Origin of the sequence: Otoolea muris (genome assembly GCF_943193115.1) — a bacterium.
Taxonomy (GTDB): Bacteria; Bacillota; Clostridia; order Lachnospirales; family Lachnospiraceae; genus Otoolea; species Otoolea muris.
Genome location: NZ_CALPCY010000003.1, coordinates 1 through 115343, shown reverse-complemented (window position 1 = coordinate 115343; position 115343 = coordinate 1). Strand labels below are relative to the sequence as shown.

Here is a 115343-nt window from a genome sequence, read left to right as displayed (position 1 = left end):
GCTATGAGCCGGAGGAAAAGGGCGTTCTGATCGCTTACGCCTCCATGTACGGAAACACCGAGGCAGCCGCGCAGGCGCTGGCCTCCAAACTCTGCGAAAAGGGCATGACTAATGTGGCGGTGTACGACGTTTCCAACACCCACGTATCCGAGCTGATCTCCGAGTCCTTCCGCTTAAGCCATATCGTTCTGGCTTCGGTGACATATAATCTCGGAATCTATCCGGTGATGCACAACTTCCTGATGGATATGAAGGCCCTGCATCTGCAGAAACGCACCTTTGCGATCATCGAGAACGGCTCCTGGGCCTGCAAGTCCGGGGATCTGATGCAGAAATTTATCGACACGGAGTTAAAGGACATGACCGTGTTAAATGACAGGCTGTCCCTGGCGTCCGCGCTTCATGCGGATAAGGCTTCTGAGCTTAATGCGCTGGCTGACAGTATCATTGAATCCATGAAGCAGGGAGAAGCATAAGAGGCTCCGGCCGGGATTTGGCGCGGCAGGGAGGAATGCAGCATAGGAATGTTTTGACAGAGGATAGGAAAAAATCTCAGAGCATGTTTTAAACATGCTTTGGGAAAAGAGGACGCTTCCAGGTGTAAAAGTTACTATTTTCGGGGCTCATCTTCTTGTCCGGCATAGCCAGATAAGAAGATGAGCGCGTTCTTTTTTCAGGAAACTGTATTGCTTGTAACAGTTCAGACAGCCTGAACTGTTACTGTTGCTTTTCAGAGATATATTTCATATAATAAAGATGATGAGGAGGTATTTCTATGGCGACATCAAGTATTTTTACAAATATAAGAATTACAGATCCAAAAAAAGCAGAAGCTTTTGCTGAGGCATTGGATGCATCTGCCAGAGATCCAGAAAGAATGCCTGCAGCGCCTGTGATTCCGCTTGTGACGGATTTAGAAGAGATCCGAAAATTTATGACAGTGAGGACGGGGAAAAATGGATGAATGCATAGCTGTTAATATTCAGGATATGCTGAAGGCAGTCGGAGAGGAGGAACTACAGAGGCTTCTCTCCGATTTTTCATCTCCATTAAATAAAGAGGTGGAGGATTTTGTCCGAAATAAATCGGTTGATTTCGCGCAGAAGAAGTTGTCCGTTACATATCTGGTCATAAGAAAGACCAGCGACGGGAGAATTGTGCTGGCAGGAATCTTTACATTGGCACATAAGGCAGTCGAGGTGACAAATACGAATATCAGCAAAACAGCCCGCCATAAATTGTCAAGGTATGCAAAACTGGAGGAGGAAACGGACAAGTATCATGTATCGGCATTTCTGATTGCCCAATTTGGGAAAAACAGCGCAGTCTCTGATGAATGGAAGATCAGCGGGAATGAGCTGATGGATCTGACTTTTGAGATATTGAAGCATGTACAGTATTATGTCGGTGGAGGCGTTGTATATTTGGATTGTGAGGATGTGGATCAGGTGCTGGCATTTTATCAGAGCGATTATAACGGGTTTAAAAGATTTGGGGAAAGAGTGTCGCAGAGAGAGGGGAAGAGGTACCTGCAGTTGTTACGGTTCTTTTAATCAGGAAGAGGGATGTTTTGGTATAGCTTAAACGCTAAATCCAGATGACAAAAAAGGAGCTTTATCTGAGACGGAACACAGGGTTTCATCCTAAATAAAGCTCCTTTTCATTACTCAAATGGCTACCGGACAGGGAGAGGCCGGCTGCGGTCATAGATCTCCCCGACATCAAATAAGTCGCTTAAATGCCCGTTCCCCAAGCCGCTTTCCGGCAGATCGTAATACATGCGGATACCGTCGATATTGCGGCGTCCCTGCCGCATATGCTTTTCGCCAATCTGTATATAATACTGACTGGAATCCACATTGCAGAAATAGCGGAAGCCTTTGGAATAGAGATACTGGAAGCGCTCGTTTTTCGTGTCATACGGACGCCAGTCCCCGATATCGCTCCCAAAGGGAAAGGCAATGATATCGCACGGCCCGATCAGCGGCTCAACCTGTTCCTCCCATTGATCCGTATCCCTGATAAAATCCTCTAATGGCATAAGGCCCATATTGCGATGCCCCCAAGTGTGGGAGGCCAGCTCGTAGCCACAGGCTTTTAAGCACTCCGCAACCCTGGCGGCGTCCTCGCGCTCCTGCTCATAGTCAAAGCCTATATCAACATAGCCTATATCAACATAGGAAGGCGCAGTGCGGTACCCCAGTATCCCGTTATACCCGGTGAATGTGAGGACGGCGCGCGCGCCCCGATAAGAGAAATCAGGGTGTTCGTCAATGAAATCCTCGAGGATCGGGACGAGATCATAGGAACCGACCGCGATACTCCCGTCGTCAAGTCTCATCTCACAGGCCGGACGCCCGTCCTCCCCGATGACGATACGGCTGGCAAAGCCGTCGCCTTCCATATATTCATAGTAGCAGACATCATCCTGTGACATGACAAGCGCCTTCTTCCCCGGGGGAAGCATGATGTCCCCTTCCTTAAAGCAGACGCTTCCGTCCTCCGCTGTCGTCTCATATGCGATATCATGCATCTGGACAAGGACAAAGCCCCTTTCATACAGGGACTGCAGGATCTTCTGAAATTCCTCCCCGGTGACCATGACCTGCCAATATTTCTTTTCCCAGGCATCCCCGTCAAAAGCCTTCGAGGGATCCATGATCAGGGTATGGAAAAAAATATGCGTAATCGCTCCGGGATCCGCGCGGACAAGCGTGGACTTCACAGCGCGATACTCCGAAACAGCCGCCTGCGCTTTCGCGGACTCCGCATACGCAGAGTCAGAGAGAAGCGCTATCGCCGCGTCATAATCATAGCCCGCCGCAAGAGCCGCCGCGCGCGCCAGGCATTCCTCAAGCTCCTTATCACCCGCTTTTGCCTCCCTGCGCCCATCCTCAGCTCCAACCGGCCCGCTTCCATCCCCCCGCGGCCCTCCGCCGGAGTCCGCATACACGCAGGACACCCCATACACATGTCCCATGCCGCTGTGCAGATACATCGAACCAATCACAACAGGCAGCGCAGCCATGCCTCCGCCCAAAATGATATAAAGAAGGAGTTTAATGATATGCCCGGTTTGTCTTTGTCTCAGAAGATTTATCATAAGCAGGTTACCCTTTCATGAAATTTTATATCGCCATTGGATACTTATAACAGTTTTATATACAAATTCCACATCCAGACATCACCATTTTACCAGGCCCCCATTATTTTTTCAACAAATTATTCCATATTAATTTCAGAATCACTATCACCAGGCTCACGAATCATTAGCTCCCCAGTTAAACCACAGGGACTGGGACTGTCCCCATACATTTCGCCGGCCGCGGGCGTCCCCCCTCTAAAAAAAATTCACTTTTTTCCCTCCCCCCTCTTTTATTTTTCCCATTTTTGCTTTAATATAATATAAGGAAAAATGCCGCTGCTCAAAGCGGCGATTATAAGAGAAGGAGAGAGCGATATGATATCAAATCAGATACTCCAGACAAATATTGAGGGGTTAAAGGGCATTGCAAGGGTGGATCTGGCTGTCTGTGATACAGAGGGCAAGGCGCTTGCTTCAACCTTTACCGGAGCCGAAGAGTATGAAAGCGCGATCCTGGCTTTCGTGGACTCTCCTGCAGACAGCCAGGTGATTCAGGGATACCAGTTTTTCAAGGTATTTGATGAACATCAGTTAGAATATATTCTGCTGGCCAGGGGCGGCAGCGACGACGTATATATGGTAGGAAAGATGGCGGCGTTCCAGATTCAGAATCTCCTGGTCGCCTACAAGGAGCGGTTTGACAAGGACAATTTTATTAAGAATCTGCTGCTTGACAATCTTTTGCTGGTTGACATCTATAACCGGGCTAAAAAGCTGCATATTGAGACGAATGTGAAGCGGGTGGTGTTCCTGATCGAGACGGAGCAGGAGAAGGATGCGAACGCGCTGGAGACGGTGCGCAGCCTTTTTTCCACCAAGACGAGGGATTTTATCACCGCTGTGGATGAGAAAAACATTATCCTGGTAAAGGAAGTGAAGCCCGGTGAGACGTATGAGGAGCTGGAAAAGACGGCGTGCATGATCGTGGATATGCTCAACACCGAGGCGCTGGCCAGGGTCAGTGTGGCGTTCGGCACGATTGTGAATGAGATTAAGGATGTGTCCCGGTCGTACAAGGAGGCCAAGATGGCCCTTGACGTGGGCAAGATCTTTTACAGCACGAAAAATGTGGTGGCCTACAGCAAGCTTGGCATCGGCCGGCTGATTTATCAGCTTCCCCTGCCGCTCTGCCGGATGTTTATCAAGGAGATATTTGACGGCAGATCGCCGGATGAATTTGACGATGAGACGCTGACCACGATCAACAAGTTCTTTGAGAACAGCTTAAACGTGTCCGAGACATCCCGGCAGCTCTACATCCACCGGAATACGCTGGTGTACCGGCTTGACAAGCTGCAGAAGAGCACGGGCCTGGATCTGCGCATCTTTGAGGACGCCATAACCTTTAAAATTGCGCTTATGGTTGTAAAATACATGAAATACATGGAAAACATGGATTATTAATATGGTTGTAACCGTGCAGACGGCGGGGAATCTGGCGGAAATTTTGGCGTTAAGCTTGCTTAAAAGCCAAAATTTGCGCCGGATTCCACATCGGATGGACATCCGATGCTTCTTGTCCGGCGCAGACGGGCAAGAAGATGTACTGTCTGAACAGTTACATATGGTTGAGGTACAGAGGGCATGATTGAGATAACGGATCTCAATAAGACATATAAGGCGGGGAGCCGCGCGCTGAAGAATATCAACATTACCATCGGGGACGGGGAATTTGTTTTTATCATGGGGCGCAGCGGATCCGGGAAATCGACGCTGATTAAGCTGCTTTTGAAGGAGGTGGAGCCCACCTCCGGCCGTATCGTGGTGAACGATATGGATCTGGGGAAGATGCCCCGGCGCTATGTGGCCAAATACCGCCGCCGCCTGGGCGTAGTGTTTCAGGATTTCCGGCTTTTAAAGGACAAGACAGTCTATGAAAATGTGGCGTTTGCCCAGCGTGTGATCGGCGTGCCGTCCCGCGTGATCCGGGAGTCGGTTCCTAAGATGCTCCGCATGGTGGGCCTTTCCTCCAAGTATAAGGCTTTGCCAAAGGAGCTTTCGGGCGGCGAGCAGCAGAGGGTGGCAATCGCAAGGGCGCTGATCAATTCGCCGGAGATCCTTTTAGCCGACGAGCCGACCGGGAATCTCGACGCGCAGAATTCGATGGAGATCATGCATCTTCTGGAGGAGATTAACGAGCGGGGGACTATGGTGATCGTCGTCACGCACAGCGAGGAGATTGTGGAGCGCATGGGGAAACGGGTGATCACCCTGGATCGCGGAATTCTGGCGGATGATCGGGAAATGGGCGGTTGGGATTATGGGTATTAGCAGGTTTTTGTACTGCCTGAAAGAGGGCGTAAAGAATATAGGGCGCAATATCTGGTTTTCCCTGGCGTCAACGGCCATTATTTCGGCCTGTATTTTTCTGTTCTGCCTGCTGTTCGCCCTGGCGGCCAATGTGCAGTATATGGTAAAGCGGGCGCAGGCGACGGTGGGGATCACCGTATTTTTTGAGGAAGCCCTGCCGGAGGCGGAGATTCTCAAGGTAAAAGAGGCGCTGGAGGGCAGGCAGGGAATCGCGAAGGTGGAGTATGTTTCCGCCGCGAAGGCGTGGGAACAATTTCAAAAAGAATATTTTGAGGGCGTGGAGGAGCTGGCAGAGGGCTTTGCAGATGACAATCCCTTGGCCGGGTCTGCTTCCATAGAGCTCTATCTGGAGGATATCAGCCAGCAGGAGGAGGTAGTAGGGCATCTGAGGGCCGTTTCGGGCGTCCGCCAGATCAATTACTCCAACGCCGCCGCTTCGGGCTTTATGAGCTTTGGGCGCATGGTGGGCCTGATTTCCGCGGCGGTGATCGGGATCCTTCTGGCAGTAGCCGTATTTCTGATCAGCAATACGATCTCCAGGGCCGCGGCCTCCCGCCGGGAGGAGAACCGGATCATGCGCCTGATCGGCGCCACGAACTTTATGATCCGCGCGCCCTTTGTGTTTGAGGGCATGATGATCGGCTGCGTGGGAGCGGCGATTCCCCTGGCCGGGAGCTATTTCCTGTACCGGCGCATGGCGGAGTATATGACAGAGAAATTTCAGATTCTGTCGAACATATTGGCATTTATTCCGATCGAGCGCCTTTTTCCCTATATGGCGGCCGTGGCCGGAGCTCTGGGGCTGGGGATTGGCTTTGTCGGAAGCTTTTTTACAATACGCAGGCAGTTAAAGGTGTAGTGACAGTTTCAGGGGTATCTGAACGGTTACAAGGCACAGGCCGGGCCGGAGCGTGTTTAAAACGCGTTTCAGGTATATTTAAAGAATTCTTTAAGGATGAAAAATCATGATCAAACATACGGCCGGAAAACGGTTATTCTTGATAGCTCTTATCGCCTGTCTGGCCGGGCCTCCGGTATACGGGGCCACAAAGCAGGATGTGGACAATGCCAAGGGAAAGATCGATTCCCTTGAGGAGGAGAAGAAGCGGACCGAGCAGGCGATCCGGGAGCTGGAGGGCTTAAAACAGGATACGGAGAGCTATGTTCGCGAGCTGGACCGCCAGCTTGACGCGCTGCACACGGAGCTTGACCGGCTGGAGGGCGAGGTGGCGGACAAGGAGCAGACGATCGAGGCGGCTTCCGTTCAGCTTGCCGCCGCGCAGGAGACGGAGCGGGAGCAGTACGCGTCCATGAAGCTGCGGATTAAATACATGTACGAGCGGGGCGATGAGAGCTTCTGGGATCTCCTGCTTACATCAAAATCCATGTCGGAGCTTTTGAACCGGGCGGAGTACATTTCCAAGATCTCGGAGTATGACAGGAAGATGCTGGATCAGTATATTGCGGTCAAAAACGGCATTGCGGAGGATAAGGCGGCGCTTGAGCGGGAGCGGGAGGAGCTTCTGCTCCTTGAGGAGCAGACCATGGCTAAACAGGAGTCAGTGGAGACGCTGGTAGGCGAAAAGACGGCAGAGCTTCAGAAGTACGCCGCCCAGATCGGGGAGCGGACCGCGCAGCTTGAGGCGTATGAGAGGGACATCAAGGCCCAGGAGGATAAGATCGCGCAGATCGAGGCGGAGCTAAAGCGTCAGGAGGAGGAAGCCAGGAAACGGGCCGAGGCAGCGGGAAAAACGTATAATACGGTCAGTATTGGGAATATTAAGTTTATATGGCCGTGCCCTGCCAGCGGGCGCGTCACCTCCCGTTTCGGCGACCGGGAGTCTCCGACAGCGGGCGCGTCCACGAACCACAAGGGCATTGACATCGGCGCGTCCACGGGTTCCAATATCGTCGCGGCGGCGGCGGGGACGGTGACGATCGCTACATACAGCTATTCTGCTGGAAATTATATTATGGTGAATCATGGGGGCGGCGTATCCACGGTGTATATGCATTGTTCGCAGTTACTCGTTTCGGCCGGGGATACGGTCAGCCAGGGACAGGTGATCGCAAAGGTCGGTTCGACCGGCTATTCGACGGGGCCGCATCTCCATTTCGGAGTCCGTTTAAACGGAGTGTATGTGAACCCGTCGCAGTATGTGAGCCCGTAGCCGGCGCAGGGGCGCGGTGAATGGACGCAATGATGCGCCGGGGCCCGCAGAAACAGCGGTATGGAGCCGGATGACGGTAAACCGCGGCGATCCGAAGGAAGCAGGAGGCAGATAAAATGGACAATAGAAATAAATTCTGGAAGGGCGTGATGGTCGGCGTGCTGGTGACCGCGTTCACCTGTTTTGTGACAGTGGGCGCATCGACTGCTATCTATATGTTCGGGCAGGACGTCATGGGCAATCAGGCGGGTGCCGGGCCCGGGAGAGAGGAAGCCGGCAGAAATGCGTCCCCGGCGGGCGAAGGAAGCGGGGAGCTCGACTTGGAGCGCATCAGCGAGAAGCTTTCGCAGATCGAGGATCTGGTTGACGAGTTATACCTGTTTGAGGATCAGATCGAACCGGATAAGGGGGAGGCAGGGGTTTACCAGGGCTTTATCTTTGGCTTAAACGACCCCTACGCGGCATATTACACGCCGGAAGAGCTGGCGAGCTTTATGGATGAGACGAAAGGCACGTACTGCGGGATTGGGGCCATGGTTTCCCAGGATGTCCGCACGCAGATCTCCACCATTGTCCGTGTGTTCGAGGGCAGTCCTGCCGAAGAGGCGGGAATCCTGCCGGGCGATGTGATCTATAAGGTGGACGGGGAGCTGATGGCGGGCGTGGATCTGACGCTGCTCGTAAATAACTATGTAAAAGGCGAGGAGGGCAGCCAGGTCGCGATCACCGTGTACCGTGAGGATACCGGGGAATATGTGGATCTGACGGTCACAAGGCGCTTTATCGATGTCCAGACCGTGTCGGGAAAGATGCTGGAGGATGGCATCGGCTATGTATCCGTGATCGAATTTGACGAGGTGACGGCAAAGCAGTTTAAGGATAAGATCGAGGATTTACGGGGACAGGGGATGGAGCGCTTAATCATTGATCTGCGCGATAACCCGGGCGGAGAGCTCAATACCGTGGTCTCCATGGCAGACTATCTCATAGGGGACGGCGGCCGCATTCTCACCATATCGGATAAATATGGAAATGAAGAGATTTACAAGGCGGAGGACGGCCACAGCCTTGATATCCCCATGGTCGTGCTGGTCAATGAAAACTCCGCGAGCGCGTCGGAGGTATTAACCGGGGCGCTGAAGGATTACGATGCGGCGACGGTTGTGGGCACGCAGACCTTCGGAAAGGGCATTGTCCAGAGCCTGATCCCGCTTTCGGACGGAAGCGCAGTCAAGCTGACCACCAGCCACTACTATACGCCGGGCGGACTGGATATCCACGGCAAAGGCATATCGCCGGATGTGGAGGTGGAGCTCGGCGACGAGGCGAGACGGATGGCTGTGCTCCCGCAGGAGCTGGACAATCAGCTCCAGAAGGGGATAGAGGTAATTAAGGATATCCGGGAATAGCGCCGGCAAAGGCCGCCATTGGAAGCGTTTGTATCCAATGGCGGCCTTCTATTCCTTATATACCTTACTTTTAACGGCCTTACCCTGCTTATGTACTACTCGGATACGGGGGAGCTGGAGCCGCGTGTTTTATTTGGGAAAATATTGTATATTGACGGGAAATCAGCTATACTTTCAGTATAAAGATGTATCTGGAGACTCAGTTTCAGAGGGGAGGTATAGTTTGAATTACCTGAATACAAACCGTCCGCTGCTCCTGTTTCGGCAGACCCTGAATGACGAACTTTATGTAGACAAAAGTCTGATGATCGACAGCATATCAAAGTGTATAAACAATGCTGCCAGAAAATATATCTGTATCACACGGCCCCGTCGGTTCGGCAAGACGGTGAATGCCAATATGCTGGGGGCATATTATACAAAAGGATATAACAGCCATGATATATTCAAAAATTTGCAGGCTTCACAGTCAAATTTATATGAAAAACATTTAAATCAGTATAATGTAATATATATTGATTTCAGTCAGATGCCAGATGTTTGTGAATCCTATCAGGATTATATTAAAAGTATACGAAAAAAGATGTACGGGGATTTATACGCCGCCTTTCCGGAAGTGGATAAAGACGGATATGACAGTTTGAATGATCTGCTGCTGGCTACCAGTTCGTCGTTTATTTTTATTCTGGATGAATGGGATTCCATTTTTTACAGGGATTTTATGACATCTGGAGACAAAAGCGAATATCTCCGGTTTTTAAAAAACCTTCTTAAGGATCAGCCATACGTGGAACTGGCTTATATGACAGGCGTCCTGCCCATAGCCAAATATTCCAGTGGCTCGGAACTGAACATGTTCCGCGAATATAATTTTATGAACGATCATAAATTTGAACCCTTTTTCGGCCTTACCGAGGAGGAGGTAAGGAGTTTATGTGTCAGCCGCCAGGATATCAGCTATGAAGAGCTGAAATACTGGTATGACGGCTATCGGATGAGCAGCGGCCGGAGCCTGTTTAATCCCCGTTCCGTCAATTCTGCTTTAAGCGATGGGGTTTGCCTCAACTACTGGACAGAAACAGGGCCGATGAATGAAATTGCGGACTGCATCGAACATAATGTCAGTGAAGTACGGGAGGACATTGTAAAAATGGTAGCCGGAATCCCGGTGGAGACAGAACTGGAAGGCTACAGCGCTGCGGAACTCCGGCTTGATACAAGGGACGAGATCCTTTCCGCCATGGTGGTATATGGGTTCCTGTCATATTATGATGGGAAACTCACCATTCCGAATCATGAACTGATGGAAAAGTATCAGAAGGTTTTATCCCGCGACAGCATGGGAGAAGTCAAAACAATTGTCACCCGTTCAAAGGAGATGCTGGAGGCCACCCTTGAATGTAATGAATCGCGCGTCGCACAACTCCTGGAGCAGGCGCATGACATGGAAATCCCTTTTCTGATGTACAGCGATGAGAATTCCCTGTCCTGTGTGATTACATTATGCTATTTATATGCCAGACGATTCTACAGCATATTGCGCGAGGAAAAAAGCGGAAAGGGTTACTGTGATTACCTGTTTCTGCCGAAAAAACCAGGATACCCGCCCATTATACTGGAATTAAAAGCCGGAAAAACTCCGGAGGAGGCCCTGCAGCAGATAAAAGCCAAAAATTATCTGCAGCGCGCGCAGCCTTACGGGAAAGCTCTCCTTGTTGGGATAAGCTATGATAAGGAAAAGCGCCACCGGTGTAAGACAGAACGGTATTCATTTCCCAGCAGATAGAACGCCCTCAAAGAAACATCATTTCCACTCAGAAACGGCATAGAATTTCCCCCCAAAACGCTTGCCTTGAAAGCCGGAACCATGTAAAATAATGATTGTATCGTCCGAATGCCTGCAAAAGGCCATGGATTGCAATCGATAAACAATCCTCCGCGGACAGGAGCGGCGGTATTGCGGAATAAAACAGAAAAAGGAAATAAGGGGTAAAAAAGATGAAAAGGAGTTATCTCATCATGCTCCCGGCTGCGGCTGCGGCGATGCTGTCCGGCTGCGGGGCATTGAAAAAATCTCCGTATCCGGAGGTAGAGGAGTATCTGGAAAACTTGTATGAGCAGGAATTTGTGATTGAGGAGGTTTCCGAAGGGGGCGTGGTTTCCTATCAGGCATCGCCAAAGGACAGGCCGGATCTCTCGTTTAAGGTGCTTCCGGCGGGGGAGGAGTACACGAATAAAGGATTTGACGACACATATCCTGCCGCCTTTGTCCGATACGAAGGGGAAAAGCTGGGGCTTCGCCTCGAACCGGGCGAGGGGGATAAGGAGTTTGTGATATCTGTAGACAGGTATGATGAGGTGGAGGCGCTTGGCGAGTCGCTTTCAAAGATCGCCGGGGCGTATGAGGAGGCGGGGCTTCCGGCGAAGTTTACGCTCGGAACCGTTGATAACGGATGGAACTGCGCCGATATCCGCGTAGAGATCAAAGGGCCTGAGATGAAGGGATATGAGCCGGAGGTGATCCATATCCCGGACAGCCGGCAGATTGGGCATACGGACATCAATGACGCGGATCAGATAAAGGAGCGGATCGGGAGCGGCTATGTGTCCCAAATCTGCCAGTATTATCTGGGCGATCCGCTTGATTACCTGACGCCGGATGCGGTGACGGCCTTTTATGCGGACGAGGAAGGGATGACGCTGACGGCGGGGGAGGACGTAACCGAGTATCCGTATCTCTCCATGGGCAGCCTGCATTTCGGGGAGGTATACCGCCTGGCCCAGGCAGAGGGCTGGGAGCCGGCCGCGGAGCAGGACAGCTTTTCCATCACGGCAAACGGCCTGACCTCCCGGTTCTTCCTGGAGTTTGAGGACGATGCGGAAAATCCCGGCGGGGAGCAGACGGCCAGAGTCTACTGGGAAGCAGGGGAGACGGGAGAGCGCCTGCCCGCCTGGGGAGATTATTCCCATGAGCCGGGTGTGATTAACCGGGATGTGTTAGAAGAGCGGACCGGAAGCAGTATGGCGTCAGGGCTCACGCTGCAGAAAGCGGAGGAGAGGAAAGAGGAAAACAGAGAGAAATTTGAAGGCTATTTAAACAGCGGCGCGGGCCCTGTGGGGAGCGGCGTGGAGATCGGCAATTGGGCGATCACGGTAAAGACGGCGGAAACGACGGGGCGGATCACCAGCGGTTCGATGTATTTTGATGCGGATGAGGGGAAAGAGTTTGTCCGCGTCGATGTGGATGTCGCCAATCAGGGAACGGAAAAAGAGAGCTTCCTGCCAATGGTTATCATGTCCGATGAGCTGCTGGTTGAGCTTGCAACCTCCAGCGGGCATAAGTACACCCCTGTGGATCTGCTCGGCGGCGGGGATATGACAGGGGCCAGCCTGGAAGCGGGGGAGACAAAGAGCGGCTATATCGTGTTCCATGTTTCCCAGGACCTGCTGGATACAGAGGAACATGTCCTGCTGCTGCTGACGATAGGGAAAGAGACAAAGGCGGTTCAGATCAAATAAGCGGACAGCGCCAGAGGGGCAGGCTAAGGAGGCTCCCGGCCTGGCAGGATAAAAAGCGGCCCGGATACGCGTTTCCGGGCCGCTTTTTTGGCATTAATAGTTTATTAAACGGTTGTAATCGTCAATAATATTGGACAGAGTGTCAAAGAAATTTTCAATCGAGCCGTCAGCCGCAAAGGCGGAATTAAGCTCATAGCTCTCCAGTCCCTTCTGGTCGCGGACCCTCTGGAACAGATCGGTCAGCGCTGTCTTGGACTCGCGGATGTTGCGCTCAAACGAGGAGTAGTAAGCGGACATGGTGGGATAGCCCTCCTTCTCCATCGCGTCTGAATCCGCCAGATAATTTAAGCAGGTCTGAACCTCCTCCACATACTGATCATAGAGCGGCTGGAGCGCTTCGATGTCCAGGCTTGTGAGCTGGGAATCGTCGATCTCCTGTTCATAGATTGCGGTCTGGATCTCCTGGCCGGTGGTGATCAGCTTTGTGAACGCATAGGTGGCCTCATAACCCTCTGCCTTTAACTGCTCCAGGTTTTCATCGCGCTTCTGGTCTGCCACAACGGACAGCTCATTGATAAATGTGTCAGCCAGCGTCTCATAGGATGCGTAATCATTCCAGATCCTGGCGTGCAGCTCTTTGCCCTTTGCATAGTCGTCGTCTAAGTACGATTTCATATCCGTATAATCATATACCTCGTCCAGCGCCTCGGCCAGATCCCGCATGACCGGGTAGAGCTCCAGATAGGCATTGTCCAGGGACGTCTTGTCCGCCTTCTGCTGAGCCAGTTCATTGGCCTCGTCCATGTGATCGTAAAAGGTGCTGGTAATCGAGTTGCACCAGTAATCGTCCTGGAGCGGGGTAAATTCCTCCGCGAAATCGACATAACGGAAATAGCTGGCGATCACATCGCTGAAGCGGTCTACCATGACGTTATTTACATCAATATAGGCATTATACAGATCGCTCTCTGCTTCTTCCGCTTCATCCTCGCTCAGCGTCTCCTCCTCCGGCTCCGTGCTTTCGGATGTCTCAGAAACGGCTTCCGTGGACTGCATACTTTTCAGGACATCCTTCGTCCCGCAGCCGGAAACTAACGCCGCGGCAATCACGGCGGTGCAGACGGGAAAAACTAATTGCTTTTTCATCTTTGGGTTCCTCCTTTTGCTAAATCATGTGCTATACAATATATTACCTCAGAAATGAGAAAAAGGGAAGAGGCGGTTTCTTTATTTGTTCTGCGGTGGTATAATGAAGTAACAGTTCAGACAGGTCTGCGCCTGCTGTGCTGACCGTACGAAAGTGTAGCGGTTGCGGGCATACGGCCCATCGCGAAGCGATTCTAAATGGCCGTATGCCGTAACAGTTCCTTAGCCGGAGAAAAATCACATCAAACGGAGAAACGGAGGCGGATACAATTGACAGCCAGAATTTTAATTGACAACAACACCCAAAGCGCTCTTACACCCGAATGGGGGCTGTCCGTATGGATTGAGCATAACGGCCGCAAATTCCTCTTGGATACCGGGGCTTCGGCGCGGTTTGCGGAGAATGCGGCTCAGATGGGGCTTAATCTGGAGGAAGCGGAGTTTGCCGTTTTATCCCATGCCCATTATGATCATTCGGACGGGATGGAGGCATTCTTTGAGAAAAACAGGACGGCCCCCATGTATTTGAGGAAGGGCGCCGGGGAAAACTGCTTCAGCAGGCAGGAGAAGGTTTACCGCTATATCGGTATAAAAGAAGGATATCTGGAGAAATTTAAGGACAGGCTTGTCTATGTGGAGGGCGACTTTGAGGCGTGCCCGGGTGTTACGCTGGTTCCGCACAAGACGCGGGATTTGGAGACGCTTGGCAGAAAGGCCGGGATGTACATAAAAAAGGGTTCCGCATGGCTGCCGGATTCATTTTCCCATGAACAGAGCCTGGCGGTGGACACGGAGCGGGGGATGATGGTGTTTAACAGTTGTTCCCACGGCGGGGCTGACAATATTATCCGGGAGACGGCAGAAACATGGCCGGATCGGCATATATACGGGATCGTGGGCGGCCTTCACCTGTTCCGTTCATCGGACGAGGAGGTCCGCGCGCTGGCCGGGCGGATCCGGGAGACGGGAATTGAAGTTGTCTATACAGGCCATTGTACGGGAGAACATCAGTTTGAGATCTTAAAGGAGGAGCTGGGAGACGTGGTTCATCCGCTGTACACGGGGCTGGAGATCGCAGTTTGATGACAGACGGCAGGAGAAGGCGGGAAGATATGTTTTAAGCGAAACGTTTATAAAACTGTAAAAAAAATGTAAAGCAGTAAAAATGCGGATATGTTATGATGGAGCTGCTGAATTCAAAGTTTATAATGGGTAAAACACAATGACAGCGGATATTTTGTAATAATTCGGGTCATCTGGGCTGTTACGGTATTTCAGACAGCGGGCTGCACAGGGGGGAGACGGATGGGAAGAAGGCGGATGAGAAGAAACGGGATCAGACGGCCAGTGCGGATGGCTGTCGTCTGTCTGCTGGGCTTTAGCCTGGCAGGCGCGGCCGGATGCGGGCGGAAGGCGGCCCCGGCGCCGGAGAATGCGCGCGGCGCGGCTGGAGGCGGTCCGGATCTTCTGGCCATGCCGCAATACCCCTGTATGCCGGATCGGGAGACGGACTGGGAGGCGTGGCGCGCCTATATTGATGAATATGCGGTTTTGGAGGATGAATGTGCGCAGATCCGGGATTTTTCGTTTCAGACCGCGTCTGCCCTGATTCAGGACCGGGAGACGAATCTCGTGTATTCGCCTGTCAGCCTGTACTATGCCCTGTCGCTGGCGGCATCCGGCGCGGGAGGGGAGACGAGGGAGGAATTGTCGCGTTTTCTGTGCAGGAGGGATACGGCGCAGGCGGACGGGGAAGATGCGTTCGGGGATACGGCAAGGCGGCTTTACCATCTGCTCAGCCGCAAGGATTCGTTTTGCCAGCTCCATATAGCGAGCTCGCTCTGGGTTTCGCCAAAGCTTCCTTTAAAGGACGCGTTTCTGGACACAGCGGAGGAGCAGTATTTTGCGGAAGCTTACGAGGCGGATTTCGCAGATGAGAAGACGCGGGAGGCCATGGGCAGATGGGTCAGCGGGCAGACAAAGGGGCTGATCACGCCGCAGCTTGCAGTGAACAGCGACGATGTGATGCATCTTCTGAATACGGTTTACTTCTATGATGAGTGGACAGACGCGTTTTCGGAGAAACATACCAAAGAGGATCGGTTTTATCTGGAAAATGGGGAAGAGATCTCATTTCCGTTCATGAACCGGAAATTTGGCTCCCACGGTTACGCAAAGGGAGACGGTTTTATCCGCTCGTACCTGCCGTTAAAGAGCAGCGGGAGCATGGTGTTTGTCCTTCCGGATCCCGGCGTGACAGCCGGAGAGCTGGCATCATCGCCGGAGCGGCTTTACGAGGCGTTTGAGGGCGGGACGTCCCATGTGGGCGAGGTGGAATTCAAGGTTCCCCGTTTTCAGTCTGACAGCCGGTGCGATGTAAAGGAAATGATGCAGAGCATGGGATATTTAAGTCTCTTTGAAGACGGCGATTTCTCGCAGATGACGGACGCGGACGGCATCTTTGTGTCATCCATCCGGCAGGACAGCCATATTTCCGTCAATGAAAAAGGGGTCGAGGCCGCTTCGTTTACGGATCTGGCCTATGCGGGGGCCGCGCTGCCGGACGGGAAGGCGGAGATGATTTTAAACCGGCCGTTCCTGTACGGGATTCAGGATAACGGGGTATGGCTTTTTATCGGAGTGTGCGACGTTCCGGAGGAATCCGGTAAACCGTAGAATCAGGGCAGACGCACAGATGACACGAATATCAAGCGCTTTTTACTCGCGGATTAATGCGGCGTAGAGTGCAAAGAGACTCCGGGAGTACATAGGTAAGATCAGGAGGAAAAGGCAGGATGAACAGGAAAGCAGGCTACATAAGGGAAAAAGGAAGGCGCGCGGCGGCCGGGATGGGCGGCCTTTTGCTGGGGATCATGCTTCCGTTTAGCGCGCTGGCGGCGCAGACGGGCGCGGGCCCCGCGGGAGATGCGGCAAATTTCAGGGAGGAGGCGCAGGCGATGCAGCCCTATTCAGGCGATGTGAATACCTTAAAGACAGCAAAGGAAGCGTCCCAGATAATCATTGTGATCGGCAATCCGGAAGATCCGGCGAAGGGGAATCTGTCCTGGTATCAGAAGGACGCGTCCGGTGTGTTTAAGCAGGTTCTTTCCGTGGAGGCTGTCCACGGCATGAACGGAATCTCGGCAGACAAAAAGGAAGGAGATAAAAAAACGCCCTGCGGCGTGTATTCCTTCCCCATGGCGTTTGGCATGAAGGAGAATCCGGGCAGCATTCTCCCCTATCATCAGATTCAGGAGGGCGACCACTATGTGGATGACAGCGAAAGCCGCTATTACAACCGCCTGGTCAATGAGCGGGATGTGCAGCGGGACTGGAATTCTTCAGAGGTGCTGATTACCCAGGCCCCGCAGTATAATTACGGGCTTGTGCTGAATTACAATGAGGACTGCGCGCCGGGAAAGGGTTCCGCGATTTTCCTGCACTGTCCCAAGGCGAGCAATAATACGGGAACCTCGGGCTGCATCAGCGTTCCGGAGGACTATATGAAGCAGATCATCTGTTCCGTGGACGCTGACACGCGGATCATCGTCGTCCCGAGGGAGGCGGATCTGGCGGCCTATTAAGGGGGTTTAACCTATTTGTTTAAGAAAACCCTCTGTCAGGTTTCGGAAAAAGACGGCCCTGGCGGCTTGCGGGGAGAGCTGCCGCAGCGCGGCCGTCTTCACGAGAACGGCGTCCAGCGCCCCGGATACGGATCCGGGAAGCGGGCGCTTTTTCTGATCCGGCGCTTCCTTAAAGGCCCAGCTTACCGCGGCCATGCCGTCTGTTTCGATGAGAATGCGGTCAGCCGGAGCGGCTTTGGCGGCATGCTGTACGGCCGGATTCCACCACACATCCGGGCCGACGGAGATGTAGCAGCCAAGGCGGATATAGTCCTCCAGGCAGTCCTCACAGGAATACCAGTGGACGAGATAGGTGTTGGGATATTCCAGGAGAATGCGCGCGATCCGCGCCTCCTGACCCTTGGTATGGAGGATGACCGGCCTGCGAAGCGCTGCGGCGAGCGCGAGCTGCCTCCTGAATACACGCTCCTGGACGGAGAGGGGGACGCCGCACCAGACGCTGTCCATGCCGATTTCACCGATCACAGGGCAGGCGCAAAGAAAGCGTTCCATATCGGAAACAGAATACTTATCCGCGTGCCACGGGTGCAGCCCGGCTGTGGGTATAAGACAGGAGGGACGGCTGTTTCCATTTCTCTCTGAATCGGTTCCTTCGATACGCTTTAAATGTGTGAAAAGAGCCTCCGCTTCCGGCGGGGTAGAGGCGCAGATCAGGGATATAATCCCGTTCTCAAGGCGTTCCAGCCACTCTGCGGCCTCCCCGGGGTGCGTATGGGCATCACAGAGGGGAGGGAGGGCTGTCTGTCCGTCTGCCTGCGCTGGTTTTGTCATAATGGGCATGAAGCAGCCTCCTTTGATTGCATTTGTCATAATGGGCGCGGGCCTTCTCCTTTCACCGCGGCCGCCGTCTGCCTGCGCCGGATTTTGCTGTAGATTTCCGCCCGCAGGGCGCTCTGGCTGTAGAGCCATTCGCGGTTCCGGCCGGAAGCGGAGACGGAGAGAGCGGCGCTCAGCCCGTCCGGAGGGGGATTCAGGATCAGGATCCGATCCGACAGATAAATAGCCTCATCCATATCGTGCGTGACCAGAAGCACGGTCTTTTTCATCTGCTCCCGCATGAGGAGCAGCCAGTCCTGCATTTCGCCGCGCGTGATGACGTCCAGCGCTCCGAAGGGCTCGTCCAGAAGAAGGATGTCCGCGCGGCACAGGGCGGTGCGCAGGAATGCGGCCCGCTGGCGCATGCCCCCGGAGAGGGAAGCGGGGTACGCGTGTTCATAACCCTCAAGGCCGAACAGCGGGAACCAGGAAAGGGCTTTGCGCCTGGTTTCGCTGAGAGAGCCGTGGATCTGGCCGTACAGGCAGACATTGTCAAGAATCGTTTTCCAGGGAAACAAAAGATCGTCCTGCGGCATATAGGCAAAGCGCTCTGAGACCCCGTTTACGGCCTGCCCGTCCACGAGAATGCTTCCGGAGCGCGGCGTGAGAATCCCGGTTAAAAGCTTTAGAACCGTGGATTTTCCGCAGCCGGACGGGCCGAGGAGGCTGACAAATTCGCCGTCCTTTATATCCAGGGAAAGGCGGTCAACGACAGTGTTGCCCTCATAGGAAAACGTCAGATTTTCAATACGCAGTTTCACGTCATACCCCTCCTGTTCAGGGAAGAAATTCATTTGTATAGCAGTCGGCCGCCGGGATGGGCTGTCCGATGACGCCGTACTCTGCCATAAATTCCGTATAGCGGTCCCACACCTCGTCCTTCATTTCACCCCACGCAGGCGCGTCGTCAATGTATTTGTCCGCCAGATATTCCTGGGACATGATCAGCATCTCAAGCGGATAATCAGGAGCATACTCCTGAAGGATAGCCGCGCTCTCCTCCGGGTGAGAGACAGCATATTCGTAGCCTCTGGCCGTGGCGGAGAGGAATTTTTTCACCATATCCGGGCGGTTTTTCAGAACCTGATTCCCGGCGATGATCACCGGGGTATAGTAGTCAAGGCGTTCATCCAGATCGCGTACCGGCATATAGTGGATGGGGAAATCATTCAGCGTGCATTTTACATTGTCCCACGCCTCATAAAACCACATGATATCCACCTTATCCCTCAGGGCCTCAAAGCCGGAGCCGTCAGAGATTACAAGGTTCAGCCGGGAAAAATCGGCTCCGCTCTGCGCCATCACAGCCTTCAGCACCGCCTCCTCGCCCGGGCCGCCCCAGCCGGCATAGGTTCTGCCCTCAAAATCCGCGGGCGATGAGATGCCTTTATCCGCACAGGCGGCAAATCCGGAGGTATTGTGCTGGATAATGGCCGCGACTGCCTTGATGGGCAGCGGATCCTCTGATGCAAGCGCGATAGTTACATCCTCCTGATAGCTGACTCCGAAATCGCCCTTTCCGACTGCCACAAGCGTGGCGGTCGCGCCTTCCGTGGGCTCAATAATCTGTACATCCAGCCCCTGTTCGGCGTAGTAGCCGTTCTTTAAGGCAACGTACATGCCGGTGTGGTTTGTATTGGCCACATAATCTAAGATGACGGTTACCTTTTCCAGGGAATTGTCCGGCGCGTTTGAGGTTTCTGCGTTTGGGGCGTCCGCCTCTTTGGAAGCGTCCTGCGGGGCGGCGGTATTTATCTGTTCCGGCGCGCCTGACTGATCCGGATCGGATGCGCCTGAGGAACAGGCGGCCAGGCAGCAGGCGGTTAAGAGTCCTGCTGCGCAGTATGCGGTTAAAATGTGTTTTTTCATGGTGTCCTCCTTATATTATAATAATAGTTATATTTAGTGAAATATTGCGGGGCGCTGGTTATCGTGAGAAGACCGCCGGCGTCAGGTTCTAAATCCAACGGAACTGGCACTGGCGGCCCTTTCACGACGAATCACGTCCTGCAATATTTCACTTCACTTTACTTTGCCTCACAATTATCACTTGCTAAACAGAAACAGCCAGCGAAGTATATACGGGCCTATAACCCGCCGTAGCGCCTTCCGCTCACCCGGCTTTTTTCAGATACGGCATCGCGGCCCGCTGGAACAGCCGGATCAGCCCGTTCATGCACAGACTGAGAAAAATAATAACCAGCACGCAGGCAAATACCTTGTCGAGCATATAGCTGTTTTTTACCCGCAGCAGGTAATAACCTAAGCCCTCCTGTGATCCAATCCATTCGCCTACCACAGCGCCGCTGATGCTGTAGGTAGCGGCGACCTTGAGGCCGGAGAGAAGCGAAGGGAGGGCGGCTGGGATCTTGACCAGCCGGTAAGCCTGCCATTTCCCTGCTCCGTAGGAACGGGTGAGATGCACATATTCCTCATTTACCTGGGAGAGTCCGTCAGAAAAGCTGACAACCACAGGGAAAAAGCACATCAGAACCACGGTCAGGATCTTCGGCGCGGCGCCAAAGCCCATATAAATAATGAGGATGGGAGCCAGGACGATCATGGGAACTGTCTGCGTTACCACAAAAACCGGGTAGAGGCCCTGGCGGAACAGGGGGAAGCAGTCCATCGTTATCCCCAGAAGAAGCGCCAGCGCCAGGGAGATGGCAATGCCCGCGGCGGCCTCCGAAACCGTAACCTGTCCATGGGCAAAGAGGGCGGGGAGTTCCGCAATGAGCGCTTGCAGCACCTTGAGGGGTGAGGGGAGCACATAGAGCGGGATGCGAAAAAGACGCGCCGCGCCTTCCCAGAAAAGCAGCAGAAGCAGAAGAAAGGAGGCGGGGGCTAGTACACTATTGCTTAAATAACGGTGAATATCAGCGCCTGATATTTGTGTCAGGGTAAGGCGGAGGTGGGAGGCGATGCGGCGGCATCGTTGACTGACGACAACGCGGCGCTGGCGCAAAGAGCAGGCGCTGAATTCATCGTTATTTGGGCAATGCTGTACTGGTTTTCGTAACAGTTGTTTCATGTCGTTTGGGCTCCTTTCGTATTGGTATGTGTGGGCGCTGTTTGGGCGGAAAACTTCTTCATACGGGCCTGCGCATAAAAAAAGATCGCCGGATAACGGCGATCTGCAAAGATTTCATCATAAACATCCCTACGTTGGCATTATCCAAATCAGGTAAAGGGTCGAAATTGTGGAATTTCCTCTCAGCCTGCCTCACAAGCTCCCCTGGTTCTTTTTTGTTTTTGATTATAGCATAAAAAATGAAAAATGCAAGAAGAACATTTACGAACGCGTCAGACGCCTCAAATCCGCGTAAAACTCAGGATAGGAGATATCGACGCAGTCCGCGTCCCGTATAGTGGTTTCCCCGTCGGCGGCGAGGGAGGCGACGGCAAAGCTCATGGCGATGCGGTGATCGTTTCTGCTGTCAATGACAGCCCCGTGAAGCGGCTGTCCCCCGCGGATGATCATTCCGTCCTCTGTCTCCGCCGCGTCGGCGCCCATGGCGCGCAGTCCCTCTGTCATGGCGGCGATGCGGTTGGATTCCTTTACCTTTAGCTCCGCCGCGTCCCGGATAACGGTTTCGCCGTCTGCGAAGCAGGCGAGTACAGCGATGACGGGGAGCTCGTCTATGAGCGTGGGAATCAGGGCGCCTTCAATGACGCATCCTTTGAGGCTTCCGGAGCGGACGAGGAGATCCGCCGTGGGCTCGCCGGGGCCGTCGGTACGGTTTAAAAGCGTCACATCCGCGCCCATGCTGCGGCAGACGCGCAGGATGCCGTCGCGGGTCGGATTGACGCCCACGCTCTTTATGAGGATCTCAGAGCCGGGGACGATCAGCGCGGCGGCAATGAAAAAGGCGGCGGATGAGATATCGCCCGGTACGGTGACTGCCTGCGCGCGCAGGGGACGTCCGGGGTAAACGCGTGCTGTGGTTCCCTGAGTGCGGATATCCGCGCCGAAGGCGGAAAGCATGAGCTCGGTGTGGTTGCGCGACACATAGGGCTCGGTCACGGCCGTCTCCCCCTGCGCGTAAAGCCCGGCCAGAAGGATGGCGGATTTTACCTGGGCGGAGGCCACGGGGGTGTGATAGTGAATGCCGCGCAGCGCGGTCCCTGTGATATGGAGCGGGGCGCAGCCGTTTCCCGCAAGGCTTTCGATGCGGGCGCCCATCTGGGAGAGCGGTTCGATGATGCGCTTCATGGGCCGTTTCTGAATCGATGCGTCCCCGGTGAGCGTGACGTCAAATTCCTGCGCCGCCAGAATGCCGGAGATCAGGCGCGTGGTGGTGCCGCTGTTGCCGCAGTCGAGAACCTTTGCCGGTTTTTTGAGTCCGCGCAGGCCGTTCCCGTGGACGAGTACCAGATCCTCTTTTTGTTCAATGGAAATCCCCATTTCAGAAAAGCACGCGATGGTGGATAAGCAGTCCGCGCCGCTCAGAAAACCGCGAATCTGCGTTGTTCCTTCCGCCAGCGCGCCGAGCATAACGCTCCGGTGGGAAATGGATTTGTCGCCGGGAACGGCGATTTCGCCTTTAAGACAGGCGGTTCTGGAAAATTTCATAACATAACCTCGTTTTTTGTTGTATCCGTTGTTTATGCAACGCTGCGCCGGGACAGAGCGTGTTTCGCTTCGCGGCAGGCTCCTTACCCGGCAAACAGGCTGTAATTGTATTTTTTGAGCCGTTCCCAGGCGGCTTTTAAGGATTCTTCATCATAAAAGCTGATGCGCAGCGCTCCCTCGCCGCCCTCGCGGTTGTGGTTGATTCCGATATTTTTGATATTGATCCCCCGCGAGGACAGGATGGATGAGATGATGGTGATCGCGCCCGGCTCGTCCACGACGTCCACGGAAAAGGAAAAGACGGGTTCGATCGCGCCTTTTGAGCTGTCCGCAAAGGAATTCCGGTAGCTTCCGGACTCCTCGAACAGGCGGCGTATTGCGCCGGGTTCTCTGCTTTGGAGCTGCCGGTGTACAGCCTTAAGAGAGTCGATGTAGCGCTCCAGCATGAAGGAAATATTTGCCTCATTGGACAGGCAGATCTGCTCCCACATGACCGGGGAGGAGGACGCGATCCTTGTGATGTCCTTGAAGCCCCCGGCGGCCAGACGTTTCATAAGCTGATCCGGATCGTCCGAGTCGTGCACCAGGTTCACAAGGCTGGCGGCGATGAGATGGGGAAGATGGCTGATCGCAGCGACCGCCAGATCGTGTTTTCTGTAATCCAGTACCAGCGGGATCGCGCCGATGCCGCGCGCGATCCGCGTCATGGTTTCCACCGCGCCGGCAGGCGTTTTCGGGGTGGGGGTGAGAATATAGTATGCGTTTTCCAGGAGGTGATCCGTGGCATTCTCATAACCTGTCTTTTCTGAACCGGCCATGGGATGGCCGCCTATAAAGAAAGGCTCTAAGCCCAGCCGTGCGGCCGCTTCATGGATATCGGATTTGGTGCTCCCCACATCTGTCAGAATCGCGCCTTCCTTTAAAAAGGGGCGGATCTGGCTCATATAAGCCGCGTTGTATTCCACAGGCGTACACAAAAAGACGATATCGCACCCGCGAAGCGCTTCGCCCACCCCGTCCAGGATCACGTCCACAATCCCATCCTGCTTTGCTTTTTCAAGCGTCTGGCGGGTGCGCATGTAGGCCATGATACGGATAGAAGGATCCCTGCGCTTTAGGCCCTTTGCGATGGAGCCGCCGATGAGTCCAAGGCCGATAAAGGCCGCCGTTATATGTGCCATAGCTTCCTCCTGCTTAAAGTGTTCTGCCCGATAGCTGCGCATAGGGCTTCAGATCGCCCATCAGCGTTTCAAACTGGTCAAAGGTCAGGGACTGAGGCCCGTCGGAGAGCGCTTTTTCCGGACAGGGATGCGTCTCGATCATCAGGCCGTCGGCGCCCGCCGCTACGGCGGCCTTTGCGAGCGGCTCGACATAGGCCCGCACGCCGGTGGCATGGCTGGGATCCACGATAATGGGCAGATGCGTCTTTTCGCGCAGCACCGGGACAGCGCTTAAATCCAGCGTGTTCCGCGTGGAGGTTTCATAGGTGCGGATGCCCCTCTCGCAGAGCGCCACGTTTTCATTTCCCTCTGACATAATGTATTCGGCCGCGTTCAGCCACTCGTCAATGGTGGCGGACAGGCCGCGTTTTAAAAGGATCGGGAGGCGTGTTTTCCCGGCCTCCTTTAAAAGTTCAAAATTCTGCATGTTCCTGGCTCCGATCTGGAGCATATCCACATACCGGACCGCCTCCTCGATGGCGTGCGCGCTGGTCACCTCGCAGATCACGGATAGCCCGGTGGCTTCTCTGGCTTCCTTCATATATTTAAGCCCCTCCGTCTCCAGGCCCTGGAAGGAGTAGGGGGAGGTCCTGGGCTTATAAGCGCCGCCCCGGAGTACGGTTGCGCCGGCCTTTTTTACGGCAAAAGCCGTTTCCAGGAGCTGCTCCCGGCTCTCGATTGCGCAGGGGCCGGACATTACGGTAAGCGTATGCGGCCCGAGAACCGTGTTTTGGAGCGCGATCTCCGTCGGTTCCGGATGAAACTTGCGGTTAGCGACTTTATAGGACTCTGTGACGGATACCACCTTGTCCACCTCGTCGGAGATCTCGATGTTGCTGCCGGCAAGCTTTGCCTTATCGCCGACTACGCCGATGATCGTAACCTGATCGCCTTTTGAGAGATGGACGACAAGGCCCTTTGACTCGATTAAGTTTGTTACTTTCTGTACCGACGCTTCACAGGCGCGCGGTTTCATTATGATAATCATGGTTGTTCACTCGCTTTCTGTCATGTTGATGACTATTGTAGAATAGAATGCGGGAGTTGTCAATACTGCGTTGCTTTAAAGTGTAAAGGTTATACAATCCGCTTTTTGTCCCATAAAATCCCCCAAATATCCCATCATATAGAATTCATTTTTCAGAAATGATATAGTTACATAAAATATCGGATCAAACCGATATCGCCGAATGCGCATGCAGGTATGCCTGCGGGAACCAATTCCCGTTTTTATCAGCCGGCGCTTTTCAATGAACGGGAGCGCGGTTTTGCCGTGAAGAGGCCCGGCTGCGGGCGCCCTCTTCACGGCGCCCTCCCCGGCATTAAAAGACAAACCGGCATTTTCCCAACAACATGAAAAATACAGAAATAAATCCAATCATACAATCTATGACCAGCAAAGCTCTGACTGCATCGATACAAAAACCATCTACAAAAGGAGGAACCCACATGAATTTTCTACAGCAATTCCAAACCATCGTCCGCCAACACCCGGACAGGCCCGCCCTGATTGACTGCGACGGCCAGCGCTCCACTACCTACGGCCAGCTCGCGGATCTCAGCGCCCGCATTGCCTCAAAGCTTCTGCGCTCCGCCGCCCAGCCTGACGGCGGATGCCTGGACTCCCTGTCCGGCCGCGCCGTCCTGGTATGCATGGATCGCCGGATGGAGTATATCGCCGCCGAGATTGGGATCCTTATGGCCGGAGGCGCATTCGTGCCTGTGCTGCCGGAATATCCGGCAGAGCGGCTGGACTATATTGAAAAAGACTGTCAGGCCGCTGCGAGGATCGATACAGACTGGCTTTCTGACATTGAAGGCTATGAGCCGGCCGCTGCGCGGGAAATACCGGATGACGGCCGCGCCATGCTCATCTATACATCCGGCTCCACGGGCCGCCCGAAGGGGATTATCCACACCATGGCGGGCCTTTCGGAGGGGGTCCGGAGGAACCGTCTGGGATTTCATGTAGATGAAAATGATGTGATGGGGGCCATGGTATCAATGGCATTTGTGGTGCTTGTTCTGGAGTATTTCAGCGTCCTGTCATGCGGAGGGCGGGCGCATATCCTGGGCGATGAAGCAAGGAAGGACGTTCGCCGGATCGAGGATTACTTTGCCAGGGAGGGGATTACCTGCGCCTTTATCAGCCCTCAGATACTGAAGCTGTTTAAAAACCGGGGAACGGCGCTTAAGAGAGTGGCGACCGGGAGCGAGCGGGTCAGCCGGCTGTGCGGGGACGGGTATGAGCTTTATAATTTCTATGGAGCGAGCGAGACGGCGGCTATGGCAGCGTATTATCGGATTGAAGCGCCGATGGAGAATACGCCGATCGGCAAGCCTGCAGAGGGGCTTGCGTTCTTCGTCCTGGACGAGGAGGGAAAGGAGGTTCCGGACGGCGAAGAAGGGGAGCTCTGTATCAGGGGAATCCTTGCGGATTCATATTTGAACATGCCGGAACAGAGCGAACGCACGTTTATAAAACAGGAGGACGGGAGCGTTCTTTTACATACCGGAGACGTGGTAAAGCGTCTGCCGGACGGAAATTATCTGTATGTGAACCGAAGGGACTGGATGGTAAAGATCAACGGGCAGCGCGTGGAAACAGGGGAGATCGAGGTACGGATGTCCTCCGCTCCGGGCGTGGAGAATGCGGTGGTGAAGGCGTTTGAGGACGGAAACGGACAGAAGTATCTCTGTGGTTACTATGTGTCAGAGGCCCGGACGACGCCGGAGCAGATCCGCGCTTTTTTAAAGTCCTCGCTGCCGGACTACATGGTTCCCCGCTTTTTTAAACGCCTGGAGAGCCTGCCGAAGAATGCGAACGGCAAGCTGGACCGCTCGGTGCTCCTGCCGCCGGGCATTTCGGAGTATAAGGCGGCGTACCGAAAGCCTGCCGATGAGACCGAGCGCCGGATCTGCGCCGGCTTTGAGGCGGTTCTGGGCTGCGGGACCGTGGGCGCGGACGACGATTTCTTTAAGCTGGGCGGAGATTCCATCAATGTGCTGAAACTTTCGGGGCGTCTGGAGGGGCTTTCCCTTACGCCGGATATGGTCCTTCGCGGGCGCACGCCGGCCGGGATCGCGCGCCTTTTAAAGGACGCGGGGGAGAGCGGATATGGAAAGCGCGCGAAGAACCGGGAGGAATACCGCCTGACGGATTCCCAGATGGGCGTATATCTGGAGTGCGTCAATGATCCGGAGGCGACGATGTACAATATCCCCATGTGCTGCGAGCTGCCGCCAAAGCTTGACCGGGAGCGCTTCAAGGAGGCGGTTAAAAGGGCGATCGCGGGCCATCCGTCGTTCGGCGTGCGGATCGCGCTGAAGGACGGGACGCCAGTGATGCGCGTGGATCCGGGCTATACGGAGGCTTCTGTGGAGGAGAGGCAGACGCAGGACATTGAGGCAGATAAAAAGCGGTTTGTGCGGCCGTTTTCCATGGAAGGGGAACCGCTGTACCGGATGGCGGTATATGAGGGGCAGGGGAGCGCATGGTTCCTCTTTGACGTGCATCATCTGATTTTTGACGGAACCTCAGTGAAGGTATTTCTGGATGAGATCTCGCAGATCTACCGCGGGGAGGCGCCGAAGCCGGAGGAGATTTCCCTGCTTGATCAGGCGGTCTGTGAGGAGACGATTGAGGAAACGCCAAGATATCAGGCGGCGCGGGCGTATTTTCAGGGAAAGCTTGCGGGAGAGGATCCCGGCGAGGCCCTGATCCGGGATTTCAGGAAGAAAACGGTGAGCGCAAAGAGCGCCAGGCTGCACATGACGCTGGGAGAGGAGCTCTCCATAATGGCGGTAGAGCAGTTTGTGAGACAAAAGGGGATCTCGGAAAATACGCTGTTTCTCGGCGCGTTCTCCTATGCGCTCTCGAAGTTTAACGGCGGGAATAAGAGCCTGTTTTGCACTGTGAATAACGGGCGGCACGCAGCCGGGCTCCTGCAGTCCACGGGAATGTTTGTGCGCACGCTGCCAGTCTGCGCTTCCTTTGACGAGAACGCGCCGATCGCGGGCTGGCTTGCGGACTTCCAGAGCGATTTCTATGAGCTGATGGGGCATGACTGCATCTCCTTTGCGGAGCTGGCGAGGGAGTACGGGATCGCGTCGGACATCCTGTTCGTATACCAGGCGGATATGCTGAGCGGGCTTGCGCTCCACGGGGAGCAGTACCCGGCGCGGCCGATCCCGACCGGGGACGTGCAGGCCAATGTTTCCGTGATGGTGATGAAGAGCCGGGAGGGCTATGAAATTTCTCTGGAATACCGCACGGATCTGTACCGTGAGGAGACGGCCAGGGGGCTGCTTTCTATGCTGCAAAAGGCGCTTTTGGGCCTGCTTTCCTGTGAAACGCTGGGAGAGATCAGCCTTACGTCGGATCTGGACATCCAGATTCTCGAACGGTTCAATGAGACGGACGCGCCGTATGACCGGACGAAGACCGTGATCGACGCCTTCCGCGAGCAGGCGGGGCGGACGCCGGACCGCACGGCGGTTGTCTATACGGACAGACGCTATACGTATGCCCAGGCAGATGAGATAACAGACCGGCTCGCGGCCTTTATCGCCGGCCTTGGCATTGGACGGGAGCAGACGGTGTCTGTGCTGATTCCGCGCTGCGAATATATGGCCATCGCCTCGATCGGCGTGTTAAAGGCCGGCGCGGCCTATCAGCCTCTGGATCCGTCCTACCCGAAGGAGCGGCTGGCGTTTATGATGGAGGACGCGGGCGCGGCGCTGCTGATTGCGGATGAATCGCTTCTTTCGCTGGTTCCGGACTATAAGGGACGGATTCTCCTGACAAAGGACATCCCGGGCCTTCCTGAGGCGGAATGTCTGCCCGCGTCTCCGTCGCCGGAGGATCGGTTTATCCTTCTGTACACGTCCGGCTCCACGGGCACGCCCAAGGGCTGTATACTGGAGCACGGCAATATCGCGGCCTTCTGCAACTGGTACCGGAGATATTTTGGGCTGTCTGAGGAGTCCCGGATCGCGGCGTACGCCAGCTATGGCTTTGACGCCAACATGATGGATATGTATCCTGCCCTGACGCTGGGGGCGGCGGTTTACATTGTGGATGAGTCCATCCGCCTCGATTTAAACGCCCTGAATGCGTATTTTAAGGAAACGGGCATTACGCATGCGTTTATGACAACCCAGATCGGGCGGGCCTTTGCGACCAGTATGGAGAATGATACGCTGCGCTGCCTGTCCATGGGAGGGGAGGCGCTGACGCCCTTTGAGCCAAAGGGAGAAACCCGATATTTCAATGTGTACGGCCCCACGGAGTGTACGATCCTGACGACGGCCTATCCGATTACGGCGTTTGAGGAGGAACTGCCCATCGGCCGGGCGGCTGACAATATGAAGCTCTACGTGCTGGACAGCCTCGGAAGGCGCGTGCCGGCAGGCGTGCCGGGCGAGCTGTGCATCGCGGGCTATCAGGTGAGCAGGGGGTATTTAAACCGTCCGGAAAAGACGGCCGAGGTCTATACAGACAACCCGTTCTGCAGCCAGGAGGGCTATGGGCGGCTTTACCACACCGGGGATATCGCGCGCTTTCTGCCGGACGGCAATATCCAGTTTATCGGCAGGCGGGACGGGCAGGTCAAGATCCGTGGCTTCCGCATTGAGCTGACCGAGGTGGAGGAGATCATCCGCCGTTTCCCGGGCATCAGGGACGCCACGGTAGCTGCATTCGACGAGCCGTCTGGCGGGAAATATATCGCGGCCTATGTCGTGTCTGATCAGACGGTCGATGTGGAGGCGCTGAACGCGTTTATTGAGGAGAGCAAGCCGCCGTACATGGTTCCGGCTGTGACGATGCAGATCGACGCGATCCCCTTAAACCAGAACCAGAAGGTGAATAAGCGGGCGCTTCCCGTGCCGGAGCGCAGGCAGGAGGAGATCGTTCCCCCGGAGGGTGAAACGCAGAACGCGGTTTTTGACTGCGTCGCTGAGGTCATCGGACACCGGGAATTCGGCGTGACGACAGACATCTACAGGGCCGGCCTGACCTCCATCGGCGCGGTGAAGCTGAATGTGCTGCTCGCGAACGCCTTTCCGGGCGCGGTGATCCGCAATAAGGATTTAAAGGAGCACAACACCGTCGCGCGGCTTGAGCAGTTCCTTTTGTCGTCCGGGCGCGGTGAAACGTACGAGATACAGGGGGCGTATCCCCTTACCCAGACACAGAACGGCATCTTTGTGGAGTGCGCGGCCAATCCGGGCAGTACGATCTACAACATCCCGTTCCTGTTCCGCTTAGGAGAGGGCGTTAATCTGGCGCGGCTTAAGCAGGCGATCGAGGAGACGGTGGAAGCGCACCCGTATACTAAGACCACGCTGTATCTCGACGATCAGGGCGATATCTGGCAGAAGCGCAACGATGAACTGACGTTTTCGGTGGAAATACGCGATGCGCTGCGCCGCGAAGAGCTGGTGAGGCCGTATTCGCTTCTGGGAGAGCGTTTGTTCCGCGCGGAGCTCTATGATACGCCGGAGGGGAAATACCTGTTCCTGGAATTCCATCATATCATCAGCGACGGCGAATCCTGCGGCATCTTTCTGCGGGATGTGAACCGGGCCTATCAGGGCGAAGCGCCCGAAAGGGAAACGTTCAGCGGCTTTGAAGCGGCGCTGGCAGAGCAGAACGCGCTTAAGGGGCCGGAGTACGCGCTGGCAAAGAAACATTATGACGCCATCTTCACGGGCTGCGATACAGACTTCCTGCCCGCAAAGGATTTAAGGGGGGATGCGCCGGCCCGCGGCATGTACGAGAGGGCGATCCGCACGGATATAGGCGCTCTGAAAACGTTCTGCGCGGATCGGAAAGTGACGCTGAACGCCCTGTTCACAGCGGCCTTTGGCTTTGCGGCCGGGCGGTATGTCTGCAAGGACGAGGCGGTCTTCACGACGATTTACAACGGCAGGAACGATTCGAGACTGGCCCGCACGGCCGCCATGCTTGTAAAGACGCTTCCGGTTTACTGCCAGTTAGACGGGGAAAAGGAGATCGGGGCGTATATCCGGGAGACCGGGGATCAGCTCATGGACAGCATGAACGCGGATCTCTACTCCTTTGCCGAGATCAGCCGGGCGTACGGCATCAGGGCGGACATCATGTTCGCGTTCCAGGGGGACAATTTCCAGTTTGACGAGATCGCGGGGGAGAAGGCGGAGCGCGTGGATCTCGCGTTAGACACAGCCAAAGCGCCTCTCTCGATCGACGTGCTGATAAACGGGGACGCAGTCGTGTACCAGGTGGAATACCGCAGCGACTTCTACGAGGAGCGCACCGCGGCGGGGCTGGTGGACAGCCTGCACACCGTGATGGAAGAATTCCAGGTAAAAAGGCGGTTAAAGGAGGTCTGCATGGTAAGCGGCGCGGCGCGCCGCGAGCTTGATGCGTATAACGATACAGACTGCGCGATCGAGCCGGCCACGGCAAATATCCTCTTTGAGCGGCAGGCGGCCCTGCATCCGGATAAGACGGCGGTGATCGCCTGCGGCGAACGCCTGACCTTCCGGGAGCTGAACGAGCGCGCGAACGCGATCGCGAACCGCCTGCTTGATATGGGCCTTTCCATGGAGCAGATGGTGGGCGTGATGCTGCCCAGAACCGTGGATGTGTACGCCGCAAGGCAGGGGATCATGAAGGCAGGCGGCGCGTTCCTCCCCATTGACCCGGACTATCCGGACGAGCGGATCAGCTACATCCTGGAGGATTCCGGGGCGGAGTTTATCATTATGCCCCTGGAGATCCTGCGGGAGCGCGGGGAACTGGCAAAGAAGCTTTCAGCGCGCGTCCTGATCCTGGAGGAGCTTACGGCAGAGGGAGGAAACAGGGAAAATCCCGGCCTGGCTGTCCGGCCTGAACAGCTCTGCTACTGCATCTACACATCAGGCTCGACCGGAAAGCCAAAGGGCGTCATGATCGAGCACAGGAACCTTGTAAACTACGTAAACGACAACCCCCATAACGTGGAGGCGCAGACATACGTCTACAAAGCGACCGTCTCGCTGGCATTTGCGGCCATCACCTTTGACGTGTCCATTCTGGAGGAATGTATTCCGCTGTACCACGGGATCACGGTCTGCATGGCGAATGAGGAGGAGATCCACAATCCGCTGGCGCTGTCCGCTCTGATCCTCGAAAACGGGGTGGATGTGATGACGTGTACGCCCTCGTTTTTGATCAACATTATTGATATGCCGGAGATGAGGAAGGCCCTGTCGCAGATCCGGGTGTTCAATGTGGGCGCGGAGGCATTCCCGGAAGCGCTGTACGGAAAAATCATGGCGCTGGGCACAAACGCGCTGGTATTCAACGGCTACGGCCCCACGGAGACCACGATCGGCTGCGCGTTCGACCTGGTGTCAGACGAGCGGATCACCATTGGAAAGCCCATGGCAAACATCAAAATGGTCATGATTGACCGTTACAGGAATCTTCTGCCAGCCGGAGCGCCGGGCGAGCTTCTGATTATCGGAGCCGGCGTGGGCCGCGGCTATGTGGGAAAACCGGAGATGACGGCCGACAAATTTATCACATTTGAGGGAAGGAGAGCGTACCGGAGCGGCGATCTGGCGAAATGGAACCACCACGGGAAGATCGAATTCATGGGGCGCATGGATAACCAGGTCAAGCTGCGCGGCCTGCGCGTCGAGCTGGATGAGATTGAAAATGTCATCAACCAGTATCCGTCCGTGAAGTCAAGCGTCGTCCTGGTGAAGGAAAAAGACGCCAACCAGTTCCTGTGCGGCTATTTTGTGGCCGCGGACGAGGTGGACAAAGCGGCCCTGACGGCTTTTATGCAGAAATACTTAACGCCGTACATGGTCCCGAGCGTCCTGATGCAGCTTCCGGAGTTTCCGCTCACAAACAACGGCAAGGTCAACAAGCGGGCCCTTCCGGAGCCGGACTACACAAAGGAAAACAGGCGTTATGTCAAACCGGCGACAGAGCTGCAGCGCAGCCTGTGCGGGATCTTCGAGATGGCGCTGGGGACGGAGCCGATCGGCGTCGAGGACGATTTCTTTGAAAACGGAGGAACGTCCCTGTCGGCCTCCAAGGCGGCCATGAAGTGCATGAGCGCGGGGCTTCCGGTTTCGTATGCGGATCTGTTTGAATACAAGACGCCCCTGGCGCTGGAGCGCCATATCAACGAGCTGGAGGGAAAAACCGCCGGCGCGGACGAAGCGCAGGCGGAGAGCGCGGGCCAGGGGCCGCTGGATGCGGTTTTAAGCCGCAACACCCTGGAATATGTGGACGCCATCCGGCCGGCCGCTTCCGGAAACGTGCTTCTGACAGGCGCAAACGGCTTTTTGGGCGCGCATATCCTGAAAACCATGCTCGACAGCGGCGATCAGACCATTTACTGCCTGCTGCGGAGAGGAAAAGCGGCCTCCCTGGAGGCAAGGCTCAAGAGCATGCTGGTATACTATTTCAGCAACCCGTATGAGGAGCTCTTCGGAGAGCGCATCCAGCTGATCGAGGGGGATATCACGGACGCAGAAGCCATGGACGCGCTGGAGAAATACGATTTTGAGCGTGTGATCAACTGCGCGGCGTGCGTCAAGCATTTCTCCGCGGACGATACGCTGGAGAGAGTAAATTACCAGGGCGTGCTGAACCTGATCCGCCTGTGCAGACGGACCGGGCGGGAGCTCGTGCAGATCTCCACGGTCAGCGTGGCCGGAGAAAATGTGGGAGGAAAGTTCACGCCGGAGAAGAAGCTTCACGAGAATGAATTATACTTCGGGCAGAGCCTGACCAACAAATACATTGACACCAAATTCCGCGCGGAAAAAGCGGTTCTGGAAGCCGCGGCAGAGGGGATGAAGGGCCGGGTAATCCGCGTCGGCAACCTGATGAGCCGCCACAGCGACGGAGAATTCCAGATCAACTCCGTCACCAACGGATTTATGCGCACCCTGCGCGGCTACGCGGCGCTCGGGAAATTCCCGGTGTCCATGCTGGACATGTCGGCCGAATTTTCGCCCATTGACTCCACAGCAAAAGCGATTGTAAAGCTTTCCTCAGCGCAGGGCGGCTTCACCGTCTTCCACGCGTACAGCAGCTACCTGATTCAGATGGCGGACGTGATAGAGCAGATGAACGCCCTGGGGATGACGATTGAGACGGTCAGCGATGAGGAGTTCCAGGAAGCGCTCGCAAAAGCCCTGGGAGATGAGGAGAAAAACGAGCTGATCTCCGGCCTGATCGCCTATGCGTCAAGCGACAGGGAGAACCGATCGGCCTACATCGACGGGGACAACCAGTTTACCACAAAGGCGCTCTATCGTCTCGGGTTCAAATGGCCCATGCCGGACGGAACATACTTGAGGAACGCGCTGAAGGCGCTGGAGACGCTGGGCTTCTTTGACGGAAGGCTGTAGAAAGCGTGCGGATGATGCGGTGAAGGGCCGGCGGCGGCCGTTTTGGAGCATGGCATGGAACAGCGGCCATGCTCCGGGGCGCCGCGCAGAGGACGAAAACAGGATGGAGTCGATTTATGGAACGAAACGCTTTTTTAATCAACAAAAAGATTCATCAGTATATTCTTCCGGGCGTGCTGATGACGGTCGCCATGCAGCTCGGAAATGTCGTGGACGGCATGATCGTGGGAAATCTCCTCGGCCCGGAGGCCATGGCGGCCATCGAGATTTCCATGCCGGCGCTTCTGCTTTTGCAGATGCCGGCCATGATGCTGGCCATGGGGGGCTCTGCCGGGGCGGCGGTGCTTCTGGGAAAACGCAGTACAGAGGAAGCGGGCGGCGTATTCAGCGCGTCCATTTTAGCGGGCCTTTTTATCTCCCTGCTTTTTGCGCTCCTCACCCCGGTCCTTCCCGGGCTCCTGGCGGAGGCGCTTTCCGGAAATGAAGCGCTGGCGGCTCTCGCAAGGCCGTATATCGCGGTCAATTTTGCCGGTATCCCCATTTTGACTACGGCGATTATATTCTGCTATTTTATGAATGCAGACAACCATCCGCAGCTTGGGAGCGCGCTCTTTATCATTGCCAATGCGGTCAATCTGACTCTGGATGTGGTGTTTCTGCAGGTCTTTCACATGGGCATGGCGGGCAGCGCTCTTTCTACTGTTATCGGCTATCTGGCGGGTATGGCGACAGCCGTGTTCTATTTTCGTTCCAAAAACCGGATGCTGCGCCTGGCGAAGCCGGGTAAGGCGACGCTCTCCCTTGTGGGAACCGCCCTTAAGGCGGGGATTCCGAGCGCGGCTTTTACGCTGATGTCTGCCTTAAAGTCTGTGATCATCAATTCAGCGATCGTGCGGCTTCTGGGAAATGATTCCATGGCCGTGTATTCGGTCTGCGCGAACGCGGTGCTGATCGCCGAGCTGTGCGTGGGAGGCATCATCGGGCTGATTCAGAATATTGCGGGTATTCTCTACGGGGAGCGGGACTATTACGGGATCCGGACGCTGTGCCGGAGAACGCTTGCCTACAGCTATCTGGCGATCGCAGTCCTGATCGCTTTGTTCCTCGCGGCCCCGCAGGCGATCGCAGGGCTGTTCGGCATTGCGCGGGGGGAGATGCTGTCTCTCACCAGGACGGCGCTGCGCATCTTTTGCCTGGGGTTCCCGTTCTATGTGTACAATAAGTTCCTGATGGCGTATTATCAGACCATCCTGCAGCCGATGCTGTCTACGGTGGTGACGGTACTGCAGGGGTTTGCGGTGATCGTGCCGCTCAGCCTGCTCGGGATCGTTAAATGGGGCCTTCCGGGCGTCTGCGCTATGGCGGCTGTGAGCGAGGCGGTTACGATCCTGCTCGCCACGGCTTTCCGCATCGCGGGACAGAAGAGGGGCCGCTTTGAGGACGGGGATGTGTATATGCTGCCATCGATCCGGGACGAGAAGTTTTTGGATGTTTCGATCCGCAATGATATGAAGGAGGTAATCGCGTTTCGCGAGAGGCTGTTCTTGTTTTGTGAAGAGAACGGCATCGCGGAGCGGGACGCCAGGCTGCTCGGGCTGGCGACAGAGGAGATCGCCGCGAATGTCGTGCAGTATGGGTACAGGGACGGGAAAAAGAATTACATGGATATCAGCTTTACGATTCAGGATGACAAGTATATTCTGCGCATCCGGGATGACGGGGCGCCGTTTAATCCGGTGGAATATCAGACAGAAGAAGGAGAGGTGACGGTCGGGGGGATTGGAGTGATCCGGAAGATTATGTCGGATTTTCAGTATATGCGGGTGCTGAATATGAATAATACAGTGATTGAGCTGGGGATTGGGAGAAGAAAATAAATTTTATTTTCAGGGCATTCTTCAGGCGCGCTCTGGTGAAAGAGCCGTCTTCCTGACAAAATTTGTGACAAATAACGACGGACATATGGACAAACATACAAATACCTGCTATACTTTGTATGCTGGAATGTGTCAAAAACTGTTAAGGGTTGACAGGTATTCCTGAAGCGAGGTACACTATTTTGACAGACAGACAGACAGACAGACAGACAGACAGACAGACAGACAGACAGACAGAATCACCTGTCTTTATTGGGGTGCGCTTTTTTAAATAGAATACCGAACGCAGCAGTCCATTTTGCCTGAAAGGGTGGAATGGATCTGCTGCGTTTTTGTGTTAAATAAAATTATGGAGACTAAAAAACGGGGGAGGAAGGATGAACGATTTTTTATTGATTGCGAAGAAATCAGGAAAGCTGTACAGTCAGGGGAAAAGGGGAATGCAGGGAGACAGGAAAGCTCTGGCCGACGCTTCTTTGGATCCGCTGACCGGGCTCCTGAACCAGAGGGCATTTAAGGAGTGCGCAGAGAAAGATATGGAACAGAGCGGGAACCGCGCGGCAATCCTGCTTTTGGATTTCGATGATTTTCAGGAGATAAATGACAGATATGGACACTCTTTTGGGGATAGTTTTTTGGCAGAGGCAGCGCGCATTCTGAGGGCTGAGACGCGAATGAGCGACTTTGTCGGCAGAGTGGGCGGCGATGAATTTATCATCTATCTGCACGGCATACGCTACAGGGGGTATGTCAAAAAGATTGCAAAACGGCTCTGGCGCAGAATGAAGCAGATACAGAAGATAGAAGGGAATAAAATACATGTTTCCTGCAGTATCGGGATTGTGATTGCGCCGGACGACGGGATCCGGTACGAAGATCTTGCGGATGAAGCAGGCAGACGCCTGTATCGTGTAAAGGAAGAGGGAAAGGATGGATTTTACATACATGGATAGGGCGGGGCTGGCCGGACACGGGAAGGATGTCAGAATATGAAGCGTTTTTATTATTTACTTGCAGTGATCATCCTGATGTGCGGAGGCGCGCTGACAGCGTTTGCTCCGGATACGCTTTCCATGATGATCGTTGCTTTCATGTGCCTGGTGGCGGCTGGTGGGATGTGCTGGGGGATATTCCCGGTGATCCGCTTTGCCATTGGCTTGGAAAACGGTCAGAAAAGCGTCCGGCGGGCGGGGGAGGTGCAGACCGATTCCCCGTGGCTGGCGGTTTCGCAGCAGGAGAAGTTTTTCCTGCAGAAAGCGCTGGACGGGCTCTTTCTGGAATACCGGGATAAGGTTCAGAACCAGAAGGAGTCAGGGCAGATCTTAAGCGACATCGAGGAGTACATCAATGAGGACATTTTAGGGCTTATGAGCTGGCGCAGCGTGGTTATGCAGATACCGGGCATCATGACCGGCATCGGTATCCTTGGAACCTTTGTGGGCCTGATACTGGGAATCCGCGAGATCGGGTTTGGAACCGTGGAGGCGGCCCTCTCAAGCGTCCAGCAGATTCTGGCCGGGATTGATACTGCGTTCTATACGTCTATTGTCGGCGTGATTTTGTCCATCCTGTTCAATATTTTCTATAATGTTCTTTACAATGTGATGAACCGGGAGCTGGGGATATTTGTGATGGGCTTCCACAGGTATGTGATCCCAACGGTGGAGGAGCAGAAACGATACCGGGAATACAGGGAGGCGCGCCAGGTCATAGAGCTCTTGAGCCGGATTCCGAAGAATAAGGGATTTTCCCTGTCCAATACCCGGAATCAGGCTTACCCGGAAGGGGGCGGGGGAGAAAATGAACAGATCCTGATGCCCCAGATTCTGGATGGGCTAAAAAACAGCGAATTTATCTTTTATCTGCAGCCCAGATATGAGCTGAAAAGCCGGAAAATCATCGGGGCAGAGGCATTGGTGCGGTGGAAGCATAAGACGCTGGGGATTCTGTCGCCGTCGGTGTTTATCCCTGTGCTGGAAAATAACGGATACATCACAAAGCTGGATCAGTACATATGGGAAGAAGTATGCAGGATGATCCGCCAGTGGATTGACAGCGGGATCCGCCCGCTGCCTGTCTCGGTCAATGTCACGAAGACCGATATTCTGGCTATCAATGTGACTGGATTTTTTTCCGGGCTTCTGGAGAAATACCGGATTCCGCCCCGTTATCTGGAGATCGATATCGCTGAGAATGCCTATCTTCAGACGCATGGCGCGGCTTTTGAGGTGGAAAGCAGCCTGCAGCAGAAGGGCTTTCGCGTAATCGTGGATGGTTTTCGCGGCGACTATCTGTCGCTGGAGACAGTGGGGCGGATCAACGCCAGCGGGCTTAAGCTGGATCTGCGCTACTTTGATGTGAACAGCCAGACGGAAACTCTGGCCGGCGTTTTTGAACAGGCCAGAAAGCTCAATCTGACTGTGACAGCAGAGGGAATCGAGAACATGGAGCAATTGATTGCGCTCAGAAAATGCGGCTGCTCAGAGGGACAGGGATTCTATTTTTCAAAGCCTATGGAAGCAGACGAATTTGTAAACCAGATGAGCGCCAAGCCGGAACATACGGAGACACAGCGCAGCGTCCGCAGTAAAAAGCCCTTTGCAGCAGGGCGTCTGCGGGGCCGCGGGCGCGTTCAGAAGTGATGGTTATGCAGGAGACGCCTGCTTTTTTGCAGGCTGTGAACCGCGGCAGATAAGGGGGAGGACAGGGCGATGAACCGATTCAGGAAACAGGGACGTGATGGAGAATATAATTTTTGGCAGCCTGCCACTGACCTTATGACGGGCCTGGTCTTTATTCTGATGCTTCTGGTGGCTCTTTTGGGTCTGTATCTTTTATATACGCCGTCTCTGTTTGATGCAATGGAGCCATCGACAGAGGCATTGGCAGAGGAACAGGGGGATATTCCGGAGACAGGCGGCTACGGGGAATTGGAGGGCGACGGTGCGGACGAGGAAGAAGGAGACGGTTACGGGGACGGCGAAGACAACGAGGAAGGCGATGATGATGGGAATGGGGACGGGGACGGGGACGGCGATGACGACGGAGGAGACGGCTATGGCCCGGGAGACGAAGGCGTGAAATCAGCGGTTCTCGCAGAGCTGATCGATGGGGAGACAAGGCGGATCGTGAAGGCGGAGAATGTGAAATTTGAACTCCATGAGTCAAACGGCTCGCTCCAGATCCTGCATACATATTATCCGGAAAAGATCTCCTACCGCACGTTTGAAACGACAAAAGAGGGGATTTTTTACCTGCCGGAAAAGATCTGGAAGGGGACGTATTACTTCCGCGGGCTGACGGCCCCAGACGGCTACGATCCCGCGGACAACCAGTATTTCGAGATCGGGGAGCTCTATGACTGGCCCGCCCCCTTCCTGGTTCAGATCCCGGTATTTCCGTCGAAAAATGTGATCCGAATCCAGATGACGGATGCGGAGAGCGGGATGGGAATAGGGGACGGCGTGTTTGAGGTGATCGCGGCAGAGGATATCCGGACACTGGACGGAACGGTGAGGTTCGGCAGAGGCCAGACGGTTGAGAGGATTACCTGTGATTCCAGCGGCTACGGCGAGAGCGGGGAACTGTATCTGGGAAACTATATCCTGAGGCAGGATCGAATCCCGCCGTATTATGCCGGCATAGAGGAGGAAGCGCAGGCCGTTGTGGAGAGAAAGACCGACACGGAGCCCGGACTCTGTGAGATCGGGACCTTAAAGACCAGAATCCGTGTCTGCCTGTCTGACGAGCTCTTTCCGGAGCAGACGGTGGAAGGCGCCGGATTTCTGGTGACAAAAGAGGGGGATCCCACTTTTCAGGAGACGATGTACACAGACAGCCAGGGCGTTTTTGAGCTTACGGATCTGGATAAGAACGCGGTCTACCATATTGTACAGAAAACGGCGCCCGGGAATTACAGGGCTGACGAAACGGATCACAGGATAACCGTGGAGGATGACGGCCGGATCGACGGCCAGCCGCAGACGACATTGGAACTCTCCAACCGGATGCTTAGAGTGGCCATAGGAGCGGTGGACGCAGTGCTCGGAAGCGGTATTCCGGATGTGGCTCTGGATCTTTATGACAGCGGGGATCACCTGCTCTTTTCCTGGGAGACCAGTGGAAATGAGCTTCTCTTTACGGATCTCAAAGAGGGGTCCTATTATGTGGTGAAAAACAGGGATCCAGAGAAACGTTATGACCTCCAGGTGACGGACAGCAAAGAACTCCAGACCTTACATATACCTGTCATTACCTGGATGAGCGCGGCGGCAGTTGCCGGGGCGGCTGCCGGACTGGCTCTGCTGATCCTGCTGATCGTTTTCCTCGTGAAGACGGCCGCGAAATGCCGCAGGAAGGATGCCGCAGCTCTGAAGCAGTCAGAACAAGGGGACAGAGAGTAAACATATGAATGATGGAATACAGATCCGGATCGGTGATCTTCTGTACGCGGTCGCCAAGCGCTGGAAGTGGGTGCTGGCCCTGTCTTTTGTGGGGCTTGGCCTGGGGATCGCGTTAAATGGGCTCACCTATATCCGTGGAAAACATATGAATTATGAGATTACCTGCTCGGCTGCGGTCACATCCCAGTCTGCGGCAGGGACCTTTACAGGAAATTCCGAATACTTTAACCCCAATGATTTTTATCTGGCCCAGGATATGGTCGATGCAGCGGAATATGTGCTCCGAAGCGACCGCCTCCTTACGGATGCCGCCTCCCGGGCCGGTCTGTTAAACGCGGATCCGAAGACGATACGGGATCTCCTGGAGATTTCCCGCTATCACGACACACAGATTCTGGAAATGACGCTGCGCTGGAACAACGGGGATGAGGGAATCCGTCTGCTGAGCGGGATCCTGGACGCGGCGAAGGCCATCCTCCCGGAGACGCTGATGATCGGAGCGGTTTCTGTGATCGATGCGCCTTCGGCCGTGTATCTGATGAGCGGGAGCATGTACTCCAATCTGTGGGGATTTCTGATTATTGCAGGCTTTTTGATGGGAATCGGCATTGCGGTCCTGGATCTGATCATGCGGCCTACACTGCTGAATCTGAACGATGTGGAGGATATCCTGGGGCTTGAAACAATCGGAACCATCCCGAGAGACGACTGGTTTTTCCAGAAAGGGCGGGGAATTCTGGTAAAGGATGGAGCGAAGAGTTCTCCGGCAGAGCAGAATTTTGCGTCCTCGGCGTATATTCTTCAAAATCTTCTGGGGTCAAAGGAAGAAAACCATTGTCTTTACATCACCTCCTCAGCGGACGGGGAGGGGAAGACCGCTGTGTCTGCCAATCTCGCGATCCATCTTTCGGATATGGGAAAAAAGGTGCTTTTATTGGATCTGGATACGAGAAATCCAAGCCTTGGCGGGCTTTTTCTGGATGCAGTGGATTACAGCCATTCCCTGAATGCCCTGTATAAGGGGGAGGCGACGCCCCAGGAGGCTGTCATTTCCCTGACCGGCTGCCTGGATTTTCTTCCGACCGTGCTGGAACGAAGCGCAATCCCCATGGATCAGGTGCTGTTTGATTTCATCAGCAGCATTTCCGGGGACTATGAATATGTGCTCATCGACGCGCCGCCGGTCGGACGGGATTCGGATACCTTAAGCCTTAACCGGATTGCATCCGTGGTACTCTTTGTGGTGCGGTATGATATGGTGACGCTTTATGAGATCCAGAAGTCGATTGAAAAGCTGGATAAGTCCGGAACCCGGATTCTGGGCTGTATCGTCAATGGAACCCAATCCTTCTGGGACGGCGGATTTTTTGCAGAAAAGGGGACGAAGGACAAGAAACAGGACAAAAAGAAGCATAAAAAAGGCGCGCCGATGCCGATGCCTGCGGCGGCCGGCGATAAAGTAAGAGTAAAAGAAAACGATAAAGCGCGGCAAAAGCCTGCGCCGGAGGCGGCGGGAAAGAAATCCGGGAGACGTGGGAGACCGGAGGCCAAGGAGGCGGCCGGGGCAGGAAACAGGAGGCTCAGGAACCTCCTGGAGGAGCTGGACGAGACAGGCTCATCGCCGGAGTGGATGACGCAGATGAGCGATGAGGAGGCGGTGTCTGCCCTGCTGCGCATGGGGACAGACGGAAGCTGGAAGCAGGACGGGCCGGAAACGGCGGGAGCATATGAGAGAGAAGAGTCGGATCAGAGAGAATAGAAAGGAGCGGCAGGAGCGGTTTGTAAATGCCGCGATTGGATTTATCATGCTGGTCAGCCTGGGATTCCCGGGGAAATATGAGGTGATAGTGGGGGAGCAGGGCGATATGGCGTTTCAATACCTGTCCTTTGGCCTTCAGATCATGGTCATGCTGTCTGCCGGCAGAAATGTGATGGAGTGGCGTCTGGTGGACGTAAAGCTGCGGTACTGGTCCCTGTATCTGATGGCCGCCGTGTTTTTCGCCGGCTCCATGGCAGTGACCGGATATCCCAGGGAGCAGTTTGTCACCTGCGTCCGCTTTACCGTTCTTTTGCTGTTTGCCCTGTGGCTTTCAGAAAACCGGGAGCCGGAAGAAAATCTGCGGCTGTTCTGCATGGCCCAGGCGGTCTTTGCGGCGTCTGTACTGATGTTTATCGTTCTCTATCCGGACCGGGCATTCGTCCGGGAGGTGGGAGAACATGACTTTACCGGGATCCTCCGCACAAAGAACAATGCGGCCGCGGAGGTTTCCTTCGGGCTGGTCCTTCAGGCCGCCCTTTACCGGATTATAAGGGACGAAGGAAAGCAGATCCCCAGGTGGTTTGTGATCCTGTCAGGCGCACAGCTTACGCTGCTTGCGCTGTGCAGCTCCGTGGGCGCTCTGGTTTATGCGGCGGTTCCGGCCTTTTTTGTGCTGGCGCTGTCCCGCCGCTGTGTGCGCGGGCTTCCTCTGGGGATCCTCTATGTGGCCGGAAGCGTGGGCTTTCTCATCGCGGTTCAGACAGTCATGCCGATTGCAGCGCCGGTTCTGGAGGCGATCGGAAAGGATGCGACCCTGACCGGGAGGATCCCGCTCTGGAGGCAGATCATACAGGTTATGACACAGCACAGGAGCTTTATGGGATGGGGATTCTGCATGTTCTGGAGGGATCGGAGGGCGGTGGCTCTGATCCACACGGCGTTTTCACGGTATTCCTTTATGGGCTCCATGACCACCGGCGCGCACAATGTGCTGCTGGAGCTGTGGCTGGATACCGGGCTTTTTGGAGTCGCGGCCTTTTTTCTGGCCATGCTGGTGTCCACGAGCCAGATAAAGAGGCTGAAGGACGCGCAGTATGTGTTCTGTGCGGCGGTCATTCTGTGGTTTTTCCTTCACGGATTGCTGGAACGGGCCTTTTCCCCGTCCTCCTATCACACGCTTTCCCTGCTTATGGCCATGGGAACAGCCTGTAGGAAGCCGAAGCTCCGGGGAAGGAGATGGATCCGTGAGGAAGACAGGGAGCAGCCAATCGGGACAGAGGAAACGTTTTACAAAAAAGAGGAGGAGATGTGATGGCGCGGGAGGGGATGGAGGCTGTGCTGATGGCCGTCTTTCTGTTGGGCGGATATGCCGCCGCTTTGTCTGCCGTCTTTGGCAGGATGCGCGGGCAAAGAGGAAAGGGAGCGGCGGCGGCTGTTCTTTTTGCCGTGTTTTTTGTGTGCGGCATCATGTTATTTCTGGTTTCCCAGGCCATGGGGGGAATGGGGGCCGCCCTGTTTTTCCTTTTCATGGCAGTCTCTGCAGTAGCTTTTGGGGCGTTTTTCATTTTCTTAGCCAGCCATTTTCGCGAGATCAGAAAAGGAATGCTGTTCCTTTTCTTCGTGTATGTGCTTTCCGTGCTTTATATGACCGTGTTCTCCCGCCTCGGAATCCATAATGAGTCCGTGAAGCTGGAGATCTTTGGCACAGTGGCGGAGGCGATCCGGACCGGTTCCCCGGAGCCGGCGCGCCATCTGCTGCTGAACGGCGCTATGTTCGTACCGATGGGACTTCTGCTTCCCATGGCGGAGCCGAAGCGCCTGGCGGGCGCTGGCTGCGTCCTGGCTGCGGGACTCGTTCTGTCCACATCAATTGAATCGGCGCAGATGATCTGGGAGATCGGCCAGTGTGATATCGATGATATTATCAGCAATACCCTGGGGGCGCTGACGGGCTTTATCATTTACGGGCTATTCTTCAGGAGGTATTATGAAACTATTGATGACTGAACATTTTCTGCCGGAAAGCACGTATACCCTGGAGCTGGGAAAGGAGCTTAAGAATCTTTCAGAGCTCACGTGCTTTTGCAGGAAAGGGGCGGCCGTACCGATGGACGGGATCCGGTGGTTGGACGGCTTTTACGGGGGCGGGAAGAACATGTTTCACGCTGCGGCCTCATATCTGGCCGGGCTCTGTCGGCTGGCGCGGGAGATCCGGCGGGGCGGGTATGACATCGTTCATGTCCAGAGCTTTAAGAGCGCCGCATGGGAGATGCCCCTTTATCTGCGGGCGGGCAGGCATTACCGTTTTCTGGTGCATACGGTGCACAATCTTCTGCCCCATGAGGCGGTAAAGGCGGATCGAAAACGGTATCTGCGGTTTTATAAAGCCTGTGATCTGCTGATCGTCCACAATGAACACTGTAAGCGGCTTCTGGAAGAAGAATACGGGATACGGCCGGGAAAAATCTGCGTCGTCCCGCACGGCGCGTATACGCTTTCGGAAAGCGTCTGTGAAAGAACCCCAAGCGATACCGTACGTTTTCTGCAGTTTGGAATCTTCCGCCGGTATAAGGGGATCGATATTTTGTTCCGGGCGCTGTCGCTGCTTTCAGAGGAGCAGAAAAAGGGGCTGCATGTGACCGTGGCGGGCGCGTGGTTTCCCAAGCTGGATCCGGTGGATTACGAGGCGCTGGCAGAGAGCATGGGGCTGAGCGGGGTGGTTACGGTACGCCGCGGCCATATCCCTGACCAGGAGCTGGACAGCCTGTTCGCAGAGACGGATTTCTGCCTTTTTCCTTACCGGCATATCTACGGCAGCGGAGCGCTTCTCATGGCATACAGCTACCAAAAGCCGGTGATCGCCAGTGATATCCCTGTGTTTGTCGAGGAAACGCAGGGGGGAAAAACCGGGATCCTCTTTGCGGGCGGGGATCCGCAGGCTTTAAAGGATGCCATCCTTCTGGCGGCCGGCTGGACAGACGAAGCGTATGCGCTCTGTCAGAAACGGATAGAGGAACTGACGAAAGGAAAATACAGTTGGAGAAATTCGGCAAACGCGCTGGTAAACGCGTATGGGGCGTTAGGGAAGAAGCAGGTGTCAGGCAGGCGATCATAAAAAATATGGCCTGGTCCATGCTGGCGGTATTGGTCAATTCCTGTATGAAGCTGCTGCTCACTCCCTATGTGATCCGCAATATCGGAGTGGGAGCTTATGGCTATGTCTCGCTGGCAGTCACATTTACCAGCTATATTGATATTATTTCCGTGAGCCTGAATGCGTTCGCGGGGAGGTTTATATCCATGGCGTACCATGGCGGCGACCTGGAGCGGGCGAACCGATACTATTCTTCCACGATCATGGCGGATTTACTGCTGTCAGCCGCCGCCCTGATTCCCGGCGCTTTGGTGATTGCCTGTCTGGGTCCGGTTTTAAACGTCCCGGATGCGCTGACCGGTGATGTGCGGCTTTTGTTTGCGATGATGCTGCTCAAATATATGCTCACAATCATGCGGACTGCGTTTGATACAGCGGCCTTTATCGCAGACCGGCTGGATCTGGCGGAGAAAAAGCAGAGTATTTCCTGTCTGATCCAGGCAGGCGTCCTGTTTGCCGCCTGCGGGATTCTGCCTCCCCATGTGTGGTATGTGGGAGCCGCTGCGGCTGCGGCCGCGCTCTACCTTCTGGCGGCCAATTACCGTCTGTGCCGCCGTCTGACGCCAAAACTTTCCTGCACCCGCGGCGCCTGGTCTTTCGCGGCGGTGAAGGAGATAGCGGCCGCCGGGATCTGGACGTCTCTGAACAATCTGGGAAATGTGTTAAACAGCGGGCTGGATCTTCTGATCACGGATCTGATGTTAGACGCAGCCGCCCTGGGAGGGATTTCCGTGGCGAAGAACCTGGTAATGCTCTGCAGCGTCATTGTCATGAAGCTCAGCGACGCCTTCCGGCCCAGGATGCTGCAGCTCTATGCAGAGAAGCGGATGGAGACCTTTGCCGGGCTCTGTCAGACAGCCATCGGGATCGTGGGAATCATCTGCAGCTTTATCACAGGGATGTTTTATATCTGCGGCTATGACTTTCTGGCCCTGTGGCTGCCGGGGCAGGACACGGAATTTCTCTTTAAGGCTTCCATGATCGTGTTTTTGGGCGATATGGCCCCGGCGGCCGTAAAACCCCTCTATTATGTCTATACGCTGACCAAAAGGGTGAAAGCGCCGTGTATGATCACGCTTTTGATGGGCAGCGCCAATGTGATCGCCATGTATCTGCTGATCCGGTTTACGGATCTTGGCCCCTATGCGGTGATACTGACGACGCTGGCGGTTAATTTAATTCATTTCATGGATGCCCCCCTGTACTCGGCCCACTGTCTCGGCGTTCCGCTCACGAGCTTTTATCCGGCGGTTCTGCGCCATCTGCTGGGGATGGGCTGCGGGTTTCTGGCGGCCGGCGGCTTAAAACACATCATGCCAGAAGCGGGAAGCTGGGTCGGGCTGGCGGCAAAGGGCGCTGTTTCCGGCGTCCTTCTGGCCTCCCTGCTGGCAGCCGTATGGCTTTGGTCCGCGGGGATTTGGAAGGGAGGAGAGCACAGGTGAAAAAGCAGGCGTTACTCAATACATACGTCAATAATCTGACCATGCAGGAGGCGGTCCGGGAGCTGATGGACCGCCTGCGTGGGAGGAAGGTTTCCTATATAGTGCCCGTGAATGTGGACGTTCTGGTCAAGATGGAGACAGATTCTTACTTAAAGGAGATCGCCGGCCGGGCGGATTTAACACTGGTGGACGGGACACCGCTTTTGTGGATTGCAGGGCTGCTTGGCAAACCGGTAAAGCAGAAAATTTCCGGATCCGACCTGGCGCCGGCGCTTATGGAGGAGGCGGCAAAGCACGGGTATTCCGTATATATTCTGGGCGGGATGGGAGATGTGCCGGAGAAGGCGGCTGCGATGGTAAAAAAGACATGGAAGGGGATCCGGATCGCCGGGTTCTGCGCGCCGCCGTCCGGCTTTGAGAAGGATGAGGGTGAACTGGAACGGATCAATGAGCGGATCCGGGCGGCAGAACCGGATATCCTGCTGGCCTGTTTTGGCTGTCCGAAGCAGGAAAAATGGGTGTATGAAAACTACAGGAGGACATCGGCAATTGTCACTATCTGCGCGGGGGCGACAGTAGATTTTCTGGCGGGAACGGCGCGCCGCGCGCCGCGCTGGGTCAGCCGCATGGGGTTTGAGTGGTTTTACCGGTTTTTACAGGAACCGCGCCGTTTGTTCAGGCGGTATTTTGTGGACGATTTAAAGATCGTTCCCATGATCTGGAAATACGGCGCAGGGCCAGAAGCAGGAAAAAAGGGAGGAGGCGGCATATGCCGGGGAAGGTAGGGATCCTCTGCACCATGATCAATGGCTTTGGGAGGCGGGGCTATTACAACAGCCAGGAGATTGGCCTGGGGAGGGCTCTGGCCCGCATGGGCGCAGAGGTATGGATTTATAAAGGAGTGAGAAGGCATGAGCCGGCCGGCCTGGAAAGGCTTTCGGAGGGCGTTACAATTGAGTATATTCCCATGAGGGGCATGGGCGCTCACGGCTATCTGGACTGCAGCCGGCTGGATCGCGGCCTTTGCGGGCTGTTCTGTTTTGGCGATCAGCAGATCTTTCTGCCTCATGTGTACCGGTTCTGCAGGAAGAATGGGATCGTCTTTGTGCCGTATGTGGGGACTGCGCACAGCCTCCATGCCAATTTTAAGAGCCGGGTCATGAACACGCTTTTTGCGCTCGGGACGCTCCGGATCTATCAGAAGCATCCGGCGGTGGCAAAGACCGAAGCGGCAAAGAGGGAGCTTGAGGCTCTGGGGGCGGAGCGCGTGACAGTAGCGCCCGTGGGCCTGGACACGGCGGTTTTAAAGCAGGATTTCCGGGACTGCGACCGCATGGAGCTGAGAAAAAAACACGGCTTCTCCGAAACGGATGTGGTGATCTGCAATGTGTCCCGCCTCTCCCCGGAAAAACGGCCCCTGGAGCTTTTGGATCTCTTTTCCTCTGTGCGGGGAAAGAAGCCGTTTAAGCTTATCATCGTCGGAGACGGCGCGCTGCGGGACAGACTCAGGGAGACGATTGCGGAGCGCGGGCTTGAAGCGGAGATCACCGTATATCCCAGCGTACCCTATGAGGAGATGTGGGAGATCTATGTCATGTCTGATTATTACGTCAACTTAAATAAAGGCGAGATATTCGGGATGGCAGTTATGGAGGCTGTCTACTATGAGACATCCGTTGCGGCGATCGCCGCCGCCGGGCCGTCCGTCACCCTGAGGGGAATGAAGGGGCACAGGCTGTGCGAAACGGATGAGGAGGCGGCAAAATGGCTGACAGCGCCTTATCCGCCGGCAGAGGAGCTCAGGGATAGCGCGGCGGAGCTTGAGGCGGCTTTTACCTGGGAGCGCTGTGCCAGAGTCTTTTTAGGAATTGTAGGGGAACAGAAGGGGGAATTTTCAAATGAAAAAGGGATGGCTGAGACATCTTGACTTTATCGTGATCGATATCTGTGCGATGGAACTCTCTCTTATGCTTACCCAGTGCGTTTACCCGCTTTTGTTCCGGGGAGAGGACGCCGCGTTCTGGCAGCTCTATTTTTTTACTCCTCTGCTGCACCTGTCCCTGACCGTCATGTTCTGCACCTGTAACGGGATCCTGGAGAGAGGGCGTCTGAAGGAACTGGCGTCTGTCCTCCGGCTCGAATGCCTTGTCTTTTGCGTCCTCTGCTTCAGCGCCTATTTCCTGCGGTTCATGCCGAATCTGCCCTGGAGGGCGCTGGCCGTGTACTTCATGTTCTGCATCCCGGCCACCTGGGCGCTGCGCTGCCTTCAGAAGTTTTATCTGAAGCGCCGCTATAACAAAATCAAGTATTCCCGCCAGATCCTGGTGGTTGCGACAGAAGCGGCGGCCAGGGATATGATCCGGATTATTACAGCATCCGTCATCCGCAATTACCGGTTCTTTGGCCTTGCAATCATCGACCGGCCCATGGTGGGAGAGAATATACAGGGCGTGGCTGTCTGTGCGGATCAAGATTCGCTGATCCGCTGTGTGATGGATCAGGTGATCGACGAGGTGGTCATCAATATCCCGGATCAGTCCGGGGCCAACCTGAAACTGGCGCGGACATTTCTGGAGATGGGCGTCACTGTACATATCTATATGGAAGAGGTTTACCGCAGCCTGCCCAATCGCAGCGTCAGCAACGTATTTGGCTATAATGTGCTGACCACGGCCATCAGCTCCATCTCTTTCCGCCAGTCGCTCTTCAAACGCCTGATGGATATCATCGGCGGGCTGGCGGGCTGTATACTGACCGTCTTTCTGACCCTGTTCATTGGCCCGGCTGTCTTTCTCAAATCGCCCGGCCCGATCTTTTTCTCCCAGATCCGGGCAGGCAAGCGGGGCCGTCCCTTTAAGATCTATAAATTCCGCTCCATGTACATGGATGCAGAACAGCGCAAAGCAGGGTTAATGAGACAGAATAAGGTTCCCGGCGGAATGATGTTTAAGATCGATCACGATCCCCGGATTATTAAAGGTGTCGGAACGTTTATCCGGCGCGCCAGCTTAGACGAATTTCCCCAGTTCTGGAATGTGTTAAAGGGCGATATGTCCATGGTTGGCACGCGTCCGCCGACCATGGACGAATATGCCCGCTACAGCCCGCATCACAAGCGACGGCTCACCATGCAGCCCGGCATTACAGGGCTGTGGCAGGTCAGCGGGCGCAGCCGCCTCACGGATTTTGAGGAGGTTGTGCGTCTTGATACAGAATATATTGCGAACTGGAGCCTGGGGCTGGATTTGAAGATTCTGTTAAAGACGGTTCGGAATATGATAAAAAATGATGATGCCTGTTGAAGGCGGATGAGCGCATAGGGAGAGGGACAGGCCGGAGGCTGCGCAGGAAGCGCCGGCTGTCCCGCCCGCGAAAAAGGTATTTGAAGAGGCCGGATTCCTATTCAGAGGAACCGGATTTCCAATCGGCACAGAATTCAGCGTTTTTTTAATCCTTTGATGATGGCTTTAATGTTCTGAAGCTGATCGCTGTCCAAAGCATTCATATCCTCTATGATTTCCCTGTAATTGGCAGGACAGTTAATATTGTCGTCAAAGAACTCGGACGGCGTGACGCCAAGGTATTCGCAAATATAGAAAAATACCAGCATTGAGGGATAGCCATTTCTGTTTTCCAGACCATTAATATACCCGGAACTTTGCCCAATCGATAAACTCATGTCCCGCGCGGATACGCCCTTTTCAGTTCTCAGTTTTACCAGCCGCTCATAAAACAAATCTTCAAACATTTTTTCGCCACTCCTTATATAAGATTGTATCCTAGACGATATCGAATTATGTATTGTTAAACTATATATTTTGATCAGGATATCTGGTTAAATCAGATATTGCATTGATAATGACTAATTCAATAAGACGGGAGGGGGAAAGGGGTTATGTATAATAAGTAGTATAAAAGAAAACGGCAGAGGGAAGCTCTGCCGGAATAGCGGACACAGGAAAAGAAAGTTCCGGCGCAGAAAATCCTGAGGAGACAGGGCGTCCGGGATCTGCGATAGGGATCAATAAGAAAGGAACATACAGATGATGAATATTTTAAAAAAACTCATAAAGATGGTTAAGAAAATAATAGACAAGATAAAATTTCGGATAAAGCTGCAGCATATGGATAGTATGTGGTACAGTATGGGGGGTAGCTGCTGGGGGATATTTCCGCCCTCATTTTATTACACACATACTGAAGATGAGATAGAACGCATTAAAGAAGAAACGATGAGATCCTTGCAGGAGATAATAGATAAATTGAAAGAAGAGGAGACGGAAAGCGAGTGACGATGAGATAAGCTGCCTTTTTACAGTCAGGAAGATATAAGATTTTTACCTTTTACAAAACTGCCCTGTTCCGTTAGAATATAGCTTATAGAAAGAAATGAGTTTTTCGACCGTACAGCTACTGCTCAGGCGGCCTGCTCGTTTCTTTTTTTGTCCTCAAATATCATAGGGATACAGTGTCCCGTCTTTTGCGTGGCGCGCCAATATTTTTGATTTAAAGACATTGTACCGGATCCGTTCGCCCGTATCATCATAGACAGGGATTGTGATAACGCTGGAAGAATTTGCTTTTGCATACATATTTGCGCCTCTCCGTTCTTTTGAGTCTTTGATTTGACTATCAGATATTTAAATTCAAATACCACATTTTTATCTCAAATTTCAGAGTATAGTTTCTTATAATTCAGCTATACCAGATATGCAGGCAAAGCCTCATGGCCTGCCGATAACGCAGACATTGATCGTTTCTGTATTCATAAGGAACCCGTAGAAAACCGCCGGTGCTTAGCGAGGTCTTATTGAGCTTAGGAACTGTTAAGAAATAACTTTTCAATAGTGCGCAGGATTTTTCTTCGAGAGCGCCACTCAAAAATCAGGCGCATAGTGGGCTATGTAACTAATTTTTGAGTGGTACTATCGGAGAAAAAGACAAGCAATATGAAAAGTTATTTCTTGACAGTTCCTTAGCATCCGCTGCGCTTTTCTCCGAGCGGGAGCGGGGTTCCGCTGAATACAGAAACGATCAATAGCGGCCTTCTCACAATCAACCAATGCCCGCGATCCTCAAAAACATTCAAAAATCCTCCTCCAAGCGAGCTTGCATCGGATTTTAGACCGTTTGATCCTGGTATCATATAGCATTGAGCTGCTAAATAAAACATAAATGAAAATATATTTTCATAAATTATAAATATGAAAATATATTTTCAAAAATTATTGACTTTTGCCTCCAAAGCCTCTATAATAGAATTACGGAGGAACAAAAAAGTGGAACGAAATGTACTGAACGAAATTGAGGCAGGATATGCCCAGTTTACGAAGAAACAGAAGAAACTGGCTGACTTTATGAGAGAGAACATCCACTCCATCCCCTTTTTGTCCATTGTCGAACTGGGGGAAAAGACGGAGGTAAGCCCGGCGAGCATTACGCGGTTTACGAGGGAGCTGGGGTATAACGGTTATGCGGAGTTTCAGAAGAGCGTATCGGATCTGGTCCGCCGGGATGTGGTTCCCATGCGGGAGCTGAAGAGCTCGATCACGTCAGACGGGGAGGAGGACATCCTGGAGGGGATGATTGAGCGGAATGTGGATTCGCTGAGAAAGCTTTACGGCGAGGGATTAAAGGAGAGCTTATATGAGGCGTCAGAGCTTGTCGGGACGGGGCGGAGAGTCTATATCACGGCAGCGCGTTCTTCCTTCTGCGTGGCGTATTACCTGTATTTTATGCTCAAGGAATTTATGGACTGCGTGGAACTTTTGTCAGAGGGGCTGGGAGATATATCGAATAAACTTCAGTTTATCACGCCAGAGGATGTGCTGATCGCGGTCAGTTATGAGCGCTACACCCGGGCGACGTATAATATCGTTTCTTATCTAAATGAGGCGGGGAGTAAGATTATCGCGATCACGGACAGCTATTCCTCGCCCATTGCTTTAAAGGCGGACTGTGTGCTGCTGGCCAGGCAGGCGCCGGACACGTATTCGTTTGTGAATGCAATGACCGTGGCCAACGCTCTGATCGCGGCGGTGGGAAGGAGGGATCGGGAGCGCTCACTGGAGCGGATGAAGAGACAGGATGAGATAGCCATCGAATATGGATTGTATTTATAGGAAACAATTTATGATGTTTCTTAGACACAGCGGGATATAACCTTTTCCCAGAATATTCTGATTAAAAGAGGAACTAAAACATAATGCTGCATGTGGGCCATTCAGACAATTATATGATAGCTCCCTTTTCTTAGTATACGCGAAAATACGATAAAATGCAAGGATACCCGGACTAAAATTTGGAAAAATGACCGGAGTTATAATGCCGCGGGCGCTGCCATATGGCTGAAGCCGTTCGGATACAGGAGACAGATGAAGCAGTCTTTTTGTGCCGGATTTGTGGAAATGGCGGGGAAAGCGGGCGTTAAAAGCGGGATTTTGCGGGGAAAAACCGACGTGCATGTGATCGGCGATACATAATTAGAATCTTCCGGAGAAAGTTATAAATACATGTTAAAGGAGGATTACAATATGATTTTCGGACTACCTGCGCTTCTTGGTTTTTTGCCGATGGTATTGTATATCATCTTGTCCTTTAAGGGAAAGGACATGCTGACCGTGGTGCTGCTCTGCGTGCTTTTGGGGGCCGCGCTGACGGGACAGGATCTGCTGAGCGTCGGAAATGCGCTGAATGCGGCTCTGGGATCGTTTATGGGCCTCATTGGGTTTATTATCCTGATGGGCGCCGGGCTGGGGCATCTCCTGACAAAGGTGGGAGTGGCGCAGAATATTGTTCATCTGGTCGTCACGAAAACCGGGGTGAAAAATAAAACCCAGGCTATGCTTGCTACGATGTTTTCGTCGGTTCTGCTTGTTTCTATGTTAGGCTCTATGGCCGGCTCGAATGCGATTCTGGCCCCGATCATCATTCCGATTGTCGCCAGCTTTGGGATCACGCCGAATACGCTGGGCGTGCTGCTTCACGGCGCGGGGGCGACGGGGCTTCTCTTAGGGCCGTTTGTCCCCTCGGTTGTCACAACCATGAGCCTGACGGGGATTTCTTACGGCTCGTATCTTCTCCATGTGGGACTTCCGGTTTCGGCGCTCATCTGGATCAGTACGTTTATAGTGGCTCAGAAAACACAGAAAAAGTATGAGGGCGTGGAGAGCTACAGCGATAAGGACAGCGCCGGAGGGGAATTTACCCCGGACGCGGTGACGAACCGGGCGACCGCTGTATTCGGGATTGCGATGCTTCTTTTGATTATCTATGGAATCGTGATGAAGGCGGGAGCGTCCTATGCGCTGACCGTGATGTTCGCAGTCGCATTCGTCACCGGCCTGTCCGCGGGAGTGAGCGTCACGGATATCTTAAAGCTTCTGGTAGAAGGCGCTTCCAAGATGTTCTGGCTGTTCATTCTGTTTGTCCTCTATGATCCGTTCCTGAATTTTGTGACGGAATCCGGGGCGTTTGATGCGATTGCCGGCCTTCTCAATCCCCTGATTGACATGGGCGGGGCCCCGGTTTTTATGGTGGCTGCGACGCTGGTGGGGATTTTCGGTGTGTCCGGCGCGGCTGTGGCGCAGGAGAAGGTGCTTTACGATCTGTTTCTCCCCATGTCAGAGGCGCTGGGACTCCCGGCCCATCTGTGGTCCCTGGTGCTTTTGGTGGGCTCCCAGATTACCTTTTTTGCCTATCCGACCGGCGATATGGTGGGGCAGATGGGCCTGGCGCGCTCAAAGGACTTAAAGAGTATGATTAAAAACGGCCTGATTATCACAGCGCTCTCGATTGCGTATGTAATTATCCGCGCGGTGCTGTATCAGTTTTTGTGAGAAAGGGGGAGCGTGATGTTTGGAATCCGTCTGGTACAAATGGATACCATTTACAGGGATCCGGCCGGGAACCGGCAGAGGATTAGAGAGCTTGTGGACGAGGCGTGCGCTACGGCAAACGGCCGGGAACCGGCGGACCTGATTGTCTTTCCGGAAACGTGCACGGCCGGCTATTCGGAGGAGGTATTTAAAGAGATCGAACGGTTTGCAGAGGAGAATGGAGGCGGGACGCTGCGCCTGTTTAAGGAGCTGGCCGCTTCCAGAAAGGTCTGCATCTGCACCGGCTCGTTTCCGGAAAAGGAGGGGGAAAACATCTACAATACAGTCTGGTTTGTGGATCGCACGGGCCGGGTCGTGTCCAAATACCGGAAGATGCATCTGTACAGCGCCATGGATGAGGATCAGGCGTTCACACACGGAACGCAGATGCCGGTGTTTGAAACGGAATTCGGGCCCATGGCTATGATGACCTGCTATGATATCCGTTTCCCGGAGCTGTCGAGGACGTATGCGGTGCGCGGGGCAGAGGCGATTCTCGTCGTGTCCAATTTCCCCAATCCCAAGGTGAAGCACTGGCGGACGCTTCTGACAGCCAGGGCGATTGAAAACCAGCTCTATGTGATTGCCTGTAACCGCGTGGGGGCGGCGGGAGGCTCGACGTATTTCGGCCATTCCCTGATCATCGATCCGTGGGGAGAGATTGTGGCAGAGGGAGACGAAGCGGAAGGCATTGTGAGCGGGTGCGCGGACTTTGAGAAGGTGCGCCAGGTGAGGGAGACGATTCCCATGTATGCCGATCGCCGGCCGGCAAGCTATCCGGGCTGGAGCGTATAGGAGGGACAGCATTTGGAAGAGTTAAAAAACGCCATTCAGAGGCAGAGAGAGATTTGTTCCGGGACAAGCGCCGTTATTGTGAAGAATTTAACGACAGGAGAGAGGATCGCATTTCGCGAGAGGGAGGTATTTCCGGCGGCCAGCCTGATTAAGCTCCCGATCCTGTTTACCCTTTATAAGAGAAAAAAAGAGGGCTTTTTTCTGGGAGAGCGCGTCCGCATGGAGGAGAGGCATAAGGTTAGCGGCTTTGGGATTTTAAAGGATCTGGAGCCGGGCCTTGCGCTCACATGGAAGGATCTGGCAGTGCTGATGATCACTGTGAGTGATAATACGGCGGCGAACTGGCTGATCGATTTCCTGGGGATGGACGCGGTAAACAGGGAGATCAGGGCCCTGGGGCTTTCGGAAACGGAGCTGAACCGGAAGATGATGGACGCCGCGGCAAAGGAGCGGGGACTGGAAAACAAAACCAGCGCGGCCGATATGGAGCGGATGTATGAGGCGATACGAAACGATGCGGATTCGGAGGAGATGACCGACATCCTGAGGAGACAGCAGTGCAACAATAAGCTGCCGGTTTTCTTTGGGGAACACAGCGGATTTGCTCACAAAACCGGGGATCTGCCGGGCACGGAGCATGACGCGGGGATTCTATATGTGAAGGGACAGGCATGTTTCATTGCAGTCCTGACAAAAGATTTGGAGGACAATATGCACGGGATCCGGCTGAACCAGGAGGCCGGCCGCCTCGTATATGAGTATGCCGGACAGGAGAGAAAAGTATGAAAACAGGAATCATAAAAAACGTGGAAGTGAAGGTGCTGGAGCTCCCGCTGAAAAAACAGTGGAAGATATCGCTCTATGAGCAGACGACAAGGGCCCATGCGGTGGTGCGGATTCAAACAGACGAGGGTGTCACGGGATACGGGGAGGCGGCCCCGTCCCCGGCCTTTATGGGCGAGACAGGGTATACGATGGAGACGGTGATCAAACGCTACCTGGCCGATGCCGTTGCAGGTGAGAGCGTATTTCACACGGATCGCCTCCACGAAAAGATGAATGCGGCGATCTACGGGAATTACGCGGCCAAGGCGGCGCTTGACATGGCCTTTTACGACGCCATGGGAAAGCTGACGGGGGTTCCGGCCTGCCGCCTTATGGGAGGAAAATACCGCGACAGGGTGGCTTTAAGCTGGGTTGTAGGAATGCAGGATCTGGACGCGTCCATTGAGGAGGCGAAGGAAAAGCTGAAGCTTGGCTACCGCGTCCTCAAAATCAAGGTGGGGAGAACGCCGGAGACGGATACAGCCCTGGTAAAACGGATCCGCGCCGAGGTGGGGGACGATGTTCCGCTGCGCCTGGACGCCAACCAGGGGTATGACGCTGTGACGGCCCTGCAGGTATTTGGCCGTCTGGAGGAGTTCGGGCTGGAGAGCATCGAGCAACCGGTCAGGCGCTGGGATATCCGGGGGATGAAGATGCTGCGGGAACGGCTGAAAACGCCGGTTATGGCGGACGAATCGGTTTCCGACTTCCACGCCGTGGGGCAGATGATTCGCGAGTCGGCCTGCGACTATGTAAATATTAAGGTCGGAAAGGTGGGCGGGCTCACGATGGCGAAAAAGATCGCCGCCGCCCTGGAAGCGGAAGGGCTTCTGGCCACGGCGGGCAGCAACTTGGAGGTGGGGATCGGTTCCGCGGCGAGCATCCATTTTTCGGCCGCGACGCCGAATGTATCCCTTCCGGGGGATCTGCTGCTGGGCGGGCCGCTGCACCAGCATGATATTATCGTGGAAGATTTTGAGGTAAATGACGGCTTTGTGACGGTTCCGGACACGCCAGGTCTGGGAATTGAAGTGGATGAAAGTATTTTCAAGTAAGCGCGCGGTCAGGGAGGAGCTGGATCAGATACGAGAGGAGCTGATCCGGCTCCGTAGAAGTATCCACGCGCACCCGGAACAGGGGTACCACGAAACGGGTACCACGAAACGGGTAAAGGACTTTCTCGAGAGACGCGGCGTCCCGTTTTGCAGCTTTACAAATATGACTGGCGGATATGTGTACATTGACTGCAAAAAAACGCGCAGCGTGGGCTTTCGGGCGGATCTCGACGCCCTGTCCATTGAGGAGAGGACCGGAGCGGAGTTCGCATCTGTGATCCCGGGCATGATGCACGCGTGCGGCCACGACATGCACACAGCGATTGCAGCGGGCCTGGCGGCGGTTTTATGGTCTTTGAGGGAGCGGCTGAGGGCAAATGTCCTGATCGTATTCCAGCCGGCGGAGGAGTGCAACCCAAAAGGCGGCGCGAAGGAAGCGCTGAAGGAAGGGATATTTGAGCGTTTCCGGGTGGAGGAGTTTTACGGGCTTCATATGTGGCCGGAGTTTAAGATTGGGGAGATCGGGCTGAGAAAGGGGGCGCTTATGGCCTCCTCGGATAAGCTTAACATCACAGTGACGGGAAAAAAAGCCCATGCGGCGGAACCCCAGAAGGGAGTGGACGCGATCTCCATTGCGGCGGAGATTATAAGCGCGGTCGAACACAAGATCCGCCGGGAGATCAGCCCCTTTGAGACAGCCCTTATCTCCATCGGCTCCGTTCAGACCGAGGGGCGCTACAACATCGTGTGCGACCACGCGCAGATCGAGGGCACGATCCGCTGCCTGAATCCGGAGACGCGGGCCTTTGTCCACCGGCGGGTTCGGGAGGTGGCGAAAGAGATTGCCGCCGCCTACCGGGGAAATGCAGCGGTTGGGATCGAGGACGGCTACCAGGCGGTGATCAATGACGCGGCGCTGACGGAGCGGTTTGCCGAAGGCGCGCGGGAGATTCTGGGGAAGGAGGCTGTGCATGCGGAGGTGAATCCCACGCTGATTGGGGAGGACTTTTCCTTTTACGGGGAAAGGGCGCCGTCGGTTTACTTCTTTATGGGCTGTGAGAGCGCGTATCCGCTGCACAGCGACTGCTTCCTTCCGGCGGAGGAGGCGCTGGAGAGGTCGGTTTATCTGATGGCGGGGTATTTTTTGGATTTTATATAGAGCGGCGGGCTTTCTGGATTTTTAATGTACTCCCGGAATCTCACAAAATCAGGCGCAGCGAGATTCCGGGAGTACATTTATGGTTTAGGGGGCCGTCATCGCTCCATGCCGCCGCCCCGGCCTTCCTCCTGTTCCGGAAAACGGAACCTCCTTATTGCCCGCTCACAGAACTCGCGCAGGACAGGAATGTCCGAAACCGCCGTTTCCCATACCAGCCCCACATCCACAGCGCCGTAATTATGGGCGAACAGGTTCCTCATGCCTTTGATAGCCGGCCGGTAAACGGAGTCTTTTGTCCCCTCACGGAACTCCTGCGTCCTTGCTGCATTCGCGTCATGGGAAAGGGCCTCTGTTGTCACCAGATCCACCGGTTTCTTTAACGCCTGCGTCAGTTCATGGTAAAGGGCGCCCAGGCCGAACATGGAGCGGATTCTGCCCCCGTCAATCCGCAGATCGATATCGCTCTGCGCTGTAGCCTCCCCACGGGCATAGGAGCCGAAAAGATACGCCCGGCGCACGCCGTAATCCCGCAGAATCGGACAGATAATTGCCTGTAGTTCATTCATGGCGTATATTTTCTCCATAGCCGGACCTCCCTGTTTATGTTTCTGTTCATTTCCATTATATCATTCCCATCTCCGCTTTCAATAATGAGCGGTTTTTAATGCTGCTACCGGCAATCCCTCAACTTTCACGCATTTTATACATAATTCATTGTTGTAACCCGGGAATTGTGGTATACTTTGGAAAAAGCACAATCCCCCACCCCTTGTGAAAATCATAGTCTTACGTTATAATGGGAGCTTAGAATACAGGCGCGGCGTTTTTCCCTGCGGGCAGGGCGGCGCGGCCGGCCAGGAAGGATCAGGAGGACATAGTATGACCAGAAGAGAATTGCGGGAGCACTGCTTTAAGCTGCTGTTTTGCGCCGACTTTTATCCGGCGGGGGAGACAGGGGAACAGCTTGAGCAGTATTTTACAGAGCCGCAGGAGGAGGAAGATACGCCGGACGGTGCGAGCGTGGTGCTGCACAGCCCGGCGCTGGATGTGTTTGACAGCGAGTATGTGAGAACCAGGGTGGGACGCATCATGGAGCTCATTCCTGACCTGGACGCGCGGATCAATGGGGTTGCCAAAGGCTGGACCACGAAGCGGATGGGAAAGGTGGAGCTGACGATCCTGCGCCTGGCCCTGTTTGAGATCCACTATGATGAGGATGTGCCGGACAAGGTGGCCATCAATGAGGCCGTGGAGCTGGCCAAGCGGTTCGGCGGGGACGATTCGCCTTCGTTTGTGAACGGCATTCTGGCGAAGCTGGTGTAGCAGATGGCAAGCGTATATTCCGTATCACAGGTAAATGCCTACATTAAAAATATGTTTGCCCAGGATTTTGCGCTGAACCGCATTTCGGTAAAGGGGGAGGTATCCAACTGCAAATACCACCCGTCCGGCCATATTTATTTTACTTTAAAGGACAGGCTGGGCGCCATACAGGCTATTATGTTTGCGGGAAAGCGGCGGAATCTGACCTTTCAGCTTAAGGAAGGCCAGCAGGTGGTGGTAAAGGGAAGTATCGAGGTCTATGAGCGGGACGGGCGGTACCAGCTTTACGCCTCGGAGATCACGCTGGACGGGACGGGGGATCTGTTTAAGCGGTTTGAGAAGCTGCGCAATGAGCTGGAGGAGATGGGCATGTTTGCCCCGGAGTACAAGCAGCCGATTCCTGCGTATGCATCCCGGGTGGGGATCGTGACGGCCTTAACAGGAGCGGCGATCCGAGATATTATCAATATTGCCACGCGCAGGAACCCGTACGTGCAGTTGGTTCTGTGCCCGGCGCTGGTGCAGGGCGACGGCGCTGCCGCCAGTATCGTCCGGGGGATCCGCAGGCTGGACGCCATGGGCCTGGATGTCCTGATCGTAGGGCGGGGCGGCGGCGCGATCGAGGATCTGTGGGCGTTTAATGAGGAGGAGGTCGCGCGGGCGATCTTTGCCTGCAGGACGCCGGTGATTTCCGCGGTGGGACATGAGACGGATGTGACGATCGCCGATTATGCAGCGGATCTGCGCGCGCCTACGCCGTCTGCGGCGGCTGAGCTGGCGGTGTTTGACTACAGCCTTTTTGTGGAACAATTACAGGGGGCGGAAAGCCGGCTTTTTAAAGCGCTGTACCAGAGAAAGGAGCGGGCGTCGCAGCGCCTTTTGCAGTACGGGCTGCGTTTAAGGCTGTTCAGCCCCGGGAGGCGGCTCAATGAGAGGAGGCAGCGGCTGGCGGATATGGAAGGGGAGCTGGAACGCCTGATGAAGGGCAGGACAACTGAGGCCCGCCATCGTCTGGCCCTGCTTTCGGGCCGGCTGCACGGCTTGTCGCCCCTTGAGCGGATCCGCCGGGGCTTTGGCTTCCTGACAGACGGGGACGGGAAAAGGATTACCTCCGTGTCAGATGTAAACGCCGGGGACACGGTGCAAATCCAGGTGTCGGACGGGCGGATCACGGCAAAGGCGCAGGAGATTATCCGGGAAGACGCGCCGGGGACACAGCAGGAAGGGATCTTTTAATGAAATAACAGATGTCAGGCAAAAGGCGGCGCCAAAAAAGCGCGGGCGGCGGACGGAGGACTTTATATGGCAGACAAGGAAAGCGCAGGGCAGGAGCTCTCGATTGAGGAGGCGTTTGAAAAGCTCGAGGGGATTATCGGGGCTTTGGAGGACGGGGAGATATCCCTGGAGGACTCTTTTTCGTATTATGAGGCGGGCATGCGCCTTGTAAAACAGTGCGGAGAGAAGATTGACAGAGTGGAGAAGAAGATTCTGGTGCTTGAGGATTCGGAATCGGAAGGGTGAATACATTGAAAAAAGACCAGCTTTTACAGTATACAAGGGAAGTGGAGGAGACGGTGTACTCCTTCCTTCCGGAGGAAGCCGGCCCTCAGAAAACGATATTTGAGGCCATGAATTACAGTGTGAAGGCGGGAGGAAAGCGGATCCGCCCGCTCTTAATGCGGGAGGTTTACAGGCTGTTTGGCGGCAAGGGGGATGCGATTGAGCCGATGATGGCGGCGATTGAGATGATCCATACCTCATCCCTGATCCATGACGACCTGCCCTGCATGGATAATGACGAATACCGCCGGGGCAAAAAGACGACCTGGGCCGTTTACGGATATGATATGGCGGTCCTGGCCGGGGACGCGCTCCTAATGTATGCGGTTGAGACAGCGTCCAAAGCCTTTGACAAGACGGAGGATGCGAAGCGGGTGGGCGAGTGCATCCGCATCCTGTCAGAGCGGACAGGCATTTACGGCATGATCGGCGGGCAGACCGTGGATGTGGAGATGACAGGGCGGCCGCTTAAGAGAGAAACGCTGGATTTCATTTACCGGCTGAAGACGGGCGCGCTTTTGGAGGCTTCGATGCGGATCGGGGCCGTGATGGCCGGGGCGTCAGAAGAGGACTGCGAACGGGTGCGCGATATGGCGCTGGCCGTGGGGCTGGCCTTTCAGATTCAGGATGATATCCTGGATGTGACCAGCAGCCAGGAGGTGCTTGGAAAGCCGGTTTTGAGCGATGAGAAGAACAACAAGACCACATATGTGAGCCTGGAGGGGATCGGGAAAGCCAGGGAGGATGTGAAGGCGCTTTCAGAGAAGGCGATCCGTATCTTAAAGGAGCTTCCCGGGAGCAATGTATTTCTGGAGGATCTGATCCGGATGCTGGTATACAGGGAGAAATAGGGTTACTGTTCATATGCCGGCATGCGCGGGGCGTTTCCTGCGGGCGAAGGCCGCAAAAACAAAGCGGGGGACGGTTCAGGCTGCCTGGAGGGGGAAGCAATGCTGTTAGATCAATTGAATGGACCCGATGATGTGAAGGAACTGAATGATGAGGAGTTAAAGGAGCTGGCGGAGGATATCCGCCGTTTCCTGATTGAGAAGATCAGCCGTACAGGAGGGCATCTGGCCTCAAACCTGGGCGTGGTGGAGCTGACGCTTGCCCTCTACCGCGCTTTTGAGCTGCCAAAGGATAAGGTGATATGGGATGTGGGACATCAGTCGTACGTCCATAAGATTCTGAGCGGAAGAAGGGATTACTTTGACGGCCTGCGCCAGTACGGCGGCTTAAGCGGATTCCCGAAGCGCAAGGAAAGCCCGTACGACGCCTTTGACACAGGCCACAGCTCCACCTCTATCTCGGCCGGCCTTGGTATGGCGCAGGGAAGAGATCTCCTGGGAGAGGATTATTCGGTTATTTCCGTCATCGGGGACGGGGCGCTCACCGGAGGCATGGCCTATGAGGCGCTGAATAACGCGGGGCGCTTCAAACGGAATTTTATTATCATATTAAATGACAACAACATGTCCATTTCCGAAAATGTGGGCGGGATGTCAAAATATTTAAGCAATTTAAGGGCGGCCGAGGGGTATAATCATCTGAAGCAGAGCGTGGTGGGAACGCTGTCCAGAGTCCCGGTGATCGGCGACGAGCTGGTGGGAACCCTGCTCCGGACCAAGAACAGCATCAAGCAGCTTCTGGTTCCCGGCATGTGGTTTGAAAATATGGGCATCACCTATCTGGGGCCTGTGGACGGCCACGATATCCGGGGACTGACGCATATTTTTACGGAGGCCAAAAAAATCAACCACTCGGTTCTGATCCACGTCATGACCCAAAAGGGCAGGGGCTACCGGCCGGCGGAAAAGAACCCGTCCGCCTTCCACGGCGTCGAGCCCTTTGACATCGGGACAGGAAAGCCGCTTAACGAGAAGCGCTACCCGGGCTATACGGACGTATTTTCCAGGGAAATATGCCGTCTGGCCGGAGAGGATCCGCGGATTGTGGCGATCACGGCGGCCATGCCGGACGGGACGGGCTTAAAGAGATTTTCAAAGCTTTATCCGGATCGCTTCTTTGACGTGGGGATTGCGGAGGAGCATGCGGTCACGTCTGCGGCAGGCATGGCGGCGGCGGGGCTTAAGCCGGTGGTTGCCGTGTATTCGTCCTTCCTGCAGAGGGCCTATGACCAGATTGTGCATGATGTGTGCATCCAGAACCTTCCGGTGCTGTTCTGTGTGGACCGGGCCGGCCTGGTGGGCAGCGACGGGGAAACGCACCAGGGGATCTTTGACTTAAGCTTCCTGTCCTCGATCCCGAACATGACAGTCATGGCCCCCAAGAACCTGTGGGAGCTGCGGGAAATGCTGAATTTCGGGATCCGCCATGAGGGGCCGGCGGCGATCCGCTACCCCAGAGGGCAGGCATACAGGGGACTTAAAGAGTTCCTGGCCCCGGTGGAGTATCACAAGAGCGAGTTCCTTTACAAAGAGGAGAAGATCGCCCTCCTGGCTGTGGGGAGCATGGTCAGCACGGCGGAGCACATCCGCTTAAAGCTTAAGGCCCTGGGACATGCCTGCACGCTTGTCAACGGCCGCTTTATCAAGCCTGTGGATACGGATGTGGCGGACGAGCTGGCGGCGGATCACCGCTATGTGATCACGCTGGAGGAAAATGTGCTCCGCGGCGGCTACGGGGAGCGGATTACAGATTATGTGCAGAAACATTATCCGCAGATCCGCGTGTTGAATATCGCGCTTCCGGATGCGTATGTGGAGCATGGGAATGTGTCGCTTTTGAGGAGCGAGCTGGGGATTGACAGTGATTCTATATTGGAGAGGCTTAGGGGGGAGTTTGGAGATTTTTCCTGAAAGTTCCGCTCGGAGAAAAGCGCAGAGGCGCTAAGATCGAAAAGATCTTGAAAGAGGGCGGAGGTTAGCGTGAGAGAGCCGCCGGAGTCAGCTTCTGTATCCAACGGAACCCCGCTTCCGCCCGGAGAAAAGCGCAGCGGTACTAAGCTCGAAAAGACCTCGCTAAGCGCCGGCGGTTTTCTACGGGTTCCTTATGGATACAGAAGCCGCCTCCGGCGGCCCTCTTACATCCCCTTTAAAGGTATAACAGTGAATGTAAATCGTAACCACATATTTTACTGCCCGCACAAATCCGCGGCAGCATTATTGACATAGAAAGAGCGTATGATGAAAGAACGACTGGATGTGCTTTTAGTGAAAAAGGGCCTCGCGCCGTCGCGCGAAAAGGCCAGGGCGGTGATTATGTCCGGCATTGTGTATGTGGACGGCCGGAAAGAAGACAAGGCGGGTTCTGCCTTCGCGGAGACGGCCCGGTTTGAAGTGCGCGGAAGCGTGCTGCGCTATGTGAGCCGGGGCGGATTGAAGCTTGAAAAGGCGATGACTCATTTCGGCGTTCAGCCGGAGGGGAAGGTCTGCATGGACGTCGGGGCCTCGACAGGGGGCTTTACGGACTGCATGCTGCAGAACGGAGCGGTAAAGGTCTACAGTGTGGACGTGGGCCGCGGACAGCTTGCCTGGAAGCTGCGCAGCGATCCGAGGGTGGTCTGCATGGAGAAGACGAATATCCGCTATGTGACGCCGGAGGATATCGGGGAGGCGGTGGATCTTGCCTCTATTGATGTGTCTTTTATTTCCCTGACAAAGGTTTTGGGGCCGGTGAAGGAGATTTTAAAGGCAGGGGGCTTTGTCGTGGCTCTGATTAAGCCGCAGTTTGAGGCAGGACGGGAGAAGGTCGGGAAAAAGGGCGTGGTGAGGGAGAAAAGCACGCACCTGGAGGTGATCCGGAAGGTGATCGCCTATGCGCAGGAGATAGGGTTCCTTGTCCGCAATCTGGAATTTTCTCCGATCAAGGGGCCGGAGGGAAATATCGAGTATCTGCTGCTGCTGGAAAAGCCGCTTGGCGGAGCGGGCGAGCATTTGGAGCTGTCCGGAAATGACGGGAAGGATGCGGTATGCGGGGCGTCCGGAAACGGTGGGGAGAATGCCGTATGCAGCCAGGCAGGCGGGCCGGGAGCGGCGTTTCTGGCCGAAGATGTGGTGGAGGCGGCGCACCGGGAGCTGGATAAGGCATAGAAGGTAAAGTGATTGGGCGCGGCGCAGGCGGCCCGGACGGCTTGCGGCGCGCATTGTGAAAGAGGCAGGACAAGGCGGGGCATGTCATGGAGCGCTTTTATTTGATTGTGAATGAGGAAAAGGAGGAGGCGAGGCGGGCCGCGGCCCTGGTTGCGGAATATCTTCTGCACCGCGGGTGCGACTGCCTGCGCTGGGGGCTTCGCCGCGGGGAGGAGCCGGGACGGCGTTTCCGGCAGCGGTACCGCTACACGGATGTGGCGCGTATCCCCCCGGAGACGGAGTGCGCGATCGTTCTGGGCGGGGACGGGACGCTGATTCAGGCGGCTAGGGATGTGGCCGGGCGCGGGCTTCCTCTGTTTGGGGTAAATATGGGACATCTGGGCTATCTGACCCAGGTGAGCAGGCATGAGGAGATGATACCGGCCCTGCAGGCATTGATCGAGGATCGGTACAGCCTGGAGACGCGCATGATGCTGGACGGGCAGATCGTCTCGGACGGCCGGGTGATCGCCCGCGATATTGCCTTAAATGATATGATTTTAGGGCGGAGCGGCCTTTATACGCTCAAATTTCAGCTCTATGTCAACGGGCAGCTTTTGAATGATTATTCGGCGGACGGGATGATTGTGGCTACGCCCACCGGCTCTACGGCCTATAATCTGTCTGCCGGAGGCCCCATCGCGGTTCCGGACGCGAGGCTTTTGATTCTGACGCCGATCTGCCCCCATACGCTGAATTCCAGAAGCTTTGTCCTGTCCGCGGACAGCGAGATCGCGCTCTGTATCGGCGGGGATCAGGAGGTGGAGCAGTTTGTGAGCTTTGACGGGGATACGGCCGTGCCGTTAAAGAGGGGGGATCGCATTGAGATCCGGCGCTCGGAGGTTGAGACGACGCTTGTGCAGCTTACGAAGCTGTCATTTATGGACAATATCCGGAATAAGATGAGGCAGATTTAACGTAACCGTTTTGACAGGTCTGCGCGTTCACCGGACAGGTTACAAAAGGCGGATGTACGAATACAGCATTGTATTAATTCGCGAGTAAACAGCATCCGCAAATTAATGCAACGCTGTATTAGCAGGATTGAGGGATGTAGAAAATGAAACTGGAACGACACAGCAAGATTGTGGAATTGATTGGGAGATATGAGATAGAGACACAGGAGGAGCTCTCGGAGTATCTGCACAGAGAGGGCTATAATGTGACGCAGGCCACGGTATCGCGCGATATCCGGGAGCTGAAGCTCTCGAAGATCCAGACGGACAGCGGCCGCCAGAAGTACGCGGTGTTTCACCCGCAGACCGCCTTTAATGACAAATATATCCGGATCCTGCAGGACAGCTTTCTTTCCATGGATATGGCGCAGAATATTCTGGTGCTCAAGACGGTTTCCGGTATGGCGATGGCGCTGGCCGCCGCCCTGGACGCCCTGCGCTTTCCGGAGGTCGTGGGCTGCATCGCGGGGGACGATACGGTGATGTGCGCGGTCCGGACGGTGGACGATACGATTATTCTGATGGACAAGCTGAAAAAGCTTCTGGAAGGGTGAGAGGTTCTGAGCGCTGTCCGGCATGCCCCGGCGGCGCGCGGCGGACGGTTAGAAACGCTATAATGTAGGAGACGGGAATGCTGTATCATTTATATGTAAAGAATCTGGCCCTGATCGATTCCGCGGAGGTGGAATTTGACGAGGGGCTTAATATATTGACAGGAGAGACGGGAGCGGGCAAATCGGTGATCATCGGTTCCGTGAATGTGGCCCTGGGGGCCAAGGCGTCAAAGGATCTGATCCGCCAGGGCTGCGAGAGCGCCTATGTGGAGCTGATTTTTCAGGTAAGGGATGAGAAGAAGAGGCGGGAGCTTAAGGCGCTGGATATCCACCCGGACGCGGACGGGATGGTGATCGTTTCCAAGAAGATCATGCCGTCCCGGAGCGTGGGCCGGATCAATGACGAGTCGGTGACAGCCGCCAGGCTGCGGGCGATAACGGGCCTTCTTATCGATATCCACGGGCAGCACGAGCATCAGTCGCTTTTGTACCATTCCAGGCATCTGGAGATCCTGGATGAGTACGGGCGGGCGCGGACCGCGGGATTAAAGGAAGAGATTGCGGAGCGGTTTAAGGCGTATGCGGATCTGAAAAAGAGGCTGGAGTCGTTTGAGACGGATCAGGATAAGCGCGCGCGCGAGGCGGATTTCTGCAGGTTCGAGATTGAGGAGATTGAAAGCGCGGATTTAAAGCCGGGCGAGGAGGAGGAGTGCCAGGCCGCATACCGCCGTTTTTCCAATGCCAGGCGGATCACGGAGAGCCTTTCCGAGGCGTACGGCGCGGTGGGCAGCGACGGGATCTCACGGGCGCTGAAGGCGGTGGAGGAGGCGGCGCAGTATGATGAGGGACTGTCCGGCATCCGCGACGAGCTCTACGATGCAGAGGCGCTTTTAGGGGATCTGTCGCGGGATATTTCCGCTTATCTGGAGGATATGACCTTTGATGAGGAGGCGTTTTCGCAGACCGAGGAGCGTTTAAATCTGATCCGCGGCCTGGAAAATAAGTACGGGAAAACGATTGAGGATGTTCTGAAAAGCCTGGAGGAGAAGAAAGAGCGGCTTTCGGAGCTTGAAAATTACGACGTGCTGCTTTCGCAGACCAAGGAGCGCCTTTCTGAGGCGGAGGGGGAGCTTTTAAGGCTTTCAGAAGAGCTCTCCGCGGCGCGCCGGGAGGTGGCCGGGGAGCTGACGGCGAAGATTGAGGAAGGGCTGAAGGAGCTCAATTTCCTTGACGTTGCGTTTTCCATGGAATTCCGCAGGCTGGATCATTACACCGCGGGCGGCGTGGACGAGGCGGAGTTTATGATATCCACGAATCCGGGCGAGCCGGTGAGGCCCCTGGGGCAGGTGGCGTCCGGCGGAGAGCTTTCGCGTATCATGCTGGCGATCAAGACGGTTCTGGCGGAGACGGACGATATACCGACCCTGATTTTTGACGAGATTGACACCGGGATCAGCGGGCGGACGGCCCAGATGGTGTCTGAAAAGCTGCGCCTGATCGCAGAGCGCCATCAGGTTATCTGCATCACTCATCTGCCGCAGATCGCGGCCATGGCGGACCGCCATTTTGAGATACGCAAGGAAGTCTCAGAGGGGCGGACCACGACCTTTATCCGGCGGCTTGCGGACAATGAGGCCACGGAGGAGCTGGCGCGTCTTCTGGGCGGCGCGAAGATCACGGCGGCGGTGCGAAAAAACGCAAAGGAGATGAAAGCGCTTGCAAAGGGAAGAGGAGAAGGAAAGGGACGCGCGGGTGGCGCCGGACTTAAGTGATCCGGGCTTAAACCGTTACATGCGGGTTTACCGGTATTACAAGGAGCTGATCCTCACGGGAAAGCTCGCGCCGGGGGCCAGGATAGCGTCGATCCGGCGCTGCGCAAAGCAGCTTCAGCTCTCGCGGACCACGGTGGAGACTGCCTATATGCTCCTGGCCGCGGAGGGCTATATTGTCTCAAGGCCGCAGAGCGGCTACTATGTAACAGAGTTTTTTTCAGGTAAAGACGGGGGGCAAAAGAAGACGGAGAAGGAAACGGAAAAAGAGAAGGCGGACAATGCTGTGATCCGATATGACTTTGCCTCGTCACGGGTAGACAGGGACAGCTTCCAGTTTGACATTTGGAGGCGGTATATAAAAAGCGCGCTCCGCCAGGATGAACGGCTCTTATCCTACGGTGAGCCGCAGGGAGAGCGGGAACTGAGGGAGGCGCTGTGCAGCTATCTGGAGCGCCGGCGGAATGTGATCTGCCGGCCGGATCAGATCGTGGTAGGCGCCGGTATCCAGAGCCTGCTCCATATCCTGTGCCCTTTGATACGGGAGCGGGAGCGGGCCGCGTTTTATAATTTTGGTTTTCAGCAGGGAAAAAGAATCTTTGAGGATTTCGGCTTTGTGACGGAAGATGTGCGCGAGGCGTGGAAGCGGGGCGGGCTCGCTGAGGGAAGCGTGTGCTATGTCACGCCGTCCCAGATGAGGGTATGGGGCGAGGTTATGCCCATGGCGGAGCGGATATCCCTGATCCGGGAGGCTTTTGATAAGGATATTCTCATTCTGGAGGATGATTACGACAGCGAGTTTTGCTATTACAGCCGTCAAACGCCGTCCCTGCAGGGGCTGGCAGGAGGGAGGAACACAGTGTATCTGGGGACGTTTTCACGCCTGCTCCTGCCGTCTATACGCATGAGCTTCATGGCGCTTCCGGACAGCCTTCTGCCGCTCTATAAGGAGAGGGGCAGATGCTATAACCAGACTGCGTCCAAAACCGAGCAGATCGCGCTTTGTCAGTTTATCCGGGACGGACGCCTGGAGAGCCAGTTGCGCAAGGCCAGAAAGCTTTACGCCGCAAAGGCAAAGCGCCTGTGCACGGCGATCGGAGAGGTTTTCGGGGATCAGGCAAGGGCCTGCCCGGGCGAGGCGGGATTTCTTGTGCTGATGGAGGTCAAAAGCGGGCGCCCTGCGTATGAGCTTTCTCAGGACGCGGCGGCGGCGGGCGTGGCGGTGCGGCCCGTGGAACGGGAGGGGGCGCTGCCGGGCCTTCTTTTGTCCTGCGCCTCGGTAAGCGCCGAGCGCTATGAGGAGGCGCTGACAGCGCTTTATCAAGGCATTTTTAATAGCTCAGACGGGGGGAAGACAGGCGGAGCTCCTGTGCGCTGATACTGCCATGCGCCCGTGCAGGCGGAGGTTTAAAAGCCTTTTCTGTCATTGCTGGCCGCCTGTTTTTTCCATATAGGGAAGGCGGTTCCGGAACAGGCGTTTTTTCAGCTCTTTTAAGCTGAAGGGGATCAGGGGATAAATGTAGCTTTTCCCTGCAATGGTTTTGTTGAATATCAGCGCGGACAGGCTGATGGCCGTTCCGATGGCAAAGCCCCACGCATTCAGGAAATGAGTCAGCAGGAGGATCATGACGCGCAGGAATTTCAGCGCAAAGCCCAGCTCAAAGCTGGTCTGGGAATAGCCGGCAATGGTGACAAAGGCCATATAGAGCATGGTTTCACTGTTGAACCACCCTGATTTGACGGAATATTCCCCCAGCACGATACCTGCGATCACGCTTAAGGGCGTGGTCAGCATACTGGGCGTGTTGACTGCGGCCAGGCGCAGCCCGTCGATAGCGAATTCCAGGATCAGGAGCTGGAATATAAGGGCCACATGGATCTCGTCCGTTACCTGGATAAAGGACAGCCAGTCCGGGATCCAGCCCGGGTTCTGCATCAGCAGAAGCCAGATGGGCGTCAGGAACAGGGTCAGGAAAAAGATAACCATGCGCGACAGCCGTAAATAGGTGCCGGTCATGGGCGGGAAATAGTAGTCGTCCGCTTCCTCGATGATGTCAAAGATCGAGGAGGGGAGGATCATGGCGGCAGGCGAGTTGTCAACCAGGATAACGATATTTCCCTCCAGGACCGAGGCCGCCGCTGTGTCGGGCCGCTCGGAAAAGCGGAATTTCGGAAACGGGTTGTACCATTTGTGCGGATAGATGCACTCCGCCAGGCTTTCCTGGTTCATGGTCAGGGCGTCCACATGGAGGCGGCTTAAACGTCCCTTGATCTTTGATAGGAGATCCGTATCCACACGGCCGTCCATATAGCAGATGGCGATATCCGTGTGCGAGCTCTCGCCGACGCCCATGATTTCCATACGCATTCTGGGATCGCGGATACGGCGGCGGATGAGGGCTGTGTTAAAGACCAGGGTTTCCACAAATCCGTCGCGGGAGCCGCGCAGCACCTTGTCCTTTTCAGGCTCGCCGACGCCCCTGGCCGGGTAGGTGCGGCAGTCAATGGTAAAACAGCGGTCATAGCCGTCCACCAGCATACAGGGAACGCCGGCCAGGAGCTGGGTGATCACCACATCGGAATCTGTTTCCATGCCGACCTCGCCGTAGGGGAGGTACAGCTTGGAGAATTCGTGCGCGTCCTGCGGCATGGCGTCCGCTTTGACGCTTACAAAAGCCTGCATCAGGCGCAGCAGCGTATCGTCCTTTGTAAAGCCGTCAATGAAGTACAGGCAGGCATTCCTCCCGCCCACGGAAATGACGCGGTAGACGACGTCAAAATTTATGTCGGGCTGGAGGACCTGGGAGAAATACTGCATATTGGCATCCAGTTGCGTTGAGATTTTCATGTAATGGCTCCTCTCAGATTACAGTATCGCGGGAAGCATGCGCATTCCCGGGATCATAGAAAGTATGCGCGGATCTGGCGGAAAATATGAATGTATAAAACAGGATAAAGGAAATATAATGGTTATTGTTATGAAGATGTGCGGGTAGTTGTTTGTCATGGCTGGGACGCCGGAGGCAGTTTCTAAAGAATTATGCATAAAATATAAATATATGCGGACAGAAAATGAAAAATATGTCAAATATGACGAAAAAATAATTGACAACAGCAGCTTAAAATGGTATATTTACATAAGCAATAAACTATTTTAATGTAACGGTTTTGAACGTGACCGGGGGAGCTGCTTTCTGTGGGGGAAAGGCGGCTCCTTTTCATTTCAGGAGGATTTGATGAATATTTTAGACAAGGCAGAGAAGATGTACAAGAAAAAGGGCGTCCGCAATGTGGTGACATGCGCGGCGGTGATCGTGTCCGCGTTGCTGCAGTCTTTTGTCATACAAACATTTATACGGCCGGCTGAACTTCTGTCGGGCGGCTTTACGGGGATCGCGATCCTGGTCGATATGGCGGCGTCGAAATTTGGGATGAGTTTTCCGACTTCCCTGGGTATGCTGGTGTTTAACCTTCCGGTGGCGGCGCTCTGCAGCCGGAGCATAAGCAAACGTTTTACGGCGTTTTCTCTTCTTCAGGTGTGTACGTCGAGTATATTTCTCCAGATTTTCCATTTTTCGCCGCTGTTTGACGACGTGGTGCTGAATGTGGTATTCGGGGGCTTTTTGCTCGGCATTTCGATCGTTGTGGCGCTTAAGGGGAATGCGTCCACGGGCGGAACGGATTTTATTGCTCTCTATGTGTCAAATAAGACAGGACGATCGATATGGGGAGAAGTATTTGTCGGGAACTGCGTGCTGTTCTGCATATTCGGGATGGCGTTTGGCTGGCTGAATGCGGCGTACTCGATTCTGTTCCAGTTTATCAGCACCAAGACGATCTCGACCTTCCATCACCGCTATGACCGTGTGACGCTGCAGGTGACGACGCTGAAGGGCGACGAGATCATGAAGGAGTATGTGAGCGCCTTCCGCCACGGGATTTCTGCCCTGGACGCTATCGGCGGGTACAGCAGGAAAAAGATGTTTGTGCTGCACACCGTGATTTCCTCATATGAGCTGGACGATGTAATCCGCCTGATGCGGGAGGTGGATCCGCATGTGATTATCAATGTGTTTAAGACGGATCAGTTTTTTGGAAGCTTTTACCGCGCGCCGATGGATTAGAGGAAAGACAGATGCGGGCGTAGCGTATAGGGGTTACGCAGGAACATAAACTAAGGAGGATGGGGACGCATGGGAGGCAGACATGAATTTGACAGGACAAGGCTGATGCTCGGGGACGCCGTGATGGAGCGGCTGTGGAGAAGCTCGGTTGCCGTATTCGGAATCGGGGGAGTGGGTTCCCACTGTGCGCAGGCTCTGGCCAGAAGCGGGGTGGGGAGGCTGATTCTGGTTGACGGCGACAGCGTGTCCGAGACCAATCTGAACCGCCAGTGCGTGGCGTGGAGATCCACGATCGGGCAGAAAAAGACCGCGGTCATGGAGCGCATGATCCGGGAGATCTGTCCGGATATACGGGTTCAGGCATTTGAGACGTTTGTGCTGCCGGATAATCTGGAGGCGCTGTTTGAGCAGGCGGGGCAGGTGGATTATATCGTGGACGCCATTGATACAGTGGCCTCCAAGCTGGCCCTGGCGGTTTATGCAGGGGAGCACGAGATCCCTCTTATCTCATCCATGGGAACGGGAAATAAGCTGCATCCGGAACGCTTCCGGATAGCCGATATCTCGGAGACGTCGGTGTGCCCTTTGTGCCGGGTGATGCGGCGGGAATTGAAGAAGAGGGGGATACTGCATTTAAAAGTGGTATTCTCGGACGAGACGCCGCGGACGCCGGATCCGGAGATGGAGGCGCGCTTTATCGCAGAGGAGAGCAAGAAAGGCAGCGCCCGCCGCCATGTGCCGGGCAGCGTGGCGTTTGCGCCCCCGGCGGCGGGGCTTATTATGGCTGGAGAGGTAGTGAGAGGGGTGGGCGGGGTGTGAGATGGGGCATTGCCTTCTTTCTATGCGCCTTTTTGATTGCAATTTCCCAGAAAGTTACAATACTGATAGAAAGCTCCGCATCGTCCCATTCCATAGTTTCTGCTGCGGTAATTGCTCATCCGGCAAAAATTTTATCGCATTCATGGCTTGGCGTTTTAATGTCATGATAAATATCTCCTGTTTTCCATCATGTAATGATGTGCCAGCCCCTCGTTTACAGCATGATTCCTAAATCATGCAATCTCAGTCATACATGCTCTCCATCTCCCATTTCCTCACCTGTCCTGTCGCGGCGTCGATTTCAAATTCGTATTCCATGGTTCCGTGGAAGAATTTGCCCTCATATATCATGCGCCCGTCCTCATAATCCGTTTCCACCTCTCCCCATGCCACGTCGGAGAGATTTAAGCCGGCCTGTTTTACGGCGATCGCTTTGGCGGCTTCTATGCCGGATACGGCGCCCGTCTGCTGCGAAGCGCCGTCTGCCGCGTTCTGGGAGAGGGATTTTTTTATGTCATATTCCCAGCCGGTGATCTCGCCTGTGTTCCCATTTACCTCATATTTATATTCTTTGTAATCAGCAGTGCAGAAATCAATGTCGTACACGGTTCTGCCATGCTCGTATTCATTTTCAAGTTTTACAAAGGTCACATTCTCCGCTTTCTGTCCGGCGTGCTCCAGGCAGAGCTCCTTTGCCCGGTCGAGGCTTACGGGTGCAGAGTTATTCCGGGACGCGGCGGGGGCCTTGGCCTCATACTCAACGCTCAGAATCATGCCGTCCGCCGCATTGATTTCGTAATCATATTCTTTGTAGTCCGCGGTCAGGAACTTCACATCATAGACCATCCAGCCGTCGTCAGAGCCGCTCAGGGAGCGGATGTAGGTTACCTGCTCAGAGGTGCGGCCCGCGTGTTCCAGAGCAATGGATTTGGCCTTGTCTTCTGTGATCTGCGCTGCGAATGCGTTCATGGCCATCACCGCCGCCAAAGCGCCTGCCGCCAGTCCGGTTCCTGCTGCTGCGAATCGTTTTTTCATATCGTTTCCCTCCATAAATAAGATATATTTATACTATGCAGCCTTTCGCCGCGCCGCCCGGCATACCGTCTGCGTAACGGTCCAGATAATCTGGACTGTCTTGCAGCCGCATTCCGGCCGGGTGCACACGAAGGGCTGTTATTTACCGGATTTCCATGCCGATGTACCTATCATACATGATAATAATTAAAAATTCATGAAAATTATATTACTGCAAAATAAATTTTTTGCAGGAGGATATAAGATTGATAAAATGAATGCTCTGGCTGATATTCGGCATTTTCCGGCGTATAATGCTGCCAACTGCCGGCGGACAGAGAGTACAGTGAAGTATACAGAAAATAGAACCGGGAAGTTTGCGTTAAAGCAAAATTTGATGGTGGATTTATCACTGAAATGGAGTATAATGAATTTAGAAGCATCGTTTCGGCGGCTGAATATGTTTTTTCATGTCCGGCTTTATCGAATGAAGGTGTTGCAATATTTTAATTCAATATAGAAAAAAGTGAAAGGACAGGCTAAGCAATGATAAGAGATGGTTTTATCCGCGTTGCGGCGTCAACGCCGGAGGTACGGGTAGCGGACGTGGAATTTAACAGGGAGCAAATCTGCAAAGGGATTGAGGAGGCTAAGGCGCAGGGAGCGGCTGTCCTGGTATTTCCGGAGCTGGCGCTGACAGGCTATACGTGCGGCGAGCTGTTTATGCAGAAGCCCCTGCTCTCCAAAGTGAGGGGCGAGCTTGAAAAGCTGATTGATTTCACAAAGGGCAGCGATATGCTGATCTTTGCCGGCCTTCCGTGGGAGTATAATCATAAGCTCTACAACACGGCGGCGGCCATCCAGAACGGCCGGCTTCTGGGCCTGATACCAAAGCGCTGGCTGCCGAATTATTCTGAATTTTACGAGCTCCGGTATTTTAATCCGGGCTGGGAGGATGTGATATACGTCCCGTGGGAGGACGGACAGGTCCCGATGGGGAGCCGCCTTCTGTTTCGGTGCGCGGATATGGATAATTTTGTGGTGGGCGCGGAGATCTGCGAGGATGTGTGGGTCTTAAATCCCCCCAGCATCGCCCATGCGTCGGCAGGCGCTACGGTGATTGTAAACTGCTCGGCGAGCGACGAGGCCACGGGAAAAAGCGATTACAGGAGGAGCCTTATAAGCGGCCAGTCGGCCAGGCTGTTATGCGCGTATGTGTACGCAAATGCAGGCGAGGGGGAATCCACGCAGGATCTGGTATTCGGCGGCCAGAACATGATTGCGGAAAACGGCGCGGTGCTGGCGGAATCGGCGCGCTTTGCGAACGGGACTATCTATGCCGATGTGGATCTGGAGCGGCTGGAGTGTGAGCGCCGCCGCATGACTACCTACCAGACCGAGGGAAGGGAGCGCTATACCTTCGTTGACTTTTCCATGGCTTTCGGGGAGCAGGAATTAAGGCGGAAGATCGATCCGTCCCCGTTTGTGCCCCACGACGAGGAGGGGAGAAACAGACGGTGCGAGGAGATCCTGTCGATTCAGGCCATGGGACTGAAAAAACGGTTAAAGCACACAAATTGTAAATGCGCCGTGGTCGGCATTTCCGGGGGACTTGATTCCACGCTGGCGCTCCTTGTGTCAGTGCGCGCCTTTGATCTCCTGGGCCTTCCGAGAAAGGATATTATCGCAGTGACCATGCCGTGCTTTGGCACCACAGACAGGACGTACCACAACGCCTGCCTGATGGCGGAAAAGCTGGGAGTTTCTCTCATGGAGGTGGACATCAAAGAAGCTGTAACCGTCCATTTCCGCGATATCGCGCAGGATCCGGCAAAGCATGACGTGACATATGAAAATTCACAGGCCAGGGAGCGGACCCAGGTTTTGATGGATACCGCCAACCAGCGCGGCGGCATGGTGATCGGAACCGGGGACATGTCCGAGCTGGCGCTGGGCTGGGCCACGTACAATGGGGATCACATGTCCATGTACGGGGTAAACGCTTCCGTCCCCAAGACGCTGGTTCGCCATCTCGTGCGCTATTTTGCCGACACCTGCGGGGAAAAGGCGCTTTCTGAGGTGCTGCTGGACGTGCTCGACACGCCGGTAAGCCCGGAGCTTCTGCCGCCGGAAGACGGGAAAATCGCCCAGAAGACCGAGGATCTGGTGGGTCCCTATGAGCTGCATGATTTCTTCCTCTACTATATCCTGCGTTTCGGCTACCATCCGGGTAAGATTTACCGTCTGGCGAAAAGGGCTTTTGAGGGGGCGTATGCGGATGAGACGATTTTAAAATGGCTCAGGGTATTTTACCGCCGCTTCTTCAGCCAGCAGTTTAAGCGCTCCTGCCTGCCCGACGGCCCCAAGGTGGGATCTGCCGCCGTATCCCCGCGGGGCGATCTGCGGATGCCGAGCGACGCCTGCGGCAGGCTGTGGCTGGAGGAGCTGGAGCAGATGTGAGGAGCTCCCTGTGCTGAAATGCCGTAACAGTTCAGATGCCAATGGCGGGATGGCGTTTATCGTGGGGAGGCCGCCAGCGCTGGCTATGTTATCCCGGGCCTGGAAGTAATCTCATCCCGCCGATCAATGTATAGAAGGATGGAAAAAGAGATATGATAACAAGTACAGGAAATAACCGCATCCGGGCCGTATCCGCCCTGGTAAAAAAAGCAAAAGCCAGGCGGGAGCAGAAGCTTTTCATAGCAGAGGGCCCCAAGCTCTTTTCAGAGCTCCCGAGGACGCATCTCAGGGAGACATACGTATCCGAGAGCTTTCTGAAATTGCGCGCAGAGCGCGCAGACGCGCTTTTAAAGGGTTGCAGCTATGAGATCGTCTCGGATGAAGTCATGCGCTATCTGTCCGACACCCAGACGCCTCAGGGAATCCTGGCCGTTGCAGAGCAGTTCTCCTATACGCTGTCAGACTTAACGGCAGAGCCGGCGCACCTCCTAATCCTGGAAACGCTGCAGGATCCCGGAAACCTTGGAACCCTCATCCGCGCGGCAGAGGGCGCCGGCGCGACCGGGATCGTGATGAACACGGAAACCGCTGATATCTACAACCCCAAGGTCATCCGCTCCGCCATGGGCTCCGTCTTCCGCATGCCGTTCGTATATGTAAAGGATTTAAGGGAAACCCTCCTGACGCTCAAAAAGTCAGGAATCTGCCTGTATGCGGCGCATCTAAAGGGATCCGCCGCATATGACAGCGCGGATTATACAAAGAGCGCGGGCTTCCTGATCGGAAATGAGGCGGGCGGCCTGACAGATGAGACAGCCGCCCTGGCCGATAAGGCTGTGCGGATACCGATGGAGGGGCGGGTAGAGTCTTTGAATGCCGCGGTGGCGGCTTCGGTGCTGATGTTCGAGGCGGCGAGGCAGAGAAGGAGCGGGAGCGGGGTTCCGTTGAATATAGTGCCTGTCTCTGGCCCCTGCCGCGATAACATATAGCCTGCAACACCGCCCCTTAGTCTATAATGCCGCCAGTCCCAACCGCCAATCACAATCTGTCAGAAAAACTTAAGAATGAAATTTCCTTCCAAATGTTGATTAATGTCTGAAAATATCATATAATGATACAAAAGAACATTTCCATATCGCATATGGAAGGGAGAGATAAGTATGGCATGGAAGATCTGGATTGCAGTTTTTGTGGTTCTGATCGTGATTGAGGCGGCTACCATGGCTCTTACGACCATCTGGTTTGCAGGCGGGGCGCTGGCCGCGTTTGCGCTGTCGCTGATGGACGTGGGGAAAAACGGCCAGCTTGCCGTGTTTTTTCTGGTGTCCTGCGCGCTTTTATTTTTTACCAGGCCATTTGTGATCAGACACGTCAACCGGAATACGGTAAAGACAAACGTGGAGGATCTGGTGGGGAAAAAAGCGAGGATCACATCAGATGTGGATAATGACTTATCTGCCGGCACTGCTGTGGTGGGAGGCCAGGAGTGGTCAGCGCGGTCCGCAGACGGGACGCCGATCAGGAGCGGCGAGATGGTAAGGATCGAGTCCGTGTCCGGAGTGAAGCTGATGGTCAGGAAAATGGAGGAGATTTAGAATGGGAACCTTTTTAGCTTTTGTTATTCTTGTCGTGATTGCACTGCTGGTGCTTGCTTCCTGTATCAGGATTGTGCCGCAGGCGCAGGCTCTGGTTATGGAGCGTCTGGGGGCGTATATGGACACATGGTCCGTGGGCGTGCATTTCAAGGCCCCGTTTATTGACCGCGTGGCCAAGCGCGTGGTATTGAAGGAGCAGGTGGTGGATTTCGCGCCGCAGCCGGTTATCACCAAGGACAATGTGACGATGAAGATTGATACGGTCGTATTTTTTCAGATTACGGATCCGAAGCTGTTTGCGTATGGCGTGGAAAACCCGATCATGGCGATTGAAAACCTGACCGCTACCACGCTGCGCAATATTATCGGCGATCTGGAGCTTGACCAGACGCTGACCTCCAGGGAGACGATCAATACCAAGATGCGCTCCGCCCTGGATGTGGCCACGGACCCGTGGGGCATTAAGGTAAACCGCGTGGAGCTTAAGAATATCATTCCTCCGGCAGCCATCCAGGACGCGATGGAAAAGCAGATGAAGGCCGAGCGCGAGCGCCGGGAGGCGATCCTGAAGGCCGAGGGTGAGAAGAAATCCACGATTCTGGTAGCAGAGGGAAAGAAAGAGTCCGCGATCCTTGAGGCGGAGGCGGAGAAGGAGGCGGCGATCCTGCGCGCGGAGGCGGAGAAGGAGAAGATGATCCGTGAGGCAGAGGGCCGTGCGGAGGCGATCATGAAGGTGCAGCAGGCCAATGCAGACGGCATCCGCTTTATCAAAGAGGCCGGGGCCGATGAAGCCGTGCTCCGGTTAAAGAGCCTGGAAGCTTTTGCACAGGCGGCGGACGGCAAGGCGACGAAGATCATCATCCCGTCCGATATCCAGGGGATTGCGGGACTGGTAAAAAGTATTGCCGAAGTAGGCGCAAAGAATTAACGAGTGAGAGGAAACCGGATTGCTCCAGCCAGGGGACACAGGCTGGAGCAATCCGGTTTTTTTGCGCGGGGCCGCGCGGCGGAATATGCCGTTGACATGTAACTGTTATCAATGAAAGCGAAACAGGATGGTAAGCTATGGAAGATGAGTTAAAAGACAGGAAAAAGAAGAATCCCTGCCGTCTGGTTGAGAGCATCCGGTCAGGGCCGGAGTCTGTGCGCATTCCCCGCGATCGGGAGTACGGCGTGGTGCTGGAGGGCGGAGGCGCGAAAGGGGCGTTTCAGATCGGGGCCTGGCGCGCGCTTTCCGAGGCCGGAATCCGCATCAGGGGGATTTCGGGGGTTTCGGTCGGGGCGTTAAACGGGGCCCTTATGTGTATGGACGACTTAGACCTGGCGGAAAAACTGTGGGGCACGCTTGGTTACTCCCAGATCCTTGGCCGTGAGCCGGAATCCGGAAGTCTGAAAGAAACAGCCGGGGAATTCAGACGGCTTTTCAGAGAGCGCGGAATCGACACCGCCCCTTTAAAGCGCTTAATCCGTGAAACCATTGACGAACAAAAAATCCGCACATCGCCCAGGGAGCTTTTCGTCACCACTTTTTCCCTAAGCGACATGGAGCTCATGAAAAAGGATGTCAAAACCATGCCGGAAGGAGAGATCGCTGATATCCTGATGGCCAGCGCCTATTTCCCGGCATTTAAACAGGAGCGCCTGGGCGGCAAATTTTACATGGACGGAGGCGGATTCAACAATGTCCCCGCCGACGTCCTCCTTGAACGCGGCTACAAAGACATCATCATCATCCGCATCTACGGTCCCGGCCTGGACAGCGAAAAACGCCTGAAAATCCCGGAAGGAACCGCCATATACCACATCGCCCCAAGAGAAGACTTAGGCGGCGTCCTTGAATTCGGCCGAAAACGGATCCGCAAAAGCCTGGCCCTCGGCTACCTGGAAGGCTGCCGCCTCCTGTACGGCCTTTCCGGCCGCCGCTACTACATCCAGGCCCCCCACAGCGAAGCGTACTATTTTGACCGCATGATGACAGAGCTCGACTTCTACAAAAGCAGCCTTGAATCCATCCTGGAGCCGGACGCCGCCGCCTCCATAACCCGGTACCGCTTCTGCACAGAAACCCTGTTCCCCAGACTCGCCCTGCGCCTGGGCCTTGCGCAGGGCTGGGATTACCGCGCTCTCTATATAGCCCTCCTCGAAGATCTGGCAGCGACGGCCGGTATACTGCGCTACCATATATATGCAGACAGCGAACTGTCCCTTGAAGTAAAACGCTCCCTGCAAAAAAGCGCCGCCGCGCCGTTTATCCGCCGCCTTGTGTCGGAATAAACGCTTGTCCGGTTTGCGATCCCGATCCCGGCCAGCCGGAAACGTAGCCAGCGGCAGGTTCTATATCCATAAGGAACCCGTAGAAAACCGCCGGCGCTTAGCGAGGTCTCTTCGAGCTTAGCGTCCGCTGCGTTTTTCTCCGGGCGGAAGAGGGGATCCGTTGGATATAGAACCTGCCGCTGGCGGCCCCCTCACGTCCGTCATTTAGGCCCAAACAATATCCCCGCTCCCAAGCGCGCCATATAAAATAACGATTCTTTTGACAAACCCCGCACTTTTATGTAAAATGAAGGAGAACTATAAGGAGAGAATGATAACTATGTTGCAGGAAAAAAGAAGAGGCGGCAGAAATTCCCGCGTTGCGCTGGACATATTTCACATCGCAACAGGCGTAATCATGGTCATTTTTGCCGTTCTGGCATTTTTAAATCCGGAGGAAAACCGTATTTTGTTCCCGGCCATTTTTCTACTGGCGGCGATTCTGAATGTGGTCAACGGATATGACTGTTTCAGGGAAAACCGCAGAAACGGGAAAAAGAGAATGGCCGGGATTGCCCTGATGGCGGTAGGGATTGCGTTGTTCCTGCTGTGCGTTTTGAGCTCGCTTACGATATGGTGGGGGTGATTTGCAATGAAGACAAAGGTGCTTCGGATGTTAAAGGAAGCGGACGGTTATCTGTCCGGACAGGAGCTGTGCGGGCGGCTGCATGTTTCGCGCACCGCGGTTTGGAAGGTGGTAAAGCAGCTTGAGGAAGAGGGGTATGAGATCGAGGCTGTCCGAAACAGGGGATACTGCCTTAAGAGGGCGGCGGATATCTTAAGCCGCGCCGAGCTGGAGAGCGGTATGCAGACCGAATGGGCCGGGCGGAATGTGCTGTATTTTGATGAGACAGATTCCACGAACACAGAGGCCAAGCGGGCCGCGGAGGCGGGAGCGCCGCATGGGACGCTGGCTGTGGCGGATTATCAGACTATGGGAAAGGGGCGCAGGGGAAGGAACTGGACCTCCCCCAGGGGAGTCGGGATCTGGATGAGCATTCTCATAAGGCCCGCCCTGCACCCGTCCTGCGCTTCGATGCTGACGCTTGTGGCCGCGCTGGCTGTGGCGGACGGGATAAAACGGATCTGCGGGCTGGACAGCCGGATCAAATGGCCGAATGATGTGGTGATAAACGGAAAGAAGGTCTGCGGGATCCTGACAGAGATGAGCACAGAGCTGGAGTGTATCAATTATGTGGTAACCGGGATCGGCATCAATGCCAATATTGAATCGTTTCCGGAGGAGATCCGGGATGTGGCGGCTTCTTTGTACCTTGAGACAGGAAAACGGGTGAAGAGAAGCAGGCTGATTGGGGCGGTCATGGAGGCATATGAGGGCTATTACAGCCGTTTCATGGAGCGCGGCGATATGTCAGGGCTTCTGGATGCGTATAACGGCCTTCTGGCCAACCGGGACAATGCGGTCCGCGTGCTGGATCCCGAGGATGAATATACGGGAACCGCGCTGGGGATCGACCCCATGGGCCGGCTTTTGGTCAGGACAGACGACGGCTTCATAAGGAGCGTCCTCTCCGGCGAGGTGTCGGTGCGGGGGATATATGGGTATGTCTAGTACAGCATTGCATTAATTCGCAAGTAAACAGCACTCGCTATCCGTGCCCTCTGCATGCCTGCGAAGCTAGCCGTAGGCTCCACTACGCCGTCGCTTCGCAGACGCACAGATGACACGAATATCAAGCGCTTTTTACTCGTGAATTAATGCAGCGCTGTACTAGTACAGGAGACGACGGGAAATGGAATATCTGTATGGAAAGCTGAAGCTAAAGCCTCCTGCCAGGGAGCCGGAAAGCCCCGGGGAGCGCCTGTCAGCGTCTTCGCGGCCGGTTCTTGCGTGGTACAGGGAACACAGACGCGCGCTTCCGTGGCGGGAGGATCCGTCGCCGTACCGCGTGTGGATCTCGGAGATCATGCTCCAGCAGACAAGGGTGGAGGCGGTAAAACCGTATTTTGCGCGTTTTATGGAGGCTCTGCCTGATATCAAAAGCCTTTCCGAGGTAGAGGAGGAGCGGCTTTTAAAGCTGTGGGAGGGCCTTGGCTATTACAACCGGGCCAGAAATTTAAAAAAGGCGGCGCAGCGCATGGTGGAATACTATGGGGGCTGTATGCCGGGTTCGTACGAGGAGATTTTAAGCCTCCCGGGGATTGGGAGCTATACGGCCGGGGCTATTGGCTCCATCGCGTTCGGCCTTGCAAAGCCGGCGGTGGACGGCAATGTGCTGCGCGTGATGGCCAGGCTTCTGGCGGATCGCGAAGATATCAAAAAGGCGGCGGTGAAAAAGCGCTATGAGGCGCTGATTGAGGAGCGCATGGATAAAAGCTGCCCCGGGGAGTACAATCAGGCGTTGATTGAGCTGGGCGCTCTTTTATGCCTTCCCTCCGGGCGTCCGGCGTGCGGGGACTGCCCGCTTTCGCCGCTGTGCCTGGCCAGGAGGGAAGGGATTGCCGGAGAGCTTCCGGTAAGGGCCGCCAAAAAGCCGCGGCGCAGGGAAGAGCGCACGGTTTTTGTCGTTCAGTGGGAGGATCGGACGGCGGTCAGAAAGAGAAGCGCCAGAGGGCTTTTAGCCTCTATGTATGAATTCCCCAATGTAGAGGGGCATGTGAGTGAAAACGGCATTGGCCCGGCGCTGGGCCTTGAGGAGGAGGACATTCTGAAGACGGAACGCCTTCCGGACGCGGTCCATATATTTTCCCATGTGGAATGGCATATGGCCGGATACCGCGTGAAGCTGGCGAAGGAGCGGCCGGAGCTGTTTACGATGATTAAAAATGAGGAGATTCATGAAAAATATCCTCTGCCAAACGCATTTGGAGTGTATACAAAAGCTTTAATGTGAAATAATGAGAGGGAGAGGGCGTGAGTTCGATGAAAAACCTGCTTTTTGTAGTCAATCCCAGATCCGGGAAGGAACAGTTAAGGACCCGGCTTTTGGACATTATCGATCTGTTTAACAAGTATGGATATAAAGTGACGATCCATATCACACAGGACAGCCAGGACGCCGCGCAGGTGGTCAGGGAATGCGCGCAGGGCCAGGATCTGCTTGTGTGCAGCGGCGGGGACGGGACGCTCAACGAAGTGGTTTCAGGGCTGATGTCTATGGACAGGGACTGCCGCCCGCCGGTGGGCTATATTCCGTCGGGATCCACGAATGATTATGCTTCCAGCCTTGCGCTTCCCAAGAAGCTTCTGAGCGCGGCGCAGACGGCGGTGGCCGGGAAGCCGTTTCCCGTGGATGTGGGTCAGTTCGGCGCGGAGAAATATTTTGTGTATGTGGCCGCATTCGGCGCATTTACAGAGGTTTCCTACAGCACGCCGCAGGAAACCAAGAACCTTCTGGGGCATCAGGCTTATATGCTGGAGGCGGTGAAGCGTATTCCGACTTTAAAATCGTATGCCATGCGCTTTGAGTGGGAGGGAAAGGAGCTCGAGGAGGAGTTTATCCTGGGGCTTGTGACGAACACGATCAGCATCGGCGGCTTTAAGGGGCTGGTGGGACTCGATGTTGCCTTAGACGACGGGGAATTCGAGGTTCTTTTGATACGCCGCCCCAGGACGCCCAGGGATATCGCGAGCATCGCCTCCTATCTGGTACAGAAGGAAGGGGAAAATGACTGCGTGTACCAGTTCCGCGCAAAGAACCTCCATATCTGTTCACAGGAGCCTGTGGACTGGTCCCTGGACGGGGAATATGGGGGAAGCCATAAGGAGATTTTGATAGAAAACCGCAACCGCGCGGTCACGCTTTTGACAGAAGCGCCGCCGGTGCCGGTGGTTTAACAAAAAACGCGCTGAGAATTGCGCATTGACAATAAAAAACCGAGAAAATTGTTGAAAAAAATATTTAGTTCGTTTATAATAAAAGGCTGAGTAACATTTTTCAAAAACTTCTTAGGCGAAAGGATACTATTCGTGGAAAAAGAGAATTTTTTAGAGAAGTTAAAGAAGCTTGTCGAATTAGCGAGAACAAAGCAGAATGCGCTGGACATCACGGAGATCAATAATTTCTTCGTCGGGGACAACCTGATGGCAGAGCAGATGGAGCAGATCTACAGCTATCTGGAGCAGAACAGCATTGACGTGATCCCCGAGGTGATTGACGAAAACATGCTGGCGGAGAGCGATCCACTGCTTCTGGACGATGTGGACGATGAGTTCCTGAAGGGCGAGGAGGAGGAGATTGACTTCGACGCTATCGATCTTCTGGAGGGAATCGGCACAGAGGATCCGGTCCGTATGTATCTGAAGGAGATCGGTACGGTTCCGCTTCTGAGCGCTGAGGAGGAGCTGCGTCTGGCCAAACGGAAGGCAGAGGGCGATGTGAATGCAAAGGAACGCTTAATTGAGGCCAATTTAAGGCTTGTGGTAAGTATTGCGAAGCGTTATACCGGCAGGGGCATGAGCTTTCTGGATCTGGTCCAGGAGGGGAATCTTGGGCTGATCAAGGGCGTTGAGAAATTTGATTACACAAAAGGTTATAAGTTAAGTACATATGCTACCTGGTGGATCCGTCAGTCCGTGACAAGGGCCCTGGCGGATCAGGCGAGAACGATCCGCGTGCCGGTGCATATGGTTGAGACGATCAATAAGATGTCAAAGATGCAGAGGAAGCTGACGCTGGAGCTTGGCTATGAGCCGAGCGTGGCCGAGCTTTCGGAAGCACTTGAGATGTCAGAAGACAGGGTGATGGAGATCATGCAGATCGCCAGGGAGCCGGCTTCCTTGGAGACGCCGATCGGCGAAGAGGACGACTCGAACCTGGGCGATTTTGTGGCGGACAGCAATGTGGTAACACCAGAGGGAAATGTGGAATCTGTGATGCTGCGCGAGCACATCGACGCGCTTTTGGGAGACTTAAAGGAGCGGGAGCGTCAGGTGATCGTGCTGCGGTTCGGCCTGGAGGACGGGCATCCGAGGACGCTGGAGGAGGTCGGCAAGGCATTTAATGTGACCAGGGAGCGGATCCGCCAGATCGAGGCCAAGGCCCTCAGAAAGCTCAGAAATCCGGTGAGGAGCAAGCGGATACGGGATTTTCTCTAAAGGATGTTGCGTCCTGCCGTCCGTCCTTTGGCTCTGCGGGGGATTTTTGTGGACGAAGGCCGCGGACAGCGGTTCCCCCTGCGGACGGCCGGAAAAAAGCAAAAAGCGGCAGCCTGCCTGCCAAAGCGGATTTTCAGAGACTATGCGGGAGGCATGGAAAGCGCTTTGGCGGACAGGCTGTTTGATTCCTGTCATATGCGCCAGAAAGAGCCGGTATAATATTATGAACACAAAAAAACGAAATTACCAGAAAGAGCTGGAGCGCGTCCTGGAGAGAGCGGGTACGAAAGACAGGGCGCCGGCGCTTTTTCTGCATTGCTGCTGCGCTCCGTGCTCCAGCTATGTTTTGGAGTACCTGTCGCAGTATTTCCGGATCACGGCCTTTTACTATAATCCCAATATTTCTCCATGGGAGGAATATGAGGAGCGGCAGAGGGAACTGAGACGTCTGATACAGAATCTTCCGGCCCGGTATCCGATCCGGATCCGGGAGAGCGCGTACGCCCCGGAGGTTTTTTATGAAGCGGTAAAAGGACATGAGGCGGACGCAGAGGGCGGGGAGCGGTGCGCGCTCTGTTTCAGGCTGCGCCTTGAGGAGGCGGCCAGGCTCGCGGCAGAGGAAAAATTCGATTGGTTTACCACGACACTGACCATCAGCCCGCTGAAAAATGCGCCGCTTTTGAACGCGATCGGCGAGGAGATGGGGGAAAAATACGGGGTTTCCTTTTTAAATTCCGATTTTAAAAAGAAAAACGGCTATAAGCGCTCCCTGGAGCTGTCAGAGGAATATCATCTTTACCGCCAGAATTACTGCGGCTGCGTATTTTCAAGACGGGATGGGGGCTGAAAGGAGGAAACATATGTATCGGTTATGTATATTTGATTTGGACGGGACGCTGCTCAACACGATCGGGGCGCTGACGTATGCGACGAACCTGACGCTTGACAGATTCAGCCTCCCGCATGTGACGCCGGAGCAGATCAGGAGGATCGTGGGGGACGGCTACCGGACGCAGATGGAGCGGGCGCTGAAGCTTGCGGGGGATGAAGCGCTCCGGTATCATGAGGCGTCTCTCCCCGTGTATATGGAATATTTTTCAAAATACTGCATGAAGGACGTGGCGCCGTATGACGGTATTCCCCATCTGCTGCGCTTTTTGAAGAAAAAGGGGATCCGCACAGCGGTATTTTCCAATAAGCCGCACGCGCAGGCCGTGGAAAATATCGAGACGATCTTCGGGAGCGGATATTTTGACGCAATACGGGGAGAGCAGCCGGGCGTGCCGAAAAAGCCGGATCCGGCGGGGGCGCTTCTCGTCTGCCGCGAGCTCGGGGAGACGCCAAAGCGCTGCCTGTATCTGGGAGACACGAGTACGGATATGAAGACAGGCATTGCGGCCGGGATGGACACCGTGGGAGTGACCTGGGGCTTTAGGGACAGGGAGGAGCTCCTTGGCTGCGGGCCGAAGTATCTGGCAGGCCACCCGTCCGAGGTGGAGCGGATCGTGGAAGAGGCAGCGCGGAATGGGTGATACGTCATTTGGGCGGGAAACGGACAAAGAGGCGAAAAACAGAGCGGGCCTGCCTTCGCGTATGTTTGCCATGCTCTGCGCCCTGGCGGCGGTATGTACCGCCTGTATCTGTATGGCCGGGTGTCGGGCGCGGAGTGAGCCGGGGGAGCAGATCGATAAGGGGCGATATGAGAGGCGAGCTCGGGGAAACGAGGGGCTTAAAAACGGCTCTCCGGAAAACGGGGCGGTGCGGGAGCCGGAGAAGAAGCTTAAGGTTGTGACCACCCTGTTTCCGTATTACGATTTTCTGCGGCAGATTGCGGGGGATCGCATTGAGCTTGAGATGGTGGTTCCGGCCGGGATGGACAGCCATTCCTTTGAGCCGACGCCGGCCGATATCCTGACCATCCAGGGCGCGGATCTCCTGGTGTGCAACGGCGGCGCCATGGAACAGTGGCTTGACCGGGTGCTTGCCTCCCTCGGGGACGATACGCCGGGGCGCGTTGTAACGATGATGGATTACGTAGAGGTACTGGAAGAGGAATTCGTGGAAGGCATGGAGGACTCGCACAGCGCGCACGGCGGCCATATCCATGCGCATGACGCGGATGAGGAGGAAGACGGACAAAAAGGCGGCGGATTTTCGGGCGGGGATATGCATGCCGGGGAGGAGGATGGCCATTTGGACCATGAAGAAGAGTATGACGAGCATATCTGGACCTCCCCGGCGAATGCGATCCGGCTGACAGAGGTCCTGGAGGAAATTTTGTCAGAAGAGGATCCGGAACATGCCGATCTCTACGCGGGAAACGCGGCGGCATTCACGGAGCGGCTGAGGGCGCTTGATCAGGAATTTCGTGCGATTGTGGCAGAAAGCGGCAGAAAGCTGCTGGTTTTTGGCGATAAATTTCCGATGCGCTACTTTTTTGACGAGTATGGGCTCGAATACCGCGCGGCTTTTTCCGGCTGCAGCAGCGATACAGAGCCCAGCGCCAAAACGATCGCCTATCTGATTGACCGGGTCCGCGAGGAGAGGATCCCGGCGGTTTATTACCTGGAGCTCTCGACTCCCCGCGTGGCGGAGATCATCGGCGAGGAGACGGGGGCGGTTCCGCTTTTGTTCCATTCCTGCCACAATGTGACGCGGCGTCAGTTCGATTCCGGCGTGACCTATCTGGAGCTGATGGAGCAGAATGCATTGAATCTAAGAAAGGGCCTCGGCTTAAAATGAGACGTCTGGCCGTGAAAAAGGAATATGGGATTATTATTAAAATGTGAAAATGTGGATTTCGGCTATGAAAACCAGGACGCCGTGGTGGGCGTCAGCATGGAGGTTCACACAGGCGATTATATCTGTATTGTGGGAGAAAACGGCTCGGGGAAAAGCACGCTGATGAAGGGCATCCTGGGCCTTTTAAAGCCGACAGGCGGCCGGATCGAGGTTTCGGACGAGCTTAAAAGAGCCGGGATCGGCTATCTGCCGCAGCAGACCGAGGCGCAGAAGGATTTTCCGGCCACGGTGTTCGAGGCGGTCTTATCCGGCTGTCTGGGAAAGAGGGGGAACCGTCCCTTTTATTCCCGCCGGGAAAAGGAAGCCGCTCTTTCTAACCTTAAGCGGCTTGGGATCGCGGATCTTAAGCGGAGCTGCTTTCGGGATCTGTCAGGGGGCCAGAAGCAGAGGGTTCTGATCGCGAGGGCGCTGTGCGCCACGGATCGGCTCCTGATTCTGGACGAGCCGATCACAGGGCTTGATCCGTCCTCGATCCAGGATTTTTACCGTCTCATAAAAAGGCTGAATCAGGAAGAGCAGGTTGCAATACTCATGGTTTCCCACGATATGGCCAATATTGTCCGCCAGGCGGGAAAAATTCTCCATCTGCATCAGCAGGTCCTGTTCTGGGGGACGACGAAGGAGTATGTAAAGAGCGGGATCAGCCGGAAATTTTTGGGAGGAGAGGAAGAATGGGCGTAGTGCTTGAAATGCTGTCATATCCGTTTATAGTCAGGGCCCTCGTCGGAGGCGCCCTGGTATCCCTGTGCGCCTCTCTTCTGGGAGTCAGCCTTGTGCTGAAGCGCTATTCCATGATCGGGGACGGGCTGTCCCATGTGTCGTTCGGCGCGCTTTCCGTAGCGCTGGCGGCGGGCTGGCAGCCGCTTACCGTATCCATACCGGTCGTGATTCTGGCGGCCTTTTTCCTGCTTCATTTAAGGGAAAACGGGAGACTTAAGAGCGATGCGGCGATAGCGGTCATCTCTGCGAGCGCGCTGGCCCTGGGGATCATCGTGACCTCCCTGACAACAGGCATGACCACAGACGTCAGCAGTTATATGTTCGGGAGTATCCTGGCCATGAGCCGGGAGGATGTAAGGCTCTCGGCTGTTTTGTCCATAGTGGTGCTGGGACTTTTTTTGTTCTGCTATAATAAAGTGTTTGCCGTGACCTTTGACGAGAGTTTTGCCAGGGCGACAGGCGTGAATGTGCCGCTTTATAATGTGCTGATATCGGTTCTCACCGCTGTGACGATCGTGCTCGGCATGCGGATGATGGGCGCCATGCTGATTTCCAGCCTGGTTATCTTTCCGTGCCTGTCCGCGATGCAGGCGGTGAAGAGCTTTGGGGGCGTGGTGATCCTGTCCGGGATCCTGTCTGTGGTGTGCTTTCTTTTGGGGATGGCGGCTTCATATGTGTATTCCCTGCCGGCCGGGGCCAGCGTGGTGGTGGTAAACCTGGCGGTGTTTTTGACGCTGGCGGGGGTCAGGCAGGCCGTGCTCTGGGGCGGGAAGAGGGGGAAGAACGTGTAGCGCCGCCCCCTTATTTCCCTGTCTTTAAATACTTTTTCTCAATGGATGCGCAGAGCGGGTAGAGGGAATCCGCCATATTTCCAGCATACAGGCCGCCTGTCTGTCCGATCAGCATACAGGCATCCTGTACTACTTCTCCTCATCCCCGTTCTGATAAACCACTTTTCCACCAACCATCGTTAAATCCACGAAAACCGAGCGGATCTCTTCTACCGGCGTGGTAAAGAGATTTCCGGAAAATACGACGATATCCGCCTTTTTGCCTGTCTCCAGACTCCCCAGTTCCTTCTCCTGATAGAGATTATACGCGCCGCCGCTGGCCCAGGCGGTCAGAAGCTCCTTTACGGTGAGCATATTCTGCCTGTTAAACGGTTCGCCGCCTTCGGGAAAATAGCCGCCCACGGCGTGGTAGATCGACTGTGGGATATCGTCGATCAGGAGCGGAAGATCGGTTCCGCAGCTTAAGAGAACGCCGCTGTCAGCCATTTTACGCCGGTTCCAGTAGTATTGGCCGCGCTCCATGCCGATATGCTCTGCGATCATGGCGAGCTTTCCCTCCCGATCGGCGATGGACTGGATCTGGGGGTAGATCTCCGCGATGACGCCCAGGCGGCCCATGCGCGTAAGATCAGCCGGATCGCTGAATTCCAGATCCGTGATACTGTGCCGGTTGACGAGTGTTCCGTCTGCGTTTCGCCTGCAGTCCTCATAGATATCAAGCGCTTTGCTGACTGCGGCGTCGCCCTGTGCGTGGAGCGAGTAGCGGAAGCCCTCTGCATCTGCCGCAAGCGTATCGGCCCTGAGGCGTTCCCAGTCAATGTTCTGGGCGCAGGCAGTGTCCGCGCAGAGGTAGGGCTCCTTTAAGTCGGCGCAGAGCTGGCTGACGGAGCCGTCTGTCATCTGGTTATAACCGGAGAAACGCACGAATTCGCCGGTGAATTTGTCCCGCATGGCTCTCCCGTATTCCAGATCCATCTTTTCCGCAACGGGCTGGCTCATAAAGCTGACCCGCAGCGTGAGCGCATTCTCCTGTTCAAGCTCAGATAAAATATCTGTGAAGCCGCAGAAGCGGTCAAAGCCCATTTCCTTGACAGAGGTGATTCCGCGGCTGTTCATCAGCTTCATATAGCGTTTAAATTCAGGGATGATGAAATCGCGGTCCCCCAGAAACTCGGGCAGAAGGCGGACATAGCTTTCAGGGTAACAGGTATCGGGCGTGAACTGATAGCGGTCGATCGCTGCCTGGTTCATCCAGCAGGTTTCACAGCCGTTTGCAAACAGAACGGCCGGACGGCTGCCAAACGCCTCATCCAGAAGGGAGGTTCCCGTGGGATGGATAAGCTCTGCATCCCAGCCGTGGCCGAGCAGAATCTTTTGGGAGTCTGTCGTTTGGGCATATTCTTTTACACATTCTACAATCTCTTCACAGCTTTTCATATCAGTTAGATTGACGCCGGCAAAGCCGGCCGCGTAGCCGGTAAAGAAACAATGCACATCAGTAAAGCCAGGGGCCGCCGTCCGGTTTCCCAGATGGCGGCATATGGTCTGCTCTGAAATAAGCTCCTCCGGGCAGGGGCCTTCTCCCACTGAAAGGATCCTTCCCCCGCGGACGGCGACATATCCTGCAAACGGATCGGTTCCGGATGCGGTAAAGATACAATTCGATTGAAGCACAATATCTGCATATTCTGACATGATAACACTCCTTTTTTACTTCATATACTCTCTGCGCGCCGAAAGGCATTGCATACTGCGCATTTCGGACTTATCCGAACAATATCATACAACGATGCGGTTCGCAATGGAGCGGATCAACAAAAAAGATGTCAGACTTTCGTGGTATCCGCTGAAATTGGTTTTGGAAGTATCAGCTATGGAAACCGATTTCAATTTTTTGTGAAAAACTGATAAGTTTATGTCTGAAAAAATGTATATTGTGCCAAAAGTGGTATGAAAGTAAAATGGGAAATCCAGACAGTTTCAGAGGATTCGATAAAATGATCCGGACTCTTTTGGTCTGTATGCGAATGGAAAAGATTCTAAAAATTCTATAAAATAAACTCAGTCCATGACGGAACAGCCCGGCCGGGATCTTTCCGAATCAGGTAAATCAACGAATCAGGAGGAAATCGCAGTGAAGGCAGCAATGATAGGCGATAACTGTATTGATGTGTATGTCCGGATCAACGGGCAGGAGGCGGGCCGCCGCTACCCGACCGGGAACGCTGTCGATACGGGAGTCAATCTCCAAAAGCTTGGGATTCCCACATCAATTATAAGTACAACGGGAAACGATGCGGCTGGAGAATGGATGCTCCGCTCCCTGACAGAAGAAGGGCTGGACGTATCCCATTTAAAAACAGGCAGCGGGCCTACAGCAGTAACCTATATGGATTTGAACGGAAATGACAGGGTGCATGGGGAATATGTGGAAGGCGTGCTGGAACACATCGTATTTGACGAGGAAGATATGGCGTTTGCGGCCGCGCATGATTTGGTTCACACGGCTCTGTGGGGAAAGGCCGAGGCGGTTCTTCCGTATCTGAGGGAAAAAGGCGTGAAGATAAGTTTTGACTATGCGGACCGTTTGGATCATCCGCTGGTGGAGAGCACGCTGCCCTATGTGGATTACGGCTTCTATTCCTATCACAACAGCCGGGATGCATTTATTGAGGCTTTTTTAAAGGACAAGACGGATCGGGGGATGAAGGCAGCGGTTGCGACCTTTGGCGACAAGGGAAGCCTGGCATATGACGGGAACACATTTACCGAGTGCGGCGTCTGTCCGGTGAAGACGGTTGTGAACACAGTCGGGGCAGGCGACAGCTATATTTCGGGCTTTCTCTATGGAATCTTAAACGGGTACGGCATCAAAGAGTGTATGGAAATGGGAGCAAAGGTTTCTTCAGAAGTGATTCAGGTATTTGAGCCGTGGGTGTCGGGAAAGCAGGGAGAACTATAGAGCGAGGGACAGGCATCCGGAATGCATGGCAGGAGGCTGCAAGGCAGGCCGGCAAAAGACAGAAAGGAATGGATTAAGGGATGAAAATAGGGATGTTTACATCCGGCTACCAGCGCAATCCGCTGGAGCATTGTTTTCAGGATGCAAAAGAATATGGGTATGATTATATTGAACTGTGGGGCGGACGCCCGCACGCTTACGCGCCGGATTTAAAGGCGGGAGATATCATGGAGGTGCGGCGTCTGATCGACCGCTACGGGGTTCCGGTCATCGGATATACCCCTGAGCACAACGCATATCCGTTTAACTATATGATTGGCTCAGAGGCCCAGAGGAGGGACGCTGTGGATTATCTGAAGCTGTCCCTTGACATGGCAAAGGAGATGGGAGCCGAATTTGTCCTGACCAGCCCGGCAAACGGCGGCTGTCTGGCGACGTACGACGAACTGTGGGCGCGTCTGGAAGAGACGGTCCGCGAGCTCGGCGATCATGCGGCAAAGACCGGAGTAAAGCTGGTCGTGGAGGCGCTGACGCCGTATGAATCAAATTTTTTTACGCGCGCCAATGACCTGGTGGAATTATTCCGGCGAATCGACAACCCGTATGTAGTGGGAATGTGCGACGTGGTACCGCCGTTTGTCCAGCATGAAAGCATCATGGCGTATTTTGACAAACTGGGAGACAAGATGGATCACATGCACATCATTGACGGGGAAAATGGGACGGACAGCCATATCATTCCCGGCGAGGGCTCTATTCCATTAAAGGAGATGCTCTGCGAGCTGAAACGGATCGGTTACCATAAGACCGCTACGCTGGAGCTGGTGACAGGCTATATGAATGAGCCGCGTTTCTATGCAAGGCGCGCGATTGACAACATCCGTGATCTGATGGCGCAGGCGGAAAGGAAATAGCGATGTTTATTGATATACGGGTAAGTCCGGCCTTTTATGAGCCGATTAATCAGGATCCGGATCGGGAAGCGATGCGGCATCAGGTATTAAATATCCACAAAAACGGAACCGCGCCGCTTGAACACATTTTCAATCAGATGAAGTGCGCTGGCCTGACAATGCTGGGCCTGCACCCGATCGATTATACGTCCGTGATCGGATGTCCGGTGGTGGCCAATGAGGAGATTCGCACCCTCGCCGACCTGGCGCCGGATCGGTTTATCGGCTTTGCCAGCGTGGATCCGCTGGATCAGGAAGCGCCGGATAAGCTGGAGGACGCATTTTCCCGCCTGAAGCTGCGGGGCCTTTCGCTTCACACCGGACGTCCCGGATATTGGCCGGACGATGCATGCATGGAGCCGCTTTACGAGATCTGCGAGCGGTTTCAAAAGCCGGTTATGTTCCACGCAGGACTATCCTGGGAGCCGGGTGCGCAGACGAAATACTGCGTGCCGCTGGCATTTGAGCCGGTCGCGGTGAAACACCCAAAGCTTAAGCTTTGTTTAGGGCAGTTTGGCTGGCCCTATGTGCGGGAGACAGCGATGCTTATGGTAAAGTATGAAAATGTCTATGCAGATACCGGCGCTCTGTATTTTGACAATGCGGGGGAATTTTACACACAGACCTTTACAAAGGATATTCCGCTCACCTGGATCGACCGGAGCCTGCGCCATCAGGTGATGTTCGCTTCCGGCAATCCGAGATTCGAGCAAATCCGCATGGCAGAGGCCATCCAGACCCTGGGCTTCCGCGACAGCACGCTGGAGCTGATCTGCGGCAAAAATGCGCTGGAATTTCTCGGCGGTCTGGCATAGAAAGCAGGTGATTACATATGTACACAAAAACCATTCGGATTCTCACAAAAACCTATAATGAGATGGATGTGATTACGCCGGAGGTTGAACAGGCGGTAGCAGAGAGCGGGATCCGGGAGGGGATGGTCACTGTGCTCACAAAGCACACGACGACAGGCATCCTGGTCAATGAAGCGCTGGAATGCCTGGAGAGCGACATCGCATACGCCCTGGGGCTGTTTGCGCCGGAGGAGCGCGCGTATGCGCATGCGAGGATGTTAAAGGATTACGGTTCAACGGCCGGGAACCCGACCGGGCACTTAAAATCCATGCTGACCGGAAATCACTGTCATTTTCCGATCCTGGACGGAGCTGTCGTCCGCGGCGGGGCGCAGGAAATTTATTTCTGTGAATTCGACGGCCCGGCGCAGAGAACGATCCTCATCTGCGTGACGCCGGCCTGACGGGAAAAGCTGTTATCATATAAAAGCAGCGTCTTGAAAACGCTGCGGTAAAGAAAAAGAGAAATTTGCGCAAGAATAAAAGAGGAGAAAGGGCCTGCACAGCCGTTTCTCAAGTTTGAAAGGAGAGTTTTCCATGTCTGAACAAAGCACACAGGAGCTTGGCCGAAAGCTTGGCTTAGGCGCGGTCATCGCGCTCGGCGTAGGGACAACCGTAGGTTCCGGGATCTTTTCCTCGCTGTCCGAGGTGGCGAACGCCGCCGGAAGCAGCCTGTTTCTGGTTCTGGCCTTTATCATCGGCGGCCTGCTCCAGATTCCCGCAAACTTTGTTTACTCTGAACTGGCGTCCGCATATCCGGAGGATGGCGGCCAGTATGTATACTTCCGTGAAGCCGGTTCCCGCCCGCTTGCTTTCCTGTGCGGCTGGATCAGCTTCTGGGCCACGGATCCGCCGTCTATTTCCATCATGGCGCTGGCAATCGTAAACTACCTGGCATTCTTTATTCCGGTGCATGGCCTGGTTTTGAAGCTGATCGCCGTCGCGTTTGTACTCATTTTTATGTGCATGCACCTTCGCTCTGTAGAGGGCGGCGGGACCTTCCAGACGTTCATCACGGCTCTGAAGATCCTTCCCTTTGCGCTGGTGATCGGCCTGGGGCTGTTTCATCTGCACACGGATCTTCTGCTTTCATCCGCGCCTCTTTCAGGCTTTTCATCCGGCGGGATGACGGCCCTGATCGCGGGCGTGGCGGCGACCACATGGTCGTACGACGGTATGGGCGCAGCCTGCTACATGTCGGGCGAAATCAAGGATCCGAAGAAGAATATGCCCCTGGGCCTGATTCTGACAGCCGTTGTGGTACTTGTTCTCTATGCCGGCCTGACGTTTGTCGCTTCGGGTATGCTGTCCATCGATGAGCTGGCGGCCTCGGAGGCGCCGATCGCGCTCCTGGCATCGAAGCTTCCGGGCATCGGACATTTTGCCGGAACCATCGTTGCAGTAATGGCTATCATTGTGGTGATCGGTTCTCTGTCCTCCTGTATCATGTACCAGCCGCGTATCGAGTACGCGATGGCAAAGGACAACCTGTTTTTTAAATCCTTTGCGAAAGTACACCCAAAGTATGAGACGCCGTATTTCTCCATCATCGTACAGTGCGCGGTTGCCATTGTCCTGATTTTCGCGACGGATCTGTCCGCGCTTCTTGGATACTTTACCATGGTCGCGCTTTTAAAGAATGTGCTGACATTCTGCACGATTTTTGTCCTGCGAAAGAAAGGCAAAGAAAACGGTTATAATCCGTCCTACATTTGCCCGGGCGGCCCGCTCATGCCGGCGATCGCCATCTTCATGACCTGCACGCTGATCTGGGGCGAGCTGACCTATGCGCCGGTACAGAGCCTGATGTGCGCATTTATCGCGGTAGCGACCGGACTGCCGGTATTCTACCACTGGGATCGGAAGAATAAAAAAGAAGCTGCATAAAATGGCCGTTGGCCAGAGGGTTTTTAAAGCGCTCTGGCCGGCCGGATCATCAAAAAAGGAGAACATGCATGGAACAAAAGAATGCGATACGCCCATATCAGGCGGCCGTGGAACAGATTGAGTGGTATATCCGGACCAATAAGCTTCAGCCGCACACCAGGCTTCCCGGCGAGCGGGAGATGTCCGAGATGTGGAAAATCAACCGTTCCACACTCCGGGCGGCGATCCGGCGGCTGGTTGCCGAGCGGCGCTTGTACAGTGAAAAGGGCTCCGGCACCTATGTAGCGCCTCCCAGGCTGGAACGCAATCTGCAGGATATGAAGTCCACGTCCGAATTTATACGCGGTACGGGGTATTTCCTGTGGACAGAGGTCATAGACTCGCGCGTTTTGAAATGCGACCGCTATCTCGCGCAGAAGCTGGAGATTCCGGCCGGGAGCCAGGTGTTCTGCTTACGGAGGCTTCGGCTGAAAAACAACATTCCGCTGATGATTGAGAACTGCTATCTTGATTATAAACGCTGCCCCGGCATAGAAGCGCACAATTTTGCGGAGGAATCGCTGTACCGCGTGCTGAAGGGATACGGCGTCTGCCCGGCGCAGGGGCAGGAGCGCGTGAGTATCACCTATGCGACCGAAGAGGAGGCGGGGCATCTGAAGGTAGAAGCAGGACAATTCCTGTTTTATCTGTCCGGAACCATGAAGGACGCAGACCAGAAGCCGGTAGAATTCTTCAGGATTGTCGCAAGGCCGGATCAGATCCGTTTCACCAGTACCTTAAGGCACATGAAATCTGATTCAGAAAGGAGTATTTGAACATGAAACTTGCTGCGGTTGGGAGTAACTGCATCGATTACTATGAAAACATGGAAGGCGGGAAGGCTTATCCGGGCGGCGGCCCGGTGAATATGGCGGTTTACACCGTGCGCCTGGGCGGGGAGGCTTCCTATATCGGCCCGGTCGGAAACGACAGCTATGGAAGCATCATGCGCGAGGCTATCGGGCAAAAGGGCGTCAATCTCTCTCGCCTGCAGGTGAAGGAGGGCCGTACCGCGGTCAGCCAGGTCACTCTGACAGACGGGGAGCGCGTGTTTGGAGATTACGACGAGGGAGTGATGGCCGATTATGTCCTCTCTGAGGAAGATATGGATTTTATCTGCACGCATGATGTGGTGGTGTGCGACCTCTGGGGAAAGGTGGAAGGGCAGTTTAAGGACTTAAAAGAGCGGGGCATGACCACGGCCTTTGACTGCGCGACCCGGCCGGAGGATCCGGAGTCGCAGACAGCGATGCCGTATACGGACTATCTGTTTTTCTTCTGTGACGACGGGGATACGCCGGAACTTCGCGCGCAGATGAAGCGGTATCATGAAAAGGGGCCCAGGCTGGTCGTGTGCATGATGGGAGGCGACGGGAGCCTGTGCTGGGACGGAAGTGAATTCCACCGGTTCGGCATCGTGCCCTGTGAAAATCTGGTTGACAGTATGGGCGCAGGCGACAGCTATATCGCGGGCTTTTTGCTGGGAATCACCGAGGGCCTGCCGATTGAGAAGGCCATGGAAAAGGGCGCTGCGAACGCAACCGTCACCCTGGGCTATTTCGGCGGCTGGTAGAGAAAAGAAGGAGCTGCGGCATGAATGGTATGTATCAACACTCGGTATTTTTGCAGGTCAGGGAATTTATCCGCGCAGAGATCGAAGCGGGAGAGTACGCGCCCGGTATGCCGCTCCCCGCTGTGGAGGAGCTGGCCGATCTGTACGGGGTCAAGGAGAAGATGGTCGAGAATGCGATTGACGCGCTGGCGAACGAAGGGCTTCTCCGCAAGATTTCCGAGAAAGAGGTTTATGTCCTGGGGGACAAGATTGAACGGAATATAGAGGTTCTGGAGGGGTTCACCCAGACCATGCTCGATAAGAACCTGAAACCGTCCTTTAAGATTGTCTCCAAAGTAAGGCGGGGAGCGGGAAACCTGTACGGCGCTATGTTCGGCATCCCCGCGCAGGACGAAATTTTCTATATCAAGCGGCTGTGCTATGCCAATGAAGATCCGGTCTCGCTGGAAGAGATCCTGATCCCCTGTTACCTGATACCCAAGCTGGAGGGAATCAACCTGTCGATTTTTTCCATCTACGAGCTCTATGGGATGTATGGAATCCGCCTCTCAGAGGCCAGGCAGACGCTGGATCTGATTGTTTTGCAGCCGGCGGACGCCCGGCTTCTCGGCCTTAAGGACAATCTGCCGGCGATGCTGTTTCAGAGCATCACAAGAGATGAACAGGGGCGGGTGATTGAGTTTAACCGAAACTATGTGCGCAGCGACAAATGCGACTTCAGCGTTCACTTTTTTAAATAACGGAGAACAGCGATGGGAATGCTTACAGGCGATTTTTATTCGGAGCAGTTAAAAATGACGACCCAGATTCGCGTGCTCATTCCGGATGTATCGAATGATGTGACGCCGCTTTTTGACGGGGAGCCGAAGGTTCTCTACCTTCTGCACGGCCTTTCCGGCAGCAGCGGGGAGTGGGCGAGGTTTTCAAAAATTGAATATTATGCCAAGAAATACAATTTATTTGTGATTATGCCCGAAGTACAGAGAAGCTTTTATACAAATACAGCCGCCGGAATCAATTATTTCCGCTACGCAGCGGACGAGCTTCCGATGATCTGTGCAAAATGGTTCCGGATCGATACGTCACGGGAAAACACCTTCATCGCGGGAGAGAGCATGGGCGGATACGGAGCGGTCAAAATTGCGCTTAACCGCCCGCGGCAGTATGCGGCGGCAGCCAGCCTCTCCGGTGTTCTGGATTATGAAGGATTTATCAGAAATGTTAAAAGCGGCGAATGGCCGGAGATGAACCCTGCGGAGCTGCGCGCACTACACGGCGCGGGAGGACTCCCCGGGGACTGGGAGCTTCCGGTGAAGCTGGTAAAAAAGCTGGCTGCGGACGCGGCGCGCCCCCGCCTGATCCAGCTTTGCGGCACAGAAGACTTTCTCTATGAGGGAAACCAAATCTTCAGAACCGCAGCCGTGGAGGCCGGATACGGGCATACCTACATGGAAGGCCCGGGCGATCACGAGTGGCCGTACTGGGATAAGGCCATTCAGTATGCGATTCAGTTTTTTCTGGGGCTGGACCATGAAAAAACGCCGCTTTATTGATTTTAATAAAAAGGAGTCAGAGATATGAAATACGAAGCAAAAGCATGGAAAGAAACAGAAGGACCGTCTCTTCGCAATTTTGATGAGAAAAAGCAGATCGACAGCGTAAACGGCGCGCTCGCACTCCGCCCGCAGATCGAGGCGATCATTGATGAAATATGGGAAAAAGGCTTTGACGGCATCTATTTTGCGGGAATCGGCGGGACATATGCGTCCGGCATGCAGGCAGAAGTCTACATGCGCGGCCGTTCCTCGCTCCCGGTATTTGTGGAGAATGCGGCGGAATTCCTCACCACCGGAAACAGGAGATTTACGAAAAATTCGGTGGTCATCTATTCTTCCGTTTCCGGAAATACAAAGGAGATGGTGCAGCTCGTGGAACGCGTGCGCGGGATCGGGGCAAGGATCTTTGCGTTTATCGATACGCCGGGTTCCGTGCTGACGCAGCCGGACAAACAGGACTATCTGGTGGTTTATCCGATGAATGAGCAGTTGAAATTCTACATGGCTGCAAATTATCTGATGTATAAAAACGGTGAGTTTGAAGACTATGAGCGCTATAACAGGGAGATGGAGGCGCACCTTGCGCAGGCCCTTGCGCAGGTGGAGAAGGACGCGGACGCGTGGGCTTATGAGTATGCCAGAAATAAGGTCGCCTTCTTAAACGGGCATAAGGATCTCCCGCATTATTTCATCGGCTCCGGAAACCAGTACGGAGCGACGTACTCCTATGCGATGTGCTACTGGGAGGAGCAGATGTGGATCCGCACCAAGTCCATAAGCTGCCAGGAATTCTTCCACGGCATGCAGGAGATCATCGTGGCCGACACCCCGGTAACCCTCTTTATGGGCGAGGACGAGCAGCGGCCGCTGGCAGAGCGCGTGGCGAAGTTCCTGCCGAGGGTCAATGCGAACTATACGATCATTGACACCAAGGAGCATGAGCTTAAGGGAATCAGTCCCGAATTCCGCGGGACCATCTCCCATCTGGTGATGCACGGAGTCAATAACCGGGTGGACGCCTACATGGAACTCTTCCTGCGCCATCCGCTCTCCATCCGGCGCTATTACAGGCAGTTTGAATATTAGAGCATTTTTCAGGCGCGTTATGACGGGGAATGGCGGCAGACAGGGGATTTTGCGCCGGAGGCGTTATTGTTAAATATGGTATATATGTTTTTGGGGAAGCTGGCCTCTTGTCAGCTTCTCCTGTTTTTTACTTGTTTTTCAGGCGCTGCTAATGTAAAATATAGAAACAGGCAAAGAGCCGACGGCGGACATATTTTTCTGGGGATAAAGGATAACGGAGTAATCACAGGAGTTGATCCGGGCGCGGTCGAACAGATGAAAAAGGATTTTGTTACCACCGTAAATAACGCGAACAAAATATATCCGCCTGTGTGCTTAATTCCGGGGGAAATTCAAATTGAGGGGCATGTGATTCTGCATATTTATGTACCGGCAGGCACGCAGGTCTGCAGGAATAATGGGAAAATTTTCGACCGCAGTTATGAAGCGGATTTAGATATTACAGACAATTCCGATGCGGTGTACCGTTTATATGCCAGGAAACAGGACAGTTATTATGTAAATAAGGTTACAGGCTTTGAGATGTCGGATCTTCGGCCGGATTTGATTGAGCGCGCAAGAAAAATGAGCCGTATCAGAAATATGAACCACCCGTGGCTGACGATGGGAGATGAGGAGCTTCTGCGCAGCGCGGGCCTGATCTTAAAAGACGACGAGAGACGCCGGGAGGGGGCGCGAATGCCTGCGTGTGAACAGTAACTTTTGTACGGTCAGCGCAGCAATAAATCATGGAACTACTTGAGAATCCATCCATCTTTTGCTATACTGACTAAAGCCGGAGAAATGAGGTTTTGACAAGGAGGAGAATATGAAGAAAAGGATAATAACCGTTTTTTCAGCGGCAGCTATCGCGCTGCTCAGCGCATGTCCCGCTTTTGCAGGCTACTGGCGTCAGGGAGAAGCGCCGAATGAAAACCGGTGGGTATACGAAAACGGAGACGGCTCCCATGCGGCGAATGAATGGAAATGGATTGACGGAAATGCGGACGGCATTGCGGAGTGCTACTGCTTTGACGCCGAGGGCTGGCTCTATGTAAATACAGAGACCCCGGATCACTATCAGGTCGATGTAAACGGAGCCTGGATTATCAACGGTGTTGTGCAGACGCAGGCCGCCGCGCAGTCCCCCTCCCAGGATCAGAACACAGCGGCCGCCGGCTGGAAGGAGGAGGCAGGAGGATGGAGATACTATAAAGGCGGCCATTATCTGACCTCACAGTGGCGTAAAATCAGCAATAAGAGGTATTATTTTAACGCAGAAGGATTCATGGTCACCGGTTTTCAGGAGATTGAGGGAAATAAATACTATTTTGACTCCGAGGGCGCTTTAAAGACTAAGAATTTCACAAAGGATGACGTGCGCTACATCGTGGAAGAGGACGGCGTCATCACGGACGAGCAGGACGGCGGCGACTGGGATACGTTCCAGTCTGACGACTATAAGGAACGCGCGGATCAGGGGGAAAGCTCATCCGGCAAGGATTCTCCGGGAAAAAACTCATCCGCCGGCGGCGCATCATCCAGCGAGAGCCAGGATGCGGATGATTACGCCAGAGAGGTCTGGGAGATTGTAAATGAGGAGCGCAGGAAGGCCGGAAGGGGAGAGCTCGACTGGAGCGACACGCTGTCCGACGCGGCTTTGAGGCGCGCAGAGGAGCTGACAGAGCTGTTTTCGCACAGCAGGCCGGACGGAAGGGACTGCTTTACCGTTATCTCCGAATACAATATCAGTTCCATGGCGGCTGGAGAGAACATTGCCATGGGGCAGAGGACTCCCAAAGAGGTCATGAATGCCTGGATGAATTCCAAAGGCCACAGAGAAAATATCCTGAATACCTCCTTTGACACGATCGGCGTGGGCTGCTATGAGGAAAACGGGACGTATCACTGGGTTCAGTTGTTTATCGGGAGCTGACGAACCATATACGGATTAAGGCGGCGATGAGATGACAGACACAGATACTGCCGCTTCTGAGAGACAGCGGTACAGCACAGAAAACAGGAAATCATATGGCAACAGTTCAGAAAAGAAGGTTGGAAAACATGACAAAGATTGACATTATCTCAGGCTTTCTCGGAGCGGGAAAGACGACATTTATCAGGCAGCTTTTAAAAGAAGCGATCGCGGGCGAGAAAGTCGTCCTGATCGAAAATGAGTTCGGAGAGATCGGAATTGACGGAGGATTTTTAAAGGATGCCGGGATCGAGATCCGCGAGATGAACTCAGGCTGCATCTGTTGTTCCCTCGTGGGAGATTTTGGCCGTTCCCTTGAGGAGGTTCTGACAAAATATGAGCCGGATCGCGTGATCATCGAGCCCTCCGGCGTGGGCAAGCTGTCGGATGTTATGAAGGCCGTAAAGGATGTGGCGTCCGGGATTGAAGTGATGCTAAACAGCGCCGTGACTGTGGTGGATGTGAATAAATGCCGGATGTATATGAAGAATTTCGGCGAATTTTTTAATAACCAGATTGAACACGCCGGAACCATCATCCTGAGCCGGACGGACGTTTCAGATCCGAAAAAGGTTCAGGCAGCGGTCGATATGCTCAGAGAGCGCAATCAGGCGGCGAATATCGTTACAACCCCGTGCAGCCAGCTCACAGGCGCGCAGCTTTTGGAGATCATTGAGAAGAAAGACGATATGGCAGAAGAGCTGATGCGCGAGGCCAGAGAGCACATGCACGCACACGGCCATCACCATGATGAGGACGAAGAATGCGGCTGCCATGATCACGCGCATCATCATCACGACCATGAGGAAGAATGCGGCTGCCACGATCACGCGCATCATCATCACGACCATGAGGAAGAATGCGGCTGCCACGATCACGCGCATCATCACGGTCATGATGAGGAGGAATGCGGCTGTCATGCTCACGCGCATCATCACGGCCATGAGGAAGAATGCGGCTGCCACGATCATGATCATCATCATGATCACCACGGCCATCATCACGCGGACGACGTCTTTACAAGCTGGGGGCGTGAGAACGTGGGGGCGATTCCGAGAGAGCGTCTGGAAAAGCTCCTGGACGATCTGGCTTACGGGACGAAATATGGCGAGGTTCTGCGTGCAAAGGGCATGGTTCCGGGAGCAGGAGAAGGCGTATGGCTGCATTTTGACCTGGTTCCGGAGCAGGCGGAGATCCGCGAGGGCGCGCCGGATTATACAGGAAAAGTATGTGTAATCGGCTCGAACCTGGACGAGGAAGCGCTTAAAGCGGCGTTTGGGGCTGTTCTCTAAATCAGCCTGAAAGGAGAGACATCATCCATGGATGAAGAAAAGATGCCGTTATTTCTGATCAACGGTTTTTTAGAGGCAGGAAAGACGCAGTTCATCAAATTTACGCTGACGCAGGATTATTTCCAGACCGAGGGAAAGACGCTTCTGATCGTCTGTGAGGAAGGGGAAGAGGAATACGGAGACGATCTGCTGAAGGAGACAAAGACAGCGGTTGTCTACATTGACGAGCTGTCAAAACTGACGCCGGAGTATCTGGAGGAGCTGGAGCTGTTCTATAATCCGGAGCGGGTGCTGATGGAGTGGAACGGAATGTGGGATCCGGCTTCCCTCCGTCTCCCAAAAGACTGGGGAATCTACCAGCAGATCACGATCGTGGACGGTTCCACATTTGATCTGTATTTAAACAATATGAAGCCATTGGTGGGAAATATGGTCCGCAGCTCGGAACTGCTGATTATGAACCGCTGTGACGATATCGCGGATCTGGATACGTACCGCCGCGCACTGAAGGGAATGAACCCGCAGATTCAGCTTATTTTTGAGGATGCGGACGGGGAGATTGATGAGATTTCCGAGGCGGATCTGCCATATGACGTGAATGCGGACGTGATCGGGATATCAGAGGATGCCTACGGCATATGGTATATCGACGCCCTGGATAAGCCGGAGCGATACAGGGGGAAAACTGTGGAATTTACCGGCATGGTGCTGAAAACGCCTGAATTTCCGAAGAATTACTTCGTTCCCGGGCGGATGGCCATGACCTGCTGCGAGGCGGATATGACCTTCCTGGGTTTTATGTGCAAGGCTAAAAACGCGCGCCTTTTGGAGACAAAAGACTGGGTCAGGGTGCGCGCCCGAGTGGAGTATGAATATAATCCCGAGTACGGAGGCGAAGGCCCCATGCTCTATGCCGATTTGGTGGAAAAGGCGGAAGCGATAGAGGGATTTGTCCAGTTCTGACAGGGAACAGTTCAGCCTTCGACTCTGCGAGGTGTTTTTTGTGAGCGAAGGCCGCAGAAAACCCCGGGGGGACGGGAAAATATGCCAGTCAAAAGGGTTGACTTATAAAGGAAAATATGGTAAATTTTGCATGTAGTTAAAGAGTTGTTGTAGAATAAGAAGGGCGGGAGCGTATGCCGAGATTTTTCTGTTCTACACAAGAGAAAGAGGTCATTATCAAACATACTGCAAGAGTGGACGATTCTGCCGTCCAGGCGGCTCCGAGAGGAGGGGCCTGTTTAAAGAACCGGCTGGGCATCTGTCCGGAATTTGCGAATTGTCCTCTAAACAGCAAAAGATAACAGGAGAAAAGGCTATCTGCGCCTGACTGAGCGGCGGTAGCCTTTTTTGCTTATGAAAAGGAGTGTTCAATATGGATATATGTATGGAGCAGGTAATCGATATGGTGCATTCCGTGAAGCCATTTTTCATGGACAATGCGATGTCCCGCGATGTGACAGTCAAGGGACTTGCCGATTTTGTGACAAAGGCGGACACATCTGTTCAGTCCCGCCTTTTCAGTGAATTATCAAAGCATTACCCCGGGATCCAGTTCATGGGGGAAGAGGATCATATGCAGGCTGTCGATTTTTCCAGGCCGATGTGGATTCTGGATCCTATTGACGGGACGACAAATCTGATCTATTCATACTGCCACAGCGCAGTTTCCCTGGGCTATTATGAAAACAAAGCCATCAGTGCGGCTGTGATCTATAATCCGTTCACAGAGGAGACGTTTTACGCCGTGCGCGGACAGGGGGCGTTTTTAAACGGGCGCCGCATCCGGGTGACGCAGAAGACAGCCCTGAAAGACAGCCTGATCGCAATTGGCACATCGCCGTATGACAAAGAGATGGCAGAAGACAACTTCCATATCTTTAAAGAGGTTTTCAAACACTCCCTTGATATACGCCGCAGTGGTTCAGCGGCTCTTGACCTGGCATACGTAGCCAGCGGGCGTGTGGACGGATTTCTGGAGAGAAATCTAAAGCCCTGGGATTATTCTGCCGGCGCGCTTTTGGTTGAGGAGGCGGGGGGACAGGTCACCAACTATAGCCTGTCGCCATTGGATTATTCAAAAAATCAGGATATACTGGCGAGCAATCGAGAGATACATCGGGAGTTGCAGAAAGTGGTTATGTCTTAGTTATTTGATTTTTTAGAATGTTTTGTTCAGAATGATGCAGGTTCAGGGAGAGTTTATTGATTGACATTTATTTCATGATAATTATTGATATTCATTTATTATAATCAAATGACAACTATAAATGATTGATCAATATTATATTATAGCTTATTATCTGAGTTATCAAATCTTGCGTTTCATCGCAGGGAGGCCGCCAGCAACGGTTTCTATATCCAACAGAACCCAACTTCCGCTTTTTTGAATAAAATTAAAATGCGGCAATCAATATTGATTGCCGCACGTTTCGGGGAATAGATCCATCATCGCATCAATCATAATTAAGCGGGGTTCCGTTAGATATGAAGCCCGGCCTATTCACGCTTCCCCCACGCCAAATGAAATCACTCGCTCATCTTCGGCACCGGCGTCGGCCGATCCCGGTCAAACACTTCATTCACATCAAACAAATCTTTTAAATGCTCATTTCCCGTGCCGCTCTCCGGCAGATCATAATACATACGGTAACCATCGAGATTCCGCCGTCCCTGCCGCATGTGATCCGCCCCAATCTGCACATAATATTTATTAGAATCCACATTACAGAAGTACCGGAACCCTTTGGAGTGAAGGTACTGGAAGCGCTCGCTGCTCGTGTCATACGGATGCCAGTCCCCGATATCGCTCCCAAAGGGGAAGAGGATGATATCGCACGGCCCGGTCAGCGTTTCCACCTGATCCTCCCATTTATCCGTATCAGCAATGAAATCCTCCATATCAATGTTCCCCATATTGCGGTGCCCCCAGCTATGGGAAGCCAGCTCATAACCGCTTGCCTTCAGACACTCCGCGACCCGGGCGGCGTCCTGGCGTTCCTGTTCATAATTAAAATCCGGCCGCTCGGCCAGGAAATCCTCATATTTCTTATTCGTATTCGCGTGCGCCTCGTCATACAGCTCTTTGCTGCTGTACGAGGGAGCGGTGCGGTAGCCGAGGATCCCGTTATAGCCTGTAAACGCAATGACAGCCCGCGCCCCCTTATAGGAGAAGTCCGGGTGCTCGTCAATGAAATCGTCCAGGAGCGGGATAAGGTCATAAGAGCCGACCGAGATGCTTCCATCATCCATCTTCATCTCGCAGGTGGGACGTCCGTCCTCGCCGACAATGACGCGCTTGGCAAAACCGTCCCCGTCCATGTACTCATAGTAACAGACATCATCCTGGGACATGACAAACGGCTGCTTTCCGGGGGGCAGCATGATATCCCCCTCCCTGAAGCCCACGCTTCCGTCGTCCAGCGTCGTCTCATATGCGATATCATGCAGGCGTACAAGCACAAACCCCCTGTCGTACATGGACTGCAGGATTTTCAGAAATTCCGACTTTGTGGTCATAACCTGATTATAGCCCTTCTGCCTGTCGTCCCCGTCAAATGCCTTGGAGTTGTCCATGATCAGGGTGTGGAAGAATACATGCGTAATCTTCCGGGGATTGGCGCGGACAAGCGTGGATTTAACGGCGTTATATTCCTCCACAGCCGCCAGGGCCTCCTGAGAATCCGCGTATGGGGAAGCAGTGAGAAGCTCAATCGCCGCGTCATAGTCGTAGCCGGCGGCCAGACGCCCTGCGCGGGCGAGGTAACCTTCGAGGCTGTTGTCCTCTGCCGCTCCTTCCGTCTCCTGCGCGCCGTCGGTTTCCGGACTCTCCGTATCAGCGCCGCCCGTCCCGTCCCCTTCTCCCGGCGGCGTTCCGTCGGATTCCACATCCGGGGAGGAGGCGTCCTTTGTATCCCCCGTGCCTTTGTGCAGATACAGCCATCCTGCGATAACGAGCAGGGTGGCCAAAATGCTTCCCAAAATGATATAGGAAAGCACTGAGCCTGTTTGCCTTCGCCGCCGGGAATAGCCGCGGCGGTCTGAGTAATGACGATTTTCCATAGCGTAATTCACCTTTGCTTACAATAATATTAAAAAAACGGCTGTTATCAAAAACGGCAAAACACAGAGATTTTTGCCGCGGCCTGTGCGAATAGCCATAATATGTACGCTTATGACATCAAAGCAATAACAACCGAAGCCGTTTCCGCCGCTATTATAGCATAGAATAGGGCGAATAAATATTACAGAATGCTTAAGTTTTGTTCCTGTCATAAAGACATGCCGTTTGTCCATATGCTAATGACAGATGGAATGCATATGGAGAGTGGAAATGAAACAAATCATGTCATTATTTCTGTCGCTGCTTTTGTTTGTGACAACAGCGACGAACCGCGCCGCAGCCTCCATGCCCGAGATTCCGGCCGAAGCGGCGGCTGCGGTGGCGGAAGCGGCAGGAGGGCCGCAGGTCCAGGCGCAGGCGGCGATTCTGATGGAGGCGTCCACCGGAACGGTTATTTTTGAAAAAAATGCGGATGAGGCGAGAAATCCGGCCAGCGTCACCAAAATCATGACCCTGATCCTGATTTTCGACGCCTTAAAGGCAGGAAAAATCCATCTGGACGACGAGGTCGTGACGAGCGCGCACGCAAAGTCCATGGGGGGCTCTCAGGTCTTTCTGGAAGAAGGGGAGATCCAGACCGTGGAAACTCTGATCAAATGCATTGTCATTGCATCCGGAAACGACGCCAGCGTGGCTATGGCGGAGTACATAGGCGGGGACGAGGCAACTTTTGTGCAGATGATGAATGAGCGGGCCAGGGGACTGGGGATGGAGCACGCGAATTTTGAGGATTGCTGCGGCCTGACCGATTCCACGACCCACGCCATGTCTGCGCGGGACATTGCGCTGATGTCACGCGAGCTGATCACAAAGTACCCGGAGATTTTCAACTATTCGACCATATGGATGGAAAATATTACACATGTGACGAAGCAGGGGACAAAAGAATTCGGGCTTTCCAATACGAATAAACTTCTGAAAATGGCGACGAATTTTGAAGTGACAGGATTAAAGACCGGATCCACCTCGCTGGCCAAATACTGTCTGTCCGCCACGGCGAGAAAGGACGGGATCGAGTTGATCGCCGTCATCCTGGCCGCGCCGGATTATAAGGCGCGGTTCGGGGATGCGGTGACGCTGCTGAATTATGGCTATGCCAACTGCCGGATGTACCGTGATGAGGATCCCGGAACCGTCCCCGAGGCGCCGATCCAGAACGGCGTCAAAGACACGGTGCCAGGCCGCCTGGAGGGGACATTTTCCTACTTGTCCATGCAGGGAGAGGACTTTGGAGGGATTGAGAAAGAGTGGGTATTTGAAGAGACGCTGAAAGCCCCGATCAACGAGGGCGATATCATAGGCAGTCTGGTATACCGCTTAAACGGGACGGAATTAGGCAGGGTCAGGATTCTGGCGGCGGAATACGCAAAACAGGCCACCTTTTTCGACGCGTTAAGGCAGGCTGCGGGGGCGCTCGGCGTATAACCCGCAGGGCCCGGAGGAATTACGCTTTTTCCTCCGGGCTTTCCTGCTGCACGGACGGTTCCGGCTGACCGGATGCATTCTGTGCTTTCCCCTTCGCCTGTTTCTGCGCGCCGCCCGAGATCTGCTCCACGAGCGCGATCATGCTGCTGACCTTCATGAACGGCGGATATTTGACCTCGCCGCGCTTTTCGGAGATATAGTGCTCCAGGATCGGCAGAAGGATCAGGGCGGTGATGCCGGCGGTAAAGCCGCCGTTGTAGAGGACGAGCCCGCCGTGGAGCGCGCTGGTGGCGGTACACATGGACGCGCACAGGAATCCGGCGGCGGCCCCGGCGCGGATCCCATAATGCCCGACAATGGGACACAGGCCGGTCGCGAACGCCGCGCCGTTAATATAGGCCTGCGTGGAGATCGTCCATCCGATCTCACGGCCGGTCAGACGGCACAAAAGCATGGCCGCGAGATACAAAAGCAGATATCCGGCCAGAATGGGCCAGATATTTTTCGGGTGCTGCCCCATGGCCGTAAAGGTTAAGGCAGCTAAGACAACGCCGATGGTGGGGCCGGTATAGCCCGCGCCCTCGGTAAACATCATGATCAGATTTAAATAAAAGACAAACATAAGCCCGACCCAGCCGATGTTGACCAGACAGGCCGGCATACCGTAGTTGGCGGCAAAATCGCTCCGGTGCCCCGTATCGCATATCAGCCGGTTGTAGTTCTCAAAGCTGCGCCCGTCCAGCACATAGCCGACATAGATGCAGAGCGGGAACACGATAAAAAAGAAACGGTTGGCAAACATGTCAAAGGAACGATCGAAATATTCGTACACCACATTAAAATGCTCTACAGGGACAGGCGGTGCAACCTCCATGGTTTTATAGAGAAAATTGTAGAGAAAAAAGCCAAAGATACCAAAGGCAAGGCCGCCGTTATAGAGATTATAGCCCTTATGCCATGCATGCGCGCCCGGAAGAATCGCCGGGACGATAAAACCGAGCATGATGACAAAGCCGGCTGCCAGGGCAATCCCCGCGGCAGTCAGACGGACTTCCCCAAACACATATTCCTCCTGCTGTGTATAGCGAAACAAGAACTCGCTGATAAAAGGGCCAAAGGAGGTCGTGAACATACAGATATGCAGATTATTTTTAAAATCCAGCTTATGGCAGCGCAGATAAATAAACGGAGCCAGAAAGCAGGGCAGCATAGTCAGCAGGTTCAGGCCGTAAAAGCAATGAGCGATCACCAGGAAATAGCCGGCCAGCGTATTGGCGTGGGATTCCCCCTTTAAGCCAATCATAAACATCACGCATACCAGGCTGCACGCGCCGGCATTTAAAAATGCGCTGGAGAGGCCGCCGACCTCCAGATAATCCGTCACCAGCGGGCAGGGCGTGATCATGATCGTATACCAGTCGTGAAAAACGCGCCCTGCCTCATATGTATAAGTAGCGGCGTGATAGGAGGCGATAAAGAGGGCAATCGTAAAGAAAACAGCGATTCCATTGATGATTGCGCTGTTTGAAAGGCTGGTTCTGTCTGTCTGCTTCATAATTGATTCCTCTGTTGTATTATCGTAAATTTTTTCCGGTCCGCACGGATGATCCCCTGCTTACACAGCTTGCCTATCTCAACGGACAGGCCGCTCCTGTCAACCTCCAGATAATCCGCCAGCTCCTGGCGGTTGTAGGGGATCTCAAAACAATCGCTCTGATATTTCTTCGCCTGCTGCAGAAGATAAGCCATCAGCTTTTCCCTGGTGGTGCGTTTTGACGTGATCTCGATCTTCTGATGAAAGACAAGATTTTTCCGGGCCACCACGCCGAGGAGATTGTAAATGAGCTGCTGATGGAAGCCGCAGGCATTGCCGCACGGGCGTATGGCCTTCATGCAGTCAATCAGCATGACCTGTGTGGCTCCGGAGGCGATCACACCCACCGGCATCTGCGCAACCCCGGCGCAGGCAAAGGATTCGCCGAACAGCTCCCCTGGTTCGATCCCGGCGACGATGCTTCGGTTTCCCAAATAATCGATCCGTACGATCTGAGCGGCTCCGGAAAGGAGGATGCCTATATCTTTCGCCGGCCCGCCCTCTGCCAGAATCGTCTCCCCCCTGTTATATCCGGCGCTCCTTGCGCCCAGACAGCCGAGCGCCGCGCGCAGATCCGGCTCTGCAATCCTGTAGAACAGCGGGCAGGTTCGCAGCGTTTCCATATAAGGTTCAAAAATAAATCCCATAAAAACGATCCTCTGTTGAAATTTCAACATACATCTTTGTTTCATTGTACTATACTGAGTCAGGAAAGTCAATGAAGCAAGCCTTATTATGGAGGAAAAAATATGATTCGCAAGATTATCAGGATTGACGAGGAGAAATGTAACGGCTGCGGCGCCTGCGCCGCGGCCTGCCACGAGGGAGCGATTGAAATGAGAGACGGAAAGGCAAGGCTTGCCCGCGAGGATTACTGCGACGGACTGGGAGACTGCCTGCCGGCGTGTCCCACAGGAGCGATCCGCTTTGAAGAACGGGAAGCGCCGGCCTATAACGAGGCCGCTGTTCTTGCCGCCAGGGGAAAGAAAACGGTCCCGGCACAGGGCGGCTGTCCCGCTACGCAGGCGGGAGCAATCCGGCGGGAGGGGCAGGCGGACTCTCTTCCCAGCGCGTCTGCTTCTGCGGCAAGCCAGCTTAAGCAATGGCCTGTGCAGATCAAACTGGCGCCGGTAAATGCCCCGTACTTTGACGGAGCGCGGCTTCTGATCGCCGCGGACTGCACGGCCTATGCATACGGCAATTTTCACAGCGAATTTATGCGGGATCACGTCACGCTGATCGGCTGTCCCAAGCTGGACGAAGGAGACTACGCGGTAAAGCTGACGCAAATCATCGCAGGCAATAATATCAAAAGCGTGACAGTTGTACGTATGGAAGTTCCCTGCTGCGGCGGGATCGAGAATGCCGCAAAGCGCGCTCTCAAAGACAGCGGGAAATTCATACCGTGGAGCGTGGTGACGATTTCACGGGACGGGAAGGCGGAAAGGGCGTAGTTAATGCAGTATAGATAGCGATGTCGTAGGATGGCCAGTACAGCGTTTCATAGATACTCGTATACTAAGCGCCTGATATTTGTGTCAGTGCAAGGCGGCTGAATGAGGCATGCGGTGGAATCGTCGATTGAAGCCAACGCGGCAATGGCGCAAATAGCGGGTGCTTAGTGTATGAGTATCTGCGAAATACTGTACCAGTACAGCGTCGGAGAGAGCCGCCAGAGCCGGCTTCCATATCCAACAGAGTCCTCCGCTTCCGCCTGGAGAAAAGCGCGGCGGTACAGCTCGAAAAGACCCCGCTAAGTACCGGCGGTTTTCTAAGGGGTTCTTTATGGATATGGAAGCTGGCTCTGGCGGCGTTATCAGCGGGCCTGGAATGAAGAACATGATTATGGTGAATTTGAAAAAGAAACTTTTAATGGAGTTTTTTCGATTATCTAAAAAAAATAGAAAAAAACCAAAAATAAGGGTTGACAATATTTGCCAGGTTTGATATTATAATACCCGCACTGCAAAACATGTGTAGCGATGGTAATGGTTCAACAAGTTGGATTGTTACCGCAAAAGAAAAAAGTTTTAAAATAAATAAAAAAATGGTTGACAGATGGAAACAGTTATGGTAACATATAAAAGCTGTTTCGAGAGAAACAAAAGAACCTTGAAAACTGAACAGTATATAAAACCCTGAAAATTCTTAAGACAAAAGGCTTATGGTTAAGCCTTGAAGTTTGAGAAAACATTCAGAACAAAACCAAACAGTAATAACGGTTAAAATTAGCCAAGCGAGATTTTGGCTGGAACCAAACTTAAACATGAGAGTTTGATCCTGGCTCAGGATGAACGCTGGCGGCGTGCCTAACACATGCAAGTCGAACGAAGCATGCCGGAGGAAGTTTTCGGATGGAATCCGGGATGACTGAGTGGCGGACGGGTGAGTAACGCGTGGGTAACCTGCCCTGTACAGGGGGACAACAGTTAGAAATGACTGCTAATACCGCATAAGCGCACAGGACCGCATGGTCCGGTGTGAAAAACTCCGGTGGTACAGGATGGACCCGCGTCTGATTAGGTAGTTGGCGGGGTAACGGCCCACCAAGCCGACGATCAGTAGCCGACCTGAGAGGGTGACCGGCCACATTGGGACTGAGACACGGCCCAAACTCCTACGGGAGGCAGCAGTGGGGAATATTGCACAATGGGGGGAACCCTGATGCAGCGACGCCGCGTGAGTGAAGAAGTATTTCGGTATGTAAAGCTCTATCAGCAGGGAAGAAAATGACGGTACCTGACTAAGAAGCCCCGGCTAACTACGTGCCAGCAGCCGCGGTAATACGTAGGGGGCAAGCGTTATCCGGATTTACTGGGTGTAAAGGGAGCGTAGACGGCAGAGCAAGTCTGAAGTGAAAGCCCGCGGCCCAACTGCGGGACTGCTTTGGAAACTGCCCGGCTAGAGTGCTGGAGAGGTAAGCGGAATTCCTAGTGTAGCGGTGAAATGCGTAGATATTAGGAGGAACACCAGTGGCGAAGGCGGCTTACTGGACAGTAACTGACGTTGAGGCTCGAAAGCGTGGGGAGCAAACAGGATTAGATACCCTGGTAGTCCACGCCGTAAACGATGAATACTAGGTGTTGGTGGGCAAAGCCCATCGGTGCCGCCGCAAACGCAGTAAGTATTCCACCTGGGGAGTACGTTCGCAAGAATGAAACTCAAAGGAATTGACGGGGACCCGCACAAGCGGTGGAGCATGTGGTTTAATTCGAAGCAACGCGAAGAACCTTACCAGGTCTTGACATCGGGGCGGCAGGCTCGTAACGGAGCCGTTCCTTCGGGACGCCCCAGACAGGTGGTGCATGGTTGTCGTCAGCTCGTGTCGTGAGATGTTGGGTTAAGTCCCGCAACGAGCGCAACCCTTATCCTAAGTAGCCAGCAGGTAAAGC

Annotated in this window: 97 protein-coding genes, 1 rRNA gene and 1 riboswitch (1 of these 99 running past the window's edge); of the genes, 80 read left to right on the top strand and 18 right to left on the bottom strand. The window is 54.5% G+C overall.

The genetic code is table 11. The features are described 5' to 3' along the window. From NFS31_RS03520 to NFS31_RS03510, 3 genes are all read left to right on the top strand, one after another. Positions 1-476 carry the end of an FprA family A-type flavoprotein gene (locus tag NFS31_RS03520; RefSeq protein ID WP_251491677.1) on the top strand. Its footprint begins 742 nt before the window's first position, so 476 of the gene's 1218 nt are visible here — the last part of the coding sequence; its start codon lies beyond the left edge, outside the window; its stop codon occupies positions 474-476. A gap of 299 nt (positions 477-775) precedes the next feature. After that, on the top strand, positions 776-964 hold the full coding sequence (locus NFS31_RS03515; RefSeq protein ID WP_251491675.1) for a hypothetical protein: 189 nt from the start codon (positions 776-778) through the stop codon (positions 962-964). Beyond that, on the top strand, positions 957-1553 hold the full coding sequence (locus NFS31_RS03510; RefSeq protein ID WP_251491673.1) for a GNAT family acetyltransferase: 597 nt from the start codon (positions 957-959) through the stop codon (positions 1551-1553). Before NFS31_RS03515 ends, NFS31_RS03510 begins: the two co-directional genes overlap by 8 nt. Positions 1554-1675: 122 nt before the next feature. Here the strand turns inward: NFS31_RS03510 and NFS31_RS03505 are convergent, their stop codons facing one another. Further along, entirely contained in the window at positions 1676-3103 is a 1428-nt protein-coding gene (locus NFS31_RS03505; protein WP_251491671.1) for a polysaccharide deacetylase family protein, read from the bottom strand. A gap of 357 nt (positions 3104-3460) precedes the next feature. On the opposite strand from NFS31_RS03505, the gene NFS31_RS03500 reads away from it, so the two are divergent. From NFS31_RS03500 to NFS31_RS03470, 7 genes are all read left to right on the top strand, one after another. Continuing rightward, positions 3461-4549: a PucR family transcriptional regulator gene (locus tag NFS31_RS03500; protein WP_251491669.1), complete on the top strand. Its 1089-nt coding sequence runs from the start codon at positions 3461-3463 to the stop codon at positions 4547-4549. Positions 4550-4729: 180 nt separating this feature from the next. After that, a complete protein-coding gene (gene ftsE / locus NFS31_RS03495) occupies positions 4730-5416 on the top strand; it encodes a cell division ATP-binding protein FtsE (protein ID WP_251491667.1) in 687 nt (228 codons plus the stop codon). Then, complete coding sequence (locus NFS31_RS03490; RefSeq protein WP_251491665.1) at positions 5406-6314, top strand: cell division protein FtsX; 909 nt, start codon at positions 5406-5408, stop codon at positions 6312-6314. Before ftsE ends, NFS31_RS03490 begins: the two co-directional genes overlap by 11 nt. A gap of 106 nt (positions 6315-6420) precedes the next feature. Further along, complete coding sequence (locus NFS31_RS03485; protein WP_251491663.1) at positions 6421-7626, top strand: murein hydrolase activator EnvC family protein; 1206 nt, start codon at positions 6421-6423, stop codon at positions 7624-7626. Between the two features lie 116 nt (positions 7627-7742). Continuing rightward, the gene (locus NFS31_RS03480; RefSeq protein WP_251491661.1) at positions 7743-9035 is read left to right on the top strand and encodes a S41 family peptidase; all 1293 of its coding nucleotides are present in this window, start codon (positions 7743-7745) and stop codon (positions 9033-9035) included. Between the two features lie 223 nt (positions 9036-9258). Further along, the gene (locus NFS31_RS03475; RefSeq protein WP_251491660.1) at positions 9259-10821 is read left to right on the top strand and encodes an AAA family ATPase; all 1563 of its coding nucleotides are present in this window, start codon (positions 9259-9261) and stop codon (positions 10819-10821) included. Positions 10822-11033: 212 nt separating this feature from the next. After that, positions 11034-12554: a DUF4352 domain-containing protein gene (locus NFS31_RS03470; RefSeq protein ID WP_251491658.1), complete on the top strand. Its 1521-nt coding sequence runs from the start codon at positions 11034-11036 to the stop codon at positions 12552-12554. A 93-nt stretch (positions 12555-12647) separates the two neighbouring features. Here the strand turns inward: NFS31_RS03470 and NFS31_RS03465 are convergent, their stop codons facing one another. Further along, on the bottom strand, positions 12648-13700 hold the full coding sequence (locus NFS31_RS03465) for a DUF3829 domain-containing protein (protein ID WP_251491656.1): 1053 nt from the start codon (positions 13698-13700) through the stop codon (positions 12648-12650). A 270-nt stretch (positions 13701-13970) separates the two neighbouring features. Between NFS31_RS03465 and NFS31_RS03460 the strand changes: the two genes are divergently transcribed. From NFS31_RS03460 to NFS31_RS03450, 3 genes are all read left to right on the top strand, one after another. Beyond that, complete coding sequence (locus NFS31_RS03460) at positions 13971-14783, top strand: MBL fold metallo-hydrolase (RefSeq protein ID WP_251491654.1); 813 nt, start codon at positions 13971-13973, stop codon at positions 14781-14783. Positions 14784-15005: 222 nt separating this feature from the next. Beyond that, the gene (locus NFS31_RS03455; protein WP_251491652.1) at positions 15006-16376 is read left to right on the top strand and encodes a serpin family protein; all 1371 of its coding nucleotides are present in this window, start codon (positions 15006-15008) and stop codon (positions 16374-16376) included. A 119-nt stretch (positions 16377-16495) separates the two neighbouring features. After that, positions 16496-17284, top strand: a complete 789-nt coding sequence (locus tag NFS31_RS03450) for a L,D-transpeptidase family protein (protein WP_251491649.1) — start codon at positions 16496-16498, stop codon at positions 17282-17284. Between the two features lie 6 nt (positions 17285-17290). Here the strand turns inward: NFS31_RS03450 and NFS31_RS03445 are convergent, their stop codons facing one another. The 7 genes from NFS31_RS03445 to aroF all read right to left on the bottom strand — a co-directional run bounded on the left by NFS31_RS03445 (position 17291) and on the right by aroF (position 24941). Next, positions 17291-18124 carry a TatD family hydrolase gene (locus NFS31_RS03445; RefSeq protein WP_251491647.1) on the bottom strand — a complete coding sequence of 278 codons (834 nt, stop codon included), beginning with the start codon at positions 18122-18124 and terminating at the stop codon, positions 17291-17293. Positions 18125-18150: 26 nt separating this feature from the next. Further along, positions 18151-18921: an ABC transporter ATP-binding protein gene (locus NFS31_RS03440; RefSeq protein WP_251491645.1), complete on the bottom strand. Its 771-nt coding sequence runs from the start codon at positions 18919-18921 to the stop codon at positions 18151-18153. 16 nt (positions 18922-18937) lie between these two features. Continuing rightward, positions 18938-20029, bottom strand: coding sequence for an ABC transporter substrate-binding protein (locus NFS31_RS03435; protein WP_251491643.1), 1092 nt, complete (start codon positions 20027-20029; stop codon positions 18938-18940). Between the two features lie 244 nt (positions 20030-20273). Then, entirely contained in the window at positions 20274-21191 is a 918-nt protein-coding gene (locus NFS31_RS03430; RefSeq protein WP_251491641.1) for an ABC transporter permease, read from the bottom strand. A gap of 109 nt (positions 21192-21300) precedes the next feature. Continuing rightward, positions 21301-21407: riboswitch (TPP riboswitch) on the bottom strand. 45 nt (positions 21408-21452) lie between these two features. Beyond that, positions 21453-22733, bottom strand: coding sequence for a 3-phosphoshikimate 1-carboxyvinyltransferase (aroA, locus tag NFS31_RS03425; RefSeq protein ID WP_251491638.1), 1281 nt, complete (start codon positions 22731-22733; stop codon positions 21453-21455). A gap of 83 nt (positions 22734-22816) precedes the next feature. Beyond that, positions 22817-23914: a prephenate dehydrogenase gene (locus NFS31_RS03420; protein WP_251491636.1), complete on the bottom strand. Its 1098-nt coding sequence runs from the start codon at positions 23912-23914 to the stop codon at positions 22817-22819. A 13-nt stretch (positions 23915-23927) separates the two neighbouring features. Beyond that, positions 23928-24941, bottom strand: a complete 1014-nt coding sequence (gene aroF, locus NFS31_RS03415) for a 3-deoxy-7-phosphoheptulonate synthase (RefSeq protein ID WP_251491633.1) — start codon at positions 24939-24941, stop codon at positions 23928-23930. Positions 24942-25402: 461 nt separating this feature from the next. Here aroF and NFS31_RS03410 point away from each other — a divergent pair, with 461 nt between their 5' ends. The 13 genes from NFS31_RS03410 to NFS31_RS03350 all read left to right on the top strand — a co-directional run bounded on the left by NFS31_RS03410 (position 25403) and on the right by NFS31_RS03350 (position 50294). Continuing rightward, positions 25403-34357, top strand: a complete 8955-nt coding sequence (locus tag NFS31_RS03410) for a non-ribosomal peptide synthetase (RefSeq protein WP_251491631.1) — start codon at positions 25403-25405, stop codon at positions 34355-34357. Between the two features lie 116 nt (positions 34358-34473). Beyond that, on the top strand, positions 34474-36234 hold the full coding sequence (locus NFS31_RS03405) for an MATE family efflux transporter (RefSeq protein ID WP_251491629.1): 1761 nt from the start codon (positions 34474-34476) through the stop codon (positions 36232-36234). 377 nt (positions 36235-36611) lie between these two features. Further along, positions 36612-37187 carry a GGDEF domain-containing protein gene (locus NFS31_RS03400; protein ID WP_251491627.1) on the top strand — a complete coding sequence of 192 codons (576 nt, stop codon included), beginning with the start codon at positions 36612-36614 and terminating at the stop codon, positions 37185-37187. Positions 37188-37223: 36 nt separating this feature from the next. After that, positions 37224-38876, top strand: coding sequence for an EAL domain-containing protein (locus tag NFS31_RS03395; RefSeq protein WP_251491625.1), 1653 nt, complete (start codon positions 37224-37226; stop codon positions 38874-38876). A 69-nt stretch (positions 38877-38945) separates the two neighbouring features. Further along, positions 38946-40637 carry an MSCRAMM family protein gene (locus NFS31_RS03390; RefSeq protein WP_251491623.1) on the top strand — a complete coding sequence of 564 codons (1692 nt, stop codon included), beginning with the start codon at positions 38946-38948 and terminating at the stop codon, positions 40635-40637. A 4-nt stretch (positions 40638-40641) separates the two neighbouring features. Further along, positions 40642-42396 carry a tyrosine-protein kinase domain-containing protein gene (locus NFS31_RS03385; protein ID WP_251491621.1) on the top strand — a complete coding sequence of 585 codons (1755 nt, stop codon included), beginning with the start codon at positions 40642-40644 and terminating at the stop codon, positions 42394-42396. Next, positions 42365-43708, top strand: a complete 1344-nt coding sequence (locus NFS31_RS03380) for an O-antigen ligase family protein (RefSeq protein WP_251491619.1) — start codon at positions 42365-42367, stop codon at positions 43706-43708. The genes NFS31_RS03385 and NFS31_RS03380 overlap by 32 nt, the downstream gene beginning before the upstream one ends. Further along, positions 43708-44403: a VanZ family protein gene (locus NFS31_RS03375; protein WP_251491617.1), complete on the top strand. Its 696-nt coding sequence runs from the start codon at positions 43708-43710 to the stop codon at positions 44401-44403. The genes NFS31_RS03380 and NFS31_RS03375 overlap by 1 nt, the downstream gene beginning before the upstream one ends. Then, positions 44384-45511, top strand: coding sequence for a glycosyltransferase family 4 protein (locus NFS31_RS03370; protein ID WP_251491615.1), 1128 nt, complete (start codon positions 44384-44386; stop codon positions 45509-45511). The genes NFS31_RS03375 and NFS31_RS03370 overlap by 20 nt, the downstream gene beginning before the upstream one ends. Next, a complete protein-coding gene (locus tag NFS31_RS03365; protein ID WP_251491613.1) occupies positions 45433-46992 on the top strand; it encodes a lipopolysaccharide biosynthesis protein in 1560 nt (519 codons plus the stop codon). Before NFS31_RS03370 ends, NFS31_RS03365 begins: the two co-directional genes overlap by 79 nt. Next, a complete protein-coding gene (locus NFS31_RS03360; protein WP_251491611.1) occupies positions 46989-47777 on the top strand; it encodes a WecB/TagA/CpsF family glycosyltransferase in 789 nt (262 codons plus the stop codon). The genes NFS31_RS03365 and NFS31_RS03360 overlap by 4 nt, the downstream gene beginning before the upstream one ends. Then, positions 47762-48919: a glycosyltransferase gene (locus NFS31_RS03355; protein WP_251491609.1), complete on the top strand. Its 1158-nt coding sequence runs from the start codon at positions 47762-47764 to the stop codon at positions 48917-48919. The genes NFS31_RS03360 and NFS31_RS03355 overlap by 16 nt, the downstream gene beginning before the upstream one ends. Further along, positions 48891-50294: a sugar transferase gene (locus NFS31_RS03350; protein WP_251491607.1), complete on the top strand. Its 1404-nt coding sequence runs from the start codon at positions 48891-48893 to the stop codon at positions 50292-50294. The genes NFS31_RS03355 and NFS31_RS03350 overlap by 29 nt, the downstream gene beginning before the upstream one ends. A gap of 134 nt (positions 50295-50428) precedes the next feature. On the opposite strand, the gene NFS31_RS03345 is transcribed toward NFS31_RS03350, so the two are convergent. Continuing rightward, positions 50429-50740 (bottom strand): helix-turn-helix domain-containing protein, encoded by a 312-nt coding sequence (locus NFS31_RS03345; RefSeq protein ID WP_251491605.1) that lies wholly within the window; start codon positions 50738-50740, stop codon positions 50429-50431. A gap of 295 nt (positions 50741-51035) precedes the next feature. Here NFS31_RS03345 and NFS31_RS03340 point away from each other — a divergent pair, with 295 nt between their 5' ends. Beyond that, positions 51036-51284: a hypothetical protein gene (locus NFS31_RS03340; RefSeq protein WP_251491602.1), complete on the top strand. Its 249-nt coding sequence runs from the start codon at positions 51036-51038 to the stop codon at positions 51282-51284. A gap of 156 nt (positions 51285-51440) precedes the next feature. Here the strand turns inward: NFS31_RS03340 and NFS31_RS03335 are convergent, their stop codons facing one another. Then, a complete protein-coding gene (locus NFS31_RS03335; RefSeq protein WP_251491600.1) occupies positions 51441-51584 on the bottom strand; it encodes a hypothetical protein in 144 nt (47 codons plus the stop codon). Positions 51585-52271: 687 nt separating this feature from the next. Here NFS31_RS03335 and NFS31_RS03330 point away from each other — a divergent pair. The 6 genes from NFS31_RS03330 (at position 52272) to NFS31_RS03305 (ending at position 58703) form a co-directional block, all read left to right on the top strand. After that, the gene (locus tag NFS31_RS03330; RefSeq protein ID WP_251491598.1) at positions 52272-53114 is read left to right on the top strand and encodes a MurR/RpiR family transcriptional regulator; all 843 of its coding nucleotides are present in this window, start codon (positions 52272-52274) and stop codon (positions 53112-53114) included. A 411-nt stretch (positions 53115-53525) separates the two neighbouring features. Next, entirely contained in the window at positions 53526-54830 is a 1305-nt protein-coding gene (locus tag NFS31_RS03325) for a GntT/GntP/DsdX family permease (RefSeq protein ID WP_251491596.1), read from the top strand. Positions 54831-54845: 15 nt separating this feature from the next. Further along, the gene (locus tag NFS31_RS03320; protein WP_251491594.1) at positions 54846-55664 is read left to right on the top strand and encodes a carbon-nitrogen family hydrolase; all 819 of its coding nucleotides are present in this window, start codon (positions 54846-54848) and stop codon (positions 55662-55664) included. Positions 55665-55676: 12 nt separating this feature from the next. After that, positions 55677-56450: a serine hydrolase gene (locus NFS31_RS03315; RefSeq protein WP_251491592.1), complete on the top strand. Its 774-nt coding sequence runs from the start codon at positions 55677-55679 to the stop codon at positions 56448-56450. Continuing rightward, positions 56447-57544, top strand: coding sequence for a mandelate racemase/muconate lactonizing enzyme family protein (locus NFS31_RS03310; protein ID WP_251491590.1), 1098 nt, complete (start codon positions 56447-56449; stop codon positions 57542-57544). The genes NFS31_RS03315 and NFS31_RS03310 overlap by 4 nt, the downstream gene beginning before the upstream one ends. Further along, a complete protein-coding gene (locus NFS31_RS03305) occupies positions 57525-58703 on the top strand; it encodes a M20 metallopeptidase family protein (RefSeq protein WP_251491588.1) in 1179 nt (392 codons plus the stop codon). Before NFS31_RS03310 ends, NFS31_RS03305 begins: the two co-directional genes overlap by 20 nt. Positions 58704-58798: 95 nt before the next feature. Here the strand turns inward: NFS31_RS03305 and NFS31_RS03300 are convergent, their stop codons facing one another. After that, complete coding sequence (locus NFS31_RS03300) at positions 58799-59287, bottom strand: HepT-like ribonuclease domain-containing protein (protein WP_251491586.1); 489 nt, start codon at positions 59285-59287, stop codon at positions 58799-58801. Positions 59288-59582: 295 nt separating this feature from the next. Here NFS31_RS03300 and nusB point away from each other — a divergent pair, with 295 nt between their 5' ends. From nusB to pdxR, 10 genes are all read left to right on the top strand, one after another. Next, complete coding sequence (gene nusB, locus NFS31_RS03295) at positions 59583-60026, top strand: transcription antitermination factor NusB (protein ID WP_251491584.1); 444 nt, start codon at positions 59583-59585, stop codon at positions 60024-60026. 3 nt (positions 60027-60029) lie between these two features. Further along, entirely contained in the window at positions 60030-61262 is a 1233-nt protein-coding gene (gene xseA, locus NFS31_RS03290; protein ID WP_251491582.1) for an exodeoxyribonuclease VII large subunit, read from the top strand. Positions 61263-61328: 66 nt separating this feature from the next. Next, complete coding sequence (gene xseB, locus NFS31_RS03285) at positions 61329-61547, top strand: exodeoxyribonuclease VII small subunit (protein ID WP_251491580.1); 219 nt, start codon at positions 61329-61331, stop codon at positions 61545-61547. A 5-nt stretch (positions 61548-61552) separates the two neighbouring features. Beyond that, positions 61553-62437 carry a polyprenyl synthetase family protein gene (locus NFS31_RS03280; RefSeq protein ID WP_251491867.1) on the top strand — a complete coding sequence of 295 codons (885 nt, stop codon included), beginning with the start codon at positions 61553-61555 and terminating at the stop codon, positions 62435-62437. Between the two features lie 99 nt (positions 62438-62536). After that, positions 62537-64405, top strand: a complete 1869-nt coding sequence (gene dxs, locus NFS31_RS03275) for a 1-deoxy-D-xylulose-5-phosphate synthase (protein WP_251491578.1) — start codon at positions 62537-62539, stop codon at positions 64403-64405. A gap of 327 nt (positions 64406-64732) precedes the next feature. Further along, positions 64733-65638, top strand: a complete 906-nt coding sequence (locus tag NFS31_RS03270) for a TlyA family RNA methyltransferase (protein WP_251491865.1) — start codon at positions 64733-64735, stop codon at positions 65636-65638. Between the two features lie 86 nt (positions 65639-65724). After that, positions 65725-66594 (top strand): NAD(+)/NADH kinase, encoded by an 870-nt coding sequence (locus NFS31_RS03265; protein ID WP_251491576.1) that lies wholly within the window; start codon positions 65725-65727, stop codon positions 66592-66594. A 143-nt stretch (positions 66595-66737) separates the two neighbouring features. Next, positions 66738-67187 carry an arginine repressor gene (gene argR / locus NFS31_RS03260; protein ID WP_251491574.1) on the top strand — a complete coding sequence of 150 codons (450 nt, stop codon included), beginning with the start codon at positions 66738-66740 and terminating at the stop codon, positions 67185-67187. A 77-nt stretch (positions 67188-67264) separates the two neighbouring features. Beyond that, entirely contained in the window at positions 67265-68959 is a 1695-nt protein-coding gene (recN, locus tag NFS31_RS03255) for a DNA repair protein RecN (RefSeq protein ID WP_251491572.1), read from the top strand. Further along, complete coding sequence (gene pdxR, locus NFS31_RS03250; RefSeq protein ID WP_251491570.1) at positions 68904-70334, top strand: MocR-like pyridoxine biosynthesis transcription factor PdxR; 1431 nt, start codon at positions 68904-68906, stop codon at positions 70332-70334. The genes recN and pdxR overlap by 56 nt, the downstream gene beginning before the upstream one ends. 45 nt (positions 70335-70379) lie before the next feature. Here the strand turns inward: pdxR and NFS31_RS03245 are convergent, their stop codons facing one another. After that, positions 70380-71804 (bottom strand): spore germination protein, encoded by a 1425-nt coding sequence (locus NFS31_RS03245; RefSeq protein WP_331482446.1) that lies wholly within the window; start codon positions 71802-71804, stop codon positions 70380-70382. Between the two features lie 388 nt (positions 71805-72192). Between NFS31_RS03245 and NFS31_RS03240 the strand changes: the two genes are divergently transcribed. After that, positions 72193-73080 carry a YitT family protein gene (locus tag NFS31_RS03240; protein WP_251491568.1) on the top strand — a complete coding sequence of 296 codons (888 nt, stop codon included), beginning with the start codon at positions 72193-72195 and terminating at the stop codon, positions 73078-73080. A gap of 69 nt (positions 73081-73149) precedes the next feature. Beyond that, the gene (locus tag NFS31_RS03235) at positions 73150-73899 is read left to right on the top strand and encodes a tRNA threonylcarbamoyladenosine dehydratase (protein WP_251491566.1); all 750 of its coding nucleotides are present in this window, start codon (positions 73150-73152) and stop codon (positions 73897-73899) included. A gap of 243 nt (positions 73900-74142) precedes the next feature. Here the strand turns inward: NFS31_RS03235 and NFS31_RS03230 are convergent, their stop codons facing one another. Next, positions 74143-74934, bottom strand: coding sequence for a PepSY domain-containing protein (locus tag NFS31_RS03230; RefSeq protein ID WP_251491564.1), 792 nt, complete (start codon positions 74932-74934; stop codon positions 74143-74145). A gap of 528 nt (positions 74935-75462) precedes the next feature. On the opposite strand from NFS31_RS03230, the gene NFS31_RS03225 reads away from it, so the two are divergent. The 16 genes from NFS31_RS03225 to NFS31_RS03150 all read left to right on the top strand — a co-directional run bounded on the left by NFS31_RS03225 (position 75463) and on the right by NFS31_RS03150 (position 90653). Then, positions 75463-77373 (top strand): NAD(+) synthase, encoded by a 1911-nt coding sequence (locus NFS31_RS03225; RefSeq protein ID WP_334303044.1) that lies wholly within the window; start codon positions 75463-75465, stop codon positions 77371-77373. A 152-nt stretch (positions 77374-77525) separates the two neighbouring features. After that, positions 77526-78362, top strand: a complete 837-nt coding sequence (locus NFS31_RS03220; RefSeq protein ID WP_251491559.1) for a TrmH family RNA methyltransferase — start codon at positions 77526-77528, stop codon at positions 78360-78362. Positions 78363-78533: 171 nt separating this feature from the next. Beyond that, on the top strand, positions 78534-78968 hold the full coding sequence (locus NFS31_RS03215; protein ID WP_251491557.1) for an NfeD family protein: 435 nt from the start codon (positions 78534-78536) through the stop codon (positions 78966-78968). Position 78969: 1 nt separating this feature from the next. Then, positions 78970-79896, top strand: coding sequence for an SPFH domain-containing protein (locus tag NFS31_RS03210; protein ID WP_160224960.1), 927 nt, complete (start codon positions 78970-78972; stop codon positions 79894-79896). A gap of 137 nt (positions 79897-80033) precedes the next feature. After that, positions 80034-81242, top strand: coding sequence for a patatin-like phospholipase family protein (locus NFS31_RS03205; protein ID WP_251491555.1), 1209 nt, complete (start codon positions 80034-80036; stop codon positions 81240-81242). Positions 81243-81561: 319 nt separating this feature from the next. Continuing rightward, positions 81562-81867: a DUF6637 family protein gene (locus NFS31_RS03200; protein WP_251491553.1), complete on the top strand. Its 306-nt coding sequence runs from the start codon at positions 81562-81564 to the stop codon at positions 81865-81867. A 6-nt stretch (positions 81868-81873) separates the two neighbouring features. Continuing rightward, positions 81874-82854, top strand: coding sequence for a biotin--[acetyl-CoA-carboxylase] ligase (locus tag NFS31_RS03195; protein ID WP_251491551.1), 981 nt, complete (start codon positions 81874-81876; stop codon positions 82852-82854). Positions 82855-83035: 181 nt separating this feature from the next. Beyond that, a complete protein-coding gene (gene mutY, locus NFS31_RS03190) occupies positions 83036-84136 on the top strand; it encodes an A/G-specific adenine glycosylase (protein WP_251491549.1) in 1101 nt (366 codons plus the stop codon). Between the two features lie 29 nt (positions 84137-84165). Beyond that, positions 84166-85080 (top strand): diacylglycerol/lipid kinase family protein, encoded by a 915-nt coding sequence (locus NFS31_RS03185; protein WP_251491547.1) that lies wholly within the window; start codon positions 84166-84168, stop codon positions 85078-85080. 132 nt (positions 85081-85212) lie between these two features. Beyond that, complete coding sequence (rpoD, locus tag NFS31_RS03180; RefSeq protein WP_251491545.1) at positions 85213-86340, top strand: RNA polymerase sigma factor RpoD; 1128 nt, start codon at positions 85213-85215, stop codon at positions 86338-86340. Between the two features lie 48 nt (positions 86341-86388). Further along, positions 86389-86559 carry a hypothetical protein gene (locus NFS31_RS03175; RefSeq protein ID WP_251491543.1) on the top strand — a complete coding sequence of 57 codons (171 nt, stop codon included), beginning with the start codon at positions 86389-86391 and terminating at the stop codon, positions 86557-86559. Positions 86560-86563: 4 nt separating this feature from the next. Further along, positions 86564-87187 carry an epoxyqueuosine reductase QueH gene (locus NFS31_RS03170; RefSeq protein ID WP_251491541.1) on the top strand — a complete coding sequence of 208 codons (624 nt, stop codon included), beginning with the start codon at positions 86564-86566 and terminating at the stop codon, positions 87185-87187. Positions 87188-87200: 13 nt separating this feature from the next. Further along, positions 87201-87872, top strand: a complete 672-nt coding sequence (locus NFS31_RS03165; RefSeq protein WP_251491538.1) for an HAD family hydrolase — start codon at positions 87201-87203, stop codon at positions 87870-87872. Next, on the top strand, positions 87865-89082 hold the full coding sequence (locus NFS31_RS03160; protein WP_251491536.1) for a metal ABC transporter substrate-binding protein: 1218 nt from the start codon (positions 87865-87867) through the stop codon (positions 89080-89082). The genes NFS31_RS03165 and NFS31_RS03160 overlap by 8 nt, the downstream gene beginning before the upstream one ends. A 24-nt stretch (positions 89083-89106) precedes the next feature. Further along, on the top strand, positions 89107-89823 hold the full coding sequence (locus NFS31_RS03155; protein WP_251491534.1) for a metal ABC transporter ATP-binding protein: 717 nt from the start codon (positions 89107-89109) through the stop codon (positions 89821-89823). Further along, positions 89814-90653, top strand: a complete 840-nt coding sequence (locus NFS31_RS03150; RefSeq protein WP_251491532.1) for a metal ABC transporter permease — start codon at positions 89814-89816, stop codon at positions 90651-90653. The genes NFS31_RS03155 and NFS31_RS03150 overlap by 10 nt, the downstream gene beginning before the upstream one ends. A gap of 129 nt (positions 90654-90782) precedes the next feature. Here the strand turns inward: NFS31_RS03150 and NFS31_RS03145 are convergent, their stop codons facing one another. Then, the gene (locus NFS31_RS03145) at positions 90783-92348 is read right to left on the bottom strand and encodes an amidohydrolase (RefSeq protein WP_251491530.1); all 1566 of its coding nucleotides are present in this window, start codon (positions 92346-92348) and stop codon (positions 90783-90785) included. 439 nt (positions 92349-92787) lie between these two features. On the opposite strand from NFS31_RS03145, the gene frlD (NFS31_RS03140) reads away from it, so the two are divergent. The 15 genes from frlD (NFS31_RS03140) (at position 92788) to NFS31_RS03070 (ending at position 106958) form a co-directional block, all read left to right on the top strand. Further along, positions 92788-93615 carry a fructoselysine 6-kinase gene (gene frlD, locus NFS31_RS03140; RefSeq protein ID WP_251491528.1) on the top strand — a complete coding sequence of 276 codons (828 nt, stop codon included), beginning with the start codon at positions 92788-92790 and terminating at the stop codon, positions 93613-93615. 80 nt (positions 93616-93695) lie between these two features. Next, positions 93696-94529 (top strand): fructoselysine 3-epimerase, encoded by an 834-nt coding sequence (gene frlC, locus NFS31_RS03135; RefSeq protein WP_251491526.1) that lies wholly within the window; start codon positions 93696-93698, stop codon positions 94527-94529. 2 nt (positions 94530-94531) lie between these two features. Further along, positions 94532-95383, top strand: a complete 852-nt coding sequence (locus NFS31_RS03130) for an amidohydrolase family protein (RefSeq protein ID WP_251491525.1) — start codon at positions 94532-94534, stop codon at positions 95381-95383. A 17-nt stretch (positions 95384-95400) separates the two neighbouring features. Further along, positions 95401-95826 carry a secondary thiamine-phosphate synthase enzyme YjbQ gene (locus NFS31_RS03125; RefSeq protein WP_251491523.1) on the top strand — a complete coding sequence of 142 codons (426 nt, stop codon included), beginning with the start codon at positions 95401-95403 and terminating at the stop codon, positions 95824-95826. Between the two features lie 133 nt (positions 95827-95959). Next, positions 95960-97309, top strand: coding sequence for an amino acid permease (locus NFS31_RS03120; RefSeq protein ID WP_251491521.1), 1350 nt, complete (start codon positions 95960-95962; stop codon positions 97307-97309). Positions 97310-97377: 68 nt separating this feature from the next. Next, positions 97378-98124, top strand: coding sequence for a GntR family transcriptional regulator (locus NFS31_RS03115; protein ID WP_251491519.1), 747 nt, complete (start codon positions 97378-97380; stop codon positions 98122-98124). A gap of 2 nt (positions 98125-98126) precedes the next feature. Continuing rightward, positions 98127-98921 (top strand): fructoselysine 6-kinase, encoded by a 795-nt coding sequence (gene frlD, locus NFS31_RS03110; RefSeq protein ID WP_251491517.1) that lies wholly within the window; start codon positions 98127-98129, stop codon positions 98919-98921. Between the two features lie 20 nt (positions 98922-98941). Further along, on the top strand, positions 98942-99661 hold the full coding sequence (locus NFS31_RS03105; protein WP_251491515.1) for a GntR family transcriptional regulator: 720 nt from the start codon (positions 98942-98944) through the stop codon (positions 99659-99661). 12 nt (positions 99662-99673) lie between these two features. Next, positions 99674-100474 carry an alpha/beta hydrolase gene (locus NFS31_RS03100; protein WP_251491513.1) on the top strand — a complete coding sequence of 267 codons (801 nt, stop codon included), beginning with the start codon at positions 99674-99676 and terminating at the stop codon, positions 100472-100474. Positions 100475-100498: 24 nt separating this feature from the next. Continuing rightward, positions 100499-101563, top strand: coding sequence for an SIS domain-containing protein (locus tag NFS31_RS03095; protein WP_251491511.1), 1065 nt, complete (start codon positions 100499-100501; stop codon positions 101561-101563). Between the two features lie 75 nt (positions 101564-101638). Then, positions 101639-102262 carry an AlbA family DNA-binding domain-containing protein gene (locus NFS31_RS03090; RefSeq protein WP_251491861.1) on the top strand — a complete coding sequence of 208 codons (624 nt, stop codon included), beginning with the start codon at positions 101639-101641 and terminating at the stop codon, positions 102260-102262. 109 nt (positions 102263-102371) lie between these two features. Then, positions 102372-103478, top strand: a complete 1107-nt coding sequence (locus NFS31_RS03085; protein WP_251491509.1) for a CAP domain-containing protein — start codon at positions 102372-102374, stop codon at positions 103476-103478. Positions 103479-103606: 128 nt separating this feature from the next. Next, positions 103607-104809 carry a CobW family GTP-binding protein gene (locus NFS31_RS03080; protein WP_251491507.1) on the top strand — a complete coding sequence of 401 codons (1203 nt, stop codon included), beginning with the start codon at positions 103607-103609 and terminating at the stop codon, positions 104807-104809. Positions 104810-104836: 27 nt separating this feature from the next. After that, on the top strand, positions 104837-105772 hold the full coding sequence (locus NFS31_RS03075; RefSeq protein ID WP_251491505.1) for a TIGR03943 family putative permease subunit: 936 nt from the start codon (positions 104837-104839) through the stop codon (positions 105770-105772). 412 nt (positions 105773-106184) lie between these two features. Then, positions 106185-106958 carry an inositol monophosphatase family protein gene (locus NFS31_RS03070; protein WP_251491502.1) on the top strand — a complete coding sequence of 258 codons (774 nt, stop codon included), beginning with the start codon at positions 106185-106187 and terminating at the stop codon, positions 106956-106958. 380 nt (positions 106959-107338) lie between these two features. On the opposite strand, the gene NFS31_RS03065 is transcribed toward NFS31_RS03070, so the two are convergent. Then, complete coding sequence (locus NFS31_RS03065; RefSeq protein ID WP_251491500.1) at positions 107339-108871, bottom strand: polysaccharide deacetylase family protein; 1533 nt, start codon at positions 108869-108871, stop codon at positions 107339-107341. 271 nt (positions 108872-109142) lie between these two features. Here NFS31_RS03065 and NFS31_RS03060 point away from each other — a divergent pair, with 271 nt between their 5' ends. Further along, a complete protein-coding gene (locus NFS31_RS03060) occupies positions 109143-110357 on the top strand; it encodes a D-alanyl-D-alanine carboxypeptidase family protein (protein ID WP_251491498.1) in 1215 nt (404 codons plus the stop codon). A gap of 19 nt (positions 110358-110376) precedes the next feature. Here NFS31_RS03060 and NFS31_RS03055 read toward each other — a convergent pair whose 3' ends face one another. Both NFS31_RS03055 and NFS31_RS03050 read right to left on the bottom strand, forming a co-directional pair. Next, complete coding sequence (locus tag NFS31_RS03055) at positions 110377-111912, bottom strand: DUF1576 domain-containing protein (protein ID WP_251491496.1); 1536 nt, start codon at positions 111910-111912, stop codon at positions 110377-110379. Further along, positions 111909-112598 (bottom strand): Crp/Fnr family transcriptional regulator, encoded by a 690-nt coding sequence (locus NFS31_RS03050; protein ID WP_251491494.1) that lies wholly within the window; start codon positions 112596-112598, stop codon positions 111909-111911. Before NFS31_RS03050 ends, NFS31_RS03055 begins: the two co-directional genes overlap by 4 nt. Positions 112599-112700: 102 nt before the next feature. Here NFS31_RS03050 and NFS31_RS03045 point away from each other — a divergent pair, with 102 nt between their 5' ends. The 3 genes from NFS31_RS03045 to NFS31_RS03035 all read left to right on the top strand — a co-directional run. Next, a complete protein-coding gene (locus NFS31_RS03045) occupies positions 112701-113405 on the top strand; it encodes an ATP-binding protein (protein ID WP_251491492.1) in 705 nt (234 codons plus the stop codon). A 331-nt stretch (positions 113406-113736) separates the two neighbouring features. After that, positions 113737-113898 carry a hypothetical protein gene (locus NFS31_RS03040; protein WP_251491490.1) on the top strand — a complete coding sequence of 54 codons (162 nt, stop codon included), beginning with the start codon at positions 113737-113739 and terminating at the stop codon, positions 113896-113898. A 315-nt stretch (positions 113899-114213) separates the two neighbouring features. Next, positions 114214-115343, top strand: a 16S ribosomal RNA gene (locus NFS31_RS03035); the annotation flags it as partial.

Coding starts and splice junctions, on each gene's coding strand:
- NFS31_RS03515 (WP_251491675.1), top strand. CDS start 776: ATGGCGACATCAAGTATTTTTACAAATATAAGAATTACAGATCCAAAA.
- NFS31_RS03510 (WP_251491673.1), top strand. CDS start 957: ATGGATGAATGCATAGCTGTTAATATTCAGGATATGCTGAAGGCAGTC.
- NFS31_RS03505 (WP_251491671.1), bottom strand. CDS start 3,103: ATGATAAATCTTCTGAGACAAAGACAAACCGGGCATATCATTAAACTC.
- NFS31_RS03500 (WP_251491669.1), top strand. CDS start 3,461: ATGATATCAAATCAGATACTCCAGACAAATATTGAGGGGTTAAAGGGC.
- ftsE (WP_251491667.1), top strand. CDS start 4,730: ATGATTGAGATAACGGATCTCAATAAGACATATAAGGCGGGGAGCCGC.
- NFS31_RS03490 (WP_251491665.1), top strand. CDS start 5,406: ATGGGTATTAGCAGGTTTTTGTACTGCCTGAAAGAGGGCGTAAAGAAT.
- NFS31_RS03485 (WP_251491663.1), top strand. CDS start 6,421: ATGATCAAACATACGGCCGGAAAACGGTTATTCTTGATAGCTCTTATC.
- NFS31_RS03480 (WP_251491661.1), top strand. CDS start 7,743: ATGGACAATAGAAATAAATTCTGGAAGGGCGTGATGGTCGGCGTGCTG.
- NFS31_RS03470 (WP_251491658.1), top strand. CDS start 11,034: ATGAAAAGGAGTTATCTCATCATGCTCCCGGCTGCGGCTGCGGCGATG.
- NFS31_RS03465 (WP_251491656.1), bottom strand. CDS start 13,700: ATGAAAAAGCAATTAGTTTTTCCCGTCTGCACCGCCGTGATTGCCGCG.
- NFS31_RS03455 (WP_251491652.1), top strand. CDS start 15,006: ATGGGAAGAAGGCGGATGAGAAGAAACGGGATCAGACGGCCAGTGCGG.
- NFS31_RS03450 (WP_251491649.1), top strand. CDS start 16,496: ATGAACAGGAAAGCAGGCTACATAAGGGAAAAAGGAAGGCGCGCGGCG.
- NFS31_RS03445 (WP_251491647.1), bottom strand. CDS start 18,124: ATGCCCATTATGACAAAACCAGCGCAGGCAGACGGACAGACAGCCCTC.
- NFS31_RS03435 (WP_251491643.1), bottom strand. CDS start 20,029: ATGAAAAAACACATTTTAACCGCATACTGCGCAGCAGGACTCTTAACC.
- NFS31_RS03430 (WP_251491641.1), bottom strand. CDS start 21,191: ATGAAACAACTGTTACGAAAACCAGTACAGCATTGCCCAAATAACGAT.
- aroA (WP_251491638.1), bottom strand. CDS start 22,733: ATGAAATTTTCCAGAACCGCCTGTCTTAAAGGCGAAATCGCCGTTCCC.
- NFS31_RS03420 (WP_251491636.1), bottom strand. CDS start 23,914: ATGGCACATATAACGGCGGCCTTTATCGGCCTTGGACTCATCGGCGGC.
- aroF (WP_251491633.1), bottom strand. CDS start 24,941: ATGATTATCATAATGAAACCGCGCGCCTGTGAAGCGTCGGTACAGAAA.
- NFS31_RS03410 (WP_251491631.1), top strand. CDS start 25,403: ATGAATTTTCTACAGCAATTCCAAACCATCGTCCGCCAACACCCGGAC.
- NFS31_RS03405 (WP_251491629.1), top strand. CDS start 34,474: ATGGAACGAAACGCTTTTTTAATCAACAAAAAGATTCATCAGTATATT.
- NFS31_RS03400 (WP_251491627.1), top strand. CDS start 36,612: ATGAACGATTTTTTATTGATTGCGAAGAAATCAGGAAAGCTGTACAGT.
- NFS31_RS03395 (WP_251491625.1), top strand. CDS start 37,224: ATGAAGCGTTTTTATTATTTACTTGCAGTGATCATCCTGATGTGCGGA.
- NFS31_RS03390 (WP_251491623.1), top strand. CDS start 38,946: ATGAACCGATTCAGGAAACAGGGACGTGATGGAGAATATAATTTTTGG.
- NFS31_RS03385 (WP_251491621.1), top strand. CDS start 40,642: ATGAATGATGGAATACAGATCCGGATCGGTGATCTTCTGTACGCGGTC.
- NFS31_RS03380 (WP_251491619.1), top strand. CDS start 42,365: ATGAGAGAGAAGAGTCGGATCAGAGAGAATAGAAAGGAGCGGCAGGAG.
- NFS31_RS03375 (WP_251491617.1), top strand. CDS start 43,708: ATGGCGCGGGAGGGGATGGAGGCTGTGCTGATGGCCGTCTTTCTGTTG.
- NFS31_RS03370 (WP_251491615.1), top strand. CDS start 44,384: ATGAAACTATTGATGACTGAACATTTTCTGCCGGAAAGCACGTATACC.
- NFS31_RS03355 (WP_251491609.1), top strand. CDS start 47,762: ATGCCGGGGAAGGTAGGGATCCTCTGCACCATGATCAATGGCTTTGGG.
- NFS31_RS03350 (WP_251491607.1), top strand. CDS start 48,891: ATGAAAAAGGGATGGCTGAGACATCTTGACTTTATCGTGATCGATATC.
- NFS31_RS03345 (WP_251491605.1), bottom strand. CDS start 50,740: ATGTTTGAAGATTTGTTTTATGAGCGGCTGGTAAAACTGAGAACTGAA.
- NFS31_RS03340 (WP_251491602.1), top strand. CDS start 51,036: ATGATGAATATTTTAAAAAAACTCATAAAGATGGTTAAGAAAATAATA.
- NFS31_RS03335 (WP_251491600.1), bottom strand. CDS start 51,584: ATGTATGCAAAAGCAAATTCTTCCAGCGTTATCACAATCCCTGTCTAT.
- NFS31_RS03325 (WP_251491596.1), top strand. CDS start 53,526: ATGATTTTCGGACTACCTGCGCTTCTTGGTTTTTTGCCGATGGTATTG.
- NFS31_RS03320 (WP_251491594.1), top strand. CDS start 54,846: ATGTTTGGAATCCGTCTGGTACAAATGGATACCATTTACAGGGATCCG.
- NFS31_RS03310 (WP_251491590.1), top strand. CDS start 56,447: ATGAAAACAGGAATCATAAAAAACGTGGAAGTGAAGGTGCTGGAGCTC.
- NFS31_RS03305 (WP_251491588.1), top strand. CDS start 57,525: ATGAAAGTATTTTCAAGTAAGCGCGCGGTCAGGGAGGAGCTGGATCAG.
- NFS31_RS03300 (WP_251491586.1), bottom strand. CDS start 59,287: ATGGAGAAAATATACGCCATGAATGAACTACAGGCAATTATCTGTCCG.
- nusB (WP_251491584.1), top strand. CDS start 59,583: ATGACCAGAAGAGAATTGCGGGAGCACTGCTTTAAGCTGCTGTTTTGC.
- xseA (WP_251491582.1), top strand. CDS start 60,030: ATGGCAAGCGTATATTCCGTATCACAGGTAAATGCCTACATTAAAAAT.
- xseB (WP_251491580.1), top strand. CDS start 61,329: ATGGCAGACAAGGAAAGCGCAGGGCAGGAGCTCTCGATTGAGGAGGCG.
- dxs (WP_251491578.1), top strand. CDS start 62,537: ATGCTGTTAGATCAATTGAATGGACCCGATGATGTGAAGGAACTGAAT.
- NFS31_RS03270 (WP_251491865.1), top strand. CDS start 64,733: ATGAAAGAACGACTGGATGTGCTTTTAGTGAAAAAGGGCCTCGCGCCG.
- NFS31_RS03265 (WP_251491576.1), top strand. CDS start 65,725: ATGGAGCGCTTTTATTTGATTGTGAATGAGGAAAAGGAGGAGGCGAGG.
- argR (WP_251491574.1), top strand. CDS start 66,738: ATGAAACTGGAACGACACAGCAAGATTGTGGAATTGATTGGGAGATAT.
- recN (WP_251491572.1), top strand. CDS start 67,265: ATGCTGTATCATTTATATGTAAAGAATCTGGCCCTGATCGATTCCGCG.
- NFS31_RS03245 (WP_331482446.1), bottom strand. CDS start 71,804: ATGAAAATCTCAACGCAACTGGATGCCAATATGCAGTATTTCTCCCAG.
- NFS31_RS03240 (WP_251491568.1), top strand. CDS start 72,193: ATGAATATTTTAGACAAGGCAGAGAAGATGTACAAGAAAAAGGGCGTC.
- NFS31_RS03235 (WP_251491566.1), top strand. CDS start 73,150: ATGGGAGGCAGACATGAATTTGACAGGACAAGGCTGATGCTCGGGGAC.
- NFS31_RS03230 (WP_251491564.1), bottom strand. CDS start 74,934: ATGAAAAAACGATTCGCAGCAGCAGGAACCGGACTGGCGGCAGGCGCT.
- NFS31_RS03220 (WP_251491559.1), top strand. CDS start 77,526: ATGATAACAAGTACAGGAAATAACCGCATCCGGGCCGTATCCGCCCTG.
- NFS31_RS03215 (WP_251491557.1), top strand. CDS start 78,534: ATGGCATGGAAGATCTGGATTGCAGTTTTTGTGGTTCTGATCGTGATT.
- NFS31_RS03210 (WP_160224960.1), top strand. CDS start 78,970: ATGGGAACCTTTTTAGCTTTTGTTATTCTTGTCGTGATTGCACTGCTG.
- NFS31_RS03205 (WP_251491555.1), top strand. CDS start 80,034: ATGGAAGATGAGTTAAAAGACAGGAAAAAGAAGAATCCCTGCCGTCTG.
- NFS31_RS03200 (WP_251491553.1), top strand. CDS start 81,562: ATGTTGCAGGAAAAAAGAAGAGGCGGCAGAAATTCCCGCGTTGCGCTG.
- NFS31_RS03195 (WP_251491551.1), top strand. CDS start 81,874: ATGAAGACAAAGGTGCTTCGGATGTTAAAGGAAGCGGACGGTTATCTG.
- mutY (WP_251491549.1), top strand. CDS start 83,036: ATGGAATATCTGTATGGAAAGCTGAAGCTAAAGCCTCCTGCCAGGGAG.
- NFS31_RS03185 (WP_251491547.1), top strand. CDS start 84,166: ATGAAAAACCTGCTTTTTGTAGTCAATCCCAGATCCGGGAAGGAACAG.
- NFS31_RS03170 (WP_251491541.1), top strand. CDS start 86,564: ATGAACACAAAAAAACGAAATTACCAGAAAGAGCTGGAGCGCGTCCTG.
- NFS31_RS03165 (WP_251491538.1), top strand. CDS start 87,201: ATGTATCGGTTATGTATATTTGATTTGGACGGGACGCTGCTCAACACG.
- NFS31_RS03160 (WP_251491536.1), top strand. CDS start 87,865: ATGGGTGATACGTCATTTGGGCGGGAAACGGACAAAGAGGCGAAAAAC.
- NFS31_RS03155 (WP_251491534.1), top strand. CDS start 89,107: ATGGGATTATTATTAAAATGTGAAAATGTGGATTTCGGCTATGAAAAC.
- NFS31_RS03150 (WP_251491532.1), top strand. CDS start 89,814: ATGGGCGTAGTGCTTGAAATGCTGTCATATCCGTTTATAGTCAGGGCC.
- NFS31_RS03145 (WP_251491530.1), bottom strand. CDS start 92,348: ATGTCAGAATATGCAGATATTGTGCTTCAATCGAATTGTATCTTTACC.
- frlC (WP_251491526.1), top strand. CDS start 93,696: ATGAAAATAGGGATGTTTACATCCGGCTACCAGCGCAATCCGCTGGAG.
- NFS31_RS03130 (WP_251491525.1), top strand. CDS start 94,532: ATGTTTATTGATATACGGGTAAGTCCGGCCTTTTATGAGCCGATTAAT.
- NFS31_RS03125 (WP_251491523.1), top strand. CDS start 95,401: ATGTACACAAAAACCATTCGGATTCTCACAAAAACCTATAATGAGATG.
- NFS31_RS03120 (WP_251491521.1), top strand. CDS start 95,960: ATGTCTGAACAAAGCACACAGGAGCTTGGCCGAAAGCTTGGCTTAGGC.
- NFS31_RS03115 (WP_251491519.1), top strand. CDS start 97,378: ATGGAACAAAAGAATGCGATACGCCCATATCAGGCGGCCGTGGAACAG.
- frlD (WP_251491517.1), top strand. CDS start 98,127: ATGAAACTTGCTGCGGTTGGGAGTAACTGCATCGATTACTATGAAAAC.
- NFS31_RS03105 (WP_251491515.1), top strand. CDS start 98,942: ATGAATGGTATGTATCAACACTCGGTATTTTTGCAGGTCAGGGAATTT.
- NFS31_RS03100 (WP_251491513.1), top strand. CDS start 99,674: ATGGGAATGCTTACAGGCGATTTTTATTCGGAGCAGTTAAAAATGACG.
- NFS31_RS03095 (WP_251491511.1), top strand. CDS start 100,499: ATGAAATACGAAGCAAAAGCATGGAAAGAAACAGAAGGACCGTCTCTT.
- NFS31_RS03090 (WP_251491861.1), top strand. CDS start 101,639: ATGGTATATATGTTTTTGGGGAAGCTGGCCTCTTGTCAGCTTCTCCTG.
- NFS31_RS03085 (WP_251491509.1), top strand. CDS start 102,372: ATGAAGAAAAGGATAATAACCGTTTTTTCAGCGGCAGCTATCGCGCTG.
- NFS31_RS03080 (WP_251491507.1), top strand. CDS start 103,607: ATGACAAAGATTGACATTATCTCAGGCTTTCTCGGAGCGGGAAAGACG.
- NFS31_RS03075 (WP_251491505.1), top strand. CDS start 104,837: ATGGATGAAGAAAAGATGCCGTTATTTCTGATCAACGGTTTTTTAGAG.
- NFS31_RS03070 (WP_251491502.1), top strand. CDS start 106,185: ATGGATATATGTATGGAGCAGGTAATCGATATGGTGCATTCCGTGAAG.
- NFS31_RS03065 (WP_251491500.1), bottom strand. CDS start 108,871: ATGGAAAATCGTCATTACTCAGACCGCCGCGGCTATTCCCGGCGGCGA.
- NFS31_RS03060 (WP_251491498.1), top strand. CDS start 109,143: ATGAAACAAATCATGTCATTATTTCTGTCGCTGCTTTTGTTTGTGACA.
- NFS31_RS03055 (WP_251491496.1), bottom strand. CDS start 111,912: ATGAAGCAGACAGACAGAACCAGCCTTTCAAACAGCGCAATCATCAAT.
- NFS31_RS03050 (WP_251491494.1), bottom strand. CDS start 112,598: ATGGGATTTATTTTTGAACCTTATATGGAAACGCTGCGAACCTGCCCG.
- NFS31_RS03045 (WP_251491492.1), top strand. CDS start 112,701: ATGATTCGCAAGATTATCAGGATTGACGAGGAGAAATGTAACGGCTGC.
- NFS31_RS03040 (WP_251491490.1), top strand. CDS start 113,737: ATGGATATGGAAGCTGGCTCTGGCGGCGTTATCAGCGGGCCTGGAATG.